The following is a 115343-nucleotide window of genomic DNA, read 5'->3' on the forward strand; positions in this document are numbered from 1 at the left end:
GTCCAAAAGCGAGGAGTGAAATCTTGTTAAGTTGGTCACGCTACAAAACAAGCATTTGCCCTCGCTTTTTCCTATTCTACCCCCTCAATGTCCAGCACTGAGCAAATTCCCAACAACAACCCGCAGTGAAGCAGATTTCTGGGCTGCTGGCTTCTGCCATACAGGATATTCGGAGTCTTTCTAAAACGTTGGACAGCGACACGGTTCAGCGTTTTGGTTTACGAGAGAGTCTGCACTTAGAATTAGACCGAATTGATAAAACGGGACGGTTTCAAACAATTCTTAACGTAAACGGCACTCCGTACTCATTAGGTGAACAGACGGAAACGGTATTGTTCCGTATGACGCAGGAGGCTCTTAATAACGCGATTAAACACTCCAGCAGTCATGTGCTTACGGTTTCTCTTGATTACCAGCCAACAAGTTTCACCCTAACTGTTACCGACAATGGCAAGGGCTTTGTGGCCGAGGAGGTTTACGAGCGTGATCTGAACCACAATGGCTCCGGTCTGCGGAATCTGGAGCGCCGGGCCAAACTGTTGGGCGGGACCTGCGTCATCACGAGTAAGCCTAATGATGGAACGCGTATAGAGATTTCAGTACCGAGGAGTAGCAATACATAACATTCATATAACCCATGAACACGTCAATTGCTCTTTTAGAAGCTCATCGTCTCATGGCACAGGGTCTCTCCAACTGGATCCGGAAAGACTTTGAAGAATACGAGTTGCTGTTTGTAGCCGAAAGCCGTCAGGATCTGCTCGACCACTTAGATCAAAATCAGATACCTGAAATTCTCTTGCTTGACGATTACAGGCAAGAGGTAGGCGGTTTGGAAATCATTCAAATCCTGAACGCACAGTATTCAGCTATTAGGATTTTAGTGTACACCATAAATACAACTGAAGAACTGATTGACAAGATGATTCGGGCTGGTGCCCGTGGGTATCTGGATAAGGGTTGCAGTCAATTGGAGTTAAAACAAGCTATAGATACTATACGGACTAAAGGATTTTATTATTCCGATTTCCTGCCTAACCGCTAACAGAAGCTGTCAGACGTTTTATAAACCTTGCGTAAGTTTCTTAAGTATGCGCTATTTTTCGGCAGTAGGATTGTAGGAGAGATTACTTACTTTCGCAACGTTCTGCGTGTACGCTTATCCGTTGGTTTATGAAGACAACTGTTGCACTTGTTGATGACCACCGTCTGCTCGCTCAAGCTCTGGCCGATCTGATTCAGAAGTTTGAGAATTATGAAGTACTATTCGTAGCGGATAGTGCCCGGTCCATGTTCAACTACCTCCGTCAGGATCAGATTCCCGATATTCTCCTCTTGGATATCCGCATGCCGGAGATGGATGGCGTAGAAACCGCCAGACTTCTGAAAGAACAGCATCCCAGCATAAAGGTTCTGGTGCTAACCATGGTGGAAAAGGAAGATCAGATTGTGAAGATGATCCGGCAAGGTGCACGGGGGTATATTCTGAAGGGCAGTCATCCCTCGGAGTTTAAAGCTGGCCTGGATGATGTGCGTACAAAAGGCTGGCATTACTCTGAACTGTTGACGAATGGCCTGATTCGGAATTTGAATCAGCAGGAGGAGCTAAATGGTAACCAACTGAATGATCGTGAATTGGAGTTTGTGAAATTGGCTTGCAGCGACTTGACATACGTGCAAATTGCCGATAAAATGTGCGTGGCACCCCGTACTGTAGATGGTTACCGCGAATCAGTCTTTCAAAAATGGAATGTCAAGAGCAGGGTTGCCATGGTAATTGAAGCGATTCGGCGGGGTATTTTCCAGTTATAAAAAATCCGCCCACCGATACATCTACATCAGCGGGCGGATCGCACACGGGAATTTACTTACGAATTTGGCAACAGGACTTTGTCGACCACGTGAATCACGCCGTTGGACTGGTTCACGTCGGCGGTGGTTACGGTTGAGACGCCACCTTTTTCGTCTGTCAGCATAATCTTACCTCTGTCCATTTTGGCGGTCAGCGTACCGCCGGCAACGGTTTTCAGCGAGGCCATGCCGTTGCCCTTCTTAATCATGGACATCAGTTCACTGGCACTCACTTTTCCGGCTACTACGTGGTAGGTCAGTACGCCTTGCAGGGCTCCCTTGTTCTCGGGCTTCAGCAGGGTGGCTACGGTGCCGTCGGGCAGTTTATCGAAGGCATTATTCGTCGGGGCAAATACGGTAAAAGGACCAGCTCCCTGTAGGGTAGTGACTAGTTCGGCAGCTTTTACGGCGGCTACCAGCGTGGTGTGATCCTTTGAATTTACGGCATTCTCAATAATGTTCTTGGAGGGGTACATGGGTGCCCCGCCCACCATGACAGTTTTTTCCTGGGCCGAGGCCAGGTTGATCGAGAAAAAACAAGCGACTACAAGCGAAGCAATTTTCAGCGTTTTCATAGGAGTGTTTTAAATGGATAAAAGGTAATGAAACTCGTGTTGTGATCGATCAACACCAAAACATACGCGGCTCCCGGAACTTTGGATGTCTGGTTTGCAAAAAATCTTTCAGCATTCCTTAACTTGCCGCACCCTTGCTCTGCGTTTTACCGAATATGTGTTGCCTTATGTCTTCTGTACAGTCTCTGAAAAGCGGTATTGTCACGTGTATTCTTACCGGTATTCTCTATGTTTTCAGCCTATCAGTCAGCCTTGCGCAGACCCAGCAACGCCAGAAAGTCATTTTCGACTGTGACCTGGGCGATGACATCGACGATGCCTACGCTCTGGCCCTGCTGGTGGCGAGCCCGGAACTCGATGTGCTGGGCATTACCACCTGCTACGGTCGTACGGATGACCGTGCCCGGCTGGCCTGTCAACTGCTGTACGACTGGGGTCTCGATAGTATTCCGGTGGCTGTCGGACGCGATACCCGGACTATGAATGAACGGGCGAACTGGTATGCCGATCAGTTTCACTACGCCAAAGGATTCATCCACAAACGTCCTGTTGCTCAGCCGGCGGCCGATTTCATCATTGAGCAGTTGCGCAAATATCCCGGCGAGGTAACCATTATCTCAGTGGGGCCGGTGCAGAATATGGCCGATGTAGTTCAGAAAGACCCCGGTGCCATGCTGCTGGCGAAGCAGGTGGTAGCCATGTTTGGTTCATTCTATGTCGGGTATAACGGCTCCCCGACACCCGATGCCGAATGGAACGTAGCGGTCGACCCGGCAGCGGCCAAACAGTTTGTGAGCTCTGACGTAAAAATCAAATATGCTGGTCTTGATGTAACGACGTTTATCAAAGCGGATAAAGCCTACCGTGAGCGCCTGGCGCTGCGCCGGAGTCCGATGACCGATGCGTTGACCGGTCTGCAAAACCTATGGGGCTACGAACGCGACCCAACCCTGTTCGATGCCGTGGCGATTGGTATGGTCCTCTGGCCGGATCTGTTTAAAACGCAACAGGCTACAATTGAGGTTGATGATAAGGGCTTTACGCGGCTGGTGCAGGGCCAGAAAGCCAATGCCGAAATTGGGACTTACGTCAACACCGCCGAGTTTCTAAAACGCCTGATGAAAGTGTATTTGCAGCAAAATCTGCGCAGGTAATTTAATTCAGGCCCATGCAACTTCATTTCCATCGCTTCGACTTACAGCTGAAACATACGTTTACCATTGCCCACGACTCGCGTACTGTGCAGCCAACCCTGATTGTGGAGCTGCGCGATGGTGAGTTAAGCGGTTTTGGTGAAGCCACGGCCAATAAATACTACGGCATCACCATTGATGGAATGATTCAGGCGCTGAACGCAATACGGCCGCTAATTGAGGGTGGAGACTGGCAAACGGCTGAGGAACTGTGGCAACTGGCCTATCCGCATTTGCAGAACAATCCCTTTGCGCAGTGTGCGCTGGACGAAGCGGCTCATGATCTGGTAGCCAAGCGGGCAGGTATGCCGCTGTATCGGTTGTGGGAGCTTGACCCGGCGCCAAATCCGCTGACCAACTATACCATCGGTATTGATACGGTGGAGAAGATGGTGGCGAAGATGCTGGAATTTCCCTGGCCGTTGTATAAAGTGAAGCTGGGTACAGCCGATGATTTGGCCATTGTCCGTGAGCTGCGCCAGCATAGCGACGCTACCTTTCGGGTCGATGCCAACTGTGCCTGGACCGCCGATCAGGCCATTGCCTATGCCCCTGTACTCAAAGACCTGGGCGTGGAGTTTATCGAACAGCCCCTGAAAGCTGATGACCAAGAGGGAATGAAGCGTGTCTACGCCCAAAGTGTCCTGCCGGTTATTGCCGATGAAAGCTGTATTGTCGAGAGTGATGTAGCCAGATGCGTGGGCTATTTTCACGGCATCAACATTAAACTGACCAAATGCGGAGGCCTGACGCCCACCCGGCGAATGATTGCACAGGCCCGCAGCCTGGGTATGCAGGTAATGGTCGGTTGTATGAACGAAACCAGCGTGGGCATTTCGGCCATTGCCCAACTGCTGCCGCTGCTCGACTATGTCGATATGGACGGTACGCTGCTGATTACCAATGATCCGGCCACGGGCGTAACGTTCGACTTTGGCCGCGTGATTTATGCGGATGCTAACGGGACCGGCGCCCAACTGCTTCCGTTGACCGGATTGGGAAACCAGGTTGGACCGTAGAGCTTACCATACACCATTGCCTGCCCTATCGTATATTTGGGCAATGGCAGCTATTCTTACCACCGATCACCTTCCTGGCCGTACTATCCTTCACAACAACCGCGAATACCTTTTTTTCAGCGGTACCTCCTACCTCGGCATTCCACAGAACACCGAGTTTCAGCAACTCCTTATCGAATCCCTTAGCCGTTACGGAACCATGTTCGGTAGCTCCCGCAACGGGAACCTGCGGTTGAGCATCTACGAAGAAGCTGAGCGACAGATAGCGGCTTTGACCGGGGCCGAAGCCGCCCTGACGTTATCGTCGGGGATGATGGCGGGGCAGGTGGTAGCCAATTACCTGCGGGCGCAGCAGTATTCCTTCCTGTACGGCCCCTGCACCCACCCAGCGCTCTGGCACGAGCCCACCGTGGATTTACCCACCCTATCATTTGTAGATTGGACGGACCGGCTGCCCGACCTGCTGACCATTACCGGCCATGCTGTTATCGCGGTCAACTCCATTGATGCTGTCCGGTCGGAAGCCTATCCATTTGACTGGGTTAATCAGTTGCCAACGGATCAACCCATTACGCTGGTAGTGGACGATTCGCATGGATTAGGAGTACTGAGAGAGGCCGGAAGCGGTATCTGGCAGCAGATTCCCCGGCGGCCTAACGTCCGGCTGATCGTGACAGCCTCACTGGCCAAGGCCATGGGGCTGCCCGGTGGCGTGGTATTCAGCGATGCCGAAACCATAGCCGCCATCCAGCACACGGCTTTTTTCGGGGCCTGTTCGCCTATACCACCGGCTTATCTGGATGCGTTTCGTAAAGCAGAGACAATCTATACTCAGGCCCGTATCCGGCTCACACAGAATATTGCGTTGGCGGAGCGGTTGTTGCTACCAACGGGCCTGTTCCGGCAGGCCGCCGGCTACCCGGTGTTTTATACTGAGTGGGATGAGCTATACCCATTTCTGCTGGAAAACGGTATCTTTATCTATTCGTTTGCGTATCCAACACCGGCCGATAAGGCAAATACCCGCATTGTCATCAGCGCATTTCATGAGCCGGAAGATATTAACCGTTTAGCCGCTTGCATCTATGAATTACGGTAAGAGCTATTGTTACAAACGTATGGGAAGCAGCGTAACAGTGAGTGTACTGGTGGGAGTGTTCCTCCTGTTAACCACCCTGTGCAGTCAGGCTCAGAAAAGCGATAAGCTGCTGACGGATCTGCTGAATAACAATACAGAGTTATTCGGCCCGATACTGCGCGATCCGGCTAAATACGACATTCAGATACTCTACACCCAAATCGACCGGAATGCGCAGAATCAGCCTTCGTTCCGCACCTATCGCTACCGCATCGACAAAGATCGGTACTTTTACCCGGCCAGTACAGTGAAGTTCCCGGCGGTGCTGCTGGCCCTGGAGAAACTGAACGAGCTGAAACTTGATAAAAACGCCACCATGCTGACCGACTCAGCTTATGCCCGGCAGACGCCGGTGCGGGAGGACCCAACGGCGCAGCGTGGCCTGCCTTCAGTAGCGCATTATGCCAAAAAGATTCTGCTGGTCAGCGATAACGATGCCTTCAACCGCCTGTACGAATTTATGGGGCAGTGCGACATCAACGAGCGGCTTTACAGTAAAGGTTACCAGAATGTACGAATCGTGCATCGCCTGTCGCTGCCGATGACGGCCGAACAAAACCGGCATACCAACCCTGTCCGTTTTGTAGATGGCAATAAAGTCCTGTATCAGCAGCCGGTGCAGCTATGCGACCGCACTTTCCGTCCGGTTACTTCTATCAATAGGGGTATTGGTTATAGGCAAGGGGACTCGCTGGTGAACCGGCCGTTCGACTTTACCGAGAAGAACTACTTTGCGCTGGAAGACCAGCAGGAGATGCTGAAAGCGGTGCTGTTTCCGGATGCAGTGCCGGCCAAGAAGCGGTTCAATCTAACCCCCGATGATTATCAGTTCCTGTACCGGTACCTGTCGCAACTGCCCCGCGAAAGCAGTTACCCTAAATACGATTCGACGTATTACGACAGCTATTGCAAGTTTCTGCTGACCGGCGACAATAAAAAAGGATTTCCGCCGGGCGTGCGCATTTTCAATAAAGTTGGTGATGCGTACGGTTACATGATCGACAACGCCTACATCGTTGACTTCGACCGGGGTGTTGAGTTTCTGCTATCGGCGGTAATCTACTGCAATGCCGACGGTGTTTTTAACGATGACCGGTATGAATATGAATCCGTTGGCTTCCCGTTTATGGCAAATTTGGGACGGATAATCTTCGATTATGAGGTAAAGCGAAAACGGTCACAAATTCCCGATCTGTCACGTTTCCGGATTGCTTACGATCAGTAACCGTTACCTCAATATACGCCGGTGAGGGCATGAAATTTGGGGAAACTGCGTTCTTCTATAAAAATTGACTATTCACCATGAAAAGGCTACTCTATCTCCTGTTTGTCCCGTTATCGTTTACCGCCTGTAAAAAAGATACTGAGCCCGAAGTTGATGCAGCAACTAGGTTAGCCGGAACGTATCAGTTGAGCTATGCCTTGTTAGATGATAAGACAAATCCTAAACTAGAGAGTCCTCTGCCGGTAACGTTAGGTGGAGTAACAGTAGCCTCGGGAACACTGGTAGTAACGCGAAAAAATGAAAATGCAGTAGACGGAAATTTGGTGATAAAAGTGCAGGGGAGCCCAGACATGAATGTGACTTTTCAAAATGTAGAGGTTAAAAAAAATGCGGCAATGTATGACTTGTATCTAGGGCCAACAAAGATTGGCTCAGCAGACGGGACTAACCTGGACGTAGATGCCACCCAAACTAATCCACAGACAAATGTAGCGACACGACTGGCTTTTAAGGCAAAGAAGGAATAACGGCTATTAGAACAAACAGCTTAAATGGGAACGTTAGCCGGTCTGGCAGCGTTCCTTTTTAGTTGTTGACCCTTGCTTTGTTACGTTTGGTTTATGCACAAAAAGCGCTTATTCCTTTTTCTCTGTCTTCTGAATGCGGCTGTTGTTGTTGCCCAGCCCGCCAAACCGGTCATTGACGCTGTCCGGAAGCAGTATGCACCGGATGCCCGAGTCGCTATTTTTCGGATCGAAACGGATTCCGTGGGTGCGTTAAAGGGAAAAACCAACCTTCCCGCAGCGAAGCAGGCCTTAACGGCCCAACTACAGCGAGAGGGTATCGCGTTTCAGGACCAGATAGAGGTGTTGCCGGCAACGGTCCTGGGCGAGCAAACATACGCGGTTGTCAATGTATCAGTTGCTAATCTGCGTTCACAGCCCCGTGATGCCGCCGAACTGGCCACGCAGGCACTGCTCGGTATGCCCCTACAAATCTGGGATAAGGAGCGGGGTTGGTATCTGGCCCAGACCCCCGACCAGTACATTGCCTGGGTTGATTTTGGCGGCATCCAGCGCATGACCAAAGCCGAGTACGACCGCTGGCAACAGGCCGACAAGATCATCTTTACCCGTCCTTTCGGTTTCTGCTACAGCGAGCCTACCGAGCAGTCGCAGACGGTTTCCGATCTGGTGGCCGGCGACATGCTGGTGCTGGAGAAAGAAGCCAAACAGTTCTATCAGGTTCGGTACCCCGATGGGCGCACGGGTTATGTTTCCAAAAAGGAAGCCCAGCGTCACGATCGCTGGGTAGCTTCGTTGCGCCCGAGCGAAGAAACGCTCGTGAGCACTGCCAAAACCATGATGGGCATTCCGTATCTGTGGGGTGGCACGTCGGTAAAAGGCATGGATTGCAGCGGTTTTACCAAAACCGTCTATCTGCTGAACGGCATCACGCTTCCCCGCGATGCTTCGCAGCAGGTACATACGGGAGAACTGATTCCCACCCCAAACAAAGAGTTTTCACAGCTAAAGCCCGGCGACCTGCTCTTTTTTGGCGAGCCGGCGACCCCTGAAAAACCGGAGCGTGTGGTACACGTCGGCATGTGGATTGGCAACAACGAGTTCATCCACGCATCCGGCAAGATCCGCATCAGCAGCATGATTCCCGGCGCTACCAATTTCGATGAGTTTGAACTTAATCGCTTTTTGCGGGCGAAAAGGATGTTAGTTAAGCATTAAGATGGCACCATCGGGGCCTTTGCTCACGACTACTTACATCACCGTTCGCAGGAAAGCCAGGCTCTGCGGTACCTGTTGCATGGAGCGGGAAGATTCGTCTTCAATAAAGAAGTGCCTGACGCCTGATTTTTTGGCCTGTTTCATAATCTCCGCAATGCCAATATCGCCCTGACCCAGGGTTACGTTGGTTTCAACGTCGGCCCGACCTTTGTCGTTGCCGGGGGTGCCGGGTTTCCGGTCTTTCAGATGGACTAGGGGAACACGTTTACCGTATTTCTGCAAAAAGGCTACCGGGTCCTGGCCGGGGTGTTTTACCCAGAAAACGTCCATTTCAAAATTGCAGTAACGGGGGTCCAGTTCATTGACCAGATAATCGAACAGCGTGCCTTGTTCGTAGGGTTTGAACTCATAGCCGTGGGTATGGTAGCACAGGTTCAGGCCGTTTTCTTTCAGCAAGCGCCCGGCGGTATTAAATACCTCCACGGCCCGCTGGGCATCATTGAACGTAAAGACATCATCCTGATGGGGAATCCAGGAGCAAACTACATATTTGGCACCCAGGGTTTTGGCTTTGTCGATGATCTGCGGCACGTTACTCTCTAACTCGGTAAACTGGGCTCCCATGCTGATTAGCTTCAGGCCGTTCTGGTCGAGAAGCTTACGGAAGTCAGCGTTACTCATTCCGTAGGTGTTCCCCCCTTCTATCTCTTTAAAGCCCATTTCCCGGACTTTGGCCATGGTGCCCGTTACATCTTTCGCAAACTCGTTCCGGAACGTATACAACTGAATACCCACAGGTGCTTTAGGCTGGGCCTGGGCAACTGCCAGTACAACCGTCAGCAGGAGGCTTAACAGATAGGTTTTCATCGTGGTCAGGTTTTTAGTGTTTACTCGAAAATAAGCAAAAATACGGGGTGTAACAAGCGCATTACCCCACGCACCGCAATTGGGCAGGTTACCTCCTGCCCTGGTATTATAGTGGTTAAATAAGTGGTTTTTCCGGTAGATATGCAACTCTGCCGACTAATATTAACTCAGCTATAGGCTCTGGATTAAGATAATCCTGCCATTCTGTAAGCTCCCTCAACAAAAGAAAGCCCGGTGGTGTTGGTGTGGTAAACGAATCGTCTTTCCATGAATGAAGTTCGGGTCTCGAGCTGGAATGAACTGTTGGAATGCTTATACGAGGATGCCTGGATGTCCAACATTCAGCGGTTTCGCTCACCCTATGCGTTCCGGGGACTTCCGGATGCGTCCTTTTCGTTAATGACTTCGCTGATGCAGTTAGGGGGCGATTTTCCGCAACTGGAAGGACATCTGCTACGCAACTTCAAAAAATATGCGCATCGCGATGTGGTCGAGCAGGATTCTATCTGGCATTGGCTGTCGTTGGCTCAGCACCACGGCCTGCCCACCCGCCTGCTCGACTGGACATTTTCGCCGTTTGTGGCCCTGCATTTTGCTACGGCAACAATCGAATGTCTGGCCATAGATGGCGCTGTCTGGACGGTCGATTATAAAAAAGCCCACGACCAATTGCCTTACCTGTTGAAGGCTCATCTGGCGGAGGAGGGTGCCGATGTGTTTACCGTAGAGATGTTACAAGGCATTCGAACCCTGCATGAGTTTGACAACCTGGCACCGGACACCTTTATCGCTTTTTTCGAGCCGCCTTCTCTCGATGATCGGATTATCAACCAATATGCCATGTTTTCGGTCATTTCCGATCCCCGTGTCGCCGTGACTGAGTGGCTGGAGCAGCATCCGGATACGTACCGCAAGATTATTATTCCAGCCGCCATTAAATGGGAGATACGGGATAAACTCGATCAGGCAAATATCAACGAGCGGGTCCTGTTTCCCGGTCTGGATGGCCTGAGTCTCTGGCTGAAACGGCAGTACTATCCAGTGGAGCAAAAAAAAATACCCCCAACAAGCTGAAGAGATTGGGGGTACATTGCTCACATTGCTCGTCCTCGACTGTGTCGAGCGACGGGCGAGGTTCGCGTCTGTGACGCGATATATGTTTAGAGCATAAAGCCTACTCGCGTTACAAACGCGAACCTCGCCCGTCTCGCATTACAAATGCGGACGAGCAGGGAGAACGAGCCTCCTACAGCAAGCTTTCCTTCACTTGCGTATCAAACACCCCGGTTAGTACCTGTCCGTTACGCTTTACCTGCACCCAGATGCGGTAGTGGCCGGGCCTAGGGAAAGCGTAGGGAAACTCAACCATATTGCTATGCTCTTTACCGTCGGCGTGTTTCATGCCGGGCATACCGGCCATCAGCAGCTTATTGCGTTCGGCGTCGGGAAGTTGCTTCAGTTTGGCAATGTAGGTGTCTATGCTATCCCGGAAGCGGTTGGCGTTGGGGTAGCGGAAGGTGCGGGCCGTGTCGGCAATCCGGTTCACCAGCGACTCTTCGGCCGCCATGGAATACGTGCCGACCGGGTGGAGGTGAATATAGACCGATCCGTCGGAGCGGAGGATGGCCGCGTGGCCGCTCATGCCCAGATACGGCTCCAGACTGGCGGCTTTGCCATGCTCGTCGGCAATAGCAAACTTCAGCGTATAGAGCTTACCGGCTTCCAGCACCTGACTGGGCTTATCGGTCCAGAGCATGGTAGACCCGTCGGCGAGTTTCATACTGGCGCTGGGCTTTCCGCAGGCTACCATGTCATCGTCGAGGTGCGGCACACCAACAGCATTTGATTTTACGCCCATCGGCTCAGTAACCAGCCAGCTATCGTCCGGATCGGTTTTAGCCGCCCCTGCCTGGGTAACGGCGGGTACTTCAATGGTATCGGTCAGGGTTTCGGCGTAGCCGCTACGGTATACCATGTCGGCGTAAACGAGGTATTTGCCCTGCGGAAGCGAAGGCAGGATACTTTGGTAGTTGAGCGTATCGCGCCGGTCGGGGTGAATATGCGCAAAGGCATCCAGCCCCGGCGTCCGGATCAGGAAGACATGCATCAGCTTACCGTGATCGGGTACGACAAAGCTGAGCATCCGGCGATTCCGTTTGAAATTCGTTGTATCCAACCGGATATTGAACAACGAATGGTCCCCAGTTGGCTTTACGGAAGCTTCAATCGGCAGCGGCTTATAAAGATTTTCGTTGCGGTAACTGTCGGCCCAGCTATTCCACCACGATCGGCCGCCCATGAGCATCAGCGCAAGCAGGACCGAGCCAATACCCATGCCGATCATCCGTTTGCGACCGAGCGAGGCTGGTTTGGGCTGACCTGGTTTCAGGATACCATCGGAGGTACTGGCACCAATGATGGTAACCAATAGGACAAATAGTAAGATACCCATAGCCGCCAGGGCCATACCCGTATCAGCAGGCATATCGCGTTGCGCCGTAGCGACCGATACCACCGGTGCCACAACCGTTGCTTTGCCATCGGGGCCATCGATCTGAAGCTCGATACTGGATGAGCCGCTATCCATCAGCCAGACTACCCCTTCGAACCGGTTTGGCTGATCGGCGGTTGGTTCCAGCTCATCGTGGGTGGGGGCTCCCTCATCGCCGGAGCGGAAGTAAACCGGCCGGGCCTGAATTGTACCCACACGGCCCTGCTCTACAAATACCGTCACTTTGGCGGTACCGGGCACCACATCGGGCGGTGAAACACTTACGAGCAGCCGGTACTTACCGGCCTCTTTTTGTACAATCACACCCGGACTACCAATGTGGCCGAACGAAGTCAGGGTTCCTGCTACAACGAGTATCAGCGAAAAAAGGAATTGAATGCTATTTCTCATGGAGTCTCTGTGCGTTATCGTTGTACTCGTTTCATCCAGTTACCCCAATACAGACCAATGCGGGCCGAGACAAAAGCGATCAGCAGCGCCTGGCCAAAGCCCAGGGCAAACTGCTCAACTGTCTGCGAAAAGTAGGGGTGGTATTTATACCGGTATTCCCAGGTTGGGTCGTCACCGTACGACCAGGACTCGGCCAGGAAGAACCAGTTGCGGGCGTAGGGGGATGTGTGCAAAAATTCACCAAATGGCCATTGAACCGCCAATAAGGCAAACATAAACACGGCGGCCGCAGCGCCCGCCAGCAACCAGTCGTTTAGTTTGCCGCTGTAGCGGTGCATCAGTTTGTCCAGCAAAAAGCCGGGCACAATCAGTAAAAGCGGGAAAACAAAGGCCTGGTAGTGGGTAATCGGATTCAGGACCGGACCGAGTTTGGGCGTAGCCGGAAACAGGGGCAGGATCCAGCTTGGGATCAGCATAGTCAGCATATACACGGCGGTAATAATCGTAAGGCCATAGCGCAGGGGAGAGGCCCGGCCCACCGCCATGAGGTAAATCGGGAAGGCAATAGCCGCCCAGGTGTAATAGGAGGTGTTATGCGACGCCCATTCTCCCATATTTTCAGAGAAGAGTACGAACAGTACGCTTAGTAACAATCCAGCCGAAATTCCAAACATCAGCCGGATACGGAAGGCCTGTTTTTTCTCCAGTTCATTTTCCGTCGTCCGGTCACCAATGCGGTTTTGCAGAGCCAGTACACTGATGATACTGCCAAACTGCACGATCATCATACCCAACAGCAGAATGGTGTGAGGGGGCGTCAGGATCTGCACATCGAGGCCATAGGTATTATGCCACCAGTCATCAAAGGGAGCAGAGGTCAGCATCGCCAGCGCACCCCAGACGCAATACAAGGCCCCCAGCGAGCCGTAAAAGACACCCCAGAAGCGGACGGATACAGCCCGGTCCGGGTGGCTTCTCTGGAACGTGAGTTGTAAGATTTTGAATCCTGAAAACAGACCGGCCACCACGGCACCGACGTACATCAGCAGGTGGGGCGGAGCAAACAGGCCATCCCGTCCGATGCTCATGTGCCACATAATATCCCAGAGGAGGCCCCACACAATACAAAGGGAAGAGAACACGACCGCGTAGACGTACAGGGGAATGCCCAGGCGCCAATCGACCGCACGGTTGAGCCGTTCGTCAACAGCGAAAGAAACTGGTGTGTTTAATGCGGACTGCATAGTGAATAGTTAATTGATAGACAGATAAGTAAAAATCTAAAAAAGTCCTCAGATAAACCAATTGAACTTTGTAATCGGCAGGGTAAAGGCGAACAGCCAGACCGGTAAAATGACAAACATTTCGTAATCTTGGGCGTTCTGAAAGCACAACCTGCCATACACACGCCTATGACATCTGTACCTTCACTTACCCCTATCGAGAATGCGCATGAATTCTCTGCCGATCAGCTTGTTGACCAGCTTCAGGTAAATACCAAAGCGGGGTTAACCAAAGATGAAGCCCGGCGCCGATTCGAGGAACTGGGTCCGAATGCCCTGCAGGAGACGAAGCGCGAGGGTGCGCTGACCATACTACTTCGCCAGTTCAACGGCGTGATTGTCTGGATTTTGGCGGCTGCTGCTGCCATTTCTTTTTTTCTCGGGGATACGGTGGAGGGGGTGGCGATTCTGATTGTGCTGCTAATCAATGCTATTACCGGTTTCGTACTCGAATGGAACGCCAGCCAGTCGATGGAAGCGCTCCGTAAATTGGATACGGCTCCGGCCCGCGTGCTGCGCGACGGTCGAATCCAGGAAATACCGTCTGATGAAATAACACTAGGCGATGTGTTGCTGGTGGAGGCCGGCGATGTGGTGTCGGCTGATGGTAATCTGTTCGACGTGAACCAACTCGGCGTAGACGAGTCGGCGCTGACGGGGGAATCATTGCCGGTCGAAAAAAGCACGGCGATATCGGTGGCTGATGCCCCCTTAGGGGATCAGCATAACCGGCTGTTTAAAGGGACGGCGGTGGTAAGCGGTAACGGGCGGGCCATTGTGACCGGTATCGGGCAGCATACCGAACTGGGTAAGATCGCTACGATGGTGGAGGAAGCCGAGCGGTCGGCGACACCCCTGGAGGAGAAACTCAATTCCCTGGCCAAGCGCCTGATCTGGATTACGGTGGGTCTGGCGGCTTTGTTCATGATCGTGGGTTTTGTCCGGCAGGAGGAACCGAAACTACTGATCGAAACCGCGCTGGCGCTGGCCATTGCGGCTATTCCGGAAGGGATGTCGGTGGTGGCTACCATTGCACTGGCGTATGGCATGCTGCGGCTGGCCGAGAAAAAGGTTATCGTGAAGCGGCTGTCGGCGGTAGAGACCTTAGGGGGGACCAACGTCATCTTTACCGATAAAACGGGGACGCTGACGCAGAATCGGATTGAGGTCAACACGTTGCAGTTGCCGGAGGGGATGGCGGAGGTCCGGGTAGATGAGCAGGCGGGCAAACTGGAGGTGGTGCAGGGAGAAGCGACCGTTATGGATGACCATGGCTATCACAAACTCGTCCGGATTGGTGTTTTGTGCAACAACGCTGATTACGAACCACGCGAGGGCGAAGATGCCAAAGAGGTTGGTGACCCTGTGGAAGTGGCCCTGCTCAAATTTGCACTCGGAGCGGGTGTAAACCCGGATGAGGTAACGCAGCAACACCCGCGTAAGGCCGAGAAAGCTTTCAGCTCAGATACCCGGATTATGGGAACCCTGCACGAAGCAGACAAGCGTTATCTGGTGGCAGTCAAGGGTGCTACTGAAGAAGTGCTGGACCGGTGTGATACCGTTCTGAAAAATGGGCAGCCAATTTCACTGGGGGAGACTGAAAAAGACGCCATTCAGCAGGTATCTGAGAAAATGGCGGCTGATGGTCTGCGTACGTTAGCGTTTGCCTACCGGGAGGTGAACGAGCGGCCGGGCGATGATTTTACCGAACAGAATTTGACGTACCTGGGTATCATTGGCTTCCTCGATCCACCGCGCACCGAAGTGACCCCCGCGCTGCAATCGTGTCGCGAAGCTGGTATTAAAGTGATTATGGTGACCGGAGACCACCCCGCCACAGCCCTGACAGTGGCCTCCAAAGTAAGACTGATTGAGCCGGGTGAAGAAATTGTGCTGACCGGAAAAGACCTGAAGCCGATTGGTGAACTGTCGGCGGCCGAGAAAGAGCGGGTGATGGCCTGCCGGGTATTTGCGCGGGTGAGTCCCGCGCAGAAGCTCGACATGATTGACCTGTACCAGCAAAACGGCGATATCGTAGGCATGACCGGCGATGGCGTAAACGATGCCCCGGCACTCAAGAAGTCAGATATCGGTATTGCCATGGGGCAGCGCGGCACACAGGTAGCCGCCGAAACCGCCGATATGGTATTGAAGGATGATTCCTTTGCTTCAATTGTGACGGCGATCGGGCAGGGACGGGTGATCTTCGAGAACATTCGGAAGTTTATTCTGTTTCTGCTGTCGTGTAACATGAGTGAGATTTTTGTGGTCACGTTCGCCGGCTTTCTTGGGGTTGGTAATCCCCTGTTACCGTTGCAGATTCTGTTCATCAATATCGTCACGGATGTGTTTCCGGCGCTGGCGCTGGGCGTTGGTCGTGAAAACCGCGAGCTGATGAAGCAGCCTCCGCGTAACCCCGATACGCCGGTGCTGACCAACCGCGACTGGTGGATGATCACCTACTACGCGCTGGTGATGACCATTGCGGTGCTGGGGGTTTACTGGTTCGGTACCCGGAATCTGGGCATGAACCAGGGCATGGGCAATACCATCACGTTTTATAGCTTGTCTTTCGCTCAGCTGTTGCACGTGTTCAACCTGTATTCCGGGCATGGGCATTTTTTCAGGAATGAAATTACCACAAATAAGTTTATCTGGTGGGCGCTTGTTGTTTGTGTCGTCATCCTGGTGCTTACCTATTATGTGCCATTCTTAAGTCAGGTGCTTTCTATCCAGCCAATGACCAATCAGGCCCTTTTGCTCATTGCCGCAGCCGGAATCTTTCCCGTTATCGTTATACAGGTAATTCGGAAACTAACCGGTCTGGGTGAATAGCCCGCCCCTACGGCGGTTTGCTTCATGCAACTTTAGCCCGCCCGGCAACCGCTACTATCATTAAATCAAACGTATGGCTCTACTTACTCCTCTTCATTCCTGGGACGTTACCCCTGAAGAAGCCATTGCCCTTCAGCAGCAGGTCCGGCAGCAGATACGCATTGAACCGATGTCGCGCCCGGCCGAAACGATTGCCGGAGCCGATATTTCATTTAATAAATTTGAGAGAACCGTATACGCTGGCATTGTGGTGCTGAGGTTGTCCGACTTATCAGTTATGGAAGAGGTAGGGGTAGTCAGCGAAACGGATTTTCCGTATGTACCGGGTCTGTTATCCTTCCGCGAAATACCTTCCCTATTAAAAGCGTGGGAAAAGCTGAAAAAGCTACCCGATGTAGTGATGTTTGACGGCCATGGTACGGCGCACCCGCGTCGGATTGGTATTGCTTCCCACGCTGGTTTGTGGCTGAACCGCCCCACATTTGGCTGCGGTAAATCGGTGCTGGTCGGCCGGTACCATGACCCGGCACCGGAGCGGGGCGACTGGTCGCCCATGATGCATAAAGGGGAAGTGGTAGGCGCAGCCCTGCGGACAAAGAATAAGGTCAATCCCGTATATGTCTCACCCGGTCACCTGATTGATTTGGACTCATCTATTCAGCTCACGCTGCAATGCGATGGCGGCTACCGCATTCCGGAGCCTACCCGCCGGGCGCATCTGCTGGTGAATGCCATCCGACGCGGAGAACACCCGGTGGAGTAAGGAGCAGATACAGGATTGCCGATGGAAATCAGTGGAAAACAGGAGCGAGCACCCTGGGCCCCTGCTGGTTAATTTCCGATACATACACCTCGCCGGTAATACCCACAGCCAGAAAAGCATGCTGCATGGCCTGGCCGACCCGCTGCGCCGTTTCGGCATCGCGGCTGAGGGCAAACATGGAGGGGCCGGAGCCCGAAATACTGCATCCGAGGGCTCCGCTGTCCAGCGCAGCCTGCTTCACTTCTTTAAATTCAGGAATCAGAATAGAGCGTACCGGCTCAATGATGACATCCACCATAGAGCGGCTGATGAGGTCATAGTCCGGCTTCATCAGGCCCGCAATCATGCCCGCAACATTGCCCATCTGCGTAATGGTGTTCTTCATCGACACCTCGTTTTTGAGGATAAAACGGGCGTCTTTGGTGTTTACCTCAATATCCGGGTGAACAATGGTGCAGTGCATACCCTCCGGCGTATTGACCCGGATGACATCCAGTGGGTGATAACTGCGAATGACGACAAAACCACCCAGCAGCGAGGGGGCTACGTTGTCGGCATGGGCCGAGCCGCAGGCCAGTCGCTCGCCTTCCATGGCAAAGGGGAGCAGATCAATCGTTTTTAGCGGACGACCCATCAGTTCGTTGATGGCAAACACACCCGCTACCGCACTGGCTGCGCTGGAGCCCAACCCGCTGCCCAGCGGCATCTGCTTGTGCAGGGTGACGTCGATACCCTGGTCGGAGCCGATATGCTGCAAAAACGTTTGAATGGCAATGCCGGCCGTGTTTCGCTCGGCCTGACGGGGGAGCCGACCTTCATCACCAGTTATTTCAATAATCCCGACACCAGGTTCGTTCCGTTTCTGGAGGAGAATTTCATCACCGGGACTATCGACGGCAAATCCGAATATATCAAATCCGCAGGCCACATTGGCTACGGTAGCAGGGGCAAACACGCGGATTGAATTCACAATGGCAGGCGGTAATGATGAATAATTGGAGAACTTACAGCGCAAATACTGTTAAATTGATAAGGGCGTTATATTTACCTGCAAACTTACTACTATAAAATGGAAGTTGTAAAGATTGTCTTCTGGGAAGATAGCGGTGTCTGGCTTGGGTACCTTCAGGATTACCCCGACTACTGGACGCAGGGAGAAACACTGGACGACCTGAGAGAACACTTAAAAGACCTGTATCGTGACATCAGCGGAGGGTATATCCCCGGCATCCGCAAAGTCGAAGAGTTGCTGGTGTCATGAAGCAAATCGACTTGATTAAGAAATTGAAAGAAATGGGATGTGTATTGGTGCGGCATGGTGGGAAACATGATTGGTATCGTAACCCGAATACCGGCATATCGCAGGCGGTGCCACGCCATCGCGAAATCAACGAGCAATTGGCTAAGCACATCATAAAGATGCTAAGCGACAACACAGTTCGATAACATCGGTAGCTATTTACGCCAAATAGCTACCAATACTAACCACATCCGCAAATACCCCCGAAGCGGTAACTTCGGCACCGGCACCGGGGCCTTTTACCACCAGCGGCCGGTCTTTGTAACGCTCCGTCGTGAACGATACGATATTATCTGAGCCGGACAACATGTAGAACGGGTGCTCCGGTCCAACCGAGCGCAGTTCAATCGTTACCTTCTCGTTTTCTAGCGTAGCCACGTACCGAAGCTTTTCGTTCCGGCTCCCGGCGTCGGCCAGCAGGCTTTCGAAGTAGTCGTTGTTGTTCTCCAGCTCCTGGAAGAAAGCCGGGATGGTAGGTGCCGCCGTGCAGGCTTCCGGCAGCAGATTTTTAATAGTCACGTCATCCGGCTCCAGCGGAAAACCGGCTTCGCGGGCCAAGATGAGAATCTTGCGGGCCACATCCATGCCGCTGAGGTCTTCACGGGGGTCCGGTTCGGTATAGCCCTTTTCTTTGGCTTCCCGCACAATGGCCGCAAACGAGGTGCCGGACCGGAAGTTGTTGAAGATATACGACAAGGTACCCGACAGAATCGCTTCAATCTTCAGGAAACGGTCTCCACTGGTCATCAGCCCCTGCAGCGTGTTGATGATGGGCAGACCGGCTCCGACGTTGGTTTCGTACAGGAACTTAACCCCCCGGTTCAGCGCCGTTTTCTGGAGCCGACGGTACTCGGCAAACGAGCCGGAGTTGGCTACCTTGTTCGGCGTTACCACCGAGATGTTGGCGTCCAGCAGCAGCTCATAAAACTGCACAATGTCCTTGTCGGAGGTACAGTCGATGAATACGCTGTTCGGCAGGTTGTAATATTTGATCTGCTCGACAAAGGCCGGCAGTGACGTGGTAACACCTTCAGTCAGCAGCCGTTCCCGCCAATCGTCCAGGCTGACGCCTTTCGGGTCGAGCAGCATTTTCTTGGTGTTGGATACGCCAACCAGACATACCCGCAGGAGTTTTTCGGAGCGCAGGAATTCATACTGGGCGCAGATCTGCCGCAACAGGGTACTCCCGATGAGCCCGGTTCCGACCAAATACAGGTTCAGGATACGGGCTTCGGACTGGAAAAATACGTTGTGGATGGCGTTTAGTGCCTTTGACAGGTTATTCTTGTTGATAACCACCGAAATGTTTATCTCCGACGACCCCTGCGCTACCGCAACAATATTCACCCCATTTTTACCAAGCACCGAAAACAGCTTACCGGCAATACCCGAGCTTTTCTTCATGCCTTCACCGACAGTGGCTATGATCGACAAATCGCGCTCGATACTGATGTTATCAATATGCCCATGCGACATTTCGACCGAAAACTCGGTGTCCAGAATGTCTTTTACCTGCTGGGCCGCCCGTGGGTCGATGGCAAAACAGATGGAGTGCTCGGACGATGCCTGCGAAATCAGGATAACGCTGATGCGGTTCGCGGCTAGCACGCCAAATAGTTTAGCTGATACACCAGCCACCCCAATCATACCGCTGCCCTGCACGTTCACCAGGGCAATATCATCGATTGACGATATACCCGTAATGGTGTATTGCCGGCGCTCGGCCGTGCGGCTCACCATCGTTCCGGTATGGGTCGGATTAAACGTATTCAAGACCTGAATAGGTATGTTCCGGGCGAACGCCGGTTGCAGGCTGGGCGGGTAAATAACCTTGGCACCAAAGTGGGAGAGCTCCATCGCTTCGGCGTAGGTGATGCTGGGAATATTGAAGGCGTTGGGTACTTTGCGCGGGTCGGCCGTCATCATGCCGTCTACGTCCGTCCAGATGTCAATCCGCTCCGCGTTCAGGGCCGCACCGATAATGGATGCCGTATAATCGGAGCCGCCCCGGCCCAATGTCGTGGTTTCGTTCTTCTCGGTAGACCCGATAAAACCGGTAATCAGCGGAATACCGCCGGTTTGCAACGACGTATTACGGGCGAAGAAATCCTGGATTAGCTGGTTGGTCAGCGTGTAGTTAACTTCAGCCTGCCCAAACTGCGTATCGGTTTTAATAAGCTGGCGGGCGTCGCAGAAAACGGCGGGAATGCCCCGGCTCTTGATACACTCGGTAACGATGGCTGTAGAAAGCCGTTCGCCGAAACTCATGATCAGGTCGAGTGTGCGGGGCGTCAGCTCCCGAATCAGCGACACACCCCGGAGCAGATCTTCCAGTTCGTTGATGACACCCCGGATGTTGGCGACCACCTTGCTTTGCTCCTTAACCGGAATCAGGGCTTTGATTACATTAAAGTGGCGGTCCTCAATTCGCCGGACCAGATCCAGGTAATCGGGATTGCCATTGGTGGCCATGCGGCCGATTTCTATCAACTGATTGGTTACCCCGCTCATCGCCGACAACACCACGGCAAAGGTTGTGTCCTCCTGCCGGTGCTGTTCAATGATGTTGATAACCTGTTTTATGCTCTCTACGGACCCAACCGAGGTGCCGCCAAATTTTAATACAATCATGGAAATACAAATTCTATATGCGCAAAGGGTGGTGCGTGAATCAGCTGACTGGCTAATGTAAACTGATTACGTTCAGTTGATGAAGGCTAAAGAACTGCAAATATAGGCAAAAGGGCGCTTATCGCTTATTCGGAAAATATCCAATTAAGATCCACGGTAGAGAATAAGCAGGCGAAGCCTTTTTGTACCGTAACACCACCCTGGCCGGTCTATACGGCGCGTCGGTAATCCCATACCTCTATGACACGATATTTCCTATTGTCTTTATTTAGCCTGCTTTGGGTGTGTGTGGCGGTTGCCCAACCGGCCGCTTTCTCCGGCCGGAAAGTGCATCTTTACCTGCTGGCGGGCCAATCGAATATGGCGGGCCGGGGAAAGGTCGATGCGGAAAGCAAGCAGACGCATCCCCGCGTATGGATGCTTGACCAGGCCGGCAAGTGGGTACCTGCTACTGACCCCATGCATTTTGATAAACCGGCCGTTATTGGCGTGGGCCCGGGTCTGACATTTGGCAGGCTCATGGCAGAAGCCGATACCTCGGTTGTCATCGGTCTGGTTCCGGTAGCCGTTGGCGGTTCGGCCATTGATTCCTGGATACCGGGTGGCTACCACGATCAGACCAAGAGCTATCCGTATGACGATGCCCTGCGTCGGGCAAAACTGGCACAGCAGGCAGGAGTCTATAGGGGTATTCTGTGGCATCAGGGAGAAAGCGACAGTAAGCCGGAACTGACAGTCACGTACACACAGAAATTTATAAAACTGGCGGAGCGGCTGCGGACCGAACTAAACGCGCCTGAGGTGCCGATCGTAGTTGGGACGCTGGGCGATTTTTTCGTGGTGCGGAATGCCGATGCGGCCACCATAAACCAAATCCTCAAGGCACTGCCGCAGCGGGTACCCGGACTAGCCTGTGTAGATGCCACCGGTTTGACGCATTTGGGCGATAACACTCATTTCGATACGGCATCTGCCCGTGAGCTGGGTCGCCGGTACGCCTTAGCTATGCAGCAATTACAACGAAAATTAAAATGAAATCACTCCTGATAAAAGGGGTCGACCACCCCGCCGTGGCTGCCAATGATGTAGACGCATTAGCCGACTGGTATTGCTCTGTTTTCGGTTACGAAAAATGGTTCCACCATCGGAACGCCGAGCCGGCCAAACGTATCTGGATGCTGAGAGCGCCCGACGGTACCTTACTGGAGGTCATGCCAAAGGATGACACCCCTCGTCCGAAGCGCACTATTTTGACACCGGGCTGGTCACATCTGGCCCTTCGGGTTGAGAATCTTGAGGAGGCTATCGCCTTTCTGGATAGCCTAAACGTAGTCTGGGCCAGCGATACCGTAGATGCCATTGGGGGAGGACGCGTCCGTACGCTTTTTGACCCCGACGGAAATATGCTTCAGGTTTTGGAGAGATATTAGAGAGTGAAAGAGTAAATGAGCGAAAGAATGAAAGAGAAGGAAGAACGCTCTTTCGCAGTTTCACTCTTTCCCCTTTTAGAGACTAAGCTTCTCTGCCGTCACCGCTTCTCCGTAAAACAAACTGGCCTGCCGGCTGAACTCCTCCGGTGAGTCGGTGGTGAAAAAGCGGATCTCTCCGCCCTTACTGCATTGCGCATCCATATCGGGGTGACGACGCAGGTAATCGGCCAGGCTATCGGCCACAATTTCCCCCTGACTAAGTACTGTTACGTTAGGGGGGATATGCTCTTTAATCTTAGGCAGCAGAAGCGGATAATGGGTGCAGGCCAGCAGCAGCGTATCCATAGCAGGTGATTGCTCCAGCAAATGATCGATGTGCTTTTTGACGAAGTAATCGGCTCCTTCGCCCTGATATTCATTGTTTTCAACCAGCGGTACCCACATCGGGCAGGCTTCCTGATAGACCTTCAGGTGAGGGAAGAACTTCTCAATCTCAACCAGATACGACTCTGAAGTAACAGTTCCTTTGGTCGCCAGGATACCCACTTCGCCCGATTTTGAATAGTTACCGATCACTTCGGTTGTAGGGCGAATAACACCAAGTACCCGGTAGTCCGGATTGATCTTGTCCAGATCCAGTTGCTGGATATTACGCAGGGCTTTGGCCGAGGCTGTATTGCAGGCCAGAATAACCAGCCGGCAGCCCATCCGGAACAGATGCTGCACACATTCCAGGGTGTAGTGGTATACCGTATCGAACGAGCGGGTACCGTAGGGCGTGCGGGCGTTATCGCCCAGGTACATGTAATCGTACTGCGGCAGTTTCCGGACAATCTCCTTCAAAACGGTCAGGCCGCCGTAGCCGGAGTCGAAAACGCCAATGGGATGATAGGCAGACATACCACAAAGTTACGACTTCTGTTGCCTGGGGCCGTTACGTCTGCTAAGTTTGGCAATAATCTTATGAAACTGCTCCGGATTCTTCTGAAAGTACTGATGGGTCTGCTGATCGCCATTATCCTGTTTCTGGCGGTCAGTCTGGCTCCGGTTGATGATACACCCTATCCGCAAACCGACTATTATAAACAGACCAGACAGCGGCTGACGCAGCTTCAGCCAACGACCACCGGTCGGTACCCCATCCGGGCTGGCTGGGCAAAAGTGAACCTGACACCTTCGTATACCACACCGACGGGTGGCTACGGTGTCCGGCGGGGGAAGCACTGGGAAACGGTTGCCGATTCAATAGTAATACGGGCAATTGTCCTGGACAACGGTACCACGAAAGCCGCCATCGTCAGTGCCGATCTGCTCATAATTCCCCCCACTGTAACCGAGCAGCTAAAGAAGCGCCTGCCAGAAGTGGGCTTACGTTGGGAAACGGTATTCATGGGCGCTACCCATTCCCACAACAGCATCGGAGGCTGGGCACCCGGTCTGGTCGGGGAATTGTTCGGGGGGGTGTACAACCCCAACGTTGTCGACCAAATCACCAACGCGATACTGATGGCCATAACCTCGGCGCAGCAAAACACGGCCCTGGTAGAGGTTGGTTTCGGGCAGGTAGCAGCCGATAGCCTGTTGTATAACCGGTTGAACGAAGGCAACCCAGTTGATGGCTGGTTCCGGATGCTGAAGCTGCGGAAAACCACCGGCGAGTCGGCGTTGCTTTGTACCTTCTCGGGTCATTCGACAACGCTGGATGCTGTTAAGGATTATAAATACCTGAGCCGCGATTACCCCGGTGCTTTGGTGGATACGTTGGGAAAGCAAACCGGCAGTTTCGCCGTTTTTATGTCGGGAGCCGTTGGGAGTACCGGACCAAGAGCCGAAGGTAAAAATGGCATGGAACGGAAACAAAACTATGTCCGTGCCCTTTCGACTGTGGTGTTGCCGGCGATACCGCCAATAACAACCCGCCCCGACATTACTCTGGGCATTGCCACATTGCCGTTAAGCCTGCGCGAACCGAATGCCCGCGTAGTCGGCAACTGGCGTATCCGGCCCTGGCTGTTTCATAGCGTCTATGGCGATTTCCCGTCCGACCTGAAGGCGCTTCGCATCGGCAATACCATTCTGGTTGGAACCCCGTGCGACTTCTCCGGCGAACTGGTGCCAGCGTTTAGTTCGCTTCTTAAACAGAAGGGAGTAAATTTGATGGTAACCAGTTTTAATGGTGGTTATGTCGGATATATTACCCCCGATAAATACTACAATCAGGAAGCTTACGAGACACAAACCATGAACTGGTTCGGACCGTATAACGGTGCTTATTTTGTAGAAATGATGAAAGGTCTGATTGCGAAGATGTAACTGAACAAATCCTTTCTTCCTGCTGTTTTCGGGGTAACCACTTATCCGTGCCGCTATCGACTAACCACTGACGACTATACTCATGAAAGGCTTTCAATTTTCTGATTTTGTTCCACCTGAGAAGAAGGATGGAAGCAGTTTCGATAAACTGCTCAATATTTTTCAGCAGTTGCTGCTCATTACGTCGGGTGATGTGGAGCAGGCTATGTCGTGGATGAACCAGCTCGACCGGCAGTACGGCCTCACCGACGATAAATACGGCATGGGCGACTTTTTCGAAGACCTGAAAGAAAAAGGGTACCTCACCGAAGAGAACGAAGAAGGACGCCTGGTGATGACGCCCAAGAGTGAGCAGACCATTCGCCGGAGCGCCCTGGAGGAAATTTTTGGAAAGCTGAAGCGGTCGAAAGCGGGCGGCAATCACCAGACACCCTACACCGGTGCGGGCGACGAGCTCAGCAGCGATTTACGGGCATACCAGTTTGGCGATACCCTGGAGCAGATCTCCATGACGGAGTCGATTCGTAATGCGCAGATCAACGGTGGCCTGGAGGAGTTTGCCCTGATGGAGCGCGACCTGGAGGTGGTCGAAAAAGAGCAGAAGACGCAGACCTCGACGGTGCTCATGATCGACATCAGCCATTCCATGATCCTGTACGGGGAAGACCGCATTACCCCCGCCAAGAAAGTGGCCCTGGCGCTGGTTGAACTGGTCAAGCAGAAGTACCCGAAAGATACGCTGGATATTATTGTATTCGGCAACGATGCCTGGCAGATCCAGGCAAAAGACCTGCCGTATCTGGAAGTTGGTCCTTATCACACCAACACCGTGGCCGGACTGGAACTGGCGATGGATCTGCTGCGTCGCCGGAAAAATAAGAATAAGCAGATTTTCATGATTACCGACGGGAAACCAACCTGTCTGAAGGAAGGTATCCGGTACTACAAAAACAGTTTCGGCCTCGACCGGAAAATCGTCAGCAAAACCCTGACGCTATCTGCCCAGTGCCGCCGGCTCGATATACCCATTACGACGTTTATGATTGCTTCTGATCCGTACCTGAAGCAGTTTGTGCAGGAATTTACGAAGGTGAACAATGGCCGCGCCTACTACAGCAGCCTGCAGGGACTCGGTAACATGATGTTCGAAGATTTCCAGCGCAACCGGCGGAAGAATATTAAGTGATAGCTGCCACCGGACTGAGGCCCGGAGGGACCTTAGCCCAGGACAACCCTGGCTTCGTAGCATACCTGATGGATGAAGTTCAGCTTCTCCATCACGCGGGGCGGAATAACGAATGGGTACAAATCACGGTGCCCCATACTGCGGTTGATATTGTTCATGGCAAAGGACAGCGGCAGCCAGAGGCTCATCAGCATCTCAAAATTGTCGAGGTTATAGGGATCGGTAGACAACTCCGCTGTCAGCAAAACATCGTCTTTAACAACACGAGGCTGGACGCTGAGGCCAAACGAATAAGCTGTTTCGAGGGTGTCGATGATGTGCAGGTAATGCGCCCAGGTTTCGGCCCAATCCTCCCAGGGGTGGGTGCTGGCGTAGGCGCTGATGTAGGCCTGAGTCCAGTTGGCGGGCGGTCCCTGCTCGTAATGCTGCTTCAGGGCTTCGCTGTAATCCTGCCGTTCGTCCCCAAATAATTGTCGGTATTCATCAAGGTAGTCGGAGCCATCGATTAGCTGATCCCAGTAATAATGCCCGACTTCGTGCCGGAAGTGACCAAGGACCGTGCGATACGGCTCATCCATGGCTTTGCGGGTCATTTCGCGCTCAATATCGTCGGCTTCGGCGATGTTAAGCGTTATTAGTCCACCGGTATGGCCGGTCATAATGCGCTGGCTGCTATTCGGGTGTTCGTCGGCCAGAAAATCGAAAGATAAGCCCTTGTCGGGATCAGTAGTTTTGCTGACCAGTGGCAGTTTCATCCGGCGCAGGCTGTATACCAGCCGGTGCTTGGCGGTTTCAACTACCTGCCACCGCTGCACGTATTCCGGCTTGCTGAGGTTGGGAATGGTGCGGTTCAGCGTACAGGCTTTGCAGTAGTCGGTCTGGCTTCCTTCGGCTACCAGCCAGTTGCAGACGCCATACTGGTGATTGGCGCAGTACCGGTAAGCGGTAGAATCATCGTTATAAACAGTATATAAATCATTCGGCTGGGGCACCAGGGGCCGCAACTCCAGCGAATGGGCTACAAAGCCAAGCGGATAGCCGCACTGCTCACAGCGGTAATTCTCGAAGTACAGCAGATTGCCGCAGTGCGTGCATTTGAAAAGTTTCATACGTAGTAAAGGCAACAGGTACGCTTCCCGCAGGCAATCAGCATGACCCCTGTCTAACCTTGTCTACTAACGGTTTCACCGATCAATGGTTTGACGTTTTCCCCAAAACACTGAATCCAATCCAAAACAAAGCAGCCCGGCCAAACGGCCAGGCTGCTCATATGTATTATCTGCAAACGGCTTACTACCATCGGCCTACTCAACTACTGCTCATCCGGATTTTTCGTCGCCTTGGCAGCGGCCCCTTTCTGGCCCGGAGCCAGGGAGTTGATCCAGGCGGCAATCTTCAGCGCGTCGGCCTTAGGGACCTGCGGCATCGGCGGCATTTCGGTGGCATAATCGGGCCAGTTCTGCGGCTTGGGGTTGTAGATCAGCTGCACAATCTGCTCATTGGTATACCCCCGCTTTGCTACATCAATGTACGCCGGACCTACCTGCCGCTTCTCAGTCTGGTGACAGGCCAGACAGGTATGCCGCGACAATAAGCCTTTTACCTCATCGTAGGTAGGAGCCTTCGCTGCGGCTACTGTATTGGCTGCTTTGGCGGCCGGTTTGGTAACTGCGCCCGTTTTTGATCCTGCTTTCGCCGGAGCGGCTGTAGCGGGCTTCTTCGTAGCGGCTGGTGCCGGTGTGTTCGCGGCCGAGGCACTGGCTTCGGAGTTTACTGTGCTTACCTCACTCATCGCCAGTTTCTGACCGGTTGGTATGTTGTTAAGCGTGTAGTACGACAGCGGATGCACCAGTGAGTACGAGCCATCTTTCGACCGGACGCCGTCCAGCCGGATCTCGTGAACGTGGTACCGGCGCAGGTTATCGACAATAATACGGGCTTTCATGCCGTCGGCCGACACCTTCACCCCTTTGACGGGGTTCTCCTCGCGGTTGATCGGTGGACTACCGTATACCGGATGGTATTTGTAGATAAAGCTGCTGACGCGGTACGACGCAATATCTTCGGCCGACTTCCGGTCGACCGGCGAAGTAAATTCAACCTCGAAGCCGTCCGGCTGCGCCCGGATAGCCTGCATCTCAAACGGCATATTGTTGTTCCACACCAGCCGCTGCAAGCCTTCGTTGGCTTCGCCGGCGGAGCCCCAGCCCCGGTTGGTTTCGCCCACGAACAGCGAGCCATCTTTGGCCCAGGCCATCCGCAGTACACCCGACTGGAAACCACTCCGGAAATCGAAGGCCGCACCCTGGAATTCGCCGTTCACTTTCTCCATGAACACCCGCATGATCTTGCTCTGTCCCTGGTCGCCAATCAGCAACTGACCAGCAAACGGACCAAAGTTGCCCTGCGGAATCGGCAGAATCTCGGAGTTGGAGATACCAAAGATACCATGAGGCAACCAGACCACCGGGAGTTGTAAGCCGGGGAGTTGATCTTTCAGTGTGTACAGCGGAGTACCTTTGTCTTCGGCGTTGTTTTCCGGTTTAATGTACCGGCCTTCGGCGTTCTTCTTCTGCTGGGGGTCAGCTTTCGCATACAACTGCTCGGTCGTCAGTTTTACGGGTGAATTGGGCATATTCGTCCAGCGCAAACCGGCCGGGTGGCCAATAAACGCGCCCTTCTTTACGTGCCAGATACCGCCGGAGCCAACCCAGTCGCCCTGGTTGTCGGAGTAGAACAGTTCGCCGTCGATCATACCCAGACCGGCCGGAGACCGTACGCCCGTAGCCCAGGGTTGCAGCTGGCCATCCGGGCTGATTTTCATCACCCAGCCCCGCCAGGGTACCCGGCTTTCGCCCCGCCACCACTCTTCGTCGCCAAAGGCTACGTTGCCCGACACAAAGAAGGAGCCATCCGGCGCTACTTTCGGCCCAAAGCTGTATTCATGGTAATGACCTGACAGTGGCCAGGCGTACACCGTTTCAAAGACATCGGCTTTGCCGTCTTTGTTGCTGTCGACCAGTTTGGTGAGTTCACCGCGCTGGGCGCAGTAGAAGGCACCGTCTTTGTACACCAGTCCCAGAATCTCGTGCAGCCCCGAGGCAAACTTGCGGAAATACGGCCGACGGCTGGTGGGGTTCTCTACCACAAAAACATCACCCCGGCGCGTGGCGACGCCCAGATCGCCGTTGGGCAGCACCGTCAGACCACCTACTTCAAGTAGGGTACCTTCGGGCGCGGTTACCCGCATGATTTTAAAGAAGTCCTCTTCTTTCGGTGACTCCTGTGCCCAGGCGGCCGAGGTGAGTACCGCAGCGGTCAGGAGCGAGCCGGCGGCCCGGCGAAGAAGTGATTTATGATTTGTTTTCATTCGTCAGGAAATCAGGATTAGAAAAGAATTGAGTAGCTCAGTTTACCTCCGCGCACCGGTACCAGCAGTTCCTGCTTACCACCCACCGACCGGACCATGGGCGTAGCGCCACCGGCATCCTCTACCCGGACAATGAATGATTTGCCGTTGATCATATACATGCCATTAGGCATCGGCTCAATGGTTGTGCCTTCGGCCAGCCGCGCATACAGATCGGCCGAGGGGTTGCGGAACGTTACCTCCCGGCGTACGCCCTGCCCATTGTCGGCTACCCGGATGGCATCCTCCACGCTGGTGCCGTAGGCCATGTAGCGGAAGGTAGGCCGGTCATTTTCATCCAGTACGTAGCCCTTTGGCCGGTAACCGCTGCCCGTGGTATCGGTAGCCCAGGCCGCCTGCTGCGACGAAAGTTTACCCACAAACAGCACCGGCAGTCCCATGCGCTGCACCGTACCCCGCGGCCGCGAGGAGCCGTCGCCCCGGTTGTTCCACATAGGGGTTGTGTCCAGAAATTCGCCCCGCCATACCTGCACGAGCGCGCCTTTGTCCAGATCGTAGGTATAATGCACCTGATCCGGACTACCCACCGACACGCCATGGGTTACCCGCGTCCGGCGGCCCTGGCCGCTTTCGTTTGGTATGTCCATAAAGCTACGCAACACCGTGTTGGTCGGTGCGTCGACATAGATAGGCTCTGTTTCATCATTGCCTCCATCGACCGGGCTGCTGATCACAAACTCCCGGATACCCGGACCGGCCACCGCCAGGCCCAGGCCTGGTCGGGCCCAGCTCACAAACTTGGTGTACAGCAGTTCAAATGGCAGGTCACCGGCGGGCAGCGTAACACTGCCTCTCAGGTTGCCGCCACCCGGTTTCACCACAATGTTGTTGTTAATGCGTAACTGACCGCCACCACCTGGTGCACCCAGATTAAAGCGGTATTCGCCCGGCTCTTTTACGCGCAACGTACCCGTGTAACGAATCAGAAAATCATTGGGCAGGCGTGTAACATTAGCAGACAGCAGGTTAATGGGCCCCTCGGCTTCAGGAGGGGTGTTGCCCAGGTCGGCCTCTTTTTCAAACCGGCCCCGGTATACCGTATACCGCAGGTTCATCAGTTCCGGGCGGGGTTTGTCGTACGTTACATACCGGATGTTGCGGAACGCCACCGGTCCATGGTCTCCCTGAAAACGCAGCGGCCCAACCGCTACTTCATTCTCGGTGAGGGGGCCACGGGTCGGCCCCGACAACTCCACGTTCTCGTGAATAGTCACGCCATTGAGTTCTACCCGCAGCATCCGGGCATTTTCAATTTTGCGGCCGCTGGCATCAAAGCGCGGAGCCTGAAAGGATACCTTCAGGTGCTGCCACAGGCCGGGGGCCTTGCTTACGTTCTGACGAGCGGGGTAGCCTTCGTAGCCTTTCTGCCCGTCCGGACGCTTTTCGTCCCAGCGCTCGTAAACAGAACCGTTACCACCCACGCGGGCCGTTTTGTCGCCCCAGCTGTCCATCAACTGAACTTCGTACCGGCCCTGCAGATAAACACCCGAGTTAGACCCTTTCGCCATCATATAATCCATTTCCAGGTCCAGGTCACCATGTTCCAGGTTAGTCAGCAGGTCATATTGCATACCCGTCTGTTTGGGGGACGGAAGATTGACTAGCATACCCGTACCTGACTTGGCGGTCATTACGTTTTTCTGGTTCAGGTCGGCCGCAGCATCGCCGGCAATTCGCCAGTTGGGTGTTGGCTTACGGAAAGCACTCAGATCGTTGAGCGGTAACGTCGCCATTTGGGGCGACTGCGCCAGTGCCAGACTGCTGCCAGCCAACCAGGCTACGCCGATCACGAAGCGTGATAAAATCATAGGAGATACCATTAAAAATGATTGGATTAGAAATCGGAGCGGAAATTTACCATTTTTTAGGGACAAAAGCCGGTGAATAGACAATTGCTCTATATTTGAACGTTTTTTCAGCGAATATTTCAGTCCCCTAATCTATGAACAGAAATAGACTAAGCCTTAGCGTTTTACTGAGTATCGGGGTCGTTGGCCTGACCGTTGCCCAAAATCAGCCCGTCAAACAAAACCCGGAATCTACCGAAATCTGGAAGCCGGTTCCACCTATCGTAACACCGGGAGCGCCATCCGCCAGTGTCAGTGGCTTTACGGCTCCTTCCGATGCCATCGCTATTTTCGACGGCTCTAACCTCAACAATTTTGTGTCTGCCCGTGACGGCTCGGCCGCCAAATGGACGCTGGCCGATGGTGCCGTAACCGTGGTGAAAGGTGCCGGTGATATTCAGACCAAGCAGGAGTTCGGCGATTACCAGATGCATATCGAATTCCGCACACCGGCGCAGGTGGTTGGTAACAGCCAGGGCCGGGGTAACAGCGGTATCTTTATGCAGGGCCGCTACGAATTGCAGGTGCTGGATAATTACAATAACCCGACGTACTCAAATGGTCAGGTTGGTTCGATTTACAAGCAGGCGATTCCCCTGGCCAACCCTAGCCGCCGGCCGGGCGAGTGGCAGACCTACGACATCATTTATTACGCCCCACGCTTTAACAAAAGCGGTATGCTGACGGACGCTGGCCGCATTACGGTGTTGCTGAACGGCGTCCTGGTTCAGCATAATACCCAGATCAAAGGAACAACCGAGTACATTGGCTTCCCGAAAATTGAACCGCACGGTCGCGGTCCCATCCGCCTGCAGGACCACGGCGACCCGGTTAGCTTCCGCAATATCTGGATTCGTGAACTGTAAATCCGGATAGTTTAAAAAGTTTGAGCGGCCCGCTTCGGAGGACCGCTCAAACTTTTTAAACTTAAACGTTTTTGCCGTGTTCTTTGCTGAAAGTTCCTCAGAGCATACTATGAAAAAAACGCTATACCTAGTTCGTCACGCCAAAGCCGAAGACCGGGCGCCGTTTATGCGCGACCACGACCGCGAACTGGTATCGGAAGGGATCATCGCTTCGGCCCGTATTGGCAGGCATCTTCGGGAAAAGGGCATCTCGGCCGACTGCCTTATCAGCAGTACGGCACTCCGGGCAAAGGATACTGCCAGAATTGTTGCTGAACAACTGAGCATCGACCCGGAGACGATTAACTACGACGAGCATATGTTCGACGGAGGGCCCAAAGCCTATCTGGCAGCCGTAAATCGCCTTCCAGCCGATTGCCAGTCGGTAATGCTGTTCGGCCACAATCCGGACATTACCTATTTTGCTGAATTTCTGACGCATCAGGACGTAGGCTCCATGAGCAAAGGAGCCGTAGCCGCCATTGAGTTCACTGACATTGAATGGGGCCACGTCTCAGGTCGAACCGGGAACCTGCTGTTTTATATAGCGCCGAAACATCTGAAAGAAGCATGAACCGCAACCGCCGTATCTTTGTCATCGTCTTCATCATTTTTACGGCCATTGTTATCCTGATTACCATTGATATGGGTCGACGGACTACGGCGCCCTGGAACAAGCGCCGGCAACTCGAACGGGCACTGCCCACAGAAACCGATAACACCGCTGCCGATACGTTGGTTGATACGACGGCCGCACCGACCGATAGTTTATAAAGCCACTTTCAGCGCATCGACAAGCGCCTGCATATCGGCCTCATCATTGTATACGTGCGGAGCCAGCCGTAAGGCCCGGCCTCGCGCTGAAACCGATACGTGGGTGGTAAGGAGTGCCTGCTGGACTGTCATGGCGTTGGCGTGATCGGGTAACCAGATACCTACCAGGTGCTGTGCTCTGCCTTCTTCCGGTTCTATCCGGCAGCCCATAGCTTCCAGCTCCGGTAGTGCCCCGGCTGTCAGACTCCGGCAATATGACTGAATAGTTTCAGGCTGCCACGCCAGTAACTGCTCCAGAGCCGCTTCCGCCATCGGCATATGGATAAACTGGCTGTGCTCGCCCATATTGTACCTGTAGGCTTTAGGCCGGTAGGTTGGTTCGTACTGCGTCAGGCGGTGAAACTGATTGCTTCCCAGCCGGTTCATCCAGCTTTCTTCCAGCGGTATGCCGTCATCAAAGAACTCGCCAAAATACGCCATGCCGATGGAGTACGGCCCCATCAGCCATTTATAAGCCGCACAGATCAGCGCGTCCGGCTGCACCGTTTCCATATTAAACGGCAACGCACCCACCGCCTGGGTACCATCAACCACCAGCAGGGCGCCTACTTCTTTGGCGCGCCGGGAAACAGATTCCAAGTCGAACCGGGTGCCATACATCCAATGCACCGGCGGTATCACTACTACCGCCGTATCCGTGTTGATTGCCTCCAATAGCTGCCTGTTCCATAGTTCACTTTTTGGAAAAGATCCTGGCATTGGCACACGGCTGATGGACAAGCCAAGTTCCTGCTGGACACGATCCCAGGCATACACATCGCTCGGAAATTCCTCTTCGATCATCAGAATGTGCTGGCCAGGCTTTAGTCCGGGCTTGCGGTGCAGATTACGGGCCACCACGGCCATGCCATAGGATACCGCCGGAATAATAGCAATCCGATCCGGATCGGGATTATTAATTAGCCGGGAAAAGGACTCACGCACTTGAACAGCACCCGTAAAGAAATCGTCGGGTTTCAGGTTCAGCGGATTGGTCTGCTGCCGGATGGCGTCGTAACCCGCCTGTTCCACCGCTTTGCTGATCGGGGCACGGGTGGCGCAATTGAGGTAGTATACGCCTTTGGGCAGGCTGAAGGAGTCTTTCTGACAGGGCAATGAAACGACTGGTTGTAGCATAACGGTTGGATTCAGGCCGGGAAGTTACCGAAAAATGGCGTACTTTGGGGTTGATTAACTGTCCTGCCCGAACCGAATGAACCCGTTTACGTCCTTCTTCAAACGCAAAATTCTTCGCATCAACCGCGACCGCTGGAACTACCAATATGACAAAGGCTTGTGGGATGGGCTGAAAGCACTCGACGAGCTGGCCCGGTTCAGTGTAATTGTGGGTTACGTGAAATACCTGAAACCCGGTCAGCCGGAGATTCTCGAAATCGGCTGCGGAGAAGGACTGCTGCAACAGCGACTTCAGGAGCAAAACTACGGCCGGTATGTAGGCACGGATATTTCGGACAGCGCCATCGAACGGGCCAAAGCCGCAGCCGACCCTAAATGTACCTATCTGGTCGGTGATATGGATAAGTACGAGCCGGAGGGTACGTTCGACATGATCATCTTCAACGAAGTAATCTACTACAGCAAACACCCGCTTCAAACCCTGCAACGCCTGGCTACCTACCTGAAGCCGCAGGGATTGCTCATCGTTACCATTAACGACCATAAGCACAGCGACGAACTCTGGAACTCCATCAAAGGCGGCTTTAAACTGCTGGATGAAACCAAAACAATTACTGCTAAGGGTAGCTGTGTCTGTAATGTACTGGTTCCTGTTTGAGGGGTTCATTTGTTCATTGGTTTGCTGGTTAATTGGTATGGCAGCGAAAGTGCCCTGAGCATCCTCCAGCAAACTAATTAACTAATGAACCAATTAACCAATCAACCCCGCCCCCGTGGGTGATAATCGATCATGGTCTGCCGCAGGTAATCGCGATCGATATGGGTGTAGATTTCGGTGGTGGTAATGGACTCGTGGCCCAGCATCTGCTGAATAGCCCGGAGGTCGGCACCTCCTTCGATCAGATGCGTGGCAAATGAGTGCCGGAAAGTATGGGGGCTGATGGTTTTGTGGATACCTACGTCAGCCGCCAGCCGTTTGATGGTCGTAAAGACGGACACTCGCGATAGCTTTTTACCCCGCAGATTCAGGAAGACAGTATCTTCATCTCCTTTCTGGACATCCAACTGCCTTCGGACATGCTCCACATACATACGGGTGTAACGAATCGCATCCTCGCCGATGGGCACTAGCCGGAATTTGCTGCCCTTGCCGAAAATGCGCAGGAAGCCATCCTCGAAATAGCAGTTGGTTAACCTGAGGTCCAGCAGTTCAGATACCCGTAGCCCGGAGCTGTACAGCACTTCCAGCATGGCGCGGTCGCGGGTACCGCCGGGCGTGGAGAGGTCGATGGCGTCGAGCATCTGTTCAATTTCCGGATAACTCAAGGTGTCGGGCAGCTTACGCCCCAGTTTGGGTCCTTCAATAAGCTGCGTAGGGTCATGCTGAATGGTGTTTTCCAGCACCAGAAATTTATAAAATGCTTTAAGTCCGGATAAAATTCGAGCCTGACTAGGTGCCGATAGCCCCAATTCACCGAGGTATTTCAGGAACGCCCGCAGATGCTCTTCCGTCACCTGCAGCGGCCCCACTGGCTTTTCATCTGTCAGCGCCAGGAACTGCCACAGCTTTTCGACATCGTGCAGATAAGCCTCTACCGAATTTTCGGCCAGCGAGCGCTCCAGCTTCAGGTAGTTTTTAAAAGCATTAATATAACTTTGCCACATACAGCGATAATTGTGATTGAGTGAATTAGTGATTGAGTGAAATGGAATCCGCACCTGTTCACACAATCACCCAATGGCTCAATCACTCAATAAGTCCCATGAAAAAGATCCTCATCATTAACGGACCAAACTTGAACCTGCTGGGGAAGCGGGAACCGGAGATTTATGGTAACCGCTCATTTATCGATTACCTCAAGACGGTTGAGCAACAGTTCCCCGACGTGCAATTACACTATTTTCAGTCAAACCACGAAGGTGAGCTGATTGATAAAATTCACGAACTCGGCTTCACGATCGATGGTATTGTTATCAACGCGGGGGCCTACACGCACACCTCCATAGCGATTGCCGACGCCCTCTCTGCCGTTACGGCACCGGCCGTAGAGGTTCATATTTCCAATGTTCACGCCCGCGAGTCGTTCCGCCACCACAGCTACCTCTCCGCTAAGTGCAAGGGCGTTATTGTCGGTCTGGGCCTGATAGGCTATGAACTGGCGATCCGGTTTCTTATCAGTCAACAGGCTTCAGTAGGCAGTTCTCAGTAGGCAGTTGGCAGATTTGCCGGATCCTATTTTTTGCCTACTGAGAACTGCCTACTGCCAACTCAAAAAAGATGATAACTTTTTACCCTGGTCCATCGAAAGTTTACCCGCAGGTGGCGCAGTACGCGCGGGAAGCGGTGCAACAAGGGATTGTCAGCCTCAATCACCGCAGCCGGGGCTTTATGGACATTGTTAAGGAGACTCTGAGGCTGCTGCATGAAAAGCTGGAAATTCCGGCTGACTACCACATTGCCTTTATCTCCTCGGCTACAGAGGGCTGGGAGATTGTAGCGCAGTCGCTGACGGTGGCTACCAGCCTGCATCCTTACGGCGGAGCCTTCGGTAAAAAGTGGATGGAATATGCCCACCGGATCAAGCCGATGATTGAGCCCGGCCTGGCCGATGTACTTTGTGTAGTGCAAAACGAGACCTCGAACGGGACGCAGGTTCAGATGGAAACGCTGGCGGAGTTCCGTCGCGACTTCAACGGATTGATCGCTGTTGATGCGGTATCGTCGCTAGGCGGTATTGTGCTGGACTGGGCGCTGGCCGATGTCTGGATTGCCTCGGTGCAAAAATGCCTGGGTTTGCCGGCTGGGTTTGGCCTGTTCATTTACTCCCCGGCTGCGCTGAAAAAAGCGGAGATCATTGGTGACCGCCAGTATTATAACAGCCTGCTGTTCATTCACGAGAACATGGAGAAATACCAGACTCAATACACACCCAACGGCCTCGGCATTTACCTGCTGATGCGGGTATTGCAACAGGTACCACCCATTGAGGAAGTAGATAAGGTTATTAAGCAGCGGGCGGAGGAGTGGTATGAGTTCTTTACCTCTCCCGATGCAGCTGGCCGGGGCATGCACCTCCTCATCCAGAACCCGGCTCACCGGTCAGATACCGTTATTGCCGTGGAGGGCCAAGCCGAAGGGATTGCAACAATTAAAGCAGCCGCCCTGGAGCAGGGCATTACGCTCGGTAACGGCTATGGTGACTGGAAAAATACAACCTTTCGCATCGCCAACTTCCCGGCCATTGAGGAGGACGAGATTGCAATATTGAAAGACTTTTTACGTACCAACGGACTTTAGTCCGTAATTTGGAGTCTCAAACTCCAACAAAGTACGGGTTGAAGCCCGTTGGTACGTATGCAATCACCTGACTCACTCAATCAAGTAGCCGAATTCCACCGTACATTTCACCACCCGATTCTGGACAGCCCTCAACTACCAGCTGAAAACCGCTGCCAACTTCGCGTTGCCCTGCTGGCCGAAGAACTCAAAGAACTGGAGGTAGCCATTCTGGAAAAAGATATTGTAGCCGTAGCTGATGCGCTCTGCGATCTGCAATACGTATTATCCGGGGCCGTGCTTGAATTCGGGCTGGGCGAAACATTCAGGACACTGTTTGATGAAGTGCAGCGTTCTAACCTTAGCAAAGCCTGTATGACGGTTGAGGAGGCTCAGGCCACCGTCGATCATTACCAGGGAAAGGGCGTAGACTGTCACTACGTTGAGTCGGAAGGGAAGTACCTGGTGTATCGCACCACCGACAATAAAACCCTCAAGAACATCAACTACTCTCCGGCTGATCTGGAGAGTATCCTGAGTAAATAACTTATGCAAGATTATCCGTTCACCGTTACCGACCGCTTTCTGCGCTATGTGCAAATTGACACCCAGTCGGACCCGCATTCTGCTACCAATCCTTCTACCGAAAAGCAAAAGGACCTAAGTCGCGTGCTGGTGGCCGAACTGCACGCCATGGGCATTCAGGATGCCGAACTGGATGCATACGGCTATGTGTACGCGACCATTCCGGCTAATACCGATAAGGAGACTGTGCCCGTCATCTGTTTCTGCTCGCATGTCGATACGTCGCCCGACGTAACGGGAGCGGGGGTAAAGCCGATTGTTCACCAGGCCTGGGATGGATCTGACATCGTTTTACCGGAGGTAGAAAACCCCGGCGATCCTCCGCAGGTAATCCGCGTTACCGAGCACCCGGACCTGCCAGCCCAGATTGGCAACGATATTATCACCGCCAGCGGTACCACCCTGCTCGGAGCCGATAACAAAGCGGGTCTTGCCGAAATCATGGATGCTGCCCATTACCTAATGACGCATCCGGAGGTAAAACACGGCAAAATCCGGCTCCTCTTTACACCGGACGAAGAGGTGGGCCGGGGTACTGAAAAAGTGAATATTCAGAAGCTCGCGGCTGATTATGGGTATACCATGGATGGAGAGTCACTAGGGACGCTTGAAGACGAGACGTTCTCGGCCGACGGAGTCAGGATCACCATTCAGGGCGTCAGCACCCATCCCGGTTTTGCCAAAGGGAAGCTGGAAAATGCGCTTAAAATAGCGGCCGATCTGCTGGCTGCTTTGCCCAAAGATCACCTGTCGCCCGAGACAACCGAAGGATACGACGGGTTTGTACATCCGACTCATCTGGAAGGAAATCAGGATAAAGCTGTGCTGCAGTTTATTGTCCGGGACTTTACGGAACAGGGCTTGCTGGAGAAAGAACACTATCTGCAGGATGTCACAAAGCGCGTACTGGCCGGCTACCCGAATTCCAACGCCCTGTTTACCAGCATTGAGCAGTACCGCAACATGAAACAGGTACTTGACCAGCATCCGGCCGTGGTTGACAACGCGCTGGAAGCCATCCGGCGCAGCGGACTGACGCCCGAACGGCGCAGCATCCGGGGGGGCACCGATGGCTCACGGCTGTCGTTCATGGGCCTTCCCTGCCCCAATATTTTCGCCGGTGAACACGCTTTTCACTCGCGGCTCGAATGGGTATCGATTCAGGATATGCAGAAGGCCGTGGAGGTCATTGTCAATTTGTGTCAGGTTTGGGAGGAGCGAGCGTAGCTCTTTGTGGTGGCTGGCTTAATTTTTAGGCATTCACCGTCGTTATCAGTAACATAGTCAGATACTGTCGCAAATTGCGTATCGTTTCGTTTTAAAAATTGCCACTTCACATGCACTTACTTCGACATCATTACCGGGTATTAACAACCGGACTCCTCCTGGTCTGGCTGGCCGGCTGCCAGAAACCAACCGATCCCCAACCCGCCAATCAGTACCTGGTCAGCAACACACTGCTGGGCGAGTATTCGCGGGAGCAGGTGATTTCCCGCGTGACCGGGGCAATTCCCAATGCTGGTGTGCTGACGCTGCTGCTGACGCACCCGATTAAGGTGTACAGGATTGTATACAAAACCAAAAATACCGATGGGGCAGACATAGAGGCCTCCGGTGCGCTGGTGGTTCCCAATCCGGCCGACAAAAGCCTGAGCTTTCCGCTGATCAGTGAGCAGCACGGCACCATTTTTTCCGACGCACAGGCACCCTCCAATAATGGGCCTGAGAGCGAAACGTATTCCATTGGCTCGCTGCTGGGCTCGAATGGTTTTATCGTGGCTCTGCCTGACTTTATCGGGTACGGTGTCTCGAAAAACCTGCCGCACCCGTACCAGCACCGGGCCACGCTGGCGTCATCGTCGCTGGACATGATTCGGGCTGCCCGGGAATTTGTGCAGCAGGGAAACATCAAATGGAACCAGAAACTGATGATTGCCGGCTACTCGCTCGGTGGCTATGCGACCATGGCCCTGCAAAAGAAAATTGAGGAGGAGACGGGCACTGAGTTTAATCTGGTAGCGTCCAGTTGCGGAGCCGGCGCTTACCACAGTACGGCGTTTATGAGTTACCTGCTCAATAACCGCACGCACGGTATTGCGGCTTACAACGGCCTCTATACTATGGTGCTGTCGACCTATAATCGGGTTTATGGGCTGAACCGGCCGATGAGTTCTTACCTCAAAGAACCTTATGCGGCAGCCGTAACAAGCAACCCGTTCGGGGCCAATATACCGGTAAGTTTCAATGACGCCGTAACGGAGTCGTTCCGTAAGGCCGTTAATGAGGGAACAGACACCCAGTTTATCAATGCGGTCAAAGACAACGACATTTATAACTGGAAGCCCCGCACCCCTACCCAGCTGTATCATGGCACTACCGACCAGCAGGTATTTTACTTCAACTCCGTTGACGCTTACGAAGCGATGAAGAAACAGGGGGCGACTAATGTGACGTTCATTTCCGTACCCAACAAAGGGCACGGTGAGGCTATTCAGGATTTCCTGTTAGGCACTTTTAATTTTTTCAATTCAAAGCGGTAGGAGAGGGCTTCGCTCGTAATTTGATGTCCTGTATCTCTTTTGTAGTCCCCTCCTGATTACCGGAAGCAAATTGCCGGCAATCAGCAGGTGACATCGTTTTCGGTCAATAATCTGCAGCGGATTGTGTTCAGGCGGATTAACCCAAAAGAGTAGACTGCCCTTCTTTGCTGCTTATCAGAAAACACAAGAGCCCTCCGTCAAATGAAGCTTTCATTGTCCTTTACGCCACTCCTCCCTTTTGTTCTATTCCTCTCCTATTTATGCCCCACCTACGCCCAGAACAACCCAAACCGCCAGGAGTGGATTCAGTTGTTCAATGGCAAAGATCTGAGCGGCTGGGATATTAAGATTGCCGGTCACGACCTGAACGACAATTACAAAAACACCTTCCGGGTCGAAAACGGGATGCTGCGAATCGCATATGACCAGTACCAGAATTTTAACAACAAATACGGACACATTTATTACAAAAAGCCTTATTCCTACTACATCCTGCGGTTTGAGTACCGGTTTGTCGGCAATCAGATACCGGGAGGAGCGACCTGGAACAACCGGAATAGCGGGATAATGATCCACTCGCAGTCGGCGCAGAGCCTGGGTAAGAACCAGCATTTTCCAATATCGCTGGAGGTGCAGTTGCTGGGTGGTTTGGGCAAGGGCGAGCGGCACACGGCTAACCTGTGTACACCCGGTACCATTGTCGACATGAAGGGCAACGTTGCCTCCGCACACTGCATTGACTCTCAGTCTAAAACCTACGATGGCGATCAGTGGGTTACCGTTGAGGCTATCGTGCTGGGCGATTCCATCATTCACCATGTTATTGCCGGTGATACGGTACTGACTTATGAGAAGCCCCGTATCGGGGGCGGTTATGTCAGCAAAGATTACGGCTTTGTTCAGGCTTTTGTTCCCAATCCTGACTATTGGATCAAGCGCGACGGTAACCTGTTGAAAGAAGGTTACATCGCTCTTCAGAGTGAGAGCCATGGTATCGATTTCCGCAAGGTCGAACTTCTCAATCTGAAAGGTTGTACCGACAAAAAGGCCCTGAATTATAAATCATACTACCGCGCATCCGACAATTCGCAGTGCGTTTACAGGAAGCGATAAATACTTGTGAGCGCTCAATCGCCTATCTTTGCAGCCTGAGCAAGTAAAGATTACATGGCTAAATCGCCGAAATATTACGTCGTCTGGAAAGGGAACCAGCCGGGCGTGTACGATAGCTGGGCCGATTGCCAGGCCCAGATTGAAGGTTTCAACGGGGCCCTCTACAAATCATTTGAAAGCCGAAGCCTGGCCGAAAAGGCCTATGCTGAAAAGCCGCACCTGCACATAGGTGCCCCCCAGAACGTCGGCAAGCAGGGCAAGTTACCCGGGATCGTTGGTAACCCTATTCCCGACAGCGTGGTCGTTGATGCGGCCTGGAACACCGCCACCGGCGATATGGAATACCAGGGTATTTACCTGCCGACCAAACAAACTATTTTTCGCATGGGGCCCTACGCCGACGGTACCAACAACATCGGCGAGTTTCTGGCGATTGTCCACGCCCTTGCTTTACTGAATCAGAAGCACAGCAACATTCCAGTTTACTCCGACTCCCGCACCGCTATCGGCTGGGTCCAGAAGAAAAAAGCCAACACCAAGCTTGACCCCACCCCCCGCAATCAGGAACTCTTTGACCTACTGGCCCGCGCCGAGAAATGGCTGCAAACCCATCGCTTCGCCAACCCCATTCTGAAATGGGAGACTACGCACTGGGGTGAGAACCCGGCTGATTTTGGGAGAAAATAATGTTTCGCTTCAAACAATTTGCCATCCATCAGGAACGCACGGCCATGAAGGTCTGTACGGATGCCTGTGTATTGGGTGCTTACGCCGATGTGGGTGCGGGGGGGCGGATTCTGGACATTGGAACGGGAACAGGGTTACTGGCGCTGATGGCCGCCCAGCGGAATGCTACTGCTTACATCGATGCCGTTGAGATTGATGAAGCAGCTGCGGGGCAGGCGCAGGAGAATATAAGCGCCAGTCCGTTTGCCGAGCGGGTACGAGTGGTACAGGAGCGTATACAGGCGTTTGTGCCAGGTGAAAATTATGAGCGTATCCTAACCAACCCCCCATTCTACACCAATCACCTCCGCTCACCCGATGCCGCCGTTAACCGCGCATTACACACTGACGATCTGCCGCTTAAGGAACTGATTGAGGCCGTCGTGCGGTTACTGAAGCAGGATGGTCAGTGGTGGGTCCTGCTGCCTCCGTACGAAGCGGGCCAGTTGACCGAGCAGGCGTCAATGGCTGGATTAAAGCCGTTTCGGCGGTTGCACCTGCGGCACCACGCCCGCAAACCGGTGTTCCGCGTAATTACCGGCTTTGACTATCAAACAGAAGCGGCTACTGACGAAATGCTGGACATATACGAGCCCGACGGGCGGATGTATACCGAGCCGTTTCGGGCGTTGCTTAAAGACTTTTACCTGATTTTCTGACATCTTTGCGCAAACCTTTGCGTACTTTGCGTTTAAATATTGTTTACTATCCAAGTGGCCGCGAATGGTTTGCTACCGGGCCCTTTGATACCCAAAACTGGCATGGCCGAGCAGATTGACATATCGGTTCTAATTCCCCTCTTCAACGAAGAGGAGTCGCTACCCGAACTCCACGATTGGATTGTGCGGGTAATGGCCGAACATCACTTTACCTACGAGATCCTGTTTGTTGACGATGGCAGCAAAGACCGCTCATGGGCGGTCATCGAGCATCTGTCTGGCCTTAACCCCAATGTGCGGGCCATTCGCTTCAGCCGCAATTACGGCAAAACGGCCGCGCTGCAAACCGGCTTTCAGGCGGCTAAGGGGAAAGTGGTCATCACGATGGATGCCGACCTGCAGGACAGCCCCGATGAAATTCCGGAATTGTACCGGATGATTACCGAGGACGGTTACGATCTGGTATCGGGCTGGAAACAGAAACGCTATGATCCCATCAGCAAAACGCTGCCTACGAAGCTCTTCAATGCCGTATCGCGGTGGGTATCGGGCGTTCACCTGCATGACTTTAACTGCGGCCTGAAGGCATTCCGGCTGCCCGTGGTTAAGTCGATGAACCTCTATGGCGAAATGCACCGTAACCTGCCGATGGTTGCCAAATGGAACGGTTTCAGCCGGATAGGAGAGAAGGTGGTGCAGCACCGGGCCCGTAAATATGGCACGACGAAATTTGGACTGGACCGTTTTATCAACGGCTTTCTGGATATCCTCGTGATTGCGTTTGTCCAGAAGTTCAGTCGCCGGCCCATGCATTTCTTTGGCGGATTTGGTACGCTGTCGTTCTTCATCGGAACGGTAATTTCGCTATGGCTAATTGGCGAAAAACTGTACAACATCGCTCAGGGGCTGCGCTACCGGAACGTAACGGATAATCCGCTGTTCTTCTTTGCGCTGGTAGCTATAATTCTGGGGGTACAGTTATTTCTGGCTGGCTTTATCGGTGAAATGCTGGTGCGTAATAATTCAACTAAAACGGGCGATTACCTGATTGCTGAGAAATTAGGTTTTTCCGACAAGATTTCCGTGTAATTTTGCGGGTCTGTATTTTTGTACGGTCATGTCAGTCTGTCTCGACATGACCTTTTATTTTTAATTTTATCCAACTTGATGAAATGCTCAGCGAATTTGTAGAACAAATGGCAAAGACTACCTCCAAAGCACACCCCTGGCACGGCATCTCCCCCGGCGAAAATGCCCCGGATATCGTGACCGCCTTTATCGAAATCGTACCAACGGATACGGTCAAGTATGAGATCGATAAAGAAACCGGCTACTTGAAAATCGACCGGCCGCAGCAATATTCCAACATCATCCCGGCATTATACGGCTTTGTGCCGCAAACCTACTGTGGCGACGGCATTGCCCGACTGGCTTCTGAAAAGTCTGGTAAATTCGTTGAGAAAGGAGATGGTGACCCCGTGGATATCTGTGTACTGACGGAACGCGAAATTACCCACGGTGATATTATCCTGCAGGCCATTCCCATCGGTGGCTTCCGGCTGATCGATAAAGGGGAGGCTGACGACAAAATCATTGCGGTGTTGAAAGGCGACTCCATGTACCAACAGTTTACAGAGCTAAGCCAGTTGCCCGAAATGGTGGTAAAACGGCTACGTCACTACTTTCTGACGTATAAGAACCTGCCCGACGAGCCGGCGGTAATGGAATTGGCTAATGTGTATGGTCGCGAAGAGGCCCTGGAAGTAATCCGGACCGCTATGGACGATTACGCGCATCTCTCCCTGTAAGCCAGTACCGTTCTGAATTTGAAAAGGTAGTTTGTCCTGTTGAGTTTTGCGGGCCAGGCTACCTTTTATCCTTTCCAATTGCCCCACCCCTTAACTCTGCCTTTCATCCCTCTTTCTGTACATTTAACACTTTTCCGGCCGGGGAGTATTTTTATAGTATAATTTTGTTAGTGCTTTAGTGTTTTATTCATGTAAATTCCGCTCATGCGACAGTTTCTGAAATATGTTCTGGCCACGATAGTTGGCCTGCTTTTATTTACCTTCATCGGCTTTATGCTGTTGTTTGGCGTAGCGTCAGTTATCACGGCGGCTTCCGATAAGCAGGTATCGGTGAGTGAAAAATCTGTATTGAAATTAGATCTGGATAACCCGATTCGCGAGATCGGAGAAGATAATCCCTTTGCCGAACTGTTACCCTTCACTTCCGACGGTGACGTTACCGGACTTATTGAGTTGCGAAGGGCCCTGGCCAACGCCAAAGCAGATCCAAACATAAAGGGTGTTTATTTAAAAACGGAATCTCCACAGGCCGGCTGGGCATCGCTCGAAGAAGTGCGCAATGCCCTGATCGATTTCAAACAGTCGAAGAAATTTGTATATGCCTATGGCGAAAATATGTCGGAGAAGGGATACTACATTGCTTCTGTAGCTGACAATATCTATCTCAATCCTATTGGTGGACTGGAGTGGAACGGCCTGGAAGGCGAGTATATGTTTTTTAAAGGCACGCTCGATAAGCTGGGCGTAAAGCCGTTGATTTTCCGCGTGGGCGAGTTTAAAAGCGCCGTGGAGCCGTTTATCCGGGAAGACATGAGCGAGCCGAACAAATTGCAGACGGCGTCCTTCCTTAATTCCATCAACAACCACTTCATGGCCAATGTCGCCAAAAGCCGGGGTTTACAACTGGCCGAACTGCAACGACTGGCTGATAACCTGAGTATTCAGACCGCAGCCGATGCGCAGAAAGCGAAACTGGTAACCCGCGTTGCTTATTTTGACGAAGTGGAAAATGATATGCGGAGAAAGCTGGATGTTGACGAGGAAAAGAAGATTAACTATATCTCGCTGAACAAATACAGTAAGGCGAAAAAATACGTAGACGAAGGCAACAGCCGTAACCGCATCGCTGTTATTGTGGCTTCTGGCGATATTGTTTCGGGGAAAGATAATAATCAGGATAATATCGCTTCAGACAAAGTAGCGGAGCAGCTTCGTCGGGCGCGGCTTGATGATCGGGTGAAAGCCGTAGTGCTGCGCATCAACTCGCCGGGCGGCAGTGCGCTGGCCTCCGATGTGATGTGGCGCGAGATTACGCTGACCAACAAGGTAAAGCCGGTGATTGCGTCGATGTCGGATTATGCCGCGTCGGGTGGTTACTACATGGCTATGGGCTGCCGCAAGATCGTGGCTGCGCCAAACACCATTACCGGCTCTATTGGGGTGTTTGGTATGTTGTTCAACGCGCAGAACTTCTTCAAAGAAAAACTGGGCATTACCTACGACCGCGTCACTACCAATAAATACTCCGATTTTCCGTCGGTGACGCACGAGATGACGGAATTTGAAAAGAATGTGATTCAGCAAAGCGTAGAGCGCACCTACAACGTATTTACCACCAAAGCCGCTCAGGGCCGTAAAATGCCGGTCGATAGTCTGCGGTCACTGGCCTCCGGCCGGGTATGGTCGGGCGAGCAGGCCAAAGCCAACGGGCTGGTCGATGCGCTGGGCGGTCTGGACGAGGCTGTAAAACTGGCCGCCAAAGACGCTGGTCTGAAAGAAGGTGATTACCGGCTGCGCTTTATTCCGGAGAAGAGAAACTTCATGGAACGTTTCGTCAACACCATCAGCGACGAAGAAGAAGCCCGTATTAACAGCCAGTTGGGCGAGGCCGCTCCGTACCTTAAATACATGAAAAAGCTAAAGAACCTGGAAGGAATTCAGGCTCGTATGCCCTTTGAACTGACGATCCGATAAGCCGCTCAGCGGCTCGTCCTCGACTGTGTCGAGCGACAGACCGGAACCCCGCCCGTCTCGCTTTGTAAACGCGGACAAACGGAAGCAGAACCCCCAACTCCCAGAAAGAGATTGGGGGTATTTTTGTAACTTACGGCTACGTATGCAGATCCAACCGGTATACATTGATTTGTTCGCCCTGATTATGCTGTTGGGCGTAGCTCAGGCCTTGTTGCTGGGGGTATTCTTTCTGACGGGTAGCCGGGGTAAAATCATCTCGAACCGCTGCATCGGCTGGTTTATGCTCGGACTGTCGGCCATTACGGGGGAGATCTTTCTGTGCTACACCAATTATATGTTCCGGCTGCTGGCGTTTGTCGACTTCTCCGAGCCGCTTAATTTCCTGCTGGGTCCGGTGTTCTTCTTTTTTGTAGTTTCCAAAATTCGCCGGCGATTGCCCAAACGGTGGATTTTGCACCTGGTTCCTTTGGTAATCTGGACGGCTAATGCTGTAACCTGGCTGTATCAGCCTATTGAGTTTAAATATAACTCCTACCTGAATTCGTACCACCCGGAACTGTCCTTTATTGATTCTGATCCGTACCTGCCCGAAGATTTCACCGGACTACGCGATTATATTGATGAGCTCACCCTGCTGAGCTGTCTCATTTACGCAGCGCTAGCGTTGCTGGAAGTACGAAATGCCTTCCGACGCAACAGCCAGACGCTCTGGAGCACTACCCCTGCCCAACTGGTACCGCTACGAAACCTTTCCCTGATGTTCCTTCTGTTTCCGCTGGTCATCGTAGCCGTCAAACCGCAGTTTCACAATGACCTCGGCGATTACCTGATTGCCTGTTACGCGACCATTACCATTTACGCTACCAGTCTGCTGGTTATGCGCGGCTCTGACTTCTTCAAAGAAGCTCCTTTGACTGCCACCACACCGGAGCCCCGGAAGAAGTACGAAAAATCGGCCCTGTCGGAGGAAAAAGAGGAGGCTGTTATGACTGGGTTGACCCGGTTGATGATTAGCGAAAAGCCGTACCTGGAAGCCGATCTGTCGCTGCCTAAACTGGCACAGCGGCTGAATACCTCCCCGCATCACCTGTCTCAACTGCTGAACGACCGGCTTAACCAAAGCTTTTTTGATATGCTGGCTGCCTACCGGGTGCAGGAGGCTCAGCAGCTACTGCACGACCCGGCTACGACTAACCTGAAGATTGATGAAATTGCCGAGCGCGTCGGCTATAATTCCACATCCGCATTTCATACGGCTTTCAAACGAATCACTGGACAGACTCCGGCTCAGTTTAGGCAGGGGCGTACCGACGGATCGGTAATGAGCAGGGGACAGGGGGCCAGGGGGTAAGTGTTCCGGGGTTGGAATTGAGCTAAACGAGGGCGTTTTTCTTCATCCCGACCGGCGCGAAGTTCATAATTATCGGAAAATGGCTGTTTCAGGGGGCAAGACCGCCAATTTTGGTTTGTCAACATCAAATGCCTTTACACCATGCAAACGCCAAGCAACCCCACACCAACCGACGTTGAAGACCTCTCCTTACCACCTGCACCCCGGCCCCTGGCCTCTATTCGTCGCTACGACCTCGACTGGCTACGGATTATTGCTATTCTGACTCTACTGTTTTACCATACGGGTATGATTTACGTCAGTTGGGGTTGGCACATCCAGAGCGCCGAAACAAGTCAGGTGTTTGAAAACGTCATGCGCTGGCTGCACCGCTGGCGAATGCCGCTGCTTTTCTTTATCTCAGGTGCCGGCACCTATTTTGCGCTGAACCGCCGGCCGAAAGGCAATGCATCCTCTTCGCCGTTGCCCCGATACGCCTGGGAACGTACCAAGCGGCTGTTCTTCCCGCTGGTTTTCGGTATGTTCGTGATTGTGCCGCCCCAAATTTACTTTGAGTGGTTGTTCAGAGGTCGTTTCACGGGTAGCTACGCTGGTTTCTATCCGAGTGTATTCGACTTTGTTCCTTACGAAGATGGAGGAACCGGCGGAGCGTTTAGCTGGCATCACCTCTGGTTTGTGGCCTATCTGTTTCTGTATTCGCTCATCAGCATACCGGTATTCCGCTGGTTACGAACTGCAGGCGGTCAACGGTTTACCGATCGTATAGGCCGCCTGATTACCCGGCCGGGTGGTGCATTATGGCTGATGGGACTTGCCATCCTGGCCAGCCAATACCTGACTCGCCCATTCTATCCGGATGAAACGCACGCGTTGCTAAACGACTGGGCTTATTTTGTCGAAAATTTGCTGCTGTTCTGGTTTGGGTATGTGCTCATTAGTCGTCGGTCATTCTGGCAGGTACTAACTGATCAACGCCGGATTTTTCTGGCAGCCACGGTTGTGTTTACCCTGGTGCTGTACGGGATGCGTATGGGGTATACACCCCAGGAGATCGACGACCTGTTCTGGGTGGACTTTACGTACTTCACGAATGGACAATGTCTGATGATTGCCTCCGTGCTGGCTACCATTGCCTACGGTTATAAGTACCTGAATGTCGACCGGCCAATTTTGCCGAAGCTCAACGAGGCCGTGTATCCGTTTTACATCCTGCACCAGACGGTCATTGTTGGTATTGGCTATTACCTGCTGCAAACCGGCCTGGGCGTGTACAGCGGTTTTCTGGTGATTAGCCTGTTGTCGTTGATTATATGCGTCAGTCTGTATCTGCTGCTGATCAGGCCGTTTAAACTGACCCGATTCCTGTTTGGGATGAAATGATTTGTAGTCTGACGCAACGCTCCGGTTATTTTTTACGTACTGGTCATTGCAAGGAGCATCTGAAAGCGCACGGTTGTGCTTGCGCGTTAAAGATGATGACGGTTAGATTAGCCCGGCAACATTGCCGGGCTAATTTTCTTTGTAATCATTTGGACGCCTTACTTGCCAGAGACCAACCCGTTTGCCGGCTTCAGTTCGCCCGCAACGGGCTTTGTACCCGTTTTTGCCCATCGTCGCAGTTGGTTGAACGCATTAGCCGTTTCCTGCGGAGTGAATACACAGTGCCCCTGGCTGTTGGTATATTTCACGACAAACAACTGCTCTTTACCCGCCTGACGGGCCAGGTCCTCGTAACCGGTTGCGTAGTTGCTCGGAATAAGCTGGTCGTATGTCGTGTGCAGTACGAGCAGCGGTTTGCTGAGTTGCCCAGTGAAAGCGCCATCTTTTTCCAGATACCGACGGGCACCGGGCGTTTCGGTCAGCCGAACGGCTTTGGCATTCACGGCGACATTATCGCCAAAACCACCATATACCGTATTGGTATTGTCGAATGGATTACCGCCTGCTTTCTGACTAATATCCGCCAGTATGACCGCATAGAAAGGAATAACCCAGGCCAGATCAGCCGGCTTTATATCATAACGCTCTGCAAATTGTCGGGCCTTTGCCGAGTCGGCTTTCAACTTGTTGATATAAGCAGCCGAAGGTTCGATTTGCCCGTTTTTCTGAGAAAAAACCTGAGCCAGGCTATTCGCGTTTCCTAAGGCCAATTCACTTAGTGGCGGCAATGTATTTGGAAAGAGAGCATCAAACGTAACCAGCAAATCAAAAACTCTGGTTTTCATCAGCTCATACACGCGACCTGTATTAGGACACATCGGCATACCCGCCTGATAGTACTGTGGATACTTCTCAATAGTGGCAACGGTAATCATGCCACCCATCGAGTGCCCGGTAATGAAAGTAGAATCAGGTTGCCCATATTTTTGAACGAAGTACTTCCGCAACGCTTCCGTATCTTCTACGCCTTCCGTCAAAGCCCAGCCCTGTTGTCGGTAGGCTGACCGGGCCAGCGCATAGCCTGCCTTTACAAAAGCATCCTGAAAATAAGCCACCTCCTGAGCAGTATTAAGGCCGGTTGGGCTTCCTTTGGTCTGGTAGCCGTGCGCGTACATCAACAGACGCCTGGGAGCGCCTGGTTGACCCCAGTTGGGCGGAAGATCAATGCGGTAAGCGGCTCCATTAATAATGCCTGTATCGACGCGGGCTACCGATGACAATTGGCTTTGGGCCGCAAAACTTACCAGGAGGCAAAGAGAGAGGAGAGGTAGTTTCATAGTTTTGAAGAAGAGGGTAGTATATAAATTCTAGTTAGCACAAAACTTTTATACTTCCAACAATCCAAACGTCACGTTTTGTCGTATGTATCAGTGGTTCTTGTGTTTCGAGTTGAGTGAGGGGAACAAAAGCCCTGGTCTGCCTGGACCAGGGCTTTTTTGTATTGGTTAAACGGCGGTTTGGCTTCCTACCAAAGACTTCCTATTTTTGGCTACGCATACCCTAATTTTCCAACGCTGAGACTGTGATTGCATGACTACATTACGTACCGACTGGACCCGCGCCGAAATCGCCGAGATATACAACTCCCCCGTTCTGGACCTCATTTACCGGGCGGCTACCGTTCACCGTCAGCACCACGATCCGCAGGAAGTACAGGTCTGTACGCTACTGTCGGTTAAGACCGGTGGTTGCCCCGAAGACTGCGCCTACTGCCCACAGGCCGCCCGCTACCATACCAACGTGAAGGTGCATAAGCTGATGGAGGTAGACGAAGTGCTGACCGCAGCCGAACACGCTAAAAACGCCGGTAGCACGCGCTTCTGCATGGGCGCTGCCTGGCGCGAGGTTCGCGACAACCGCGACTTCGATAAGGTGCTCGATATGGTAAAGGGCGTAAACGCGATGGGTATGGAGGTCTGCTGCACGCTGGGTATGCTGACCGAAGAACAGGCCCAGAAGCTGAAAACAGCCGGTCTGTACGCCTACAACCATAACCTCGATACCAGCGAAGAATTCTACGGCGACATCATCTCCACCCGTACCTACGACGACCGACTGGATACCCTGGGGAATGTCCGCCAAGCGGGTATTTCGGTTTGCTCCGGTGGTATCATCGGCATGGGCGAGTCGCACCAGGATCGCATCGGTATGCTGCACACACTCGCTAACTTGCCCGAACACCCTGAATCGGTGCCGGTGAATGCCCTGGTCCCGGTAGAAGGTACTCCACTGGAAGATCAGCCCCGCGTATCGGTCTGGGAAATGATTCGGATGATTGCCACCGCCCGCATCATCATGCCGAAAGCGATGGTACGCCTGTCAGCCGGCCGCGTGAGGATGAGCGTCGAAGAACAGGCCCTTTGTTTCATGGCCGGTGCCAACTCCATCTTTGCCGGCGATAAGCTGCTGACCACGCCCAACCCGGAAGAAGACCAAGACAAGCAGATGTTTCAGACGCTGAACATTCGTCCCCGCAAAGCTTTTAAGGATGCGGACCAGCCTGCTGTAAAATTTGAGCAGATACCGTTGTAAGCTCGTCGGGGTTTGCAATTCTGACGCTATCACCAAAGGATCTGTAATCTAGCTAACCATTACAGATCCTTTGCTGCTACGTTTACTCGTCTATGCTTTCTCACCCACTGCCACAATCATTTCGCAAGGCCCCACAAAGCCATTTTCGGATTCGAAGTTTTTCAACTCTTTTGTTATTTCATCCCAAACGGATTCCTTCTCCTGGTCCGACAGGCTGCTGAGCATCTGATGTAAGGCCCCAAATGACTCCTTTTCAAACCGCACACATTCGGCAGCCGAGGGTAGCTCTAACGGAGAATCTATACGTACAGCCTGAACATTCTTAAAACCAGCTTGCGTAAATGCCGTTTCAATAACACCCTCGCCACCTAAACTAAATGGGCCAGGTTGTCCCGGCAGCGGAGGAGGCAGTTTAGCGCGGTTCCGAATGATGCTGACCGGAATAGAAAAGAACTTGTTTTTGTCCGGTGTTGAATAAACGATAGCGGCTATTTTCCCACCGGGCTTCAGCACGCGCAGCATTTCGGTCAAAGCCCGTTGCTGATCGGGGAAATAAATGAGTCCAACCCGTGAAATCACCACATCAAACGACGCATCAGGAAGCGTTAGATTCTCTCCGTCCATCACCTTCGTCTCAATGTTGGTCAGGCCGGCCTGCCGCGCCATCTGTTGGGCAAACTCCAGAATAGCCGGAGCAATATCCGTAGCCAGTACATAGCCCGTCGATCCAACTTTTCGGGCTACGGTGATCGACTGCTCACCGGCACCGGCAGCCACATCGAGCACCCGGTGACCGGTGGTAATGCCTGCCATGTCGATCATGGCATCGGTAGCTTTTCCCAGCCATTGATTAAGCGTCGGACTCCAGCGGTGCCAGGCTTCGGCAGCGGTTTGCCACTGGTCATGCGTAGTTTGCTTGTACTTGATGGGGTCAAATTGGGGGGCAGGTGGTGTTTCCATAATTTTTTTCAGGGTTTAGAATAAATATACTTCAATCAGTTTGTATACCAATGCCCTGCCTAAACTATCTTCTCCACCGAAACAACCGTTCCCTCTCCCGGCCGGGTGTGCATCTGATACCGCGCCCCGATGGCCTCCGCCCGTTTTCGCATGCTCTCAATTCCGTTGCCCAATACGGCCGTCGCCGGGTCAAAACCCTGACCATTGTCTTTTACAAAAATCAGTACTTTACCACCCTGTTGACAGACGTTCAGATGTACTTCCGTCGCCTGAGCGTACTTGGCGGCATTGTGCAGGGCTTCTTTGCCAACTAGGTACAGGTTCCGAACCGCATCCGGTGCCAGCTTCAGACTGGCTAAATTCGGATCGGTCTGACAAACCAATTCAATGCCCAGCGGGCTAAGCAACTCACGGCCAAAACTCTCCAGCCGCTGGGCCAGCTTGAAAGCATTGTCAGTATCCGAGCGCATGGACCAGACCACATCACTCATGCGCTCGATAGTGGTGCGGGCATTGTCGGCAATCTTCAGCAGCAGAGCGTACGAGTCACTGTAGCGGCCTTGCTGGTGCATTTGCCGGGCCGCTTCACTATAGAAGGAGATGCCCGAGAGAATACCGCCCACATCATCGTGCAGGTCGCGGGAGATCTGGTCCCGTAACTGCTGCTCCCGGCGAATCTGGTTGATTCGGTAGCGATAAACACTATACAACAGCCCGACCAAGGCGATGGACGCCAGCAGCCGAAACCACCAGGTATGCCACCAGGGCGGGAGAATTACCACTCGAATGGAAGTGCCCTGTTCGTTCCACACCCCATCATTGTTGGAGCCCTTTACCCGAAACACATACTCACCCGGATCAAGATTGGTGTAGCTCACTGTCCGGCGGGTACCGGCATGTACCCAGTCATTCTCGAAGTTGACCAGTTGATAGGCATACTGGTTCTTGTGGGGTTGACTGTAGTTGAGAGCCGCATACTCAAAACTGATGTTGTTCTGTTCATGGGGTAAGACAATTTCGTTCAACTCCGACAGGGGCTTCTCGAAGTAGGTGACCTTTTCGCCTTTCCTGAAGGCGGTCAGCACCACGGGCGGTACAAAGGTGTTGGTGCGGATGCTGTCGGGGTGAAAGGTAGTAAAGCCGCTAAACTTGCCAAAGTACATCTGCCCGTTAGGGGCCACGCAGCCGCTGCGGTCGAAGAAAGGAATGGTTCCGGTTCCATCACTGGCGTCGAAGGTATAGAACCGGCGTTTGACCGGATCAAATTTAGAAATGTGCATGGGTGTACTCAGCCAGAGGTTGCCGTGGCGGTCCTCCAGAATCTTGAGTACCTCCTCATGCGGCAGACCATCTTTCTGATGAAACTGGGTAAAGGTGTTGGTCCGCCGGTCGAAGAGGTTGAGGCCATCGCGGGTACCAATCCAGACGCGATCCTGCCGGTCGACATGAATGGTCCAGATACGGTTACTGCTTAAACTGCGGGGATCATTCCGCTTTGCTTTGTAGGTAACCGCTTTGCCTGTTTTAGGATCTAAGCGACTTAGACCATTGTCCATGCACCCTATCCATACGGTTCCCGCTTTATCCGTACATAATCCCCGGATATAGCTACCTGCTATCGTCGTCGAATCACTAGGGTCAGCCAGGAATAACCGACTTTGTCTGGTTACCGGATTATATTCATAAAGCCCAACGGCTTGTTTTGCCACCCAAAGTACGTTGTCTTTTCCGGCAAAGACTTCAATGACTCCAGGTGCCGAACGAAGTGTCTGTTCCCTTTGAAGCTTTTCCTTTTCAGAATCAACCCTAAGGTTGTGATGCGTAAAAGTATTTGTTCTGGAATTATATTCTCCAAGTCCACCGAATCCTGCCATCCATACAGATTCTCTCGTATCTGCACATACAAACGCTCCCCAGTAGCTTTTGGGGCTTCCGGGTTTGTTTGGATCAGGATAATAAAACTGAAAATTAGTAGAATCAGGATAATAGCGAACAAAACCCTCACTACCTGTCGCCAGCCAAATGGTCCTTTTCAGATCGATGGCCATCCCATAGACAGCCTGATTGGGAGGGCTATTTATTGTTCCAGACTTGTAGTTGATTGTTTGGAAGAATTGTTTTGTGACATCCAGCTTAGCCACTCCACCGCCAAATGAAGCAAACCAGAGGATGCCTGATTTATCCTGTATGGCATCAATGATCCAATCTTTGGCTAAGCGATTGGGATTGGTAGGATCTTCGTCAAAAATTTGAAATATTTTGGTGACCGGGTTAAAAGAACGCAGTTTGCCTGCTCCAATCGTATGCCAAGGCCACCTGTTATGAATCCAGAAGACACCGCTTCTGTCTTCAGTGATAGCAAAAACAGTATTTAGGTCTCGGTTTTTATTATTGGGGAAAGGCAGATAAGTTGTGAATTGTCGAATTGCCGGATGATATTCGGTCAAGCCATTCTTGAAAGTACCTACCCAGGTAGTACCTCGTCGATCAATATACACGGATGTAACTGTGTCATTAGGCAAGCTACCCGGATGACTCGGTTGATGGCGGAACACCTGTAGGATTTTCCGGCTTTTGCCGTTTAGCTGATAGAGTCCCTGTCCATATGTTCCCACCCAAAGGTTACCTTGCTGGTCCTCGGCCATACAGCGAATGTGCTTATCTGTACACCCCTCATCCTTACCCTCCAGCGATACTTTATCAAATTGTTCTCTCTGGCGGTTTAACCGGTATAGACCCGCTATAGTCCCCACCCATATTCCGCCATGGCGGTCCTCCCGAAAAGCCCAGACCCGGTGCCTGACAATACCAATTATTCCTTTTGGCGTTCCGGGCAGGGCATATAGCGTAAAAACCTGTTTCTGCCGGTCAAAGCTATACAGTTCCCCTTTGGTAATGATCCATAAAGTGCCCTGCCGGTCTTCGTGTAAATGCGCAATAGAATTATCGGCAATCGTATTTTGCTTTGGCCAGAAACAGCTGAATGTCTCCGTAGCCGGATTATAGCGGTTAAGTCCATCGTCGGTGCCTGCCCAGAGGGTACCGTACCTATCTTCGAACAGGCAGTTGACCAAATTGTTGGATAAGGTATTGGCTTCACCCGGAACGCTGATAAACTGGCGAACCGATGTTCCTTCCAACCGGTTGAGTCCGTTCATCGTACCGACCCAGATGAAGCCCTTCATATCCTGGAGTAGGCAATTGGCATATACCGACGATAAACCCTGCTCCATGCCTACTCGCTCAAACCGCACAGCAGGAATCTGACCTCCTGCACTAGCGACTGCCAGCAAGAGGCCAATAAGTAAATTGATCTGTAAAAATGGCTTCATACCTAAGCCTTTTAGGTGTGAGGAGGGAAGTTAAGCAATTGGTTATCAAATAAAAGGAATAGGACAAGCGATTTAGTGAAAGGCAAATGGGCAGCTCATTCGAACCGCCCCTGACCCGTTTTTCTCTAATCAAAAAATGCCATTACGTACCAACTAGCGGACGATGATGACCGGCCGGCTATAGCGGTATTGACGGTCCGGCGTTTCTACCACGAGCGTGTAATTACCTTCCGATAAACCGGCCAAGTCAAATTTCCCATTGTAGCTGTCGGCATCCAGTTTGCGTTCTATAGCAATTTGCCCGTTTACGTCTTTTAACTTGATTGTCAATCGGTGCAAGTCGGGGTTGGTGAACCGGACGACCAGAAGTTCCAGTTTAGGCTGGTGGAAGCTTTCGGTGTACAGCGGATACTGCCGGTTATTGACTTCGGTCGGAATAGTTACCTCAGTCGTAAGTTCGGTGCTGCTGACGTTGACAGGCCGTGCATCCGTCAGGCTTTCGGTGTGCAGGCTGCCGGCTAGCAGGTGGCCGCTTACCATCCGCTCGGACATGGCGTTCAGGCGGTCGATGTTGCGCCGGCTGAGGGTAATGTGGCGGCCGGGCAGCACTTCTTCATACACCACTTGCCGGCTGTCGTTGAAGAAGCGTACGCATGTACGCTGATTAGTAGCATCGGTGAACAATTGCCAGCGGACGCGCCTGGCGTCAGCCGTTTGGGCGTAATAATCGCCTGGCTGGGCCAACAGATTTTGAAGATTCGTTATACTACATGTGAGGGCTAAAAAGAGGAAAGTTTTCATGGCGAAACAGGTTAATGTCTGATGAGACAAAGCTGCATCCCATTCTGCCTTCCCACAATCCCCAAATTCGGGGATAATCGTAAGGGGCTTGGGGTAGGGTGCATACTTTATACCCCCTTGCCCCACGCCCCTTTGCTCAGACCAGCCCTTCCCGCAGCGCCTTCGCTACGGCTTCGGTCATGGAGACGACGTGGAGTTTTTCGTAGATATGCTTCATGTACGTGCGGACCGTCTCGTAGCTGATGTTCATGCGGTCGGCAATCATTTTGTAGCTAAGTCCCTCCACCAGGTACTTCAGGGTCTCCTGCTCCCGGGTAGTAAGGGCGTAATTAGGGGTGGCCGGCGCGGGTGTTGGTAGTTGCTGAAACAACTTGACGGCCTTTCTGGCAATGCTGGGCGATAGCGGAGCGCCACCCGCGTAAGCATCTTCAATGGAGGCAATGAGCCGGGCAGGGGTGGTGTTTTTGAGCACATAGCCGACGGCTCCGGCGCATAAGGCGCGGAAGATTTTGTCTTCTTCTTCAAATACCGTCAACATCACAATGTTGAGGCCGGGGTGGTCGGCATGGATGGCGCGGGTAGCCTGTATGCCGTCGAGGCCCGGCATCTCAATGTCCATCAGGATCAGGTCGGGTCGGCAGGCAGGTATCTGGCGCATCCACTGGACCGGGTTTGGATATGCCCCGGCGAGTTCGAGACCGGGTGTAGCGTCGAGCAGAATCGACAGCGCATCCCGGATGGCGGCATTGTCTTCATAGAGTAGCACCCGCATCGGTAATCAGGAAATATTGTTCAGCTAAAAGTCTACATTATTTACAAAGACTGCAATCCCCAAACTCGGGGAGCCGTAATGAACGGGCAAATAAAAATATTCCAACTTTTATCAGAATTATTTAGTTAAAATAAGTAGACAGCCCCAAAAAACCGACTTTTTATTACAATTATTAGAAAGTTACTAATTAACTTCAAGGAAAAATACTATTTGCTCTGGTAAGTCAGGCTGGTATTTTTAGCTTAACATGGGAAAGATGAAGGGCGTTATACACATAACAATTCTCTTTCTGATAGCGTGTTACTCCGCTGTCAGTGCTCCCTATGCTGTGCCTGAACCCTGTAAAGAAATTAATAAAGTAACTATTCAGAAGTATACGCCGGACATCTACAATAAGAAGCGGCAACGTGCGCCCATCCGGCGTAAAATGGTACTCGTGTCGCAGGTTAACCTGCAGGCAGATGAATCGACCGAGAGTCATTCATCTTGCGATGAGTCGCAGCATTTCTCAGCCGCTGCGCTGGAAAACCAGAAAGGCGGGTTTCTATTCTGGTCTGTTCGGGAGACGTCGAGCTTCCGCAACTATCTGAGAAGCAGACCCCTGTGGTGCATTCCGCCAGATTCTCCTCCCCCTCAGTCAACACACGACTGGGCCTGATTAAGTTTTTTCTAATGAGATCCTAATCTCGTTCTAAGGAAATGCTAATTCAAGAGCCGGTTATTTGCTAGTATCCTGCAGTTACCGCATTACCTGCTTCTTAAACCCCTACCGTTTTTGCCGTTGTAAAATGCGTCTTAGCTGGTTATGCATGTCTTGTAGGGCCAATTGCTGTATATACAATTATATACAGATTCTCACAATGAGTTATATCTATGGCACTATACCATTCTTTCTACAATCACTCATCCCCTATGAAAACACACTCAGCCGTAACGTTGCTGATTATAGGATCTCTCCTGGTTGGCTGTTCGGCCAAAAAAGATAATGAAACCAAGCAAACCGAAGAGCGGGTCCTGCCCGTGGTGCAGCTTTCTACCCAGTCGGCAACGCTCGAACGCGAATATGTGGGCAACCTGGAAGCCGTTCGGAATGTCGAAATCCGAGCCCGTGTATCAGGCTTTCTGGATAAAATCCTGATCGACGAAGGACAGCCGGTTCGGAAAGGTCAGCTTCTTTTCCAGCTCAACAGCGCCGAATATCAGATGGAGCTCTCCAAAGCGAATGCTGCGCTGAAAAGTGCGACGGCCGGGGCGAATGCCGCCGAGGTGGAGCTGGAGCGGGTGCGTTTACTGGTTGATAATAAAGTGATTTCCGCTTCTGAACTAAAGGTGGTAAAGGCTAAACTGGAGGCCGCCAGGGCTGCCATTGAAGAAGCGCAGTCGGCCAAAGCCAATGCTGCCCTGCGGTTGGCACAGGCCAGTATTCGTGCGCCTTTTGACGGGATTATTAACCGTATTCCGTTTAAACGAGGTAGTCTCATTGATGAGGGTTCACTGCTGACAACCATCTCCGACATCGGCGAAGTTTACGTGTATTTTGATGTGTCGGAGAAAGATTATCTGGAATACATTAAGAAGCGGAAAGGACCGTCGGGGTGGAATTCGCAGGTAGACCTGCGTCTGGCCGACAATACGCCCTATGCCCATAAGGGCAAGGTTGAAACCATGGAAAGTATGTTTGAGGAAAACTCCGGGACACTGGCGTTTCGTGCCCGTTTTCCTAATCCGGAGCATTTGCTCAAACATGGTGCTACGGGCCGGATCCGCTTAACCAATGAAGTCGAAAATGCCCTGCTGGTTCCCCAAAAAGCTGTATTCGAAATTCAGGATAAGAACTATGTCTATGTTGTTGGGGATTCGAATAAAGTCACAATGAGAAGCTTTGTCCCGAGTGGCCGCCATAACAAATTCTATCTGGTGGAGTCGGGCTTAAAGCCGGGTGAGCGGATCGTGTACGAGGGTATTCAGAGCGTTCGGGAAGGTATGCAGATTGTGCCTAAACCTGTACCAACCGATAGTATTCCGGCCCTGGTTGCCTCGGCAAATGAGTAAAAGAGCGAATGAGTGAATAAGGCTTGTCACTCTCAAAATTATGGAGTCGTCTTTTGGAAAAGCAGCGCTCAGTAGGCCTGCTGTATCAAATCCAAAATCCGAAATCCCACAATATTCTAAATTTCTATATGTTCAACACATTCATCAAAAGGCCGCTGCTCTCGGCTGTCATCTCGGTGATGATTACCCTGCTGGGCATCGTGTCTCTGACCAGTTTACCTGTTACTCAGTTTCCCGATATTGTTCCTCCATCCGTAGTGGTCACGGCTTCCTATACCGGTGCCAATGCCGAGGTGGGAGCCAAAGCCGTGGCGTTACCGCTGGAACGGGCCATTAATGGTGTGCCCGGTATGACTTACATGACCTCCGTATCCGGCAACGACGGCACTACCCTCGTCCAGATCTCGTTTAAGGTAGGTACCGACCCTGATCTGGCAGCTGTAAACGTGCAGAACCGGGTGACTACGGTACTCGACGAACTTCCGGAAGAAGTTATCAAAGCCGGGGTTACAACGGAGAAAGAGGTAAACAGTATGCTGCTTTACCTCAACCTGGTCAGCGACGACCCTACGGTGGATGAGAAGTTTATCTACAACTTTGCCGACATCAACATCCTGAAGGAACTCCGGCGGATCGACGGTGTGGGGTATGCCCAGATCATGGGATCACGGGAATATTCAATGCGGGTGTGGCTTAAACCGGACCTAATGACAGGCTACCAGGTTTCTCCCGATGAAGTTATTGCCGCGATCCGGAAGCAGAACGTAGAAGCCGCTCCCGGAAAAGTTGGCGAAAGCGCCGACCGTGACCCGCAGGAGTTACAGTATGTGCTGCGCTACTCGGGGAAGTTCATCGAAAAAACCCAGTACGAAAACCTCGTGATCCGCACGGATGAAGATGGGTCTATTCTGCGCTTAAAGGATATCGCCGATATAGAATTTGGCTCGCAGGACTACAATGTTCTTTCTAAAACCGACGGACGTCCCTCGGCCGCGATCATGCTCAAGCAACGGCCTGGTTCCAATGCGCGGGAGGTTATTGCCAATGTAAAGCAACGTATGGCAGAGTTGAAAGAAGCCACATTCCCGCCGGGTATGAACTACAACTTCGCCTACGACGTATCGCGGTTCCTGGATGCTTCTATCAACGAAGTGCTGCGCACCCTGCTGGAGGCCTTTGTGCTGGTGTTCATTGTGGTATTCCTGTTTCTGCAGGACTGGCGCTCTACGCTCATCTGTGCGCTGGCCGTACCGGTCGCGCTGGTGGGTACGTTTGCGCTGATGGGCGTAATTGGATTTTCCGTTAACCTGCTTACGCTGTTTGCGCTGGTGCTGGCTATTGGTATTGTGGTCGACAACGCGATTGTGGTGGTGGAGGCCGTTCACGCCAAAATGCACGAACAGAAGCTGTCGGCCCGGAAGGCTACGTTTGCGGCCATGAGTGAGATCAGCGGGGCCATTGTTGCCATTACCCTGGTTATGTCGGCGGTATTTATCCCCGTGGCGTTTCTGTCGGGTCCGGTAGGGATCTTCTACCGGCAGTTCTCGCTGACCCTGGCCATATCCATTGTGATTTCCGGTATCAATGCTGTAACGCTGACACCCGCTCTGTGTGCGCTGTTGCTCAAGCCGGTTCATGGCGAGCAGAAAGGCCTGCTGGGTCGTTTCTTCACCCGGTTTAACCGGGCATACGACTCCCTCGCCAACAAGTACATGGGGTGGTTACGGCCTTTTGTCAACCGCCGGACGGTGACGCTGGGGGTACTGCTGCTGTTTATCATAGGCACCTGGGGCATCAGTACCGTTCTGCCAACCGGCTTTATTCCGACCGAAGATCAGGGTATGATCTACGTCAACGTGACTACGCCGGTGGGAGCTACGGTGGAGCGTACCGAGAAAGTCATGGATCAGGTACAGGCGGTAGCTTCTAAAATGGAAGCCGTTGAAAACGTTTCGACGCTGGCGGGTCTGAGCCTGATGACCGACGGAGCCGGTGCTTCGTACGGTATGGGGATGGTGAACCTGAAGGACTGGGATGAGCGAACGGCATCCGTTGATGATGTCATTGCCGAACTCCAGGAAAAAACCAAACATATCACCGACGCCAGCATTCAGTATTTTTCACCGCCTACGGTACCGGGCTTTGGTAATGCCAGCGGGTTTGAACTCCGCATTCAGGATCGCACCGGCAGCGACGACCTGCAGAAAACCGCCGATGTAGCCAAAGGCTTCATTGCGGCTCTTAATGAGCGGCCCGAGGTTAACAATGCGTTCACCAGCTTTGACCCCAGTTTTCCGCAGTATCTGTTGCATGTAGACCAGGAGAAAGCTGCCCAGAAAGGGGTATCGATTGAGAACACCATGAACTCGCTGCAAACACTGATGGGCAGCTTTTATGCCTCTAACTTTATCCGGTTTAACCAGCTGTATAAGGTGATGGTGCAGGCGCCCCCCAGTTACCGGGCTAAGCCGGAGGACGTACTGAAACTGCACGTCAAGAACGAAAAGGGGGAAATGGTGCCTTTGTCAAATTTTATCCGCCTGGAGCGGGTCTACGGCCCTGAGCAGCTTACCCGGTACAATATGTTTACCTCAGCTATGATTACCGGTGAACCCAGACCCGGCTATAGCAGCGGTGATGCCATTAGGGCCGTTCAGGAAGTGGCGAAAGAGAAGCTGCCGCGAGGGTTCTCTTACGAGTGGACCGGTATGACCCGCGAGGAGATTGCCTCGGGCGATCAGGCGATGTACATCTTTATCATCTGTCTCGTATTCGTGTATCTGCTGCTGGTAGCGCAGTATGAGAGTCTCTTCCTGCCACTATCGGTGCTGCTGTCACTGCCTGCCGGGGTGTTCGGATCATTTCTGTGCCTGCAACTGGCTGGTCTGCAGAACAACATCTACGCCCAGGTGGCCCTGGTTATGCTAATCGGTTTGCTGGGTAAAAACGCTATTCTGATTGTCGAATTCGCCAATCAGCGGCAGAAAGAGGGGCTGTCCATTATCAAAGCCGCCAGGGAGGGTGCCCTATCGCGGCTACGGCCAATTCTTATGACGTCTTTCGCGTTTATTGCGGGTCTTATTCCGCTCTGTATGGCGTCGGGCGCCGGTGCGCTGGGTAACCGGTCTATTGGTACGGCTGCCGCCGGAGGAATGCTGATCGGGACCATTTTTGGACTGTTCCTGATTCCCGGTCTGTATGTGCTGTTTGCCAAACTGGCCGAACGCCTGAAGTCGAAAAATCCACAGGACGACGAGTCGGAGCCTGTTCCTGTATTCACTCAAACTCATGTAAATGGTGCAACCGTCAGTAAATAAACATCTTTCTTTATATACGTTTCTATTCCTGTTGCTACTGAGCAGCTGTCAGGTCTATGGACCTACGCAACGACCCAGGGCAACCGCTCCACCCGTTTCTTTCACCGGTAGCGTTGATTCTACCAGTGTGGGTGACCAGGACTGGAAAGCCTTCTTCTCCGATGCCGATCTGGAGCGGCTGATCGATACCGCGCTGACCAATAACCTCGATGTTCGGATTGCCACGCAACGCATTGAAATGGCCCGCGCTACCTTTGACGTCAGTCGGGCAGCCTTGCTCCCTTTGGTGAGTGCTGTTGGTTCCGCCGGGGTAGAAAAGTTCGGTAAGTACACGATGAATGGAGTCGGTAACTACGACACTAACTTGTCGGAGAAAATAGGTGAGGACCGTCGCATTCCCAATCCTACTCCCGATTTCTTTCTGGGGCTTCGGAGTTCCTGGGAGATTGACATCTGGGGTAAACTGAGGAACCAGCGAAAGGCTGCTTATGTGCGCTTCCTGGCTTCTGAGCAGGGGCGGCATCTGGTCAGAACATCGCTGGTTGCCGAAGTAGCCCGGTTGTATTATAACCTGATTGCGCTCGACAGTGAACTGAATATTATTCGCCAGAACATTACCCTCCAGGAAAGAGCGGTACAACTGGTTGATGTTCAGAAAGCCGCCGGCCGGGTAACGGAGCTGGCCGTACAGCAGTTTACCGCGCAGTTGCTCGGCACCCGTAGTCTGGAAGTGCAGGTACAGCAGCAGATTGTGGAGACAGAGAATCAGCTGAACCGGCTGCTGGGCCGCTACCCTCAGCCGATTCGCCGGAGTCGGACCATCAATGAGCAGGAACTACCTGCTACGGTTGCTGCCGGTATTCCGGTCCAGATGCTGCGTCGCCGGCCCGACATCCGGCAGGCTGAACTGGAACTGGAAGCTGCTCATATTGACGTGGACGTGGCCAGACTACAGTTTATGCCATCACTCACTCTAACGCCTTACGTCGGTCTGAATTCGTTCAGGGCTGCTACCCTGTTTGATCCCGGCTCGCTGGCCGCGGGTGTACTGGGCGGACTGGCGGGCCCGGTGCTTAACCGCCGGCCTCTCCGGGCGAATTATAACTTTTCGATTGCTCAGAGCCGCGAAGCGTTGTACCGGTATCAGCAAAATATCCTGACCGGCTTCAGCGAAGTAGTAACAAACCTTCGTGGCATTGAGAATTATCGTAAAGTAGCCGATTTTCAGGCGAGAGAAGTTGACGCGCTGGAACGGGCCGTTTCCATCTCCAACGATCTGTTCCGAAGCGGTTATGCCTCCTATCTGGAGGTAATCACCGCCCAGCGCAGCGTACTGGATGCGGAGTTGGGTTTCATCCGAACCCGACAGGCCCAGTATAACTCGCTGATTGATTTGTATCGGTCGCTGGGAGGAGGGTGGCAGTAGTAGAGGGGGGTACTACTTCTTCCCCAACTCAATTACCTCCATACCCGTTATTCGTCCGGCGTCAAGATTGAAGCGGATACAGGTGCGCATCTGGTGGAAACCGGTTTTGCCGGCGGCACCGGGATTGATATATAGCAAATTATTCATTTTTGCGTCGCGGGCCACTTTCAGGATATGGGAGTGGCCACACACAAAGATATCAGGTGGGTTGGCCCGCAGGAGCGGCCGGGTAACTGGATTGTAATTGGGAGGTGACCCGCCGATGTGGGTGATCCAAATAGCAAAGCCTTCCAGGGTAAAGCGCAGGTTCTCCGGCCAGTCCCACTCGTTCTTTGCGTCGATGTTTCCCGACACGGCCCGGACGGGCTTAAACGCCTTCAACTGCTCCAGCACCTGCGGGGCACCAATGTCACCGGCATGCCAGATTTCGTCGCAGTCCTTAAAGTAGTCGAATACCTGAGGATCTAAATAACTATGGGTGTCGGAGAGCAGGCCGATTCGGGTCATGCAGGATAAACTGCCAGGCGGTTAAATTGGTTGGTTTGTCATTCCGACGAAGGAGGAATCTCAGACGCTGCTAGTCAGTACCGCCAAAGATTCCTCGTTCCTCGGAATGACAAAGCTATGCGTTCAGAATAATCTCCTTCATCTCCGAACGAATCTTCTTCTTATCAATTTTACCCACGCTCGTCTTGGGTATCTCCGAAACTAAAATAACCCGGTCGGGTACGTACCACTTATTAATGTCGCCCCGCTCGACCTGTTGCTGCAAGCTGCCTCGAATCTGCGCCGGAGTAACTTTGCCGTTGTAGTCCGGCTTTAGCACGATAAGGGCGTGTGGGCGTTCGCCCCAGCGGTCGTCGGGGAGGCCAATCACGGCGGACTCGGCAACGCCCTCCACCCGCGAGAGCAGGTCTTCAATCGCCAGCGAAGATACCCACTCACCACCTGATTTAATGACGTCTTTGGTTCGGTCGGCAATCTGCACCCAGTTGTCGGGAGAAATGCTAGCTACGTCGCCGGTATGCAGCCAGCCGTCGCGCCAGAGGTTTTCCGACTGCTCCGGCTCTTTGTAGTACCCCTGCGTCATCCAGGGTCCACGTGCTACCAATTCGCCAACCGAATGGCCATTGTGCGGCACCGGATTACCGTGGTCATCAACCAGTTTCATCTCCACGAATGGCGCAATACGCCCCGCCCGCGTCCGTAGGTTCACCTGTTCGTCAATTGGGAGGGGCTTTTCTTCGTCGTTCAGGTAGGAAACCGACATAATAGGGGCAGTTTCGGACATGCCATAGCCGGCATACACCTGAATACCCAGTTCAAGAGCCGCTTTGGCTAAGCCCTGCGTCAGCGCTGACCCGCCAATAATAACTTTCCAGCGACCCAGTTGTGGTTTGAACTGCTGCGCAGCCGGACTGTTGACCAGCATTTGCAGAATAGTCGGCACGCAGTGTGAGAGTGTAACACCTTCTTTTACCAGCAGCTTCAGCAGCATCTCCGGCTCATAGCGGCCGGGGTAAATTTGCCTGGCCGACAGCATGGTAGCCAGGAACGGAAATCCCCATGCATGCACATGAAACATGGGCGTTATGGGCATATACACGTCTGTCGCGGACTTGAAGGGCACACACTCATAGCCGGAAACGTACGTCAGCAGCCCCATTGTGTGCATAAACAACTGCCGGTGGGAGAAGTGAACACCCTTAGGGTTACCCGTGGTGCCGGTCGTGTAAAAGGTCGTCGCCCAGGTATTTTCATCGAAGTCGGGGAAGTTATATTCGTCAGATGTGTTCTTCAGCAAGGTTTCGTATTCGCCTTCAAAACCATCAGGTACGGTATGGCCGGCTGTCGGATCGGCATACACTTTGTCGGTCATAAAGACATACTTCTCCACGGTGGTCAGATCGGCCTTGACGGCGTTCAGCAGGGGCAGAAAGTCTTCATGAATCAGCACCAGCTTGTCTTCGGCATGGTTCATGGTATACAGAATCTGCGCCGGCGACAGGCGTACGTTGATGGTGTGCAAAATGGCCCCGATGCCGGTTATACCAAAGAAACACTCCAGGTAGCGATGACTGTCCCAATCGAAAACCGCTACCGTATCGCCCGCTTTTACGCCCAGGTCTGTCAGCATATTGGCCAGACGGCGAACCCGGCGGTTAAACTCGATGTAGTTCATCCGGAACAGGTCACGGTAGACGATCTCGCGCTGCGGTTCGTACTTCAGGGACTGGGCCAGCAGGTTCTTTATCAGCATGGGCGGCTCGTGAGCCGAAGCCGTGCGGGGAATAAGTTTGGTCTGTAGCATGTTGAGTTCAACGGTTGTGAACTCAAATATAAATATTAAGAGAAGGAGTTAAAGAAAAACTATAGCAACAGGCCCGCCAGCGTAGCCGACATATACGACGCCAGCGTACCGCAGATCAGTGCCTTGAAACCCAGCCGCGCCAGGTCACTCCGGCGTGTTGGGGCCAGCTCGCCAATACCGCCTACCTGAATGGCAATCGACGAGAAGTTGGCAAAACCACACAACGCGAAACTGGTGATAGCCACCGTTTTGGGATCCAGTGTGTCTTTGACTTTTACCAGGTCCAGATACGCGACAAACTCGTTTACCACCATCTTGGTGCCCATCAGGGCCCCAGCGGCCTGAATATCTTTGGTAGGTACGCCCATCGCCCAGGCAAAAATTGAAAACACATTGCCCAGCAGGAAGTTCAGGCTCAGGTTAGACATTCCGAATATGTAAAACCCTATCCGAAATAACAGGCTATCGATCAGGGCAATCAGGGCAATAAAGCCGATCAGCATGGCTACCACGTTAAAACCCACCTTTAATCCCTCGCTGGCCCCGGCCGCAATGGCGTCGAGCAGGTTGGCGTGATGCTTCTTGATGTCTACCCGAACGGTTCCCTGTGTTTCGGAGACTTCGGTTTCCGGCATCACAATTTTACTGATCACCAGCGCCCCCGGTGCGGCCATGATACTGGCCGCCAGCAGGTACGGTGCCGGTACACCAAGCGAGATATAGACCGCCAGAACACCACCCGCAATACAGGCAAAACTACCCGACATCGACGCCAGCAGTTCCGACATGGTCATGCCCTTCAGGTACGGCTTTATCATAATCTGCGCTTCCACCTGCCCAACAAACGTACTCGACACGTTCGACAGTGCTTCGGCACCGCTCACACCCATCAGCCACTTCATCACGCGGGCCATCACGGCGACCACCCGCTGCATAATACCCAGATGGTAGAAAATATTCACCAGTACGGCGACGAAAATGATGGTTGGGATGATCTGGAAGAAGAAAATGAAATTATTTTCCGGCCCGAATACCCGGCCTAGTATCTCGGGCTTCACCAGGGGGGAAAAAACGAATTCGGCCCCTTTGCCCGCTTTCCGCAGAAGCCGGTCGATGTTATGACCCAGCCATTGAAAAATCTGCTGGCCGGCTTCGGTTTTCAGGACAAATACTGCCAGGCCGAACTGGAGCAGCAGCCCCACGCCTACAGTACGGTAATTTATGGCTTTTCGATTATTTGATAAAGCGTAGGCTACGCCCAGAATCAGAACGATACCGATTAATCCGGTGAAACGGCTCATTAAATGCTTAGTAAGTTATCAGGTGTCCAGTTTACAGCGCAAAAAGCCTGCGAAGATACAAACTAATACATAAACCACACCGAAAGGTCAGGCGCACTAGCGGCTTTGCTCTTTCTAAGCCGGCGAATTCACCCGCTAATTTTTAGTCTGGAAAAACAAAAGCCTGCGGGAGATACACCTACAGGCTTCGTTATTTTAACAATCAGGTGAATCAATGCACCTCTTCCTCGTCTGGTTCGTGCTCCTCCACTGCATCCGGGACTGTATCCACCGGTTGCACGTCGTCGAATAAACGGGCAGTCATGACCTCCTCTTCGGTAACGTCGAAAAATAACCGCTGCGTATTGAACGGCTCTCCGCCATCATCCAGGCAGCAGCGCTCGTAATTGCCGTCTTCTTTCAGCACATAAGCGTTGATGTTGTCGAGCAGGTTATACTGGAGGATATGGATAACTTCCTGCTTTACCCGGCTGTCGGCCAGCAGAAAAAGCGATTCGATGCGCCGGTCGAAGCTGCGGACCATAATATCAGCACTGCCGCCGTAGACTTTTGGATCCCCATTGTTGTGGAAGTAAAAGAGACGTGTATGCTCCAGGAAATCACCGACCAGCGAACGCACGGTGATATTCTCGCTGAGGCCGGGGCGTTGCGGACGCAGGCAGCAGATACCCCGCACGATCAGCCGGATGCGTACCCCCGCCTGAGACGCTTTGTAGAGTTCGCTGATTACTTCCTGGTCTTCCAGCGAGTTGATCTTGATGCAGATACCACTCGGCAGACCATTCTGCGCGTTCTCAGCCTCGCACCGGATCAGGTTGATCAGCTGCTTCCGCATATCACGCGGAGCCGTAATCAGATTCTGATAATCGTTCGGCAACGAATGACCCGTGATAACGTTGAAGAACTCCGATATATCCTGCGTATAAACCTCATTGGTTGTCAGCAGGCCAATATCGGTGTATAGTTTGGCTGTTTCTTCGTTGTAGTTCCCGCTCGACAGGTGAGCGTAGCGCACAACACGGTTACCCTCATTGCGGACTACCAGCAGCAGTTTGGTATGGGTTTTGAACCGGCTGATGCCGTAAATGACAAAGCAGCCGGCTTTTTGCAGCCGCTGTGCCTCGCGGATGTTATTTTCTTCGTCGAAGCGGGCTTTTACCTCAAACAGAACGGATACGTGTTTTCCATTCTCGGCGGCTTTCAGCAGGGCCTCCGTAATGCGGGAGCGTTTGGCCAGCCGGTAAATGGTCAGCTTGATGGCGAGTACGTTCGGGTCTTCAGAGGCCTGTTCCAGCAGTTGAAGCACCGGCTCGAAATTGTTGTACGGATGATGCAGCAGGATGTCCCGCTCCTTCATCGTTTCAAAGATGTCGGTAACCTTCTCGCGCTCCAGCCCTAACGGCGGGACGGGCGGATGCGGAGCCGGTAGATCATCTTTAAAATCCGGATGCCGCACAATCTGCCACAGGCTCGTGTAATCGATCAGCGAAGGTGTTTCGAACAGATTGTAGTCATCAATCTCCCAGCGCTTCTTCAGGAGATTCACCATCCATTCCTGGCCAGGCGCTCTATCGCCGGCTTCGAGTTCAACCCGGACAACGCGGCCCAGGCGACGGTTCTTGATTTTCTGTTTGATTTCGTCGATGAAATCGGCTTCGATATCATCGCTTTCTTCCAGCGTAAAATCGCCGTTTCGGGTTATCCGGAAGAGGTTCACCGACAGAATTTCGACATTCCGGTACAGTTTTTTGATATGCTGCCGGATTATTTCTTCAAGGGGTAAAAACAGCACCTCGCCGTCCCGTTCAAAATTCATGAACCGGGGCAGGTTGGCGGGTATCTGCACAAACGAAAGCCGCTGGTGGTCCTCTTCATGGATATGCGGCTGATCCGGGTTTTTCGTAACTACCCCAAAAATCAGCACTTTGGGTAACAACACCGGAAAGGTATGCGTGTAGTCATACAGCATGGGCGTCAGCATCGGATAAATCGTCCGGTCAAAATACGCTTCGCTTTGCTGCTGCTCGTCCGCTGTCAGGTCGTTGTGGTGAACCAGTTGGAGTTCGTTCTCGGCGAATAAAGGCAGCAACTCCTCCAGAAAAACCTGGTGCTGGTCTTTGCTGAACTGCTGGGCAGCCGTGAGCAGCGCCTTCCGGAAGGGAACCTCCCGCAAACCGGAATAATCGACCCGCTCCTTACCATAATCCAGGTAATTATATAAGCTACCAACCCGAATGGTAAAGAACTCGTCCATGTTGGAAGCTGTAATGGCCAGAAACTTCAACCGCTCCATCAGGGTCCTGTTGAGACTACGGGCCTGGTCCAGCACCCGTTCATTAAACTTCAGCCAGCTCAGATCCCGGCTGAGGTAATTACTCTGTTCAATGACGTTGCTGACCTTTTCGCTGACTTTAGTCATTTTATCTACCTCCTTCCCGGTGCCGGCTCCTTCCCGGTTGCGCTGTGTCAGTTTATGTATCAGATTTCCTATCACGGTAGTATTGTCGGTTGGGTTCAAGAAATAAACTCGTCAGGTGAGAAAATATCCCTGATTTATAAACAAAAAAGCGGGCCGATCAGCCCGCTTTCTTTTAAACGTCAACTCTTGCGTATTTAGCGTTTCGTTCGATGAAATCTCTTCGGGGGGCTACTTCATCACCCATCAGCATCGAGAACAGGTGGTCGGCTTCGGCGGCCGATTCAATGGTCACCCGCTTCAGGCTGCGCTTGTCGGGGTCCATGGTGGTGGTCCACAACTGCTCGGGGTTCATTTCACCCAGCCCTTTATACCGCTGCACGTGTACATTCTCTTCGCGACCTGATCCGGCCAGGCGGCTAACGGCCTGCTCACGCTGTTGCTCGGTCCAGCAGTACTGCTCTTCCTTGCCTTTCTTAACCAGGTAAAGCGGGGGTTGGGCGATGTATAGGTAGCCGTTTTCGATCAGCGGACGCATATGCCGGAAGAACAGGGTCAGGATCAGCGTCCGGATGTGGCTACCGTCTACGTCGGCATCGGTCATGATGATGACCTTGTGGTAACGCAGCCGCTCCAGGTTCATCACCGTCTCGTCACCGTCCCGTTTGAAGGTTATGCCCAGCGCCGTGATGATGTTCTTGATTTCTTCGTTCTCGTAGATCTTGTGCTCCATGGCCTTCTCTACGTTCAGGATCTTACCCCGAAGCGGCAGAATGGCCTGGAACGCCCGGTTGCGGCCCTGCTTGGCCGAGCCACCGGCCGAGTCACCCTCCACCAGGTAGAGTTCGCATTTTTCCGGATCGGTATCGGAGCAGTCGGCCAGTTTGCCGGGGAGACCCATACCGCTCATGAAGTCTTTCCGGTCGGCCATGATGCGCTTATACGCCAGATCGGCTGCGATCCGGGCCTGCGCCGAAATCAACACTTTCCGGATAATCTCCTGGGCTATTTTGGGATTCTCTTCCAGCCAGGTTTCCAGCATTTCGGCAACGGTGGTGCTTACTGCTCCCACCACATCGCTGTTCCCAAGCTTGGTTTTGGTCTGTCCTTCAAACTGCGGCTCGGCTACTTTCACCGAAATAACGGCCGTGAGGCCTTTCCGGAAGTCACCGCCGTCGAAGGTTACTTTACCGGCGCTTTTCCCCAGAACCTGGCTGTTACGTTCGGCATAGCTTTTCAGAATACGGGTCAGCGCCATCCGGAAGCCCTGCACGTGCGTACCGCCTTCAATGGTATTGATGTTGTTGACGTACGAGGAGATGTTCTCGCTGGCTTCCATGTTGTACACCATCGCCACCTGCACAGGCGTAGAGCCTTTTTCGCTCTCCATGTAGATCGGCTGCATACCCGCCAGCGACGGGCGCGTTTCGTCGAGGTATTTGACGAATTCCGTCAGACCTCCCTGCGACAGGAACTCCTTATACTGCGGCTGACCGTTTTCGTCCAGTTCGCGCAGGTCGGTCAGCGTAATGCGGATGCCCTTGTTCAGGAACGCCAGCTCACGCAGACGACCGGCCACGGTGTCAAACTTGTAAACGGTCTCATTGAAGATGGTATCGTCCGGTTTGAAGTGAACGATCGTGCCGGTATCCGGAGCCGTACCGATTTCACGGACGGGATACAGCGGCCGGCCAATTTCGTACTCCTGCTCAAAGACTTTGCCTTCGCGGTGTACTTCTACGCGCAGGTGCGTCGACAGGGCATTGACGCAGGAGACGCCCACGCCGTGCAGACCGCCGGAAACTTTATAGGTATCTTTATCAAACTTACCACCCGCGTGCAGCACCGTCATCACGACCTCCAGGGCCGACTTCTTCATCTTAGGGTGCATGCCGGTCGGGATACCCCGGCCGTTGTCGCGTACAGTAATGGAATTGTCTACGTTGATGGTAACCTGGATGGTGTCGCAGTACCCGGCCAGAGCCTCGTCGATGGAGTTATCTACAACCTCCCAGATCAGGTGGTGCAGACCTTTGGCGCTGACGTCACCGATATACATAGCGGGGCGTTTCCGTACGGCTTCTAAACCCTCCAACACCTGAATGTTGCTGGCGCCGTAGCCATTCTGCCCGTCTGATTCGGTCCGGATGTCTGCTTCAACAAGTTCGTTTGTCATATAGTCTCTAATAATGTCTGTGTGTCGATATTGAGGTCTTGGCGGGTACAGGAAATCAGGGTATTTCAGATGGTAAAAATACAACTTTTTTTGCTGAAATCCTACTATATTGCCGTTAATTGCCTTAATATAATCAAGCTTTCCGAGTCGGCAAAAAGTCCCTGTTTTTCACCTGTCTGACCGCTTTTTGACCGGCAGAACCGCTCGTTTCCTTCTATGAAAATTGTACGCTCCTGCGTGATACCTGATGCCTCTTTTCTGACGGAAATCAACCCGTCCCGGTTTCTCCGCCGGCCCATTCTCGTCAGCAGCCTCTGGCTGGTTCTCACATCGGCGTATGGGCAATCGCTACCCGATCAGTTAACGGCTTATTTACAAAAGCTCCCGGCCACTGTCCGCGTTAGCCTGGCGGTGGAGGCTCTGCAGTCGGGCAGCGAACCGGCCAGCACGCCAGCCTTTTTCTACCAGGCCCATGTTCCGGTTCCTTCCGCCAGCCTGATCAAAATTCCTGTTCTGATCGAAGCCATGGAGTGGGTGAAAGCCGGACGGCTGGACCCCGACGAAATTTACATCCTGGTCGATTCCGATAAGGTGGGTGGCTCCGGGGTGCTGGCTGCCTATCCCAGCCGCAGCCGGATCGCGTACCGGGACCTGATCACACTGATGATCACCCATAGTGATAACACGGCTACAAACATTTTGATTCAGGAGATTGGTTTTGAGGTAATTAACCAGCGCATGCAGTCGCTTGGCCTGACCCATACCCGCCTGAACCGGATGATGATGGATACAACGGCCGTGAAACGGGGCATTGATAACTACGTGGCCGCCTGTGAGCTGAATACGCTGCTAAAGAAGATGGCCGGTTATGAACTGTCCACACCGGCCCTGTGCCGGGAAATGATTACTATGCTGAAGCAGAATGACGATACGCTTACGATTCCCCGACTGCTGCCGAAATCGGTGGCGGTGGCGCATAAAACGGGTAAGCTGACATATGTACGCGGAGATGCCGGTATTGTATATGCCCGCCGGCCGTTTGTGCTGTCGGTGCTGGTGCAGGGTACCAGCACCGAAGAAGCCGAACGAATCATTGGTGAGATTGCCCTGATCTGCTACCAGTTCTTTGAGCAGTAAAAAGAAAAGCTCCTCTCGTCTGAGAGGAGCCCTGATAAAGTTTGTCGATTACTATTATTGACGGCGGAATTCCAGCGTGTAGGTATAGCGGGTATTTTTGCCATCGCCATCCCAGTCTTCGTCTGCAACCTGGCTCCACTTCATCGTTGATCCGCTCACAGACAGATCGTATTCTGAGGGGCCATCGCTGTCGGTCAGAATAATTTTGTCACCCTGTACTTTCCAGCTTGAATTATCTTCTACGCCCATTCCGGTATCCTCATCTGACTGGCAGGCCGGAGAGGCTGCGGCCGTAACTTTACCGCTTTTCTGGAAGGTGATTTTTGTGTCTTTCAGACAGGCTACGGCCTGCTCACCTTCCGGAATGAGCTTCAGGAGGTCCATGATATCGGTGAACGTCTGGCCCGTACCTAAATCAATGGCCGGATTTACTTTCATACCGGTCATTTTCCAGGTCCCTTCAACCGAACTCTTAGACGGCGTTGGATCAATTTCTGTGTTGTCTTTCTTACAACCAACAACGGCAACGGAGAGAACCAGCATGGTCATGATGAATGACCGCAGACCAAATAAATTTTTCATAGTGTTTGTGGTGTGAATAGTTAATTGTTGAACTACGCTTCAAAGATGGCGGGCCGAATTGCATTTGCCATCCGGACACCCGTTGAACAGCGATTTGCATCCGGTGAACTGTACTTTTTACGCCCTGAAACGTTTTAAATACATGACGCTCACTTTTGCCGATCTGGCCATCCGCTATTACCTAAACCTTTCCGATCCGGGCGATCTGCCGCCGGGCATATCGGTGCTGAATCCGTACCGGCAGCCGGAGGTGCAGACAATCGTCCAAACGTTCTTTACAAAGTACTTCAGTGACCACCAGCCACGCGTGTATGTGCTGGGTATTAATCCGGGCCGTTTTGGCGCTGGCGTTACGGGCATATCATTCACCACACCCCAGGCGCTGATCAACCACTGCGGCATCGATAACCGGCTGCCGCCTACCCCCGAGTTATCGAGCCGGTTTATTTACCGGGTAGTCGATGCGTTTGGCGGTCCGGCCGCTTTTTACGGCCGGTTTTTTCTGACCTCCCTGTACCCGCTGGCGTTGGTGAAACAGGGTAAGAATTACAATTTTTACGACGACCGCGGGCTTACAACAGCCCTGTGGCCGTTTATTACGGAGACGGTGCGTCAGCAGATTGGTTTTGGCTGTGACCGCCGGGTAGCCGTATGCCTGGGCCGGAAAAATGAGGTCTACCTGCAGCGGCTGAATGATCAGCAGCGCTTCTTTGACAGGATCGTTACCCTGGACCACCCCCGATACATTCTGCAGTACCGCAGCCGGGAAGCCGATGCCTACGTGGAGCAATACATCCAAACGCTGGCCGATTGTATGTAAGACCAGGGGGATAGGTTTTGCAGAAGCGGAATGATTTTCCTAAGTTGGCATTAAAAACCGATTAAAGGCATGGCTTGCCGGCTGCAAACCTGCCGTATACGAACCTTTTACGGGAGTCAGATCCATACTGATACTTTTTACGCAAACGTCCGTCTAAGTACAGCAATCCGGGGCTAATAGCCCCTAACTGTCTGCCATCATAGCTAACCGGTCCTGATGAAGGTAACTGAACGAAATAATGTGCGGATAACCGGCAATCCGGCCGCCAGCCAAACCATCTTATTTGCCCACGGATTCGGCACCGACCAGACGGCCTGGGCTGAGGTGGCGCAGGCGTTTGCCGACGATTACCGGCTAATCCTGTTTGATATGGTTGGGGCCAATGAGCAGACCGTCCGCTATTTTGACCCGCGCAAATACAACCGGTTACCGGTCTTTGCCGAGGATCTGCTGGATATTATGGACGAACTTCAGCTCCGGAATGTGATTTTCTTAGGTCATTCGGTAGGGGGTATGACCGGCATCCTGGCCGCCATTGAGGAGCCGGATTGGTTTTCGCGCATGGTGTTGTTAAATGCATCACCGCGTTACGTCAATGACACCGGATATACCGGCGGCTTTGATGCCGAAACGCTGGAAGGGATTTTTGAGCAGATGGATAGCAACTATCATGCGTGGGCCAGCGGCTTTGCTCATTTGACCATGCAGAACGCCAACCGCCCTCACCTGGCGCTGGCTTTTGCCAGAACCTTGTCGGCCATGCGACCCGATGTCGCGCTGGCTACGGCCAGGGTGATCTTTTACTCCGACCACCGGACCGATATAGAAAAGCTACGGCAGCCTACGCTGCTGATCCAGGGCAATCACGATATAGCGGTGTCCCCGCAGGCTACGCATTACCTGCACGACCATATTCCGGATTCCTGCCTGGCATTTATTGATTCCGAAGGCCATTTTCCGCACATCAGCGATGCCGGGGAAGTTGTACGAACAATCAGACCATTTCTGAACTGAACCGAACCGGCTATGGAGTGGAGGCAGTTTCAACAGCAGTTTTACCGGGTAGCGCCAGGCAGGTCTACTACCGCGCTCGAAACGGTGCATGCGTATGTTACACTGGTGAAGGCGTATACGCAGGCCGACAGCTGCTATATGCTCCGCGAACGCGATGAGTGGACGGCCGACGTGTCGTACGTGCATCCGGTCATACCGGTCCCTACCTCCATAAATCCGACGCAACTGGCGGAACTGACCGAAACGACCGACTTTTTTATGGAGCCGGACTTTACCCCCCGCCGGCCGATCAAAACGCTATTGGGTCCTTATGTGCAGGTAGCCGGCCTGCGCGTGGTGACCGATTCCCTGAAAGGATGGATCCTGCTCGCCTGGCGGCAAACGACCGAACCGGGCGCTGCCGATGTGGAGATGGCGCTCCGGATGCTCGGCGACAAGGTGACTATTTTCCGGCTTGAAGTCAGCCGTCTGAATCTGGAGCAGCAATACGAGTTTTTGTTTGCCACTATTCCGCAAGCGATTATCCGCATTAACGAAGACGATAATACGGCTTGGGTAAACCAGTCGGCGATTGAACTGCTGGATCTGGAAGCCGATAACCTGCGCCCCATGGCGGCTGCCGTATCGGCCGGTATGATGCGGCTCCGCAACCAGGCCACCAACCAGACCGACATCAACGAAGCGGCCGGGCAGTTGCTGATGGACTCCCGGTTTGTGACAAAAGAGTGGATATGGACCTTTGCCGACAAGGTACTGAGCGTGCTGACGAAGCCGATCCGGACCAGTTACTTCAAAGGCCGTATCTGGCTGTTTAACGATGTGTCGGAGCTCTATCAACTCTACAGCCAGCTAGACGAACAGCGCCGGTTGCTGGTCCGGCAAAATGAGCAGCTGGCCGACGCTAAAAGCGAAATAGAAAACCTGATCGGTGTCATTGCCCACGACCTGAAATCTCCGCTGGCAACCATCAGCTTTGTCTTCGATTTTCTACCCATGCTCGGATCCCTCAACGCCGAGCAGCAGGATAACATCAATTATGGCCTGAAAACCGTGAAGCGCGGGGCCACGCTGATCGACAGCATCGTATTTTATAACAAGCTCATCTCGTCTACCGAGCCGGTGCATACGATGGATATGGAGCTGAATGATCTGCTGGAGGTAGTCGTGGATGGTTTTGAAGCGCAGGCCCGCCAAAAGCAGATAAAGCTGCACCTGAACGCTCCCGATGAAGCGGTTATGCTGCATACCGATCCCGAATCGCTGGTGCGAATCCTGGATAATCTGATCAGCAACGCGCTGAAATTCTCGCTGTTCGGCAAAAATATATTTGTCAACAGCTACCTTAAACAGGGCCAACTTTATATCGCCGTCCGCGACGAAGGACCCGGTATCGGGCCGGACGATATGCCCAGATTATTCAAACGGTTTCAGCGGCTCTCAGCGCAGCCGACCAATAACGAAAGTTCGTCGGGCCTTGGCTTATCTATCGTGAAGTCCCTGACCGAAAAGCTGGGAGCCACCATTGAGGTCGAAAGCGTAGTAGGAGAGGGGACGACATTCCGGCTGGCATTCCCCAGTCACTTCATCCGGAAGAACAACCCAAACGATGTTTTTACACCAGTTTAAGTATCGTTCCCCGGTTTTCGTTTCAGCCGGCCGGCGGGGTTTCCGGCCCGCCCGGATACAGGATTTTGCGGTGCGCTCCTGAGAACCGACCGCCTGTCCGTAAGTATTTGTAAGTATTAAAAACTCTGCGACCTTTGCGAATTCTCTGCGCTTGCTCATAACAGCGCGCTGAAATCGGTACGCAGTGAACACGACTAACTATGCTGATAACAACTACATCAAACATTGAGGGAAAGAGCATCAGAAAGTACATTGGCCTGGTAAACGGCGAAGCCATTATCGGAGCCAACTTTGTTAAGGATTTCCTGGCCGGCATCCGGGATGTTGTGGGCGGCCGTTCAGGTGCTTATGAGCAGGGCCTCCGCGAAGCCAAAAGTATTGCCATTAAAGAAATGATGGACCAGGCCCACCGCCTGGGGGCCAACGCGATCATCGGCGTTGATCTGGATTACGAAACCATCGGCGGCAACGGCTCCATGCTTATGGTGAGCTGCAACGGCACGGCCGTGGTGGTTGAGTAAACAGTAGGCAGTTAGCAGTAGGCAGAGTTTGGCGGCCCACTGGTGGCTTTATTTTCTGCCTACTGCACACTGCCTACTTAAAACTTATCATCGTCATCATCTTCCTCTTCAAAGCGGCTGCCGGGACTGAACATGGAGCCCAGGAGATCTTTGAACTGCTGGCCGGTGTCCATGGCTTTTTTGCCGATGAGTGAGTGCTCGGCCAGGCCGTGCAGGGCGAACTCCATCATAAAGATTCTTTCCTGGCGGCTGAGCCGGGTGTGAAACTGATCGATCACATCATCCAGACCGTCGATGGTGCGCAGCCGGTTTTCGTAATCGCGGTTGCTCAGTTCGTTCAGAATGTCGATGGTGTTCCCGTCTCCGAACCAGTCCGATATTTTTTTGTAAGGATTACCCCGCTTGTCTTTCTTGGCCTTCTCCGGATTCGGGAAGTACTGTAGGAACTGGTTGCGGATGGCTTTGCCGATCAGATTCTGAGCCACAATGACGGGGCCTTCTACCTCCCCTTCGTATACCAGTTCCACCTTGCCGCAAATGGCCGGTACCGCGCCGTACAAATCGGCAATCCGCACGTACGTTTCTTTCTCGCCGTTCAGCAGCGCCCGGCGCTCCGCCGACGATAGCATATTCTCAAAGGCCGAAATGGTCATCCGGGCCGATACACCACTCTTGGAGTCGACATATTCGCTCTCGCGGGCTTCAAAGGCCACCTGCTCGATCAGGTCGGCGATGAGGTCGTTGGTTTTAACCAGCCCTTTCTGCTCGGTCTTGATAACCGCTTCCTGCTGCGTGATTTTCTTGCCGATCTCGATGGATTTCGGATAGTGGGTAACAATCTGACTGTCGATCCGGTCTTTCAGGGGTGTTACAATGCTGCCCCGGTTCGTATAGTCCTCCGGGTTGGCGGTAAACACAAACTGAATGTCCAGCGGCAGGCGCAGCTTAAAGCCCCGGATCTGAATATCGCCCTCCTGCAGAATGTTGAACAGCGACACCTGGATGCGGGCCTGGAGATCCGGTAATTCGTTGATCACAAAAATACAGCGGTGTGAGCGGGGTATCAGGCCGAAGTGGATCGTCCGCTCATCAGAGTAGGGCAGCTTCAGCGTGGCCGCTTTGATCGGGTCAACGTCGCCGATCAGGTCGGCCACTGATACATCGGGTGTAGCCAGCTTTTCGGTATAGCGGTCGTCGCGGTGGAGCCAGGCAATGGGTGTGTCGTCGCCTTTTTCCGCGATCAGATCGTGGGCGTAGCGCGACAGCGGATGCAGAGGGTCATCGTTCAGTTCCGATCCGGCGACCACGGGAATATACTCGTCCAGCAGATTGATCATCAACCGGGCGATACGCGTTTTGGCCTGCCCGCGTAAGCCGAGCAGGTTGATATGATGCATGGATAAAATGGCGCGTTCAACATCCGGAATAACCGTATCTTCGTACCCCCAGATACCCGGAAAGACGACTTCCTTATCCCGAATTTTTTGTATCAGATTTTCCCGTAACTCCTGCTTGATTGAACGTGGCTGATAACCGGCGGCTTTAAGGTCACCCAGGGTTTTAAGCTTCAATAAATGGTTTGCTTTCAGGCTGTGGTAGCTCATTAACTCGCGAATTGAAAGGATGGGTAATTTGTCGGATAACAGGGTTTATGCATAAATGGTTTTATGACTTTTAAATTGGCTATTTTTGTCAGATATCAGTTTGTACCGGATCCGAAATCCGACGTTATGAATAGTCGTATACCCGCTTTTTTTCTTGTTCTTCTTTTGATTAGCCTTCAGAGTTGTCAGGTTCAAAAAACGCTGCCTGAGTTATGGCAGTTGTTTCCCAACCAGGCTGCGGTAGGTGAAGAATTTACGCTCAAAGGGGCTCAGTTTGGTTCTAACCCAACCGTAACTCTTGGGCAGTCGGGGAGTTTTGTAACGGCCGATATCCGAAGCCACGATGAGCAGACCATCAAAGCCATAGTGCCCCGGTTAGCCGCCGGGCCAACGCAGGTACGGGTTACCAACACTAACGGGGTGTCTGATCCGCTGCCTTTTATCATCTTGCAGCCCAAGCCGGTGCTGGCGTCGGTTGTGCCGGTCAACGGGCTGCCGGGAAGCCGGGTAACGCTGACAGGCGACTTTCTGGATAAAGTAAAAAGCATTCGATTCGGAGAGGTACCGGTCAGCGAGATTACGCCGACTTCTCCGCAGGAAGTTGTAGTGACGGTACCGGCTACTATACCTCGTGGCCCCGTGACGGTTACCGTCGACACCGAGGGGGGTAGCAGTACCGGTGAATTTATCGTGACTGGTACGCCGGAGGTTACCAGCTTCACCCCCAAACGTGCCAAAACCGGTACCGAACTGGTCATTCAGGGCCGGAACCTGCTGGATGGCGTTGTGCGTATCAATGGCCAACTTACAGACAAAGACCAGACGCAGGTTCGGGATACCGAGATCCGCACGGTGATCCCGACCACTGCGACTACCGGTAAGATCTCCATAACGGTATTTGAGCGGGTGCAGGCTACCAGCGCCGATACGCTCTTTATTGTAGCCGCCCCTGTAATTAACGCCAATGGCCTAAGCATAACTGAAGGGATCGCCGGGGATAAACTAACGCTTACAGGTCAGAATCTGCGGGATGTGACCAATGTCTCTTTTGGTACACTAACTGCCGTGTTTAAGGTATTGAGTGACACACAACTGGACGTAACCGTACCCGAGCGGAGTCAGGTGGGCGAGGTACCGGTAACCGTCAGTGGGATCGGTGGCAGTACCACGAGCCAGCAGGCGTTTCTGTTCATTCAGATACCCGCCAGTCTTGTGTTTACTCCCTCCCGCACTGGCCGGGGTAAAGAGGTCGTGATTACCGGCCAGAACCTCCATCGCATTACTGACGTAACGGTGAATGGTAAAACGGCCATGATTGTCCGGCGTACCGAAGGCACCGAGGTCCGGGTGACCGTACCCGTCGATGCCACTACCGGGCTCGTTGCCGTGACCAATCGCGCCGGTACCGCTACCACTACGCGCAGTCTGACGGTGGTGCAGAAAGCAGTGGTGACCAGCTTTACCAGCAGTACGATGGTGGGCGGTCGGGTAATCATCAAGGGTAATTACCTGCAGGACGCCAGCGTTTTCTTTACGGGTAGCCGGACGGCCGCAATAGCTGATGGCCGCAATGAAGAGACTGAACTTTGGGTGAAAGTGCCCGCTGATGCCCAAACGGGGCCGCTTACCGTCACCAACGAATCTGGTGAAACGACCACGACGCCGGAATCCTTTACGGTTCTGCGGCTGCCGTCGGCGCTGGAGTTTACCCCAAAAACGGGCAAAGCCGGTGATGAGGTTACGCTGACGGGGCAAAACCTGACGGCTGTAAAAGATATCCGGTTCGGCGGTGGAAAATCAACTGCGGCTAAATTCCGGCAGGCCGGTAATGCGCTGATCGTAACTGTGCCGGCCGACGCGCTCACCGGCACCATCTGCCTCACCACCGATGCGGGCAGCGTGTGTACCACCAGTAGCTTTACGGTGGAATAATCTGTTCTTACTCGGCTTTTTGTTTTTTTACCGTCAGAATAGGTTCGTGCAGACCACGTGACTTTATGCAGAAATGGTTGATTCATTTCTGCGTACAAAACGCGCTGCTATTCCAACCAATGAACCCTATAATTTATCTTAGCTGTAAACGATGATCAATATGAAAAGTGTTGAATTTTGTATATGCCTGATCGCTTACATTTTACTAGGCCATACCTCAATGGCGCAAGCCCAAAGACGGAGTGAGGCTCAGCCAAGTCATGAGCCCATTCGTATAAAGCGCCTGTCGGCTGAGGAGATCGTTGATTCTCCGGAGGGTACCACAAGGATAAAAAAAGCAATAAACTTATTTGATTACCCGAAAGGAACCATTACGTATGTAGTCAACGGACGAACAACAAAAAGTGTGCGGTATGTCAAAAGGCAGTTATCAGGTAAAGAAATCACTAGACTATCAATTGGAAACCCGGATATAAATGGCAAACGAGTTATTGACATAACGTACGAATAAGCCTGAGATAGTCCGCCATTATAATCCCAAATGTCGATTTCGGCAACGGACCTGTTGGAGCCGGTTCGCCCTGTTCGTCACGAAACAGTCGCGGACGAGAAGAACAGAATCAGGTCTCCGGCACTACCGGAGACCTGATTCTGTTAAAAAGAGACAGGAATTTCCACTACGGTTGTGTCCCAGCCGAGCCGCATAACGGTATCGTTACCGTTAGCTTTGGCAAATTGAATGGAGAGGTTTTCAAGCGGTGTGCCCGATTTTTTGACGGGTGCGGTCACGCGCAGTACGTCATTTTCCTGTTTGTAAGAATAAGCGCCCCAGTAATCTAAATCTGAGTTCAGGATGATTGTCCATTCGTTTTCGCCCGGAATGGTAAATAACGAGTAGGTGCCCGCTTTCACCTTTTTACCCCCAATGGTAGCGTCCTGATAAAACTTGATTTCTGTAGCTTCATTGGCTCCGGTTCGCCATACTTTACCGTATGGAATTAGTTTTCCGAACACTTCGCGATTATTTTTGGCCGGTCGGCTGTAAATAACCCGCACCAGGGCTTTGTCATTGCCTTTGCGGTCATGGGCGAAGTTGTCGGGGTAATAGGCCATATCCATCGGGCTTTTATCGGTCCCGCGAAAGTCCTGAGCCTGAAGGTCTACCGTAATTAGTACCAGTAAGAAAAAGAACCAGCGTGTTTGTTGCATAAGGTTGTTGGGTTAAGAGTAAGCAACCGCCTAATATAAGGAACCGGCAATTATTTTTACCACAAATAAGTATAGGCAGCCGCTGGTTGCCTATTGTGTTTAATAATAAGAATCAATCATGAATACAACCATCAACCACTCGTTTGAAAGCCGGTATGCTACCTCACCTAATGAGGTGCAACAGATGGATACCGATACGCTCCGGCGTAATTTTCTGATCGACAACCTGTTTATCGCAGACCAAACCCGCTGGGTACTTACCTTCTTCGACCGATACCTGACCGGGGGCGTTATGCCGGTAGCCGGTCCGGTTACGCTGGAGACTCCCGAAAACCTCAAAGCCAGTTTCTTTCTGGAGCGTCGGGAACTAGGCATTATCAATGTAGGCGGAGCCGGACAGGTCATTGCCGACGGCGAAACGTTTGAGCTTGCTTACAAAGAGGCTCTCTACATCGGCAAAGGTACTCAGGTTATCCAGTTTGTATCCACCGACGGTAACGCTCCGGCGAAATTCTATCTGAACTCAACACCGGCTCACGCAACATATCCCACCCGTAAAGTAGCCCGTGAGCAGGCGGAGATTGTAGAGTTGGGCAGCATGGAAACGGCCAATCACCGCGTCATCAATAAGCTTCTGGTCAATAGCGTACTGCCAACCTGCCAGCTTCAGATGGGCATGACGGAGCTAAAATCCGGCAGTGTGTGGAATACCATGCCGGCGCACACCCACGACCGCCGGATGGAGGTGTACTTTTACTTTGAAGTACCCGAGGGGCAGGCGGTTTGTCATTTTATGGGCCAGCCGCAGGAGACCCGCCACATCTGGATGCAGAACGAGCAGGCCGTAATTTCACCCAACTGGTCTATTCACTCAGGTGCGGGCACATCGAACTACACCTTTATCTGGGGTATGGCCGGCGAAAACCTGGACTATAGCGATATGGATTTCTGCCCCATTCCGGCTTTACGATAGGTTTGGGTTTCATGTGTTAAGCTGAGCGCCACCTAAACATGAGCCATTAAACACCGAACCAAAAACGAATTGATTTTAAAGTCTGTGCGAACATTTCCGGCGTATCGTAGTAGTTAACAGGGAATATCATTCTGAGAAGAAATTGAATTCTTAACTATACGTACGTTATGAATGGCTCTTCAATCAAGAAATTTCTCGGCGATACCTGGGTGCTGCTGAAAGCGTCCGGGAATGGGTTTATGGAAGACCGGGCGCTGAAGCTCAGTGCGGCCCTGGCCTATTATACCGTATTTTCGATCGCTCCGCTGCTGGTGCTGCTGATGTCGCTGGCTAGTTTGTTTTTCGGAGAAGAAGCAATACAGGGCCAGATTTTTGGCGAGATCAATGAATTGGTCGGCGATAATGCCGCCAAACAGATTCAGGAGATGATCAAAAATGTCCGGCTCTCCGGCAATACCACCACGGCGCTGGTCACCGGTATGGTAACCCTTCTGGTAGGTGCCACTACGGTCTTCATCGAGATCCAGGACTCCATCAACATGATCTGGAAGGTAAAGGCAAAACCGAAGCGTGGCTGGTTGAAAATGCTTAAAGACCGGCTGCTGTCGTCGTCACTGGTTATCAGCTTAGGCTTTCTGCTGGTCGTTTCGCTGGTTGTGAACAGCATGGTGCTGGCGCTAAGTGATATGCTTACCCGCGTCCTACCGGACATCACCGTCTGGCTGGTCAATGGAATCAACCTCGTTATCAGCTTTGGCGTTATTGCCGTCCTCTTCGGCATCATCTTTAAATTCCTGCCAGACGTTAAGATCGCCTGGACGGATGTAAAGTGGGGAGCCTTTTTCACGGCCATGCTCTTTCTGGTGGGCCGTTACCTGATAGGTCTTTATATTCAGACCACCGGCACCGAGTCAACATACGGAGCGGCCGGGTCGCTGATGGTCTTGCTGGTCTGGATCTATTATACGGCTGCCATTTTGTACTTTGGAGCCGAGTTCACCCAGGCCTACGCCAGCCATTTTGGCGTAAAGATTGCACCGGCCGATTATGCCGTTTATGTCGAGCAGCACGAAAAAGAACTGGAGGTTAGTAAGCTACCGAATCAGAACACCGGTTCTGATAAAGAGAAGAAAGCCCCTGTGGCTGGTTGATCGGTTAACTGGTTCATTGGTTACCAGCCAACCAATGAACCAGTTAACCGATCAACCAGTTAATCGGACCACGGCCCGTTGGCAGACTCCGCCAACGGGCGGATTAAATTTCGATACGCTCACTTCCACCGACTGCACGTGGGGGTAACGTGTGCGAATCTCTTCAATGATTGAATGGGCGATGTGTTCCAGCAGCCGGGCCGNTGATTGAATGGGCGATGTGTTCCAGCAGCCGGGCCGGGCGCTGCATGGCGGTGGCGGCAATGCGGTATAGCTCTTCGTAGTTAACTGTCGCACTCAGCCGGTCTTTCCGGGCGGCTTCCGAAAAGTCAGTGGTGACGGTGATGTCTACCGAATACTTGTTGCCAATTTTCTGCTCCTCGTCATAAAAGCCGTGGTAGGCGAAAAATTCGAGGCCCTCCAGCGTGATGGTTCCCACTAAAACTGATCGAAAAACGAACCGCCATTCTTTTTCGGCTGACCAGCCTGAGCCTCCATAGGCACACGCTCCGGTTGTCCGCTGGGAGCCGGCTCTTCTATTACAACCGGTTCGGCGGCTGGCACAGGCTGTCTCTCCGGATCTGCCGGTGCATCGACCGGCGGGTTATTCGTTGGCACAGATGCTGAGTGGGTTTGCTGTTCTACCGCTTCGGTAACGCCGGCCGTAATCTCCGGCGACGATTCTGCTTCAACCGGCGCGGTTTCTTCCTGCTCGGTCAGGGGGCCGGTCTGGTCAATGGCGGGCGTTGCCGGCTGGCTGTCGGCTGCGTCGGCCGGGGTATCGGTGTTAGGCGGGGCAACTTCTATTTGGGAGGCTACTTCGTCAATTTTGCTTTTTACCGATTGTTTGGCGTATTTCTTTTCGAACCGGTCGACGCTGTCCAAGGCATTATTGGCCAGGGTTTGGATCTGCACCATCAGGTTTTCCTTGTAACGCTCCATCGCTTTAAAGTCACTTTCGATGGACTTCAGGTCGTTCAGGATATTTTCCTTAATGTACCGGGCCTGATTTTCGGCATCCTGCACCAGAATAGCCGATTTTTTTCGGGCTTCGGCCAGAACTTCATCGGCCTTTTGCCGCGATTCGCCCAGATACTGCTCGGCCGCCCGGTTGGCCTGTTCGGTAATCTGACTGCTGGTATCTTCGGCAGTCTTGAGCGTTTTAAACAGGATCAGTTCGACTTCTTTCAGCTTGTTGAGCTCTTTTTCGGCCAGTTCAAGCTGCATTTTAAGCATTTTATTTTCGCTGATAATCCGTTCCCACTCTTGCGATAAAGAGTTTAAAAAAGCGTCAACCTCTTCTGATCTATATCCCCGTAAGCCCTTCTCGAATGTATGCTGACGAATTTCGATGGGTGTTATTTTCATACGAACGTTCCGTTTTGGTGCCTGCTTGGCCTCGAAATGTGGAAAAGTAACAGCCTTTAATTGGAAAAAGCAACAAAATGGCCGGAAATTCCACTTCCTGACCCATTCATTTAGTGAAAACCAGCTTCTGTAACGTCCCAAAGCGAGATGGTTCGATCGTCGCTGGCAGAAATGAGCTGGTTCTGATGGCTCGTCCACAGCAGTTTGTTGACCGATGTACCATGCCCGGCATGGCGGGCGCGGTCCACTACTTTCAGGAGCCGCAGGGTGGCCGCATCCCAGATCTTAATGGCTTTATCCATACTGGCCGTGGCCAGCCACCGACCATCCGGACTATATGTGACGTGGTTGATGGCAAACATATGGGCCACTACATCGTGGACCAGGGTATAGCCGGCTTCTGCATCCCACACTTTCAGGTGGGCATCGCGGCCGGCGGTGAGCAGGCACCGGAAATCCGGTGAATACCGCACCGTAAAGACGGAGTTGGTATGTGTCGTGAGGGTATGTTTGAGCGTGTTTGTTTCCAGGTCAAAGATCCGGACGGTATGGTCACTGTAGCCCACCGCCAGTTCACGCTCTACGGGATTGATGCTGATGCTGCGGGCGCTCTTGTCGGACGCTTTCAGGTGACGCCGAACCGCAAACTCACTGGTATCCACCTGGGCTACAACGCCATCTGACAAGGCTATGTAGGCCGTCTGCCGGTACACCTGGATGTCGAATATGGCTGCCGAGGTAATTTTCAGGGAGCGCATCTCCTTCTTCTGGTTGGGATCAATCACATGGATGCCTTCGTAATTCTGCCCGATCCACAGCCAGCCACTCGCAGGGTCGAACGCCAGAGCGTAGACTGATGCCGGTACCCGGGCCACCAGATCCCCCAGGTCGGGGCGGTCGAGCCGCCAGCGGACCACCAGTCCGTCAGCTCCGGCCGAAAAAAAGGTTTCGGGCGTGGCACCGCTTTCGAGGGAATATACACAATCGCGGTGTCCGCCGAAGGTATCTATCTTTCGCACCTGCATGGATGAGCAACAGTAAATTGGTAATTTCGGGACAAAAATAGTTTTTTACGCCAAAATGCCTCAGTACACAGCCTTTCCCTTTAATTCGGAATGCACCGCCCTTTTGTGGAAAATTGAGGAAGATGAAGAGAGTCTGCGGATCGGACTGCCACTGACAGAACCGGAATGGGCTGATCTGGGCGGCATTACGCATCCGGCTCAACGGGTAGAGTGGATGGCCTGCCGGGCGGCCATGCGGCTGCTGGCGGAGAGTCAGGGACTGACTTATGCGGGCCTGTACAAAGATGAATTTGGCAAACCCCACCTGATTGCTCCCGCAGACTTTAATGCCGGTCATATCTCGCTGACGCATACAGCGGGCTGGGCGGCTGTGGTCTGGCACGCCAGCCGGCCGGTTGGTATCGATATTGAACCTATACGGGAGCAGTTTGTACGAGTAGTGCCCAGAGTATTGTCGGAAGTTGAAACAGCCCATGCCGGACAGGACCTGATGCGGCTGGCGGTCTACTGGTGCGCCAAAGAGGCTTTGTATAAACTGTATGGCAAGCGGCAACTGACCTTTCGCGAACACCTCATCATCGAGCCCTTCGCCGACGGGGCCACGCAGCTTAACGGCCACGTCCGTTTGCCCGATCACGAAGAAAAGCTCACCATCTGTTGCCGCACTACCGGGCCGGGGCTGTTGGCCGTGGCGTTTTAAAAGGTGAAAGAGCGAGAGCGTGAAAGAGTGAGTAGCTTCGCCAATTCAGCCTGCGCAGCCCACTCTTTCACGCTTTCGCTCTTTCACTTTTAGCTCTTATTCGAATAATCCGACAGCGGCAGCGTATCTTCGTCGTCTTTAATGGAGTCCAGAATCCGCTCCACTTCTTTGACCCGTTCGGCATCGCTGTTCTTTTCAAACGAGAGCGTCAGGTTGCGCAGCATCCGGCGGATGATGTCCAGGTTGGAGCAGGGCTGATAAAACATATCGGCCTGCTTCAGGTTCAACTGGGCAATGTAGTGGTCGATGTCGTTCTTGGAGAAAACCAGCCCCCGGTTGAACACGTTAATGTAAAACTGCACACCGGCGGGTGCTTTATAGGTTAGCACAAACAGGTTCGGAAGGTTAACGCCATAGATAGGCAACCCGATCTTATTAGCGACAAGCATATAGATCACGCACAATGAGATGGGATTCCCCCGGCGTGTCTCCAGCACCTGGTTGATCATTGAATTGGCCGGCGAATGGAAATGCTTGGTGTTGGCCGCAAACTTCAGTTTGTTGAAAAAAACGTTGTTGAGCGCCCGCACCTGATCAACGGGGTGCATGTCTGTTTTTACCTCCAGCCAGACTTCGTAATACAACTGTTCCAGGTCCTGCCGCAGCTTGTCGAGCGACAAATCGGGGTACTGGTAGGTTGCCACCACCCAAAGTCCTTCCAGCAGGTCCATGGCCCCGCCGTTTTTCCAAGTCTGCATCCGCTCCAGCACCGACTGGTACTGAAGATCATGAATGAGTTCTTCAATTCGTTTTTGTAAGCCTGCGTTGAAACTGCCTTCCCACTCACTTTCGAGATAAGGAATCATTTGGCCACCAATCTGGCGGATGCGTTTCTCTACGTGCTGCACTACCTCCTGATCTTCGTCGTCGAGCAGGGATATTAAAGCTTTGATTTCGCTATCGTTCATCGTGTTGTTTTCAGGAAATGGGTCGGTGTCCCCCAGAATAAATAGTGTTTTCAGAAAGATACCGAATTTTATACTTTTGTCCGCCTTCCGCAAGCCATTTTGCGGAAGGCCTCTCTGCAAGTAACAACAAAATTTAGCAAAAAAACGATTTGGTATCTACAGATAGTTCAACCCAAAAAATTCTGGTTACCGGCGGAGCGGGGTTCATCGGCTCCCATACGGTGGTGGCGCTGGTCGAGGCCGGTTTTGAGCCCATTATAGTTGATAATTTTTCGAACTCGGAGCCGGCTGTGCTCGATGGCCTGCGAAACATTCTGGGCCGCGACGTTACCTGCTACCATGCCGACTGCAACGACGCTGCGGCCATGGCGGAGATTTTCGGGAAGGAGCAGCTGACCGGCGTTATTCACTTTGCCGCCTACAAGGCCGTTGGCGAATCGGTGCAGAAACCCCTGATGTATTACCGAAATAACCTGGATTCGACTATGCTGCTGCTGGAACTGATGCCGCAGTATAATGTGCAGAACCTGGTGTTTTCGTCGTCCTGCACGGTGTATGGGCAGCCCGAGACCTTACCCGTGACGGAAGAGACTCCCCGGTTGCCGGCGCAATCACCCTACGGCAATACCAAAGCGATCTGCGAAGATATTATCCGGGATGTGGTACTGGCTAAGATGCCCATCAAGGCATTCTCGCTACGTTATTTTAACCCCATTGGCGCTCACCCCTCCGCGCAGATTGGTGAGTTACCCCGCGGAGTGCCGGGTAACCTAGTGCCTTATATTACCCAAACAGCGGCCGGACTACGGGAGCAACTGACGGTGTTTGGCTCCGACTACAATACCCCTGACGGTACCTGTATACGTGACTTTATTCACGTCATGGACCTGGCCGACGCTCACGTCAGCGCTTTGCGGTTGCTCAATCAGACTAACACAGATAATCTGTATGACGTTTATAATATCGGTACTGGTCACGGTGCTACTGTTCTGGAGCTGATTCGTACGTTCGAGGAGGTGAATCAGATAAAGGTCAACTACACGATTGGGCCTCGCCGGCCGGGTGATGTTGAGCAGATTTACGCCACAGTCGACAAGGCCAATCAGGACATGGGCTGGCAGACACAGCGCTCCCTGGCCGATGCCCTGCGCGACGCGTGGGCGTGGCAAAAGAAATTGAGTAACTAGTTTAGGTTATTGTTTCAAGTTCCATGTTGAAACTGGCCTAATCGGAATTGAAACTTGAAACCTGGAACGGCACCGGCCGCCCGGCTGAAACCTAAAACGATTTATGAAAAAGATTCTAATTACCGGCGGAGCCGGCTTCATCGGCTCCCACGTTGTTCGGTTATTTGTGACAAAATATCCAGAGTATCAGATTTACAACCTGGATAAATTGACGTATGCCGGTAACCTGGCAAACCTTCGCGACATTGAAAAATCTCCGAATTACACCTTTGTGCGGGGGGATATTACCGATGCTTCTTTTCTGGAGTCGATGTTTGCCGAAATGCAGTTCGACGGGGTGGTTCACCTGGCAGCCGAGTCGCACGTCGATCGCTCCATCACCGACCCTATGTCGTTTGTGCTGACAAACGTGGTTGGTACGGTAAACCTGCTGAATGCTGCCAAAACCAGCTGGAGCCAGTCGGGCGGTTTCGAGGGCAAGCGCTTCTATCACATCTCGACCGACGAGGTGTATGGCTCACTGCACAATCCCGACGAATTCTTTACGGAAGAGACTCCCTACGATCCGCAGTCGCCATACTCGGCTTCCAAGGCAGCCTCCGACCATTTTGTCCGGGCCTATGGTAATACCTATGGCCTGCCGGTGGTGCTGTCGAACTGTTCCAACAATTACGGCCCCAATCATTTTCCGGAGAAGCTGATCCCGCTGATGATCCACAACATCCGGAACAATAAGCCGTTGCCGGTGTACGGTAAAGGTGAAAACGTCCGTGACTGGCTGTATGTTATCGACCACGCCCGCGCCATTGATGTGATCTACCACAACGGCCGGCTGGGCGAGACCTACAACATCGGAGGCTTCAACGAATGGCGAAACATCGACCTGGTCCATTTGCTCTGTGGCATTATGGACCGCAAACTGGACCGTCCGGAAGGTACCTCCGCCCAACTGATCACATACGTAACTGACCGGGCCGGTCACGACCTGCGTTATGCCATTGACGCCCACAAGATCATGAACGAACTGGGCTGGCAACCATCCGTTCAGTTTGAGGAAGGGCTGGAAAAAACCGTCGACTGGTTCCTGGCCAACCAGGAGTGGCTCGACAACGTCACCTCTGGCACGTATCAGAAGTATTACGAAGACATGTACGCAAACCGATAACTATCGATTGAATGGTTGAATGGTTGAATGACTGAATAGAACACATAGATGCCTGGCTTACGTATCAATTCAATCATTCAACCATTCAAGCATTCAACCATTCAGAGATATGAAAGGTATCATTCTCGCCGGGGGCTCCGGCACGCGACTGCATCCGCTGACACTGGCCGTCAGTAAACAACTCATGCCGGTGTACGACAAGCCGATGATTTATTATCCGTTGTCGACGCTGATGCTGGCCGGTATCCGCGAAATTCTGATTATATCGACCCCCCACGATCTACCTAGTTTCGAGAAACTGCTGGGCGACGGTTCCCGGCTGGGTTGCTCGTTCTCCTACGCCGTGCAACCGGAACCGAACGGACTGGCGCAGGCCTTTGTGATTGGCCGCAAGTTTATTGGTTCCGATAAAGTCGCGCTAATTCTGGGCGATAACATCTTCTACGGCTCGGGTATGTCTGAACTGCTCCAGGGCAATTATGACCCAGTTGGCGGGGTAGTATATGCTTATCACGTGCAGGACCCCGAACGCTACGGAGTTGTGGAGTTTGACCACGGGATGAACGTGCTCTCCATTGAAGAGAAACCCAAAAAGCCGAAGTCTAACTATGCTGTGCCGGGCCTGTACTTCTACGATAATCAGGTAGTCGATATTGCCCGTGATCTGGCTCCCAGCCCACGGGGTGAATACGAGATTACTGATGTAAACAAGGAGTATCTGGAAAGAAAACAATTGAAAGTAAGCATTCTGGACCGGGGAACGGCCTGGCTGGATACAGGTACGTTTACCTCCCTAATGCAGGCCGGCCAGTTTGTGCAGGTGATCGAAGAGCGTCAGGGGCTGAAGATTGGCTGTATTGAAGAGGTAGCTTACCGGATGGACTTCATTAATGGGGAGCAACTCACCGAGATTGCCCAGCCACTGGTGAAGAGCGGGTACGGGCAATATTTGCTGAATCTGTTGAGGTAACAGAATGGACCAGCCCTGAGCATCGGCAACCCGGCCGCTGGTACGTGCCAATGGCCGGGTTGCCGATGCGGCTTCTGCCGGTTCTTAACTCCTTCCCACTCCCAACAAAACAGCGGCAGCACCGCATCATTATATAAGCTGGTTGCTGCCGCTGAGACTAAGTAGAAAAGGTTTACTCATTAATGCCGCAACCATAACCAGGTAAGGTATCCAAATGTTTTCATGCCTGGGGTAAGTGCCTTACGGGAATTCACGGGCATTTGGTAAAGTGCCTGCGTATATTGAATCATCTTACACTGACGTACAACAAGCTACAGCCATGAAATATTACAACTCCATCATCGACACTATCGGTGATACCCCCTTAGTCAGGCTCAATAAAGTTAACAAAGGCATCAAGGGAACTATTCTGGCCAAGGTCGAATACTTCAACCCCGGCCAGTCGGTGAAAGACCGGATCGCGATCCGGATGATTGAGGATGCCGAAAAAGCGGGACTAATTAAACCCGGTGGAACGATTATTGAAGGAACCAGCGGAAACACCGGTTTTGGTCTGGCGCTGGCGGCTATCGGCAAAGGCTACAAGTGCATCTTCACCATGGCCGACAAGCAGTCGAAGGAAAAGATCGATATACTGCGGGCGGTGGGTGCCGAGGTGGTGGTTTGCCCCACCAACGTGGAGCCGGACGACCCCCGTTCGTACTACTCCGTTGCCAGGCGACTGAACCGGGAGATACCCAACTCGCTGTATCCGAACCAGTACGATAACCTCTCTAACACAAACGCTCACTATGATACGACCGGCCCGGAAGTCTGGCGCGATACCGACGGCCGGATCACGCACTTTGCGGCTGGTGTCGGCACGGGCGGGACCATCTGCGGGACGGCCAAATACCTGAAGGAGCGCAACCCGGATGTTGTGACGATTGGTCTGGATACCTACGGCTCCGTTTTCAAAAAATATAAGGAAACCGGTATTTTCGACGAAGGCGAAATTTATCCTTATCTGACCGAAGGGATCGGGGAGGACATTCTACCGAAGAACGTTGATTTTAGCCTGATTGACCTCTTTATTAAAGTAACCGACAAAGATGCCGCGATCATGTCGCGCCGGTTGTCACGGGAAGAGGGGCTCTTTGTTGGCTGGTCGTGCGGTACGGCCGTACACGGGGCACTGGAGTATGCCCGTGATTATCTGAAGGAAGACGACGTGATGGTGATTCTGCTGCCTGACCACGGCACCCGCTACCTGGCCAAAATCTACAATGATGCTTGGATGAAGGATCATGGTTTTCTGGAGTCGCGCGAGTTTGCGACGGCCCGTGACATCATCCACAAGCGCAACAACAAAGCAGGCTTAACTACTATCGGCAAGAGCGTGACGGTCAGTCAGGCTATTCAGGTACTGAACCGCCAGGGCATTTCGCAGATACCCATCACCGACGAAACAGGCCATATCGTCGGCAGCCTCACCGACTCCACTATCCTAAACAAACTAATTGACGACCCTACCATCAAAGATGTGCCGGTAGGTGAGGTAATGGACAAACCCTTCAAGTTCGTCGGCCTAGACAATACCGTTGATGTACTTTCTTCGCTCATCGACCGCGAAAACAAAGCCCTGCTGGTCCGTGACGAAAACGAAGAAACCCACATCATCACCCAGGCAGATCTGCTGGCAGCTATTTCTATTTAGCAGGCAGTTTGCAGTATTCAGTCTGCCCACTGCAAACTGAATACTGCAAACTGAAGACTACCTCCGGTTATCCTCTCCCGCCACCATGCCCAGGTAGCTCCAGTAGCGGCTTTCGGCGATGTCGCCGGTCCCAACGGCGTTTTTAACGGCGCAGCCGGGTTCGTTGATATGGAGACAGTTATGGAAGCGGCAGGTATTCAGGAGATCGCGCATTTCGGGAAAGTAGTGGCTGATCTCTTCTTTCTGCATATCGGCCAGACCAAGCTCTTTGATACCCGGTGAGTCGATGATAAAGGTGTTGTTGGCAAGTTCGAACATCTCGGCAAACGTGGTAGTGTGTACCCCTTTGTTGGCGTAGGTCGATACTTCATTCGTCCGTAGATTGAGATCAGGCGCTATGGCATTGACGAGTGTTGATTTGCCCACGCCCGAATGCCCCGACAGCAGCGTAATCTTGTGGTTGAGCAACTGCCGGAACTTGTCGACACCTTCGCCTTCAGTGGCGGAGGTAGCCATACAGGTGTACCCTATCGACTCATAGAGATTGATGATTTCCTGCTGGTAAGCCAGGCCCTCTTCATTCAGAATATCCGATTTATTGAAGACCAGCGTGGCCGGTATGCGGAACGACTCGGCAGTGACCAGAAAGCGGTCGATAAAGCCCAGAGACGTGCGCGGGAAGGTGAGTGTGACGATCAGAACAGCCTGATCGATGTTGGCGGCCAGAATATGGCCGTGCGCCGTTTTATGCACCGACTGCCGGATGATGTAGTTTTCGCGGGGCTGAATATCGCTGATGATCGCCGTATTTTCCGTCTCATCTTCCACTTCATACAGTACCCGGTCGCCCACGGCAATCGGGTTGGTTACTTTAAGCCCCTGAAGTTTAAATTTTCCTTTAAGACGCGCGCGGTAAACGTGACCGGATTCGCTCCGGACGTCGTACCAGGAACCCGTGGAGCGTATGACTAAGCCGTTTTGCAAGGTTGAATCAGCGGTTAAGTGTTTGGGCAAATACCTGTTTTACCACTTCCATAACTTTCTCCGTTGCGCCAATGTTCCGGGCAACATAGTGGCGGCTCATCTCGCCGGCCTGTGCCAGGGCTTTTGGGTCGTGGTACAGACGGGTCAAGGCACCGGCTAACTCCGCCGTATCCTTGACCGAAAAGGCAGCTCCAGCCTGTGTAAGGTCTACAGCTTCCTGAAACTTACCGTAGTTAGGACCAAAGAACAGTGGCACCCCAAACGTAGCGGCTTCCAGGATGTTATGCAAACCCTTACCAAACGCTCCACCGATGTACGCAAATTCACCGTACTGATACAGGGAGGAGAGCATGCCGATGTTGTCAATAAAGAGAATGTTGAATGAGTGAATGGTTGACTGATCGAATTGTGGAGTCTGGGTTTCTGAAAAGCGCAGGGAGGGTTGTTTTAACTCCCGTCGCCAGCGTTCTATTTCTTCGTTATGAATCTCATGCGGAGCCACAATTACTTTCAGGGGTTGCTGAAACTGGTTCAGAAACGGAATTAACACCTCCATATCGGCCTGCCAGGCGCTGCCAACGACCAGCAGGGGCGTATTTGCTTTGAAGTCACGGGCAACGGGTACTTCTTTCTTCGCGTCAGCTACCTGCTTCACCCGGTCGAATCGGGTATCGCCGGCGAGTGTCACATTGGTAACGCCTATCGATTTCAGTAGAGATACCGATTCCTGATTCTGGACCAGCAGGTAATGGAAGTAGTGCAGGAAGCTGCGATAGAAGTTGCCGTACGGTTTGAAAAAGATCTGGTTCGGCCGGAAAATAGCCGAGAAAGAGACAATAGGTATGTGTTGGCTGCGAAGTTCGCGGAGATAATTGTACCAAAACTCGTATTTGATAAAGAAGGCAATTTTCGGTTTGACCACCTGCACGAACTGGCGCGCATTTGCCGGCGTATCAAAAGGCAGGTAGAAAATGTAGTCGGCACCGGCGTAGTTTTTCCGGATTTCGTAGCCGGACGGGGAGAAGAACGTCAGCAGAATCTTGTAATCCGGGTATTGCTGCCGGAACGCTTCTATTACCGGTCTTCCCTGCTCAAATTCCCCCAGCGAAGCGGCATGGAACCAGGCAACCGGGGCCTGGTTAGCCTGTAAGGCAGACCGTATTTTTTCCAGAATCCGCTGCCGGCCCTGCACCGCCAGTCTGGCTTTTGGGTGGAAGGAAGCGGCAAGCGAAATAACGGACTGGTAGAGTCGAATGGAGGTATTGTATAGCGTAGTGTACAAACGTATGGGCTGATTTTGGTACAAAGCTACAAACTCTGCGTTATCCTCGTATGTCGTTTGAGGGCACCCCAATAGCCGAGCCTTTAACCAGACGTTAATCAGGTTACGAAACTTTTCCGGCCCGAAAACCCTTTTATGCCTGTAGATACGTGTGTATAAGGTTTATGAACTGGAACATAATAAACAGCGAAGCGCAACTCGAAGCTATTAAGCAGGAATCGGCCGACCAGCCGGTGATGATTTTCAAACACAGTACGCGCTGCTCCATCAGCGCTATGGCCCTGAGCCGCATGGAACGCAACTGGAAGGACGAAGCCGGTATCAAGCCCTATTACCTGGATCTGATCTCGTATCGTTCACTGTCTAACCGGATCGCTGACGAGTTTGACGTACAGCATCAGTCTCCGCAAGTGTTGTTGATTCAGGATGGGAAGTGCGTGTATGATGCGTCGCACATGAGTATTTCCTTTGACGAACTCAAGCAGCAGGTAGCCGCTTAAGATTTGTCTTGTATATTAGCGCCTGATGGCCGGCCGGTGATGTTCTGAAGGCAGACGTCACCGGCCGCATCTTTTTTATCCGTTCACTGCATGCGTAGCCCATTCTTTTACATTTTTCTGCTGGTACTCGTCGTTCTTGACGGCTGGTTGCTGGCTCACCCCAACATTATTGGTAAAGTCGGCGTGTTTGTCTACGATTACGCTTATCTGAGAACCTTTCCCCGTGCGGTAGGCACGGTAACGGCCGTGGTGGGTGTGGCCTTATTGCTAAGCTGGGTTGTCCGGCGGCTGTCCCGTCCGGCGGCCCTGACGCTTTCGGCCCTGCTGCTGGTGTTGGGCGTGTTGTGGCTGATTCAGAGCATTGGTCAGTTTACCTCCGGTGTGTATCGCCTGACCGGAGCTGGTTTCAAGGCCGGAGCCATTTTACTTCCTGGATTGGCAACGCTTGTTTTTGCGGCTGGCCTGGTTGACGTCCTGCTCACCAAAACGCCAAAGGTCAGACAACGTAGCCGTTAACTGCTCCTCCTTCATGTTCTCATATATACTCAGGGATGTTCTCACCTAGATTAGTTTCGGTCTTAGTGACGGTGCTGATGTGTTTGACTTTCGGTTCCGTGTCAGCTCAAAACAGATCTTCCGGAGGAAGTTTCATTTATCTCCTCCGACCTGATCGCGTCTTTGATGGTGAAACAGTCCATGCAGGCTGGGTGGTGCTGGTCAAAGGGGACAAGATTGAAGCGGTAGGTCGTCCGGCGGAGGTAAATTCGGCTGGAGCCGAAGTCATTGACCTGAAAGGCATGACGCTTATGCCGGGATTGATCGAAGGACATTCGCATTTGCTGCTGCACCCCTACAACGAAACAGCCTGGGACGATCAGGTGCTGCGCGAAGCTCGTTCGCTGCGGGTAGCCCGGGCAACGGTTCACGCCCAAAAGACATTACTGGCCGGCTTTACCACTGTCCGGGATCTCGGTACCGAGGGGGCCGATTACGATGATGTCGGTCTGAAACAAGCCATTGACCAGGGTATCATTCCGGGCCCGCGTATGATCGTCGCTACGCGCGCGCTCATTGCTACCGGCAGCTATGCGCCCAAAGGCTTCAGCCCGGATATTGAGGTGCCGCAGGGGGCCGAGGAAGCCGACGGTCATGACCGGCTGATTCAGGCCGTTCGGCGGCAGATTGGTAAAGGTGCCGATGTGGTGAAGGTCTACGCCGATTACCGCTGGGGCCTGATGGCTGAGGCCCGGCCTACCTATACCCTGGACGAACTGAAGTTGATTGTTGAAACGGCAAAAAGCAGCGGCCGGCCGGTAGTGGCACATGCCGGCACCGCCGAAGGTATGCGCCGGGCCATTCTGGCGGGCTGCGAAACGCTGGAGCATGGGGATGCCGGTACGCCGGAAATATTTGCCCTGATGAAGCAGCAAAATACCGCCCTGTGTCCTACGCTGGCCGCTGGTGACGCGGTCAGCCAATACCGGGGCTGGAAGAAGGGTACCGACCCTGAACCGGAGCGCATCCGGCAGAAGCGGCTTACGTTCCGGCAGGCCCTGGATGCCGGGGTGACCATCTGCTTTGGTGGTGATGTAGGCGTGTTTGCCCACGGCGACAACGCCCGCGAACTGGAAATGATGGTCGATTACGGCATGAAACCGCTGGAGGTGCTTCGGTCGGCTACAGCGGTCAATGCTGATGTCTTTCATCTTACAGATCGGGGGCGTATCCGGCCGGGACTGCTGGCCGATCTGGTAGCTGTCACTGGTGACCCAATACAGACTATAACGCAGGTGCGGCAGGTCAGGCTGGTCATGAAAGGCGGGAACCTCTACAAACGATGATTATCAGCAGGTAATGCATACCGGCGGTAGGTATAATATTCTATAAAATCGGGTTTTTTGCCAAATCTTCACCCACCGTTTTAGGTTTTTGGTTAATTTCGCCCGTCGTGTAACGACCGGCGAGGAAATACCCGTCGTGAAACACCGGTGGGAGTTGCTCTGCTAAGGCCGCATAGTTCCTCACCGTTTTCTGCTTGCATCAATTCATTCCGTTACTTCTGAATATTTTACGCTGATATTCTATGGCAAACGCTGAACTATCTATCGATGGCAAATCGTATCAATTTCCGGTCATCACCGGAACCGAAGACGAGAGTGCAATCGATATCTCCAACCTCCGTGACCAAACGGGCTTTATTACGTTAGACAAAGGTTATAAAAATACCGGTGCTACGCAGAGTGCCATCACCTTCCTGGACGGTGAACAGGGTATCCTCCGCTACCGGGGCTATTCAATTGAGGATCTGGCCGACAAAGCCAGCTTTCTGGAAGTAGCATACCTGCTTATCTACGGCGAGTTGCCCTCCAGCCAGCAGTACCAGGATTTTGAGCATGAAGTTCGGACACATACAATTGTGAACGAAGACATGCGCAAAATTTTCGAAGGTTTCCCAATCAACGCCCATCCGATGGGCGTGCTGTCATCGCTGGTGAGCGCCATGAGTGCGTTTTACCCGGATTCGTACAACGAAAAAGCCCCGGATAAAACCGAAGCCCATATCATCCGCCTGCTGGCCAAACTACCCACCATCGCTACCTGGTCGTATAAAAAGTCGCAGGGCCACCCGATCAATTACCCAAAAAATAACCTCGACTACTGCTCAAACTTCCTGCACATGATGTTTGCGCTACCGGTAGAGGATTATACGGTTGACCCGGTTGTAGCCAACGCCCTGAACAAACTGCTAATCCTCCACGCCGACCATGAGCAGAACTGCTCGACCTCAACGGTGCGGCTGGTTGGTTCGTCACGGGCGAATATTTACTCGTCTATTTCGGCCGGTATCAATGCCCTCTGGGGACCACTGCACGGTGGTGCCAACCAGGAGGTGATTGAGATGCTGGAAGAGATTAAAGCCGACGGTGGTGATGTAAAGAAGTATATCGACATGGCGAAGAATGCCAAGACGACCGGATTCCGGTTATTTGGCTTTGGTCACCGGGTGTACAAGAACTTCGACCCGCGGGCTAAGATCATCAAGAAAGCGGCCGACGATGTACTCAGCAAACTGGGCGTGAATGATCCGATTCTGGAGATTGCCAAAGGGCTGGAAGAAGCCGCGCTGAACGATGAGTACTTCATTGCCCGTAAGCTCTACCCAAACGTCGATTTCTATTCGGGTATCATCTACCGCGCTCTCGGCATCCCGACCAATATGTTCACGGTTATGTTTGCCATTGGCCGTCTGCCGGGCTGGATTGCGCAGTGGAAAGAAATGCGCGAGCAGAAAGAGCCCATCGGCCGGCCACGTCAGGTATACGTCGGTCCGCAACTCCGCGAGTTTGTCTCCATGGAGAGCCGCTAGGTCCCGGCCAGCATGGATGCTGGCTGGTAACAAATAATAAAGCCCCGGCCAATTGGCCGGGGCTTCTTTTTGGTGATCTGCTGGAAATTAATCCTCAATTGTTCCCTCATCATCTTCTTCGGTAGCACCGATTGGATCGAGTAGAGCGTCTTCGACTTCGTTGACTTTCGCCCGGATTTTGGCTTCCAGTTCAGCCGACAGTTCGGGGTTGTCCTGCAGCAGTTCTTTCACGGCGTCGCGGCCCTGCGCCAGGCGGTTGCCGTCGTACGAGAACCAGGAGCCAGACTTCTTCACGATCTCCAGTTCAACGGCCAGGTCAAGCACCTCACCGACTTTAGAGATACCTTCACCGTACATGATGTCGAACTCAACTACTTTGAACGGAGCGGCCAGTTTGTTCTTCACCACTTTCACCTTGGTGCGGTTACCGGTTATGTTATCGGCCGCTTCTTTGATCTGGCCGATCCGACGGATATCCAGACGAACCGACGCGTAGAACTTCAGGGCGTTACCACCGGTGGTGGTTTCGGGGTTACCGAACATCACCCCGATCTTCTCACGCAACTGGTTGATGAAGATACAGCAGCAGTTGGTTTTGTTGACCACACCCGTCAGTTTCCGCAGGGCCTGCGACATCAAACGAGCCTGAAGACCCATCTTGCTTTCTCCCATTTCGCCTTCAAGTTCGGCTTTCGGAACTAGGGCGGCTACGGAGTCAATAACGATGATATCAATAGCGCCGGAGCTGATCAGGTGTTCGGCGATTTCGAGTGCCTGCTCACCGTTATCCGGCTGTGAGATCAGTAAGTTGTTTATATCAATACCAAGCTTCTCGGCGTAAACGCGGTCGAAGGCATGCTCAGCATCGATGAAAGCGGCCAGACCGCCTTTTTTCTGTGCTTCGGCAATGCAGTGCATCGTCAGTGTGGTCTTACCGGAAGATTCCGGACCGTAGATCTCAACGATACGACCGCGGGGAACACCGCCGATTCCCAGTGCCAGGTCAAGGCCGAGCGAACCCGTAGAAATAACCGGAACATCAACGACCTTGCTTTCGCTCAGCCGCATCACGGTGCCTTTGCCATAGGCTTTGTCCAGTTTTTCAATGGTGGTTTGGAGTGCCTTCAGCTTGTTGTCATTAGCATTAGCTGTTGCTTGTGCCATGTTAGATTTAGCCAATTTTTTGAGTTGTTTAAACGTATAAATTTACGCATTTTAAGCCGCTTTACCAAACGGATTTTTAGAAAATATCAGGTCAGCAGGGCCAGAAAAACGGCCGTCAGAAAAGGCCGAAAAGCCATGTGCCGACCTGATTTAGCCGGCTGTGCCCGCACTGCCCAAACGACCTCATTTTGACGTACATAAACCCACTTCGTCACCGTTGAGCGAAAGCGAAAAACCAGGGAGGCACCATCAGCGGGTAGCAGGCGTTCGTTGTCCTAGAAATAACTCACAAACGCAATTTGCTTACTGTCTGGCGACCACGACGGAACGTTGATGGTGCCCTGCCCGCCATACAGGTAGGCAATCACCCTGGGCGCTCCGCCGGCCGTTGGCATCAGGCGCAACATCACGTGTTTGTTGGCGGGGTGCGCACCAGGATCAATGTCAGGCATAAACGAAATGAAGGCAATCCATTTACCATCGGGGGAGATGTGGGGAAACCAGTCATTGTATTCGTCGAAAGTCAGCTGCTCTTTGCCGGAACCGTCGGGTTTCATCCGCCAAAGCTGCATAGTGCCGGTCGAACTACCATTGTAGTAGATCCACTTGCCGTCGGGCGAATACTCCGGCCCGTCGGCGTGGCTGCCGGCGACGTTTTGGGTTAGATTCACTTCTTTACCTGTATCGACCGCTACTTTGTAAATATCAAAAATGGGGGTGCCGCGCTGGCCAACGACCAGCACCTCTTTATTATTAGGCGACCACCCATGCCAGTAGGAGGGGGTTGCCTGGGTCACCTGTTTGGGGGTGCCGCCTTCCAGTGGCAGCACATACACCGTGGAGCCGCCACCGGGCAGGCCCTGCCGGTGATGGCTGATGGCCAGCATCTTGCCGTCGAAGGAGATCCCGTGGTCGTTGTTGTTTCTATCGGCAAAACCGGTATTCAGCTTCTCGGGCGTCCCCCCTTCTACCGGAATTCTGTAAAGTGAACCGCCTTCGTTGAACAGGAGCTTTTTGCCGTCGGGCAGCCAGTTGGGGGCTTCAAAACGCGCTGACGACTCGTAGATAACCTTTCGCTTACCGTCAGCGACGTTCATCGTTTCCAAACGGCTACCCTGGATCTTCTGCTCGGCGGGTTTCAGGGTAGGATCAACCGGGCGGCTGATGCGGACATTCCAGACGCGGGCTTCTTCTACCACATCTTCGTTATGCGCACTAATGAACAGGCCGGCCAATACCTCATCCTTCATGGTTTCCATCTCTTTCGAGCCGATGGTCTGGAGCGGCTCTCCTGGTTGTGCTACCTTCATCGTAAAGCGTTTTCCGGCCCGCTCCAGCTGCAGGATCTGGTAACCCTTCTTGGGCGTAAAAATTTCGTCTTCCGGATCACGCATATATGCGCCTTTCAGCAATCGCCACTGTAGCACTGTCAGACCGCCCCCGTGGGCTACGGCGCTGACGTGGGCGGCATCGGCATCCGCCGACTCGCGTACCATCCAGCCAATCTTGCGGTTGGGTTCTTTTCCGGTGCCCACAAACGCAAAGTTGGCATTTAGGATGAAGTCGCCTTTGATCTTTCGGTACAGGTAATGAAATTCATCGCGCTGAAACCAGATATTGTAGCCGCCACCTTTCAGCGTGTACGTTTGCGTGGCCGGATCGTACTGAGCCGAACCGCCTTTTTTGGGTTTGCCGATGTCGGTACTGGTCTCAAAAATACCAATGGGTTTATCCTGAGCCAGGGCAGCGCCGGACAGGATAACAAATAGCATGAGCAGGTACGTTTTCATAGGGTTAGGGGTCAATGGCAGAGGCCTTATTCCGGATTTGAGCTAACAACTTCGCAGGAGCAACGCTGGGTGCGGGCCGGCAGGGTAACCGGCTTGGAAAAACTGGCATGGGGGGCCAGCGTACGATCGAAGGTGGTGTATTTCTCTCTGATCACCTTACCGCCTTCGTCGTAGGCGATGATTTTTACGGATACATCTTTGTGCGAACGGGTGGAGCGATTGCTCACCGTTACGTCGACGGTGGCGGTTACCAGCATATCGTCAACGGGCGGGCAATCTACCGTCAGGTCGATGGTTTCCGGAGAGAGGGTGGTATTACTGAGTTTGGCGAACAGGTAAAGAGCACCACCAATTAGCAGCACAAAAAGTAAAATACGGACTAACGCTTTCATAAAATATGAGTTTTTACGAATATACCACCCGGTATGATTTCCGCTCAAAAATTTATGTCCTGATTACAACCCTTAATCAGGAAGAGGAGTCTTACGTATTGACAATAAATGGTTTATGGATATGAAGAAAATATTCTTTCTGCTCACGGCGCTGCTGGTTATTTGGGTAAGCGCCTGCCGACGACCCGAGGTTCAACCGGATACCCCGGCAACCGTAGTCGACAACGATTTTGCCAACGTGCCGGCGGTTGTGGTGCAGGCCGTACGAAAAGCGTATCCGGCGGCCACGGAGCTGAGTTTCTCCGAGCTGGACAAAGGAAAAGTCTGGGACTCGCGCTTTGTAATCGATGCGAAGAACCACCAGGCCCGGATTGATGTCAAAGGAACTATCCTGGAGGCTTATACGGTAGCAACAGCCGATGCCCGAACTGGCATTACGCTGCCGGCAGCCGCTCAGGAGTATATTCAGAAAACGTACCCGAACTATAAAATTGTTGTCGCCGGCGAAGGACAGCACAACAATCAGAAGGCGTATAAAGTACTTGTTCGCGGGGAAAAAGAAGAGATAACGCTGGTGTTTGATGAAGAGGGTAAGGTTCTGCTGGAGTTTAAAGCCGCTGTCTCCACAAGACCGGCCGAAGACCTGCCGACGAACTACCCCATTGTGAAGCCGGAAGACCTGCCGGCTCCTATCAGCCAGTACCTGCGGGAGAACGGGCTCACATTTGCGAAGGGGATGGTGATCGTAGACGGGGAGGACAAAAAGTTTTACCACATTGCGGCCCGTAAAGGGGAGGCTATTTATGAACTAAGCTTCTCCGGCGACGGCGGGCTCCTCCGGTCCAACGTATACATCCCGCCCGTGGCCATCCAGTCTATAAATGACCTGCCCGCTGCGGCCGCTGCCTACCTGAACGGCTATACGCTGGAACGGGGTATGGCGTTCACCGACCGGGAGGGTAAAAAGATGTATTCGGTGGTGGTGTCTAAAGACGGCAAGCGCTATGACATGAGTTTCGACAGCGAGGGGAAACTGCTCCGTAGCGCCCTGATTCCGCCAGACCCGCAGGTCATTCGATCGGCAGCCGAATTACCCGAACCCATCAAGGCCTACCTGAAAGATTACACGTTTGAGAAAGGAATGCTCTTCTACGACCGGGACGGTAAGAAATACTATGAAATTGCGGCTTCCAAAAATGGCAAAGTGGCCTTCTTTGTCTTCGATGCCGAGGGTAAGGTGGTCCGGTCATCGGAGTCCGGCCCGAACCCGAATGTCGACCAGAAGGCGCTTACCGCTGAAGGGTTACCGGCTCCCATTCTTGCCCATCTGAACGCTACCTATAAAGGCTGGACGTTCATGAAAGGGTATGTTGTTCTGGCGGAGGGTAAAGCCCAGAGCTACCTGGTAGTCGTGCAGGTGGAAAAAGACTTGCTTTACCTGACTTTTAACGGTGAGGGTACGTTCGAGAATGTCAGGAAAGGGTAAGGAGCTTGTTGATAAGAAACGGCATTGTCCTCGTTTAGCGGTAACAGTACGGTGCAGACAGGTTACACACAAATAAGCACAAACCTTATGGAGGGCGTTGCCGTTTTTATTATTCGGTAATCTGCTGACTATGACCCTTTATAATGATTCCCTGAAAATGGCTGTTACCCGCTGGCCTGTAAATACACAGCCTAGCTGGGAAGACATGACAAAGATCCTCAACCGGATACGCACCCCGCACTTCTACGAAATTCCCAGGCGGGGCGAAGCGTTTGGCTTATTGGTTGCCGGTGAAAAATTAACCGAAGAGCGGGCGACCGCCCTGTATACCGGAGCGTGGGAGGATGAAGGCAGCCACAGCTGGAAGCCCATTGATGAGACCTCCTGATCCGGCACCGGGTAGGCCTTAACGAAAAACAGTCCCTATTCCTGCAACCTGGAATGGGACTGTTTTTTAGCAAAGTTAGACTTCGTTACTTCTCGATCATTACGTTCGTTTGCGCGTTGGCCGCGAAGGAGTTAGCTGTGGTAACGTCGGTGTTGACCGATGCGCCGTAGCTGACAAAGACACCGTAGCCGCCACTGTTGCTGATCTGTGTGTTCTTGATGGTCATAGTGGCCCGGTTACCGTAGACAGCGACATTAGCTTTTTTGCCTGATACAATTACGTTACTGCCGGCATTGCTGATCTCCGCGTTCTCGATTACGTTTTTGCTGTCGGCGGAGTAGCAGATAATGCCTTTCCAGAAACCAGCGGTACGATTGGCACCCGTGAAGGTGATTTTCTCAGTAGGAGTTCCTTTTGCCGAGATATACCCGTCGGAATTAATCCGGATGACGGCATCCCGGTTCATCTCCAGGGTTACGCCCGGACTAAGCTTCCAGGCAGCGTTGACGGCGAAGTCACCGCTGATGCGGTAGGGCGTTTTATCGGCGAAGCCGGCCCAGACAACGTCGTTGGGACTATTTTTAATGCCACCTGCGGTAACGTCTACGACGTTGTGACCATTGCCACCCGTGAAGGTCGACGCTGCATCCAGTTTAGCGACGTTTTCCGGATCTACCATAATGCCGGCTTCGGTATTGGTGGTGAAGGCATTGCGGGCGAACTCGCGGAGGATACCACCACCGTAAACGTACAGACCATAGCCGTCATTTTGCGAGAACAGCGTGTTCTTCAGGGCAATCTGGGCTTGGCTGCCCGAAATAAACAGGGCTGATTTGGTGGTGCTGAAGATTGGCCGGCTGCCGGCGTGCAGCACCTCCACATGTTCAAAGACGTTGGCGTTGCTGCGAGAGTAGTGCGCAATACCTACCCAGTAGCCTTTGGTCTTCTGTACGCCGATAAACCGGATTTTTTTGCCGGCCGTTCCCTGCGCGATGATCAGCCCGTCGGTATTAACGTCCATCCGGATGTCCCGCTCGAAAGCAATGACTACGCCGGGTCTAATAGTTAGTTCCGCATTAACGGCAATGTGCTTGGTAACAATATAGTCGGGTAGTTCGGGATCGGCTACCCGGTCTACCAACTCAGTTTTGACCTTGATGCCTTCCTCGAGCGTCAGCGGTTGAACCACCGGGGTGGTGGGATTCGGGTCAACGCCCTCTTCTTTTTTACAGCTTGTCAGTGCCAGCGTACCGGCGGCTACAAAGAAAAACAGCTTTTTAGTTAATGAGAGTGCCGGTTGAATGGCCTGGCGAACGGCCTGATTCGAATTAAAGTGTGTGTTGGCTTGCATGAACGTAGTTTGTAAGTGTGGATATGGCACAAATGTATACTCCTGCTAGTGCGGACTTCAATCGAAATAATGGTGAAACGGTAGAAGCCGCCGGTGAAGCAGCATTCCACATTAAATTTTCGACCTGAAGAAGTGGGTAGGGGTATATCTGTTATCTTCGTAGCGGCAAGTAAAGATACCCTACTGAGATAACCGGCCCCCCAGGCGTGAAGGCATACCAGTAGGGTTTTGCTTTAAAGCCCGGCAAGGTAACCATCGGCGACACCCATGGTCCTTGCCCGGCTTCTTCATTCGAGCTTCTGTGTGTTTAATCGTCTGGTAACCTTTACCTTAACAATCTCACACATCCTTCTATCCAGTATGCAACCTATCGAACAGACCATTACGGAAATTACCGGGCTGCTTCAGGAGCAGGGCTCCCAGGATTATTACGGCGAACCCGTCTCGCAACTAGAGCACATGCTCCAATGCGCTTTGCTGGCCGAGCGGGCCGGTTCCGACAATGAAACCATCATTGCCGCTTTTCTGCACGACATCGGTCACCTGTTGCCCGCCGAGTCGGCTGCCGGGTATATGGACGGCTACGGTCGTAGCGATCATGAGCAGTTGGGGGGAGACTGGCTCCGGCAACGCGGGTTCTCAGAAAAGATCGTGTCGCTGGTCGAAAATCACGTCAACGCCAAGCGTTACCTGACGTTTAAAAGCCCGGCTTATTATGAACGACTTTCGGAAGCCAGCCGCAAAACACTTGAGTATCAGGGTGGCCGTATGACGGCCGACGAAGCGTATGCGTTTGAGCATAACATACAGTTCGGCGGCATTTTGCAGGTCCGGCGCTGGGACGAACAGGCGAAAGTTCCCGGCCTGAAAACACCCGACGCGCAGCATTATATCCAGAAGTGTGAACGGCATCTGAAGAAGCGGAAGCTATAACATCAGTTGGGAGCGGTATCGCAGGTGAAGCAAAATTAAGTCTCAAAAACCCGCAACAGCGTTGGCTCGCTGCGGAAAGTAATGCATATCTTGCTGGAAGATCAACCAAGCCTGTGCCAGATCTATGTCCGCCAAACTGACATTTCGCAGTAATGCCGCTTTCATCGCATACGGTGCCATTGCGGCCTTCTGCTGTTATACCTGCATGTACGCCTTCCGGAAGGGAATTACGGCCGTAACGTTCGAGGGGATGGCGTTTGCCGGCATCAGCTACAAAATCTGGCTGATTACGGCGCAGGTGCTGGGTTACGCGCTGTCGAAACGCATTGGCGTGAAGGTAGTATCGGAGATAAAGCCTGGTAATCGGGCGTTGTACATCCTGATTTTTATCGGGCTGGCCGAGCTGGCGCTGTTAGGGTTTGCGGTGGTGCCGGCTCCCTATAACATCATCTTTCTGCTGCTGAATGGCCTGCCGCTGGGTATGGTCTACGGTACCGTGCTGGGTTTTCTGGAGGGACGCCGGCAAACCGATGCGCTAGTCGCTGGTTTAACCGCGTCGTTTATTTTTGCGTCAGGTTTTGTTAAAACCGTGGCGCTGCTCATAAAGCAATCCTGGGGTGTATCGGAGTTCTGGCTACCTTTTGTGACTGGGCTGCTTTTTGTGGTGCCGCTGCTGGTATCCACCTGGCTGCTGGCAAAACTACCACCCCCGACTATCGAAGACCAGGTACAGCGCACGGAGCGCAAGCCGATGAACCGGGCCGAACGACGGCAATTCATCAGCACCTTCTCCGTGGGATTGGTTACCCTGATTATCTCGTACGTCCTGCTTTCGGCCTTCCGTGACTTCCGCGATAATTTTGCGCCCGAAATTCTGAAATCCGTCGGCATTACCGATCCGGCCATCTTTACCCAAACCGAAACGACGGTGGCCCTGATTATTCTGGTACTGATGGGAGCGCTGCAACTGGTGAGGGATAATTTTCAGGCGTTCCGGCTTATCAACTACGTTATGATCGGCGCGGCCGTGCTGGTGGGTATCAGTACCTGGTTGTTTCAGCAGGGTATGCTCTCGCCGGGTGTCTGGTTCACGCTGGTCGGGCTGGGGCTGTATGGCGGATACGTCCCTTGTAACGGCCTGTATTTTGAACGACTGGTGGCTTCGTTTCGCTACGTGAGCACGGTGGGGTTCATTGTTACCCTGGCCGACTACTACGGCTATATGGGTAGCGTGGCTGTGTTGCTGTACAAAAACTTCGGGCAGCCGGACATTAGCTTCCTCAACTTCTTTATGTACGCGGCCTACGGGGTATCAGTTATCTACGGTGTGCTGGTGCTGGTTTCCTTTCAATATTTTCAGAAAAAGTACAGCAGCACCCTGGCAGAGCCGGTACAATCCTCCAGTGAGCAAATAGCCCGGTAATTACAAAGGTTAAAATCCATCCCAATACTGGCTATGCCGTGTACAATTCCGGCAGTAACCGGCGGATGCTCTGTTCGGCATAGCCGGCACAGGAGGTCATGCCCTTACCGCCGATACCGGTGATGATGTGGATGTTATCGTTCACGTCGTGTTCCAGAATCTCCTGCTTCGTCTGGGCATAAAAACCGGCCCATGTTTTCTGAATGGCCTGAACCGGAAACTGGACAATGCGCTGGGCTTCTGTCAATATGAGTTGGTTGATGTAATCTCTAATCTGAAAATCCAGATCTTCGGCCTGGGCGGCCGGGGCGTATTCGTGCGAGTCGCCGATGATAAATGAGCCGTCGAGCGCCTGCTTGAACAGAATGTGAATGCCCCATTTTTTCAGTTCGGCATAGTGGTCTGGTGTAGATAACTGGGCATAAGAAGCACATCCAGTGAAGGATTCGTAGCGCCGGATGGAAAGACCGGTGAGAATATTGCCGGGCAGGGACACCTGCGGCATCGGCACCGTCTGCATCATCTGGAGCTTACTGACCACCAGGTCACTGTTCAGCAGCAGGTCCGGAAACAGTAGCCGGGATTCGCTGCCGTTGCAGATCAGCACTTTTCGGGCTCGGAACGTTCGTTTGTCGCTTAAGGTGATACCCGCTCCGCCGGTGGTTGGGTAACAGTCAATGACGGGGGCGTTGGTTAGGTAAGTAACATTGTACTTATTGGTCAAGTACCGGATGAGCCGGTAAATTAACTGGTCGGGCTCCACGCTCAGCTCTTCCGGAAAAAATAAGGCTCCGCGCACGTAGCCGGCCTGTAGCACCGGGTACTTCGCCAGGGTCTGCGTTTTTGACAATAAGTGACAGGGATAGTGTTCGGCCCGGCGACGGTCGTATAGCTCGTTCAGCAATTGCCACTCCTCTTCATCGGAGGCAATGTACACCGAGCCGTTCTGCCGGACGGTGAGGTCATATTCCTGTTGAATATCGCGGTAAATCTCCAGACTTCGGCGTCCGTACCCAAACCAGCGTTCACCTAACCCGGAAGGTACCACCTGTCCGAAATTGCGGACAGTGGCCTGCACCGGTTTAGCGTCTTTCTCCACCAGCAGTACCCGCTGGCCCAGCCTGGCGGCATGGTAGGCATGGAATGTACCCATTACGCCCGAGCCAACTACGATAAGATCAATGTTGTTCATGCAGGCGAAGCGGTATGGTTTATTCCTTAACCAGTACTATTCCGGCTGCCCGTTCACTTAGCAGTTTAGGCAGCTCCCGCAGCGACGACAGCAGGATGTCGTGGGGGTAAGCCTCCAGTTGAGCCCGGCTGTGCGTCCCATTGGTTACTCCAATGTTCAGCCCTACGCTGGCGCTTCGGCCTGATAGCAAGTCGGAAGGTGTATCGCCGATGTTAACCACTGCCTTCGGGTTGGTCACTTCGGTAAGGTGCATGGCTTTCTGAATCATGTTCGGATACGGCCGGCCTCTCTCTACCTCATCGCTGGCGATTGAGACCTGAATCTGGCTGTCGCGGGTACCGACGTGCTGCTCATTCAGACCGGCTAGCCAGCCCAGCCGGTCCAGAATAATGTTGGTGACTTTCCGATAAAAGCCGGTCGTGAGCGCAATGGCAATGCCCTTGGTATGGAGGTAGTCAAAAGCCTCCAGGCAACCTTCGGTGGGTGTAATAGCGTGGGTTAGGTAGTGGTGCTCCAGAATTTCCGTGAACGTTTGATACGACCGGTCGACGCGCGTTTTCAGCGCGGGATTCTCCTCGCCAAGATGCTCTTTCCACAAGGTTTCAAATACGTATCGTTTGGAGAGTCCCTGCATAGCCAGTATTCGCTCCTCGCTAACAATTAATCCGGTTTGGGTGGCCGCCTGGGCAAAGCAACGTTCTACCTCATGATGGTCGGTGAGGGTAGTACCGGCCATATCAAAGACCACTAACTGTATCGGCTGCATAATTTAAGAAGGCTGCGGGAAGAAGGACACGCCTGGTGAGAAACATCCTGCGCAGCGGAATCAAACTTACAAAAACGCGCTGAATCAGCAGGTTATGGTACTGTTAAATAATTTATAGACGCCTTTGGGTAGGCACCGCGGGTCATATTAAAGACCACTAACTATATTAGCTATAAGATCGTATAGGCTGCCGGGGTGTCGTGCTACCACGCTGAATACAACCTTATGACACTCACATTACACAGGCGTTCGTCGTACCAGGATAAAGGCTATATTTAAGCCAATTGGGTAAAAGGTATATGGTTAACGATAGCAGCATGCGCTTTTTCTACGTACTGATACTTTTGCCATTTATATCGCTGGCTCAACCGAAAGGCTGGCAGGAACTCACCATTTCCGACGGTTTGTCACAAGGCATGGTATTCGATCTCCGGCAGGACCGGCACGGCTTCATCTGGATTGGCACTAAAGACGGTCTGAACCGCTACGATGGCTATAATTTTAAAGTTTTCACGCATGACCCCTACAATGCCTACAGCCTATCGGAAAATTCCTGTTCGGCTCTGCTGATCGACCGGCACCAGCGCCTTTGGGTCGGTACAAGCAACAAAGGCCTCAATCTGTTCGACGACCGGAGCCAGCGGTTTTACCATATTGACATCAGCGACCAACTGGCCTCCAGTGATAGCAATTACGAGATCACACTGCTGGCCGAAGATCCCGACGGTAACATCTGGGTGGGTACCGATGAAAACAAGTTGTTCCGGGTCACCTTGCCCGATTCATGGCGGGAGCACTTTCCCAGAGATCCAGATATTACCCGGCAGGTGCAGATCCGGTATGTATCGCTGGTTGATGCCGGCGTAGCCAAGAATCGACTGACGCATTACCTCAATTTTCATTCCGATGGCTCAGCGTTGGTGGGCACTACCAATGGCGTTTTTTCAATCAACTGGCGACACCCGGCCAATGCTAAGAGACTCCTGTTCGCTGCTGAATTTTTAGATCTTCACGCCGTATACGAAGATAGTAGGCAGGGCTATCGCTTTGCGTCCGGCAGCGATAAGATCATTGGCTGGTATCAGGGTAAACAGAAGCCTATTGCCCTGCCCGAACAAAAGAACTTTTCGGTCCGGATAAAAGCCATCGACACGCAAACGGTAGCCGTTGCCACTCCACATTTTCTGTGGCTGATGTCGCCCGCCGAACTCTTCCGGCAGGATAGCCTGACCATCCGGAACGCCTACTCGGTAATTCCTTCCGGGGTGTATACGGTCACAAGTATATTAAAAGACAGAACCGGTAATCTCTGGCTGGGCACGAGCGGGTACGGGCTCCGGAAGTTCAACCCAAAAGTCAAACAATTTCGGGTATACCTGCCCGGTACCACACTCTCCAGCCTGTACACAGACCAGCAGGGACGAACCTATATACGTTACCAGTTTGCATACGCTCAACTCGACCGGGCTACTAACCGGATGGTGCCTTTTCTGAGCAATACCCTGCCCGAAGCCGACAGACGGCAGCGCTATCTGATTCAGGACCGCCAGGGAATATTTTGGGTGTCTAACGTCCATTTTGAAACGAATGAGCAGCATTTATTTAAATTCTCAACAAACTGGCAGTTGCTGAAAAAATACCCGCTGCCGGGAGGAAGTAGGTTTGGTTTTTACGGAAATCAGACGATCGTAGACCGGGACGGTAATCTCTGGATTGGCGCCACCAACGGGCACCTGCTGCGCTTTAAACCGGAGCAGGAAACCTTTGAGGTGTTCAGCTATAAAGCGATACTGCCCCTTGGCGGTGCCGATGTGGAGACCTATGCCTTGTATCAGGACCGGCAGGAGACCTTTTGGCTCGGTACGCAAAAGGGGCTCATTAAGGTGGTAAACCCTCGGACCAAACCTGCCTTCACCATCTACCGGAATTCAAAATCGGACCGTCGGAGTCTGAGCAACGATTTTGTGCTAAGTGTCATCGACGATCCTCATCAGCCCGATCGTTACCTCTGGATAGGGACTAAAGGCGGTGGGCTGGAGCGGCTGAACAAGCAAACCGGCGAGTTTGATCACTTCACGGAAGCGCATGGACTGCCCAACAAAGTCGTGTACGGCATACTGGTTGATGAACGCAACAATCTGTGGATGAGTACCAACCGGGGCCTTGCTCAGCTTAACCCAAAGACTCTGACATTTCAGGCCTATACAAAAGCAGATGGGCTGCAGGATGATGAATTCAACACGGCCTCCTACTTTAAATCCAGTGCTGGAGAACTGCTGTTTGGGGGGGTAAATGGCCTGACGGCGTTTCGGGTCCGCGATATTACAGGGTCAAATCAGAATAAACCCGCTGCCATTATTATTGGGTTGAAAGTTAATAACAAACCGGTTGAGGTAGGGCAGGCCAACAACCTGCTGAACACCGGCATCGAGTATACCCGCACGCTCAATCTGGCGTACAACCAGAACCTGCTGACGTTTGAATTCGGCGTAATGGATTTTGCCAATCCCGCCAAGAACCACTACCGCTACCGGCTGAAAGGAGTTGATGACGAGTGGATAGACGCTGGTACTAACCGGTTTGCTAACTATGCGCAACTGGATCCCGGCGATTATACGCTTCAAATGAGTGGTTCGGCCGATGGCGGTGTGTGGAGTAATCCGGTTGAACTACAGATCCGGATACATCCGCCGTTTTACCGCACGTGGTGGGCCTATCTGGTCTATATGCTTGTACTATCAGTGAGCGGCTGGCAGTTGTACCGGTTTCAGATGCAGCGGCTGCTCCTGCAGCAGCAGGTCGTTTACGAGCAAAAAGAGGCTGGCCGGCTGGCTGAGTTAGACAAGCTGAAGACGCAGTTTTTTGCCAATATCTCCCACGAGTTTCGTACGCCACTTACACTGATTCTTGGACCAATGGAGCAGATTGTTCAGGAGTATGCGCAGGATAAACGGTTTCCGCTGATCCAGCGTAATGCGAACCGCCTGCTGAGTCTGATCAACCAGATTCTTGATTTGAATAAGCTGGAAGCCGGGCAGCTCAGGTCCGAACCGGAGCGTGGAGATTTGGCGGCTTTCTGTCAAACGGTGGCCGGGTCGTTTGCCTCTCTGGCCGAAAGTCGCCAGATTCAATTCACCTTTACCCAGAACGAGCCTGCGATCTGGGCAGAGTTTGACCGAGATAAGCTGGAGAAAATAATAACCAACCTGCTGTCGAACGCCCTTAAATTCACTCTCTCCGGAAATCAGGTGCGGATGGCGGTATACTACCCGCCTGCCGGTTCGCCGGGGATGATGCAGGTTACCGTTGAGGACACCGGCATTGGTATGGCTAATCAGCATCTGGTACACATTTTTGATCGATTCTACCAGATTAACGGTGAAGTCAGCCGGTACTACGAAGGTACGGGTATCGGGCTGGCGC

At 52.8% G+C, this 115343-nt stretch carries 98 protein-coding genes and 1 pseudogene (1 of these 99 running past the window's edge); 62 read left to right on the top strand and 37 right to left on the bottom strand.

The genetic code is table 11. The features are described from left to right. Positions 1–125 precede the first annotated feature (125 nt). The 3 genes from ABD949_RS04500 to ABD949_RS04510 all read left to right on the top strand — a co-directional run bounded on the left by ABD949_RS04500 (position 126) and on the right by ABD949_RS04510 (position 1812). Entirely contained in the window at positions 126–623 is a 498-nt protein-coding gene (locus ABD949_RS04500; protein WP_345241035.1) for a sensor histidine kinase, read from the top strand. A 14-nt stretch (positions 624–637) separates the two neighbouring features. Further along, complete coding sequence (locus ABD949_RS04505) at positions 638–1045, top strand: response regulator (protein WP_345241037.1); 408 nt, start codon at positions 638–640, stop codon at positions 1043–1045. 128 nt (positions 1046–1173) lie between these two features. Next, positions 1174–1812 (top strand): response regulator, encoded by a 639-nt coding sequence (locus tag ABD949_RS04510; RefSeq protein ID WP_345241039.1) that lies wholly within the window; start codon positions 1174–1176, stop codon positions 1810–1812. A 56-nt stretch (positions 1813–1868) separates the two neighbouring features. Here the strand turns inward: ABD949_RS04510 and ABD949_RS04515 are convergent, their stop codons facing one another. Further along, positions 1869–2426, bottom strand: a complete 558-nt coding sequence (locus tag ABD949_RS04515; protein ID WP_345241041.1) for a fasciclin domain-containing protein — start codon at positions 2424–2426, stop codon at positions 1869–1871. 167 nt (positions 2427–2593) lie between these two features. On the opposite strand from ABD949_RS04515, the gene ABD949_RS04520 reads away from it, so the two are divergent. The 6 genes from ABD949_RS04520 to ABD949_RS04545 all read left to right on the top strand — a co-directional run bounded on the left by ABD949_RS04520 (position 2594) and on the right by ABD949_RS04545 (position 8743). Next, a complete protein-coding gene (locus ABD949_RS04520; RefSeq protein WP_345241043.1) occupies positions 2594–3580 on the top strand; it encodes a nucleoside hydrolase in 987 nt (328 codons plus the stop codon). Between the two features lie 14 nt (positions 3581–3594). Continuing rightward, positions 3595–4638 (top strand): dipeptide epimerase, encoded by a 1044-nt coding sequence (locus tag ABD949_RS04525; RefSeq protein WP_345241045.1) that lies wholly within the window; start codon positions 3595–3597, stop codon positions 4636–4638. A gap of 43 nt (positions 4639–4681) precedes the next feature. Then, a complete protein-coding gene (locus tag ABD949_RS04530; RefSeq protein ID WP_345241047.1) occupies positions 4682–5737 on the top strand; it encodes an aminotransferase class I/II-fold pyridoxal phosphate-dependent enzyme in 1056 nt (351 codons plus the stop codon). Between the two features lie 19 nt (positions 5738–5756). Then, positions 5757–7001, top strand: a complete 1245-nt coding sequence (locus ABD949_RS04535) for a serine hydrolase (protein WP_345241049.1) — start codon at positions 5757–5759, stop codon at positions 6999–7001. A 77-nt stretch (positions 7002–7078) separates the two neighbouring features. Further along, positions 7079–7528, top strand: a complete 450-nt coding sequence (locus ABD949_RS04540) for a hypothetical protein (RefSeq protein ID WP_345241051.1) — start codon at positions 7079–7081, stop codon at positions 7526–7528. Between the two features lie 93 nt (positions 7529–7621). Next, positions 7622–8743, top strand: a complete 1122-nt coding sequence (locus ABD949_RS04545; protein WP_345241053.1) for a C40 family peptidase — start codon at positions 7622–7624, stop codon at positions 8741–8743. Between the two features lie 33 nt (positions 8744–8776). On the opposite strand, the gene ABD949_RS04550 is transcribed toward ABD949_RS04545, so the two are convergent. Further along, positions 8777–9610: a sugar phosphate isomerase/epimerase family protein gene (locus tag ABD949_RS04550; RefSeq protein WP_345241055.1), complete on the bottom strand. Its 834-nt coding sequence runs from the start codon at positions 9608–9610 to the stop codon at positions 8777–8779. Positions 9611–9877: 267 nt separating this feature from the next. Between ABD949_RS04550 and ABD949_RS04555 the strand changes: the two genes are divergently transcribed. Further along, entirely contained in the window at positions 9878–10684 is an 807-nt protein-coding gene (locus ABD949_RS04555) for an FRG domain-containing protein (RefSeq protein ID WP_345241057.1), read from the top strand. A gap of 172 nt (positions 10685–10856) precedes the next feature. Here the strand turns inward: ABD949_RS04555 and ABD949_RS04560 are convergent, their stop codons facing one another. Continuing rightward, on the bottom strand, positions 10857–12512 hold the full coding sequence (locus tag ABD949_RS04560) for a hypothetical protein (protein ID WP_345241059.1): 1656 nt from the start codon (positions 12510–12512) through the stop codon (positions 10857–10859). Between the two features lie 14 nt (positions 12513–12526). Further along, a complete protein-coding gene (locus tag ABD949_RS04565) occupies positions 12527–13756 on the bottom strand; it encodes a hypothetical protein (protein WP_345241060.1) in 1230 nt (409 codons plus the stop codon). A gap of 168 nt (positions 13757–13924) precedes the next feature. Here ABD949_RS04565 and ABD949_RS04570 point away from each other — a divergent pair, with 168 nt between their 5' ends. Both ABD949_RS04570 and nfi read left to right on the top strand, forming a co-directional pair. Beyond that, a complete protein-coding gene (locus ABD949_RS04570; RefSeq protein ID WP_345241061.1) occupies positions 13925–16630 on the top strand; it encodes a cation-translocating P-type ATPase in 2706 nt (901 codons plus the stop codon). Between the two features lie 73 nt (positions 16631–16703). Beyond that, entirely contained in the window at positions 16704–17393 is a 690-nt protein-coding gene (gene nfi / locus ABD949_RS04575; protein WP_345241063.1) for a deoxyribonuclease V, read from the top strand. 28 nt (positions 17394–17421) lie between these two features. Here nfi and ABD949_RS04580 read toward each other — a convergent pair whose 3' ends face one another. Beyond that, on the bottom strand, positions 17422–18363 hold the full coding sequence (locus tag ABD949_RS04580; protein WP_345241064.1) for a homoserine kinase: 942 nt from the start codon (positions 18361–18363) through the stop codon (positions 17422–17424). Between the two features lie 99 nt (positions 18364–18462). On the opposite strand from ABD949_RS04580, the gene ABD949_RS04585 reads away from it, so the two are divergent. Together ABD949_RS04585 and ABD949_RS04590 are read left to right on the top strand one after the other, a co-directional pair. After that, the gene (locus ABD949_RS04585; RefSeq protein WP_345241066.1) at positions 18463–18654 is read left to right on the top strand and encodes a type II toxin-antitoxin system HicB family antitoxin; all 192 of its coding nucleotides are present in this window, start codon (positions 18463–18465) and stop codon (positions 18652–18654) included. Further along, entirely contained in the window at positions 18651–18839 is a 189-nt protein-coding gene (locus ABD949_RS04590) for a type II toxin-antitoxin system HicA family toxin (RefSeq protein ID WP_345241068.1), read from the top strand. Before ABD949_RS04585 ends, ABD949_RS04590 begins: the two co-directional genes overlap by 4 nt. Before the next feature lie 13 nt (positions 18840–18852). On the opposite strand, the gene thrA is transcribed toward ABD949_RS04590, so the two are convergent. Then, the gene (gene thrA, locus ABD949_RS04595) at positions 18853–21324 is read right to left on the bottom strand and encodes a bifunctional aspartate kinase/homoserine dehydrogenase I (RefSeq protein ID WP_345241070.1); all 2472 of its coding nucleotides are present in this window, start codon (positions 21322–21324) and stop codon (positions 18853–18855) included. A 240-nt stretch (positions 21325–21564) separates the two neighbouring features. On the opposite strand from thrA, the gene ABD949_RS04600 reads away from it, so the two are divergent. Continuing rightward, positions 21565–22359, top strand: coding sequence for a sialate O-acetylesterase (locus tag ABD949_RS04600; protein WP_345241072.1), 795 nt, complete (start codon positions 21565–21567; stop codon positions 22357–22359). Next, positions 22356–22754: a VOC family protein gene (locus ABD949_RS04605; RefSeq protein ID WP_345241074.1), complete on the top strand. Its 399-nt coding sequence runs from the start codon at positions 22356–22358 to the stop codon at positions 22752–22754. Before ABD949_RS04600 ends, ABD949_RS04605 begins: the two co-directional genes overlap by 4 nt. A 75-nt stretch (positions 22755–22829) precedes the next feature. Here ABD949_RS04605 and murI read toward each other — a convergent pair whose 3' ends face one another. Next, positions 22830–23654, bottom strand: coding sequence for a glutamate racemase (gene murI, locus ABD949_RS04610; RefSeq protein ID WP_345241075.1), 825 nt, complete (start codon positions 23652–23654; stop codon positions 22830–22832). Between the two features lie 63 nt (positions 23655–23717). Between murI and ABD949_RS04615 the strand changes: the two genes are divergently transcribed. Both ABD949_RS04615 and ABD949_RS04620 read left to right on the top strand, forming a co-directional pair. Next, entirely contained in the window at positions 23718–25067 is a 1350-nt protein-coding gene (locus ABD949_RS04615) for a hypothetical protein (protein ID WP_345241076.1), read from the top strand. An 82-nt stretch (positions 25068–25149) separates the two neighbouring features. Next, positions 25150–26253 carry a vWA domain-containing protein gene (locus ABD949_RS04620; RefSeq protein WP_345241078.1) on the top strand — a complete coding sequence of 368 codons (1104 nt, stop codon included), beginning with the start codon at positions 25150–25152 and terminating at the stop codon, positions 26251–26253. A gap of 32 nt (positions 26254–26285) precedes the next feature. On the opposite strand, the gene ABD949_RS04625 is transcribed toward ABD949_RS04620, so the two are convergent. From ABD949_RS04625 to ABD949_RS04635, 3 genes are all read right to left on the bottom strand, one after another. Then, the gene (locus ABD949_RS04625) at positions 26286–27362 is read right to left on the bottom strand and encodes a zinc-binding metallopeptidase family protein (protein WP_345241079.1); all 1077 of its coding nucleotides are present in this window, start codon (positions 27360–27362) and stop codon (positions 26286–26288) included. Positions 27363–27565: 203 nt separating this feature from the next. Continuing rightward, positions 27566–29623, bottom strand: a complete 2058-nt coding sequence (locus ABD949_RS04630) for a hypothetical protein (RefSeq protein ID WP_345241081.1) — start codon at positions 29621–29623, stop codon at positions 27566–27568. 17 nt (positions 29624–29640) lie between these two features. After that, a complete protein-coding gene (locus tag ABD949_RS04635) occupies positions 29641–31491 on the bottom strand; it encodes a 3-keto-alpha-glucoside-1,2-lyase-like domain-containing protein (protein ID WP_345241083.1) in 1851 nt (616 codons plus the stop codon). A gap of 134 nt (positions 31492–31625) precedes the next feature. Between ABD949_RS04635 and ABD949_RS04640 the strand changes: the two genes are divergently transcribed. From ABD949_RS04640 to ABD949_RS04650, 3 genes are all read left to right on the top strand, one after another. Beyond that, a complete protein-coding gene (locus ABD949_RS04640) occupies positions 31626–32396 on the top strand; it encodes a 3-keto-disaccharide hydrolase (RefSeq protein WP_345241085.1) in 771 nt (256 codons plus the stop codon). Positions 32397–32505: 109 nt separating this feature from the next. After that, positions 32506–33009, top strand: a complete 504-nt coding sequence (locus tag ABD949_RS04645; protein ID WP_345241086.1) for a SixA phosphatase family protein — start codon at positions 32506–32508, stop codon at positions 33007–33009. Continuing rightward, entirely contained in the window at positions 33006–33209 is a 204-nt protein-coding gene (locus tag ABD949_RS04650; protein ID WP_345241088.1) for a hypothetical protein, read from the top strand. Before ABD949_RS04645 ends, ABD949_RS04650 begins: the two co-directional genes overlap by 4 nt. Here ABD949_RS04650 and ABD949_RS04655 read toward each other — a convergent pair. Then, a complete protein-coding gene (locus ABD949_RS04655) occupies positions 33204–34385 on the bottom strand; it encodes an aminotransferase class V-fold PLP-dependent enzyme (RefSeq protein ID WP_345241090.1) in 1182 nt (393 codons plus the stop codon). The two genes, ABD949_RS04650 and ABD949_RS04655, sit on opposite strands and share 6 nt — an antisense overlap. Before the next feature lie 76 nt (positions 34386–34461). Here ABD949_RS04655 and ABD949_RS04660 point away from each other — a divergent pair, with 76 nt between their 5' ends. Next, positions 34462–35043, top strand: coding sequence for a class I SAM-dependent methyltransferase (locus ABD949_RS04660; protein ID WP_345241092.1), 582 nt, complete (start codon positions 34462–34464; stop codon positions 35041–35043). A 101-nt stretch (positions 35044–35144) separates the two neighbouring features. On the opposite strand, the gene xerD is transcribed toward ABD949_RS04660, so the two are convergent. Further along, positions 35145–36050: a site-specific tyrosine recombinase XerD gene (gene xerD / locus ABD949_RS04665; protein WP_345241094.1), complete on the bottom strand. Its 906-nt coding sequence runs from the start codon at positions 36048–36050 to the stop codon at positions 35145–35147. Positions 36051–36148: 98 nt separating this feature from the next. Between xerD and aroQ the strand changes: the two genes are divergently transcribed. The 13 genes from aroQ (at position 36149) to ABD949_RS04730 (ending at position 49798) form a co-directional block, all read left to right on the top strand. Continuing rightward, entirely contained in the window at positions 36149–36595 is a 447-nt protein-coding gene (aroQ, locus tag ABD949_RS04670) for a type II 3-dehydroquinate dehydratase (RefSeq protein ID WP_345241096.1), read from the top strand. A gap of 68 nt (positions 36596–36663) precedes the next feature. Beyond that, positions 36664–37683, top strand: coding sequence for an aminotransferase class V-fold PLP-dependent enzyme (locus tag ABD949_RS04675; RefSeq protein ID WP_345241098.1), 1020 nt, complete (start codon positions 36664–36666; stop codon positions 37681–37683). A 57-nt stretch (positions 37684–37740) separates the two neighbouring features. Then, positions 37741–38208, top strand: a complete 468-nt coding sequence (locus ABD949_RS04680) for a pyrophosphohydrolase domain-containing protein (RefSeq protein WP_345241100.1) — start codon at positions 37741–37743, stop codon at positions 38206–38208. 3 nt (positions 38209–38211) lie between these two features. After that, positions 38212–39474, top strand: a complete 1263-nt coding sequence (gene pepT, locus ABD949_RS04685; protein WP_345241102.1) for a peptidase T — start codon at positions 38212–38214, stop codon at positions 39472–39474. A 110-nt stretch (positions 39475–39584) separates the two neighbouring features. Then, positions 39585–40787: an alpha/beta hydrolase family protein gene (locus ABD949_RS04690; protein WP_345241104.1), complete on the top strand. Its 1203-nt coding sequence runs from the start codon at positions 39585–39587 to the stop codon at positions 40785–40787. A gap of 201 nt (positions 40788–40988) precedes the next feature. After that, positions 40989–41900 (top strand): 3-keto-disaccharide hydrolase, encoded by a 912-nt coding sequence (locus ABD949_RS04695; protein ID WP_345241106.1) that lies wholly within the window; start codon positions 40989–40991, stop codon positions 41898–41900. A 54-nt stretch (positions 41901–41954) separates the two neighbouring features. Continuing rightward, positions 41955–42587, top strand: coding sequence for a ribonuclease H1 domain-containing protein (locus tag ABD949_RS04700; RefSeq protein WP_345241108.1), 633 nt, complete (start codon positions 41955–41957; stop codon positions 42585–42587). Beyond that, on the top strand, positions 42587–43285 hold the full coding sequence (locus ABD949_RS04705) for a tRNA1(Val) (adenine(37)-N6)-methyltransferase (protein WP_345241109.1): 699 nt from the start codon (positions 42587–42589) through the stop codon (positions 43283–43285). The genes ABD949_RS04700 and ABD949_RS04705 overlap by 1 nt, the downstream gene beginning before the upstream one ends. A gap of 102 nt (positions 43286–43387) precedes the next feature. Continuing rightward, on the top strand, positions 43388–44374 hold the full coding sequence (locus ABD949_RS04710; protein WP_345241110.1) for a glycosyltransferase family 2 protein: 987 nt from the start codon (positions 43388–43390) through the stop codon (positions 44372–44374). A gap of 107 nt (positions 44375–44481) precedes the next feature. Then, positions 44482–45093 (top strand): inorganic pyrophosphatase, encoded by a 612-nt coding sequence (locus ABD949_RS04715; protein ID WP_345241112.1) that lies wholly within the window; start codon positions 44482–44484, stop codon positions 45091–45093. A 204-nt stretch (positions 45094–45297) separates the two neighbouring features. After that, entirely contained in the window at positions 45298–47067 is a 1770-nt protein-coding gene (gene sppA, locus ABD949_RS04720; protein ID WP_345241114.1) for a signal peptide peptidase SppA, read from the top strand. 142 nt (positions 47068–47209) lie between these two features. Then, the gene (locus tag ABD949_RS04725; RefSeq protein WP_345241116.1) at positions 47210–48418 is read left to right on the top strand and encodes a helix-turn-helix domain-containing protein; all 1209 of its coding nucleotides are present in this window, start codon (positions 47210–47212) and stop codon (positions 48416–48418) included. A gap of 141 nt (positions 48419–48559) precedes the next feature. After that, positions 48560–49798 carry an acyltransferase family protein gene (locus ABD949_RS04730; RefSeq protein WP_345241118.1) on the top strand — a complete coding sequence of 413 codons (1239 nt, stop codon included), beginning with the start codon at positions 48560–48562 and terminating at the stop codon, positions 49796–49798. Between the two features lie 158 nt (positions 49799–49956). Here the strand turns inward: ABD949_RS04730 and ABD949_RS04735 are convergent, their stop codons facing one another. Then, positions 49957–51135: a DUF6351 family protein gene (locus ABD949_RS04735; protein WP_345241120.1), complete on the bottom strand. Its 1179-nt coding sequence runs from the start codon at positions 51133–51135 to the stop codon at positions 49957–49959. A 253-nt stretch (positions 51136–51388) separates the two neighbouring features. Between ABD949_RS04735 and bioB the strand changes: the two genes are divergently transcribed. After that, the gene (gene bioB, locus ABD949_RS04740; RefSeq protein ID WP_345241122.1) at positions 51389–52390 is read left to right on the top strand and encodes a biotin synthase BioB; all 1002 of its coding nucleotides are present in this window, start codon (positions 51389–51391) and stop codon (positions 52388–52390) included. Between the two features lie 90 nt (positions 52391–52480). Here the strand turns inward: bioB and ABD949_RS04745 are convergent, their stop codons facing one another. The 4 genes from ABD949_RS04745 to ABD949_RS04760 form a co-directional block, all read right to left on the bottom strand. After that, positions 52481–53350, bottom strand: a complete 870-nt coding sequence (locus tag ABD949_RS04745) for a class I SAM-dependent methyltransferase (RefSeq protein ID WP_345241124.1) — start codon at positions 53348–53350, stop codon at positions 52481–52483. 59 nt (positions 53351–53409) lie between these two features. Next, positions 53410–56682, bottom strand: coding sequence for a two-component regulator propeller domain-containing protein (locus tag ABD949_RS04750; protein ID WP_345241126.1), 3273 nt, complete (start codon positions 56680–56682; stop codon positions 53410–53412). A 153-nt stretch (positions 56683–56835) separates the two neighbouring features. After that, positions 56836–57483 (bottom strand): hypothetical protein, encoded by a 648-nt coding sequence (locus ABD949_RS04755; protein ID WP_345241128.1) that lies wholly within the window; start codon positions 57481–57483, stop codon positions 56836–56838. Between the two features lie 136 nt (positions 57484–57619). After that, on the bottom strand, positions 57620–58255 hold the full coding sequence (locus tag ABD949_RS04760) for a response regulator (RefSeq protein ID WP_345241130.1): 636 nt from the start codon (positions 58253–58255) through the stop codon (positions 57620–57622). 328 nt (positions 58256–58583) lie between these two features. Between ABD949_RS04760 and ABD949_RS04765 the strand changes: the two genes are divergently transcribed. The 4 genes from ABD949_RS04765 (at position 58584) to ABD949_RS04780 (ending at position 65050) form a co-directional block, all read left to right on the top strand. Next, positions 58584–58913: a hypothetical protein gene (locus ABD949_RS04765; RefSeq protein ID WP_345241132.1), complete on the top strand. Its 330-nt coding sequence runs from the start codon at positions 58584–58586 to the stop codon at positions 58911–58913. A 254-nt stretch (positions 58914–59167) separates the two neighbouring features. Then, complete coding sequence (locus tag ABD949_RS04770; protein WP_345241134.1) at positions 59168–60307, top strand: efflux RND transporter periplasmic adaptor subunit; 1140 nt, start codon at positions 59168–59170, stop codon at positions 60305–60307. Between the two features lie 128 nt (positions 60308–60435). Further along, on the top strand, positions 60436–63624 hold the full coding sequence (locus ABD949_RS04775; protein ID WP_345241136.1) for an efflux RND transporter permease subunit: 3189 nt from the start codon (positions 60436–60438) through the stop codon (positions 63622–63624). Continuing rightward, positions 63602–65050: an efflux transporter outer membrane subunit gene (locus ABD949_RS04780; protein WP_345241138.1), complete on the top strand. Its 1449-nt coding sequence runs from the start codon at positions 63602–63604 to the stop codon at positions 65048–65050. Before ABD949_RS04775 ends, ABD949_RS04780 begins: the two co-directional genes overlap by 23 nt. Before the next feature lie 12 nt (positions 65051–65062). Here ABD949_RS04780 and ABD949_RS04785 read toward each other — a convergent pair whose 3' ends face one another. The 5 genes from ABD949_RS04785 to gyrB all read right to left on the bottom strand — a co-directional run bounded on the left by ABD949_RS04785 (position 65063) and on the right by gyrB (position 73254). After that, positions 65063–65557: a metallophosphoesterase family protein gene (locus ABD949_RS04785; RefSeq protein WP_345241140.1), complete on the bottom strand. Its 495-nt coding sequence runs from the start codon at positions 65555–65557 to the stop codon at positions 65063–65065. Positions 65558–65672: 115 nt separating this feature from the next. Then, on the bottom strand, positions 65673–67361 hold the full coding sequence (locus ABD949_RS04790; RefSeq protein ID WP_345241141.1) for a fatty acid--CoA ligase: 1689 nt from the start codon (positions 67359–67361) through the stop codon (positions 65673–65675). 59 nt (positions 67362–67420) lie between these two features. Then, positions 67421–68662, bottom strand: a complete 1242-nt coding sequence (locus ABD949_RS04795) for a NupC/NupG family nucleoside CNT transporter (protein WP_345241143.1) — start codon at positions 68660–68662, stop codon at positions 67421–67423. A 211-nt stretch (positions 68663–68873) separates the two neighbouring features. Then, positions 68874–71081 carry a polyphosphate kinase 1 gene (gene ppk1 / locus ABD949_RS04800; RefSeq protein WP_345241314.1) on the bottom strand — a complete coding sequence of 736 codons (2208 nt, stop codon included), beginning with the start codon at positions 71079–71081 and terminating at the stop codon, positions 68874–68876. A 172-nt stretch (positions 71082–71253) separates the two neighbouring features. Beyond that, on the bottom strand, positions 71254–73254 hold the full coding sequence (gene gyrB / locus ABD949_RS04805; RefSeq protein WP_345241145.1) for a DNA topoisomerase (ATP-hydrolyzing) subunit B: 2001 nt from the start codon (positions 73252–73254) through the stop codon (positions 71254–71256). Between the two features lie 216 nt (positions 73255–73470). Here gyrB and ABD949_RS04810 point away from each other — a divergent pair, with 216 nt between their 5' ends. Beyond that, positions 73471–74391: a serine hydrolase gene (locus ABD949_RS04810; RefSeq protein ID WP_345241146.1), complete on the top strand. Its 921-nt coding sequence runs from the start codon at positions 73471–73473 to the stop codon at positions 74389–74391. A gap of 54 nt (positions 74392–74445) precedes the next feature. Here ABD949_RS04810 and ABD949_RS04815 read toward each other — a convergent pair whose 3' ends face one another. Further along, positions 74446–74973 carry a lipocalin-like domain-containing protein gene (locus ABD949_RS04815; RefSeq protein ID WP_345241147.1) on the bottom strand — a complete coding sequence of 176 codons (528 nt, stop codon included), beginning with the start codon at positions 74971–74973 and terminating at the stop codon, positions 74446–74448. Positions 74974–75115: 142 nt separating this feature from the next. Between ABD949_RS04815 and ABD949_RS04820 the strand changes: the two genes are divergently transcribed. The 4 genes from ABD949_RS04820 to ABD949_RS04835 all read left to right on the top strand — a co-directional run bounded on the left by ABD949_RS04820 (position 75116) and on the right by ABD949_RS04835 (position 78954). After that, on the top strand, positions 75116–75793 hold the full coding sequence (locus ABD949_RS04820) for a uracil-DNA glycosylase family protein (protein ID WP_345241148.1): 678 nt from the start codon (positions 75116–75118) through the stop codon (positions 75791–75793). A gap of 216 nt (positions 75794–76009) precedes the next feature. Next, the gene (locus tag ABD949_RS04825) at positions 76010–76807 is read left to right on the top strand and encodes an alpha/beta fold hydrolase (RefSeq protein ID WP_345241150.1); all 798 of its coding nucleotides are present in this window, start codon (positions 76010–76012) and stop codon (positions 76805–76807) included. Positions 76808–76819: 12 nt separating this feature from the next. Continuing rightward, positions 76820–78433: a sensor histidine kinase gene (locus ABD949_RS04830; protein ID WP_345241153.1), complete on the top strand. Its 1614-nt coding sequence runs from the start codon at positions 76820–76822 to the stop codon at positions 78431–78433. Between the two features lie 200 nt (positions 78434–78633). Further along, a complete protein-coding gene (locus ABD949_RS04835; RefSeq protein WP_345241155.1) occupies positions 78634–78954 on the top strand; it encodes a heavy metal-binding domain-containing protein in 321 nt (106 codons plus the stop codon). A 77-nt stretch (positions 78955–79031) separates the two neighbouring features. Here ABD949_RS04835 and ABD949_RS04840 read toward each other — a convergent pair whose 3' ends face one another. Further along, a complete protein-coding gene (locus tag ABD949_RS04840; RefSeq protein ID WP_345241157.1) occupies positions 79032–80558 on the bottom strand; it encodes a P-loop NTPase family protein in 1527 nt (508 codons plus the stop codon). A 126-nt stretch (positions 80559–80684) separates the two neighbouring features. Here ABD949_RS04840 and ABD949_RS04845 point away from each other — a divergent pair, with 126 nt between their 5' ends. Next, complete coding sequence (locus tag ABD949_RS04845; RefSeq protein WP_345241159.1) at positions 80685–82490, top strand: IPT/TIG domain-containing protein; 1806 nt, start codon at positions 80685–80687, stop codon at positions 82488–82490. A gap of 654 nt (positions 82491–83144) precedes the next feature. Here the strand turns inward: ABD949_RS04845 and ABD949_RS04850 are convergent. Next, entirely contained in the window at positions 83145–83699 is a 555-nt protein-coding gene (locus ABD949_RS04850) for a DUF2911 domain-containing protein (protein WP_345241161.1), read from the bottom strand. 118 nt (positions 83700–83817) lie between these two features. Here ABD949_RS04850 and kduI point away from each other — a divergent pair, with 118 nt between their 5' ends. After that, positions 83818–84672 (top strand): 5-dehydro-4-deoxy-D-glucuronate isomerase, encoded by an 855-nt coding sequence (gene kduI / locus ABD949_RS04855; protein WP_345241162.1) that lies wholly within the window; start codon positions 83818–83820, stop codon positions 84670–84672. A gap of 167 nt (positions 84673–84839) precedes the next feature. Beyond that, positions 84840–85823: a YihY/virulence factor BrkB family protein gene (locus ABD949_RS04860; RefSeq protein WP_345241164.1), complete on the top strand. Its 984-nt coding sequence runs from the start codon at positions 84840–84842 to the stop codon at positions 85821–85823. A gap of 51 nt (positions 85824–85874) precedes the next feature. Here the strand turns inward: ABD949_RS04860 and folB are convergent. The 3 genes and pseudogenes from folB to ABD949_RS04875 all read right to left on the bottom strand — a co-directional run bounded on the left by folB (position 85875) and on the right by ABD949_RS04875 (position 88216). Then, positions 85875–86262, bottom strand: a pseudogene (gene folB, locus ABD949_RS04865) (dihydroneopterin aldolase). Continuing rightward, entirely contained in the window at positions 86262–87191 is a 930-nt protein-coding gene (locus tag ABD949_RS04870) for a DivIVA domain-containing protein (protein ID WP_345241166.1), read from the bottom strand. Before ABD949_RS04870 ends, folB begins: the two are co-directional and overlap by 1 nt. A gap of 110 nt (positions 87192–87301) precedes the next feature. Beyond that, positions 87302–88216, bottom strand: a complete 915-nt coding sequence (locus ABD949_RS04875; RefSeq protein WP_345241168.1) for a WD40 repeat domain-containing protein — start codon at positions 88214–88216, stop codon at positions 87302–87304. Between the two features lie 55 nt (positions 88217–88271). On the opposite strand from ABD949_RS04875, the gene ABD949_RS04880 reads away from it, so the two are divergent. Beyond that, positions 88272–88916 carry a 4'-phosphopantetheinyl transferase family protein gene (locus tag ABD949_RS04880; protein ID WP_345241170.1) on the top strand — a complete coding sequence of 215 codons (645 nt, stop codon included), beginning with the start codon at positions 88272–88274 and terminating at the stop codon, positions 88914–88916. A gap of 89 nt (positions 88917–89005) precedes the next feature. Here the strand turns inward: ABD949_RS04880 and ABD949_RS04885 are convergent, their stop codons facing one another. Beyond that, complete coding sequence (locus ABD949_RS04885) at positions 89006–89884, bottom strand: transglutaminase-like domain-containing protein (RefSeq protein WP_345241172.1); 879 nt, start codon at positions 89882–89884, stop codon at positions 89006–89008. A gap of 149 nt (positions 89885–90033) precedes the next feature. On the opposite strand from ABD949_RS04885, the gene galE reads away from it, so the two are divergent. From galE to ABD949_RS04905, 4 genes are all read left to right on the top strand, one after another. Next, positions 90034–91071 (top strand): UDP-glucose 4-epimerase GalE, encoded by a 1038-nt coding sequence (gene galE / locus ABD949_RS04890; RefSeq protein ID WP_345241174.1) that lies wholly within the window; start codon positions 90034–90036, stop codon positions 91069–91071. Positions 91072–91174: 103 nt separating this feature from the next. Then, positions 91175–92236 (top strand): dTDP-glucose 4,6-dehydratase, encoded by a 1062-nt coding sequence (rfbB, locus tag ABD949_RS04895; protein ID WP_345241176.1) that lies wholly within the window; start codon positions 91175–91177, stop codon positions 92234–92236. A gap of 109 nt (positions 92237–92345) precedes the next feature. Continuing rightward, positions 92346–93206, top strand: coding sequence for a glucose-1-phosphate thymidylyltransferase RfbA (gene rfbA, locus ABD949_RS04900; protein WP_345241177.1), 861 nt, complete (start codon positions 92346–92348; stop codon positions 93204–93206). A gap of 319 nt (positions 93207–93525) precedes the next feature. Further along, positions 93526–94902, top strand: coding sequence for a cystathionine beta-synthase (locus ABD949_RS04905; RefSeq protein ID WP_345241179.1), 1377 nt, complete (start codon positions 93526–93528; stop codon positions 94900–94902). A gap of 57 nt (positions 94903–94959) precedes the next feature. On the opposite strand, the gene rsgA is transcribed toward ABD949_RS04905, so the two are convergent. Together rsgA and ABD949_RS04915 are read right to left on the bottom strand one after the other, a co-directional pair. Continuing rightward, positions 94960–95886: a ribosome small subunit-dependent GTPase A gene (gene rsgA, locus ABD949_RS04910; RefSeq protein WP_345241181.1), complete on the bottom strand. Its 927-nt coding sequence runs from the start codon at positions 95884–95886 to the stop codon at positions 94960–94962. 7 nt (positions 95887–95893) lie between these two features. Next, positions 95894–97168, bottom strand: coding sequence for a 3-deoxy-D-manno-octulosonic acid transferase (locus ABD949_RS04915; RefSeq protein ID WP_345241183.1), 1275 nt, complete (start codon positions 97166–97168; stop codon positions 95894–95896). A gap of 164 nt (positions 97169–97332) precedes the next feature. Here ABD949_RS04915 and ytxJ point away from each other — a divergent pair, with 164 nt between their 5' ends. The 4 genes from ytxJ (at position 97333) to ABD949_RS04935 (ending at position 101035) form a co-directional block, all read left to right on the top strand. Continuing rightward, on the top strand, positions 97333–97668 hold the full coding sequence (gene ytxJ, locus ABD949_RS04920; protein ID WP_345241185.1) for a bacillithiol system redox-active protein YtxJ: 336 nt from the start codon (positions 97333–97335) through the stop codon (positions 97666–97668). A gap of 90 nt (positions 97669–97758) precedes the next feature. Then, complete coding sequence (locus ABD949_RS04925; RefSeq protein ID WP_345241186.1) at positions 97759–98184, top strand: hypothetical protein; 426 nt, start codon at positions 97759–97761, stop codon at positions 98182–98184. Positions 98185–98261: 77 nt separating this feature from the next. Then, entirely contained in the window at positions 98262–99509 is a 1248-nt protein-coding gene (locus ABD949_RS04930) for a metal-dependent hydrolase family protein (RefSeq protein WP_345241187.1), read from the top strand. Between the two features lie 242 nt (positions 99510–99751). Beyond that, entirely contained in the window at positions 99752–101035 is a 1284-nt protein-coding gene (locus ABD949_RS04935; RefSeq protein ID WP_345241189.1) for a citrate synthase, read from the top strand. Positions 101036–101122: 87 nt separating this feature from the next. Here the strand turns inward: ABD949_RS04935 and recA are convergent, their stop codons facing one another. The 3 genes from recA to ABD949_RS04950 all read right to left on the bottom strand — a co-directional run bounded on the left by recA (position 101123) and on the right by ABD949_RS04950 (position 104381). Then, entirely contained in the window at positions 101123–102199 is a 1077-nt protein-coding gene (gene recA / locus ABD949_RS04940; RefSeq protein ID WP_345241191.1) for a recombinase RecA, read from the bottom strand. Between the two features lie 275 nt (positions 102200–102474). Continuing rightward, a complete protein-coding gene (locus ABD949_RS04945) occupies positions 102475–103989 on the bottom strand; it encodes a TolB family protein (RefSeq protein ID WP_345241193.1) in 1515 nt (504 codons plus the stop codon). A gap of 26 nt (positions 103990–104015) precedes the next feature. After that, positions 104016–104381 carry a hypothetical protein gene (locus ABD949_RS04950; RefSeq protein WP_345241195.1) on the bottom strand — a complete coding sequence of 122 codons (366 nt, stop codon included), beginning with the start codon at positions 104379–104381 and terminating at the stop codon, positions 104016–104018. A 121-nt stretch (positions 104382–104502) separates the two neighbouring features. Here ABD949_RS04950 and ABD949_RS04955 point away from each other — a divergent pair, with 121 nt between their 5' ends. Together ABD949_RS04955 and ABD949_RS04960 are read left to right on the top strand one after the other, a co-directional pair. After that, on the top strand, positions 104503–105867 hold the full coding sequence (locus ABD949_RS04955; protein ID WP_345241197.1) for a PepSY-like domain-containing protein: 1365 nt from the start codon (positions 104503–104505) through the stop codon (positions 105865–105867). A gap of 205 nt (positions 105868–106072) precedes the next feature. After that, positions 106073–106255, top strand: coding sequence for a hypothetical protein (locus ABD949_RS04960; RefSeq protein WP_345241201.1), 183 nt, complete (start codon positions 106073–106075; stop codon positions 106253–106255). 85 nt (positions 106256–106340) lie between these two features. Here the strand turns inward: ABD949_RS04960 and ABD949_RS04965 are convergent, their stop codons facing one another. Continuing rightward, positions 106341–107606 carry a hypothetical protein gene (locus ABD949_RS04965; protein ID WP_345241203.1) on the bottom strand — a complete coding sequence of 422 codons (1266 nt, stop codon included), beginning with the start codon at positions 107604–107606 and terminating at the stop codon, positions 106341–106343. A gap of 360 nt (positions 107607–107966) precedes the next feature. Between ABD949_RS04965 and ABD949_RS04970 the strand changes: the two genes are divergently transcribed. Both ABD949_RS04970 and ABD949_RS04975 read left to right on the top strand, forming a co-directional pair. Beyond that, positions 107967–108539, top strand: coding sequence for a phosphonate degradation HD-domain oxygenase (locus tag ABD949_RS04970; RefSeq protein WP_345241205.1), 573 nt, complete (start codon positions 107967–107969; stop codon positions 108537–108539). A gap of 124 nt (positions 108540–108663) precedes the next feature. After that, the gene (locus ABD949_RS04975) at positions 108664–109962 is read left to right on the top strand and encodes a DUF5690 family protein (protein ID WP_345241207.1); all 1299 of its coding nucleotides are present in this window, start codon (positions 108664–108666) and stop codon (positions 109960–109962) included. A 31-nt stretch (positions 109963–109993) separates the two neighbouring features. Here ABD949_RS04975 and ABD949_RS04980 read toward each other — a convergent pair whose 3' ends face one another. Beyond that, a complete protein-coding gene (locus ABD949_RS04980) occupies positions 109994–111154 on the bottom strand; it encodes a TIGR03364 family FAD-dependent oxidoreductase (RefSeq protein ID WP_345241209.1) in 1161 nt (386 codons plus the stop codon). A gap of 19 nt (positions 111155–111173) precedes the next feature. Continuing rightward, a complete protein-coding gene (locus ABD949_RS04985; RefSeq protein WP_345241211.1) occupies positions 111174–111920 on the bottom strand; it encodes an HAD family hydrolase in 747 nt (248 codons plus the stop codon). A gap of 317 nt (positions 111921–112237) precedes the next feature. On the opposite strand from ABD949_RS04985, the gene ABD949_RS04990 reads away from it, so the two are divergent. Then, positions 112238–115343, top strand: the 5' portion of a protein-coding gene (locus tag ABD949_RS04990) for a two-component regulator propeller domain-containing protein (protein WP_345241213.1). Its footprint extends 983 nt past the window's final position; the window shows 3106 of its 4089 coding nt (coding positions 1–3106); it begins with the start codon at positions 112238–112240; its stop codon lies off the right edge, out of view.

It is taken from the genome of Nibrella saemangeumensis (assembly GCF_039541915.1).
Lineage (GTDB): Bacteria > Bacteroidota > Bacteroidia > Cytophagales > Spirosomataceae > Nibrella > Nibrella saemangeumensis.

What these genes read in the sequence shown, in the direction of transcription:
- ABD949_RS04505 (WP_345241037.1), top strand. Translation starts at nt 638, where the DNA reads ATGAACACGTCAATTGCTCTTTTAGAAGCTCATCGTCTCATGGCACAG.
- ABD949_RS04510 (WP_345241039.1), top strand. Translation starts at nt 1,174, where the DNA reads ATGAAGACAACTGTTGCACTTGTTGATGACCACCGTCTGCTCGCTCAA.
- ABD949_RS04515 (WP_345241041.1), bottom strand. Translation starts at nt 2,426, where the DNA reads ATGAAAACGCTGAAAATTGCTTCGCTTGTAGTCGCTTGTTTTTTCTCG.
- ABD949_RS04520 (WP_345241043.1), top strand. Translation starts at nt 2,594, where the DNA reads ATGTCTTCTGTACAGTCTCTGAAAAGCGGTATTGTCACGTGTATTCTT.
- ABD949_RS04525 (WP_345241045.1), top strand. Translation starts at nt 3,595, where the DNA reads ATGCAACTTCATTTCCATCGCTTCGACTTACAGCTGAAACATACGTTT.
- ABD949_RS04530 (WP_345241047.1), top strand. Translation starts at nt 4,682, where the DNA reads ATGGCAGCTATTCTTACCACCGATCACCTTCCTGGCCGTACTATCCTT.
- ABD949_RS04535 (WP_345241049.1), top strand. Translation starts at nt 5,757, where the DNA reads ATGGGAAGCAGCGTAACAGTGAGTGTACTGGTGGGAGTGTTCCTCCTG.
- ABD949_RS04540 (WP_345241051.1), top strand. Translation starts at nt 7,079, where the DNA reads ATGAAAAGGCTACTCTATCTCCTGTTTGTCCCGTTATCGTTTACCGCC.
- ABD949_RS04545 (WP_345241053.1), top strand. Translation starts at nt 7,622, where the DNA reads ATGCACAAAAAGCGCTTATTCCTTTTTCTCTGTCTTCTGAATGCGGCT.
- ABD949_RS04550 (WP_345241055.1), bottom strand. Translation starts at nt 9,610, where the DNA reads ATGAAAACCTATCTGTTAAGCCTCCTGCTGACGGTTGTACTGGCAGTT.
- ABD949_RS04555 (WP_345241057.1), top strand. Translation starts at nt 9,878, where the DNA reads ATGAATGAAGTTCGGGTCTCGAGCTGGAATGAACTGTTGGAATGCTTA.
- ABD949_RS04560 (WP_345241059.1), bottom strand. Translation starts at nt 12,512, where the DNA reads ATGAGAAATAGCATTCAATTCCTTTTTTCGCTGATACTCGTTGTAGCA.
- ABD949_RS04565 (WP_345241060.1), bottom strand. Translation starts at nt 13,756, where the DNA reads ATGCAGTCCGCATTAAACACACCAGTTTCTTTCGCTGTTGACGAACGG.
- ABD949_RS04570 (WP_345241061.1), top strand. Translation starts at nt 13,925, where the DNA reads ATGACATCTGTACCTTCACTTACCCCTATCGAGAATGCGCATGAATTC.
- nfi (WP_345241063.1), top strand. Translation starts at nt 16,704, where the DNA reads ATGGCTCTACTTACTCCTCTTCATTCCTGGGACGTTACCCCTGAAGAA.
- ABD949_RS04585 (WP_345241066.1), top strand. Translation starts at nt 18,463, where the DNA reads ATGGAAGTTGTAAAGATTGTCTTCTGGGAAGATAGCGGTGTCTGGCTT.
- ABD949_RS04590 (WP_345241068.1), top strand. Translation starts at nt 18,651, where the DNA reads ATGAAGCAAATCGACTTGATTAAGAAATTGAAAGAAATGGGATGTGTA.
- thrA (WP_345241070.1), bottom strand. Translation starts at nt 21,324, where the DNA reads ATGATTGTATTAAAATTTGGCGGCACCTCGGTTGGGTCCGTAGAGAGC.
- ABD949_RS04600 (WP_345241072.1), top strand. Translation starts at nt 21,565, where the DNA reads ATGACACGATATTTCCTATTGTCTTTATTTAGCCTGCTTTGGGTGTGT.
- ABD949_RS04605 (WP_345241074.1), top strand. Translation starts at nt 22,356, where the DNA reads ATGAAATCACTCCTGATAAAAGGGGTCGACCACCCCGCCGTGGCTGCC.
- murI (WP_345241075.1), bottom strand. Translation starts at nt 23,654, where the DNA reads ATGTCTGCCTATCATCCCATTGGCGTTTTCGACTCCGGCTACGGCGGC.
- ABD949_RS04615 (WP_345241076.1), top strand. Translation starts at nt 23,718, where the DNA reads ATGAAACTGCTCCGGATTCTTCTGAAAGTACTGATGGGTCTGCTGATC.
- ABD949_RS04620 (WP_345241078.1), top strand. Translation starts at nt 25,150, where the DNA reads ATGAAAGGCTTTCAATTTTCTGATTTTGTTCCACCTGAGAAGAAGGAT.
- ABD949_RS04625 (WP_345241079.1), bottom strand. Translation starts at nt 27,362, where the DNA reads ATGAAACTTTTCAAATGCACGCACTGCGGCAATCTGCTGTACTTCGAG.
- ABD949_RS04630 (WP_345241081.1), bottom strand. Translation starts at nt 29,623, where the DNA reads ATGAAAACAAATCATAAATCACTTCTTCGCCGGGCCGCCGGCTCGCTC.
- ABD949_RS04635 (WP_345241083.1), bottom strand. Translation starts at nt 31,491, where the DNA reads ATGATTTTATCACGCTTCGTGATCGGCGTAGCCTGGTTGGCTGGCAGC.
- ABD949_RS04640 (WP_345241085.1), top strand. Translation starts at nt 31,626, where the DNA reads ATGAACAGAAATAGACTAAGCCTTAGCGTTTTACTGAGTATCGGGGTC.
- ABD949_RS04645 (WP_345241086.1), top strand. Translation starts at nt 32,506, where the DNA reads ATGAAAAAAACGCTATACCTAGTTCGTCACGCCAAAGCCGAAGACCGG.
- ABD949_RS04650 (WP_345241088.1), top strand. Translation starts at nt 33,006, where the DNA reads ATGAACCGCAACCGCCGTATCTTTGTCATCGTCTTCATCATTTTTACG.
- ABD949_RS04655 (WP_345241090.1), bottom strand. Translation starts at nt 34,385, where the DNA reads ATGCTACAACCAGTCGTTTCATTGCCCTGTCAGAAAGACTCCTTCAGC.
- ABD949_RS04660 (WP_345241092.1), top strand. Translation starts at nt 34,462, where the DNA reads ATGAACCCGTTTACGTCCTTCTTCAAACGCAAAATTCTTCGCATCAAC.
- xerD (WP_345241094.1), bottom strand. Translation starts at nt 36,050, where the DNA reads ATGTGGCAAAGTTATATTAATGCTTTTAAAAACTACCTGAAGCTGGAG.
- aroQ (WP_345241096.1), top strand. Translation starts at nt 36,149, where the DNA reads ATGAAAAAGATCCTCATCATTAACGGACCAAACTTGAACCTGCTGGGG.
- ABD949_RS04675 (WP_345241098.1), top strand. Translation starts at nt 36,664, where the DNA reads ATGATAACTTTTTACCCTGGTCCATCGAAAGTTTACCCGCAGGTGGCG.
- ABD949_RS04680 (WP_345241100.1), top strand. Translation starts at nt 37,741, where the DNA reads ATGCAATCACCTGACTCACTCAATCAAGTAGCCGAATTCCACCGTACA.
- pepT (WP_345241102.1), top strand. Translation starts at nt 38,212, where the DNA reads ATGCAAGATTATCCGTTCACCGTTACCGACCGCTTTCTGCGCTATGTG.
- ABD949_RS04690 (WP_345241104.1), top strand. Translation starts at nt 39,585, where the DNA reads ATGCACTTACTTCGACATCATTACCGGGTATTAACAACCGGACTCCTC.
- ABD949_RS04695 (WP_345241106.1), top strand. Translation starts at nt 40,989, where the DNA reads ATGAAGCTTTCATTGTCCTTTACGCCACTCCTCCCTTTTGTTCTATTC.
- ABD949_RS04700 (WP_345241108.1), top strand. Translation starts at nt 41,955, where the DNA reads ATGGCTAAATCGCCGAAATATTACGTCGTCTGGAAAGGGAACCAGCCG.
- ABD949_RS04705 (WP_345241109.1), top strand. Translation starts at nt 42,587, where the DNA reads ATGTTTCGCTTCAAACAATTTGCCATCCATCAGGAACGCACGGCCATG.
- ABD949_RS04710 (WP_345241110.1), top strand. Translation starts at nt 43,388, where the DNA reads ATGGCCGAGCAGATTGACATATCGGTTCTAATTCCCCTCTTCAACGAA.
- ABD949_RS04715 (WP_345241112.1), top strand. Translation starts at nt 44,482, where the DNA reads ATGGCAAAGACTACCTCCAAAGCACACCCCTGGCACGGCATCTCCCCC.
- sppA (WP_345241114.1), top strand. Translation starts at nt 45,298, where the DNA reads ATGCGACAGTTTCTGAAATATGTTCTGGCCACGATAGTTGGCCTGCTT.
- ABD949_RS04725 (WP_345241116.1), top strand. Translation starts at nt 47,210, where the DNA reads ATGCAGATCCAACCGGTATACATTGATTTGTTCGCCCTGATTATGCTG.
- ABD949_RS04730 (WP_345241118.1), top strand. Translation starts at nt 48,560, where the DNA reads ATGCAAACGCCAAGCAACCCCACACCAACCGACGTTGAAGACCTCTCC.
- ABD949_RS04735 (WP_345241120.1), bottom strand. Translation starts at nt 51,135, where the DNA reads ATGAAACTACCTCTCCTCTCTCTTTGCCTCCTGGTAAGTTTTGCGGCC.
- bioB (WP_345241122.1), top strand. Translation starts at nt 51,389, where the DNA reads ATGACTACATTACGTACCGACTGGACCCGCGCCGAAATCGCCGAGATA.
- ABD949_RS04745 (WP_345241124.1), bottom strand. Translation starts at nt 53,350, where the DNA reads ATGGAAACACCACCTGCCCCCCAATTTGACCCCATCAAGTACAAGCAA.
- ABD949_RS04750 (WP_345241126.1), bottom strand. Translation starts at nt 56,682, where the DNA reads ATGAAGCCATTTTTACAGATCAATTTACTTATTGGCCTCTTGCTGGCA.
- ABD949_RS04755 (WP_345241128.1), bottom strand. Translation starts at nt 57,483, where the DNA reads ATGAAAACTTTCCTCTTTTTAGCCCTCACATGTAGTATAACGAATCTT.
- ABD949_RS04760 (WP_345241130.1), bottom strand. Translation starts at nt 58,255, where the DNA reads ATGCGGGTGCTACTCTATGAAGACAATGCCGCCATCCGGGATGCGCTG.
- ABD949_RS04770 (WP_345241134.1), top strand. Translation starts at nt 59,168, where the DNA reads ATGAAAACACACTCAGCCGTAACGTTGCTGATTATAGGATCTCTCCTG.
- ABD949_RS04775 (WP_345241136.1), top strand. Translation starts at nt 60,436, where the DNA reads ATGTTCAACACATTCATCAAAAGGCCGCTGCTCTCGGCTGTCATCTCG.
- ABD949_RS04780 (WP_345241138.1), top strand. Translation starts at nt 63,602, where the DNA reads ATGGTGCAACCGTCAGTAAATAAACATCTTTCTTTATATACGTTTCTA.
- ABD949_RS04785 (WP_345241140.1), bottom strand. Translation starts at nt 65,557, where the DNA reads ATGACCCGAATCGGCCTGCTCTCCGACACCCATAGTTATTTAGATCCT.
- ABD949_RS04790 (WP_345241141.1), bottom strand. Translation starts at nt 67,361, where the DNA reads ATGCTACAGACCAAACTTATTCCCCGCACGGCTTCGGCTCACGAGCCG.
- ABD949_RS04795 (WP_345241143.1), bottom strand. Translation starts at nt 68,662, where the DNA reads ATGAGCCGTTTCACCGGATTAATCGGTATCGTTCTGATTCTGGGCGTA.
- ppk1 (WP_345241314.1), bottom strand. Translation starts at nt 71,081, where the DNA reads ATGACTAAAGTCAGCGAAAAGGTCAGCAACGTCATTGAACAGAGTAAT.
- gyrB (WP_345241145.1), bottom strand. Translation starts at nt 73,254, where the DNA reads ATGACAAACGAACTTGTTGAAGCAGACATCCGGACCGAATCAGACGGG.
- ABD949_RS04810 (WP_345241146.1), top strand. Translation starts at nt 73,471, where the DNA reads ATGAAAATTGTACGCTCCTGCGTGATACCTGATGCCTCTTTTCTGACG.
- ABD949_RS04815 (WP_345241147.1), bottom strand. Translation starts at nt 74,973, where the DNA reads ATGAAAAATTTATTTGGTCTGCGGTCATTCATCATGACCATGCTGGTT.
- ABD949_RS04820 (WP_345241148.1), top strand. Translation starts at nt 75,116, where the DNA reads ATGACGCTCACTTTTGCCGATCTGGCCATCCGCTATTACCTAAACCTT.
- ABD949_RS04825 (WP_345241150.1), top strand. Translation starts at nt 76,010, where the DNA reads ATGAAGGTAACTGAACGAAATAATGTGCGGATAACCGGCAATCCGGCC.
- ABD949_RS04830 (WP_345241153.1), top strand. Translation starts at nt 76,820, where the DNA reads ATGGAGTGGAGGCAGTTTCAACAGCAGTTTTACCGGGTAGCGCCAGGC.
- ABD949_RS04835 (WP_345241155.1), top strand. Translation starts at nt 78,634, where the DNA reads ATGCTGATAACAACTACATCAAACATTGAGGGAAAGAGCATCAGAAAG.
- ABD949_RS04840 (WP_345241157.1), bottom strand. Translation starts at nt 80,558, where the DNA reads ATGAGCTACCACAGCCTGAAAGCAAACCATTTATTGAAGCTTAAAACC.
- ABD949_RS04845 (WP_345241159.1), top strand. Translation starts at nt 80,685, where the DNA reads ATGAATAGTCGTATACCCGCTTTTTTTCTTGTTCTTCTTTTGATTAGC.
- ABD949_RS04850 (WP_345241161.1), bottom strand. Translation starts at nt 83,699, where the DNA reads ATGCAACAAACACGCTGGTTCTTTTTCTTACTGGTACTAATTACGGTA.
- kduI (WP_345241162.1), top strand. Translation starts at nt 83,818, where the DNA reads ATGAATACAACCATCAACCACTCGTTTGAAAGCCGGTATGCTACCTCA.
- ABD949_RS04860 (WP_345241164.1), top strand. Translation starts at nt 84,840, where the DNA reads ATGAATGGCTCTTCAATCAAGAAATTTCTCGGCGATACCTGGGTGCTG.
- ABD949_RS04870 (WP_345241166.1), bottom strand. Translation starts at nt 87,191, where the DNA reads ATGAAAATAACACCCATCGAAATTCGTCAGCATACATTCGAGAAGGGC.
- ABD949_RS04875 (WP_345241168.1), bottom strand. Translation starts at nt 88,216, where the DNA reads ATGCAGGTGCGAAAGATAGATACCTTCGGCGGACACCGCGATTGTGTA.
- ABD949_RS04880 (WP_345241170.1), top strand. Translation starts at nt 88,272, where the DNA reads ATGCCTCAGTACACAGCCTTTCCCTTTAATTCGGAATGCACCGCCCTT.
- ABD949_RS04885 (WP_345241172.1), bottom strand. Translation starts at nt 89,884, where the DNA reads ATGAACGATAGCGAAATCAAAGCTTTAATATCCCTGCTCGACGACGAA.
- rfbB (WP_345241176.1), top strand. Translation starts at nt 91,175, where the DNA reads ATGAAAAAGATTCTAATTACCGGCGGAGCCGGCTTCATCGGCTCCCAC.
- rfbA (WP_345241177.1), top strand. Translation starts at nt 92,346, where the DNA reads ATGAAAGGTATCATTCTCGCCGGGGGCTCCGGCACGCGACTGCATCCG.
- ABD949_RS04905 (WP_345241179.1), top strand. Translation starts at nt 93,526, where the DNA reads ATGAAATATTACAACTCCATCATCGACACTATCGGTGATACCCCCTTA.
- ytxJ (WP_345241185.1), top strand. Translation starts at nt 97,333, where the DNA reads ATGAACTGGAACATAATAAACAGCGAAGCGCAACTCGAAGCTATTAAG.
- ABD949_RS04925 (WP_345241186.1), top strand. Translation starts at nt 97,759, where the DNA reads ATGCGTAGCCCATTCTTTTACATTTTTCTGCTGGTACTCGTCGTTCTT.
- ABD949_RS04930 (WP_345241187.1), top strand. Translation starts at nt 98,262, where the DNA reads ATGTGTTTGACTTTCGGTTCCGTGTCAGCTCAAAACAGATCTTCCGGA.
- ABD949_RS04935 (WP_345241189.1), top strand. Translation starts at nt 99,752, where the DNA reads ATGGCAAACGCTGAACTATCTATCGATGGCAAATCGTATCAATTTCCG.
- recA (WP_345241191.1), bottom strand. Translation starts at nt 102,199, where the DNA reads ATGGCACAAGCAACAGCTAATGCTAATGACAACAAGCTGAAGGCACTC.
- ABD949_RS04945 (WP_345241193.1), bottom strand. Translation starts at nt 103,989, where the DNA reads ATGAAAACGTACCTGCTCATGCTATTTGTTATCCTGTCCGGCGCTGCC.
- ABD949_RS04950 (WP_345241195.1), bottom strand. Translation starts at nt 104,381, where the DNA reads ATGAAAGCGTTAGTCCGTATTTTACTTTTTGTGCTGCTAATTGGTGGT.
- ABD949_RS04955 (WP_345241197.1), top strand. Translation starts at nt 104,503, where the DNA reads ATGAAGAAAATATTCTTTCTGCTCACGGCGCTGCTGGTTATTTGGGTA.
- ABD949_RS04960 (WP_345241201.1), top strand. Translation starts at nt 106,073, where the DNA reads ATGACAAAGATCCTCAACCGGATACGCACCCCGCACTTCTACGAAATT.
- ABD949_RS04965 (WP_345241203.1), bottom strand. Translation starts at nt 107,606, where the DNA reads ATGCAAGCCAACACACACTTTAATTCGAATCAGGCCGTTCGCCAGGCC.
- ABD949_RS04970 (WP_345241205.1), top strand. Translation starts at nt 107,967, where the DNA reads ATGCAACCTATCGAACAGACCATTACGGAAATTACCGGGCTGCTTCAG.
- ABD949_RS04975 (WP_345241207.1), top strand. Translation starts at nt 108,664, where the DNA reads ATGTCCGCCAAACTGACATTTCGCAGTAATGCCGCTTTCATCGCATAC.
- ABD949_RS04980 (WP_345241209.1), bottom strand. Translation starts at nt 111,154, where the DNA reads ATGAACAACATTGATCTTATCGTAGTTGGCTCGGGCGTAATGGGTACA.
- ABD949_RS04985 (WP_345241211.1), bottom strand. Translation starts at nt 111,920, where the DNA reads ATGCAGCCGATACAGTTAGTGGTCTTTGATATGGCCGGTACTACCCTC.